Source organism: Variovorax sp. SG517 (assembly GCF_013376045.1).
GTDB lineage: Bacteria > Pseudomonadota > Gammaproteobacteria > Burkholderiales > Burkholderiaceae_C > Variovorax.
This window is the reverse complement of sequence record NZ_JABMJG010000010.1, coordinates 171,513-283,802: the sequence shown is the minus strand read 5'-3', so window position 1 is coordinate 283,802 and position 112,290 is coordinate 171,513. Positions and strand designations below refer to the sequence as shown.

At 67.2% G+C, this 112,290-nt stretch carries 103 protein-coding genes and 1 other RNA gene (2 of these 104 running past the window's edge); 49 read left to right on the top strand and 55 right to left on the bottom strand.

Translation table 11 applies throughout. The features are described from left to right. The 15 genes from murC to dksA form a co-directional block, all read right to left on the bottom strand. Positions 1 to 1,323, bottom strand: the 5' portion of a protein-coding gene (murC, locus tag FHT32_RS28050; protein WP_176667830.1) for a UDP-N-acetylmuramate--L-alanine ligase. 159 nt of this gene lie to the left of the window's left edge; the window shows 1,323 of its 1,482 coding nt (coding positions 1-1,323); the start codon lies at positions 1,321 to 1,323; its stop codon lies beyond the left edge, outside the window. Beyond that, positions 1,320 to 2,384 (bottom strand): undecaprenyldiphospho-muramoylpentapeptide beta-N-acetylglucosaminyltransferase, encoded by a 1,065-nt coding sequence (murG, locus tag FHT32_RS28045; protein WP_176667829.1) that lies wholly within the window; start codon positions 2,382 to 2,384, stop codon positions 1,320 to 1,322. Before murG ends, murC begins: the two co-directional genes overlap by 4 nt. After that, the gene (ftsW, locus tag FHT32_RS28040) at positions 2,381 to 3,679 is read right to left on the bottom strand and encodes a putative lipid II flippase FtsW (protein ID WP_176667828.1); all 1,299 of its coding nucleotides are present in this window, start codon (positions 3,677 to 3,679) and stop codon (positions 2,381 to 2,383) included. The genes murG and ftsW overlap by 4 nt, the downstream gene beginning before the upstream one ends. Further along, on the bottom strand, positions 3,676 to 5,835 hold the full coding sequence (murD, locus tag FHT32_RS28035; protein ID WP_176667827.1) for a UDP-N-acetylmuramoyl-L-alanine--D-glutamate ligase: 2,160 nt from the start codon (positions 5,833 to 5,835) through the stop codon (positions 3,676 to 3,678). Before murD ends, ftsW begins: the two co-directional genes overlap by 4 nt. A 7-nt stretch (positions 5,836 to 5,842) precedes the next feature. Next, complete coding sequence (mraY, locus tag FHT32_RS28030; protein WP_019656756.1) at positions 5,843 to 7,021, bottom strand: phospho-N-acetylmuramoyl-pentapeptide-transferase; 1,179 nt, start codon at positions 7,019 to 7,021, stop codon at positions 5,843 to 5,845. Positions 7,022 to 7,036: 15 nt separating this feature from the next. Further along, entirely contained in the window at positions 7,037 to 8,482 is a 1,446-nt protein-coding gene (gene murF / locus FHT32_RS28025) for a UDP-N-acetylmuramoyl-tripeptide--D-alanyl-D-alanine ligase (protein ID WP_176667826.1), read from the bottom strand. Continuing rightward, entirely contained in the window at positions 8,479 to 10,047 is a 1,569-nt protein-coding gene (locus FHT32_RS28020; protein WP_176667825.1) for a UDP-N-acetylmuramoyl-L-alanyl-D-glutamate--2,6-diaminopimelate ligase, read from the bottom strand. The genes murF and FHT32_RS28020 overlap by 4 nt, the downstream gene beginning before the upstream one ends. A gap of 2 nt (positions 10,048 to 10,049) precedes the next feature. Then, the gene (locus FHT32_RS28015) at positions 10,050 to 11,804 is read right to left on the bottom strand and encodes a penicillin-binding protein 2 (RefSeq protein ID WP_176667824.1); all 1,755 of its coding nucleotides are present in this window, start codon (positions 11,802 to 11,804) and stop codon (positions 10,050 to 10,052) included. Then, complete coding sequence (gene ftsL / locus FHT32_RS28010; RefSeq protein ID WP_176667823.1) at positions 11,801 to 12,175, bottom strand: cell division protein FtsL; 375 nt, start codon at positions 12,173 to 12,175, stop codon at positions 11,801 to 11,803. The genes FHT32_RS28015 and ftsL overlap by 4 nt, the downstream gene beginning before the upstream one ends. Positions 12,176 to 12,269: 94 nt before the next feature. Beyond that, on the bottom strand, positions 12,270 to 13,193 hold the full coding sequence (gene rsmH, locus FHT32_RS28005) for a 16S rRNA (cytosine(1402)-N(4))-methyltransferase RsmH (protein WP_176667822.1): 924 nt from the start codon (positions 13,191 to 13,193) through the stop codon (positions 12,270 to 12,272). A gap of 8 nt (positions 13,194 to 13,201) precedes the next feature. Continuing rightward, positions 13,202 to 13,630 carry a division/cell wall cluster transcriptional repressor MraZ gene (mraZ, locus tag FHT32_RS28000; protein WP_081270207.1) on the bottom strand — a complete coding sequence of 143 codons (429 nt, stop codon included), beginning with the start codon at positions 13,628 to 13,630 and terminating at the stop codon, positions 13,202 to 13,204. A gap of 272 nt (positions 13,631 to 13,902) precedes the next feature. After that, positions 13,903 to 15,231 (bottom strand): ATP-dependent protease ATPase subunit HslU, encoded by a 1,329-nt coding sequence (gene hslU, locus FHT32_RS27995; protein ID WP_176667821.1) that lies wholly within the window; start codon positions 15,229 to 15,231, stop codon positions 13,903 to 13,905. Between the two features lie 2 nt (positions 15,232 to 15,233). After that, positions 15,234 to 15,779 (bottom strand): ATP-dependent protease subunit HslV, encoded by a 546-nt coding sequence (gene hslV / locus FHT32_RS27990; protein WP_007832466.1) that lies wholly within the window; start codon positions 15,777 to 15,779, stop codon positions 15,234 to 15,236. A 58-nt stretch (positions 15,780 to 15,837) separates the two neighbouring features. Further along, entirely contained in the window at positions 15,838 to 17,514 is a 1,677-nt protein-coding gene (locus FHT32_RS27985) for an STAS domain-containing protein (RefSeq protein WP_176667820.1), read from the bottom strand. Positions 17,515 to 17,568: 54 nt separating this feature from the next. After that, complete coding sequence (dksA, locus tag FHT32_RS35145; protein ID WP_371132267.1) at positions 17,569 to 18,540, bottom strand: RNA polymerase-binding protein DksA; 972 nt, start codon at positions 18,538 to 18,540, stop codon at positions 17,569 to 17,571. 405 nt (positions 18,541 to 18,945) lie between these two features. On the opposite strand from dksA, the gene FHT32_RS27975 reads away from it, so the two are divergent. Further along, positions 18,946 to 20,454 (top strand): YdgA family protein, encoded by a 1,509-nt coding sequence (locus FHT32_RS27975; protein WP_256099189.1) that lies wholly within the window; start codon positions 18,946 to 18,948, stop codon positions 20,452 to 20,454. A gap of 90 nt (positions 20,455 to 20,544) precedes the next feature. On the opposite strand, the gene FHT32_RS27970 is transcribed toward FHT32_RS27975, so the two are convergent. The 8 genes from FHT32_RS27970 to FHT32_RS27935 all read right to left on the bottom strand — a co-directional run bounded on the left by FHT32_RS27970 (position 20,545) and on the right by FHT32_RS27935 (position 27,915). Beyond that, positions 20,545 to 21,597, bottom strand: a complete 1,053-nt coding sequence (locus FHT32_RS27970) for a GTP-binding protein (RefSeq protein WP_176667819.1) — start codon at positions 21,595 to 21,597, stop codon at positions 20,545 to 20,547. 110 nt (positions 21,598 to 21,707) lie between these two features. Then, positions 21,708 to 22,931, bottom strand: coding sequence for a class I SAM-dependent rRNA methyltransferase (locus FHT32_RS27965; protein WP_176667818.1), 1,224 nt, complete (start codon positions 22,929 to 22,931; stop codon positions 21,708 to 21,710). Between the two features lie 13 nt (positions 22,932 to 22,944). Further along, positions 22,945 to 23,934, bottom strand: a complete 990-nt coding sequence (locus FHT32_RS27960) for a tyrosine recombinase XerC (protein WP_176667817.1) — start codon at positions 23,932 to 23,934, stop codon at positions 22,945 to 22,947. Then, on the bottom strand, positions 23,918 to 24,553 hold the full coding sequence (locus FHT32_RS27955; RefSeq protein ID WP_176667816.1) for a YdcF family protein: 636 nt from the start codon (positions 24,551 to 24,553) through the stop codon (positions 23,918 to 23,920). The genes FHT32_RS27960 and FHT32_RS27955 overlap by 17 nt, the downstream gene beginning before the upstream one ends. Continuing rightward, complete coding sequence (locus FHT32_RS27950) at positions 24,550 to 25,254, bottom strand: DUF484 family protein (protein WP_176667815.1); 705 nt, start codon at positions 25,252 to 25,254, stop codon at positions 24,550 to 24,552. The genes FHT32_RS27955 and FHT32_RS27950 overlap by 4 nt, the downstream gene beginning before the upstream one ends. Continuing rightward, positions 25,251 to 26,126, bottom strand: a complete 876-nt coding sequence (gene dapF, locus FHT32_RS27945; protein ID WP_176667814.1) for a diaminopimelate epimerase — start codon at positions 26,124 to 26,126, stop codon at positions 25,251 to 25,253. Before dapF ends, FHT32_RS27950 begins: the two co-directional genes overlap by 4 nt. 161 nt (positions 26,127 to 26,287) lie before the next feature. Next, positions 26,288 to 26,941, bottom strand: coding sequence for a hydrolase (locus FHT32_RS27940; protein WP_176666511.1), 654 nt, complete (start codon positions 26,939 to 26,941; stop codon positions 26,288 to 26,290). A 344-nt stretch (positions 26,942 to 27,285) separates the two neighbouring features. Next, the gene (locus FHT32_RS27935; protein WP_176667813.1) at positions 27,286 to 27,915 is read right to left on the bottom strand and encodes a 2-hydroxychromene-2-carboxylate isomerase; all 630 of its coding nucleotides are present in this window, start codon (positions 27,913 to 27,915) and stop codon (positions 27,286 to 27,288) included. Positions 27,916 to 28,000: 85 nt separating this feature from the next. Between FHT32_RS27935 and FHT32_RS27930 the strand changes: the two genes are divergently transcribed. Continuing rightward, positions 28,001 to 29,176, top strand: coding sequence for an MFS transporter (locus FHT32_RS27930; protein WP_176667812.1), 1,176 nt, complete (start codon positions 28,001 to 28,003; stop codon positions 29,174 to 29,176). Positions 29,177 to 29,370: 194 nt separating this feature from the next. After that, positions 29,371 to 30,054, top strand: coding sequence for a type II CAAX prenyl endopeptidase Rce1 family protein (locus FHT32_RS27925; protein WP_176667811.1), 684 nt, complete (start codon positions 29,371 to 29,373; stop codon positions 30,052 to 30,054). A 10-nt stretch (positions 30,055 to 30,064) separates the two neighbouring features. Here FHT32_RS27925 and FHT32_RS27920 read toward each other — a convergent pair whose 3' ends face one another. Beyond that, on the bottom strand, positions 30,065 to 30,631 hold the full coding sequence (locus tag FHT32_RS27920) for a DUF3455 domain-containing protein (RefSeq protein ID WP_176667810.1): 567 nt from the start codon (positions 30,629 to 30,631) through the stop codon (positions 30,065 to 30,067). A 280-nt stretch (positions 30,632 to 30,911) separates the two neighbouring features. Between FHT32_RS27920 and FHT32_RS27915 the strand changes: the two genes are divergently transcribed. Beyond that, complete coding sequence (locus FHT32_RS27915; protein WP_176667809.1) at positions 30,912 to 31,898, top strand: tripartite tricarboxylate transporter substrate binding protein; 987 nt, start codon at positions 30,912 to 30,914, stop codon at positions 31,896 to 31,898. 133 nt (positions 31,899 to 32,031) lie between these two features. On the opposite strand, the gene FHT32_RS27910 is transcribed toward FHT32_RS27915, so the two are convergent. Continuing rightward, positions 32,032 to 33,453: an MFS transporter gene (locus tag FHT32_RS27910; protein WP_256099188.1), complete on the bottom strand. Its 1,422-nt coding sequence runs from the start codon at positions 33,451 to 33,453 to the stop codon at positions 32,032 to 32,034. A 128-nt stretch (positions 33,454 to 33,581) separates the two neighbouring features. On the opposite strand from FHT32_RS27910, the gene FHT32_RS27905 reads away from it, so the two are divergent. Further along, positions 33,582 to 34,565: a LysR substrate-binding domain-containing protein gene (locus FHT32_RS27905; RefSeq protein WP_256099187.1), complete on the top strand. Its 984-nt coding sequence runs from the start codon at positions 33,582 to 33,584 to the stop codon at positions 34,563 to 34,565. Between the two features lie 100 nt (positions 34,566 to 34,665). On the opposite strand, the gene FHT32_RS27900 is transcribed toward FHT32_RS27905, so the two are convergent. Together FHT32_RS27900 and FHT32_RS27895 are read right to left on the bottom strand one after the other, a co-directional pair. Beyond that, entirely contained in the window at positions 34,666 to 35,778 is a 1,113-nt protein-coding gene (locus FHT32_RS27900; protein WP_176667808.1) for a serine hydrolase, read from the bottom strand. Between the two features lie 121 nt (positions 35,779 to 35,899). Next, positions 35,900 to 36,226 (bottom strand): hypothetical protein, encoded by a 327-nt coding sequence (locus tag FHT32_RS27895; protein ID WP_176667807.1) that lies wholly within the window; start codon positions 36,224 to 36,226, stop codon positions 35,900 to 35,902. A 376-nt stretch (positions 36,227 to 36,602) separates the two neighbouring features. Here FHT32_RS27895 and FHT32_RS27890 point away from each other — a divergent pair, with 376 nt between their 5' ends. From FHT32_RS27890 to dkgB, 5 genes are all read left to right on the top strand, one after another. Beyond that, positions 36,603 to 37,574 carry a hypothetical protein gene (locus FHT32_RS27890; protein WP_176667806.1) on the top strand — a complete coding sequence of 324 codons (972 nt, stop codon included), beginning with the start codon at positions 36,603 to 36,605 and terminating at the stop codon, positions 37,572 to 37,574. After that, a complete protein-coding gene (locus FHT32_RS35495) occupies positions 37,475 to 37,984 on the top strand; it encodes an ATP-binding protein (RefSeq protein WP_176667905.1) in 510 nt (169 codons plus the stop codon). Before FHT32_RS27890 ends, FHT32_RS35495 begins: the two co-directional genes overlap by 100 nt. Beyond that, complete coding sequence (locus tag FHT32_RS27880; RefSeq protein ID WP_176667805.1) at positions 37,981 to 38,820, top strand: DUF4435 domain-containing protein; 840 nt, start codon at positions 37,981 to 37,983, stop codon at positions 38,818 to 38,820. Before FHT32_RS35495 ends, FHT32_RS27880 begins: the two co-directional genes overlap by 4 nt. Before the next feature lie 177 nt (positions 38,821 to 38,997). Then, positions 38,998 to 40,200 carry an MFS transporter gene (locus FHT32_RS27875; protein ID WP_176667804.1) on the top strand — a complete coding sequence of 401 codons (1,203 nt, stop codon included), beginning with the start codon at positions 38,998 to 39,000 and terminating at the stop codon, positions 40,198 to 40,200. Positions 40,201 to 40,259: 59 nt separating this feature from the next. After that, on the top strand, positions 40,260 to 41,075 hold the full coding sequence (dkgB, locus tag FHT32_RS27870; protein ID WP_176667803.1) for a 2,5-didehydrogluconate reductase DkgB: 816 nt from the start codon (positions 40,260 to 40,262) through the stop codon (positions 41,073 to 41,075). Between the two features lie 30 nt (positions 41,076 to 41,105). On the opposite strand, the gene FHT32_RS27865 is transcribed toward dkgB, so the two are convergent. The 3 genes from FHT32_RS27865 to FHT32_RS27855 all read right to left on the bottom strand — a co-directional run bounded on the left by FHT32_RS27865 (position 41,106) and on the right by FHT32_RS27855 (position 43,171). After that, a complete protein-coding gene (locus tag FHT32_RS27865; protein WP_176667802.1) occupies positions 41,106 to 41,651 on the bottom strand; it encodes an RICIN domain-containing protein in 546 nt (181 codons plus the stop codon). 59 nt (positions 41,652 to 41,710) lie between these two features. After that, positions 41,711 to 42,721, bottom strand: a complete 1,011-nt coding sequence (locus FHT32_RS27860) for a patatin-like phospholipase family protein (RefSeq protein WP_176667801.1) — start codon at positions 42,719 to 42,721, stop codon at positions 41,711 to 41,713. A gap of 189 nt (positions 42,722 to 42,910) precedes the next feature. Next, positions 42,911 to 43,171, bottom strand: coding sequence for a hypothetical protein (locus FHT32_RS27855; protein WP_176667800.1), 261 nt, complete (start codon positions 43,169 to 43,171; stop codon positions 42,911 to 42,913). A gap of 207 nt (positions 43,172 to 43,378) precedes the next feature. On the opposite strand from FHT32_RS27855, the gene FHT32_RS27850 reads away from it, so the two are divergent. Further along, complete coding sequence (locus tag FHT32_RS27850; RefSeq protein WP_371132262.1) at positions 43,379 to 44,749, top strand: serine hydrolase domain-containing protein; 1,371 nt, start codon at positions 43,379 to 43,381, stop codon at positions 44,747 to 44,749. A gap of 22 nt (positions 44,750 to 44,771) precedes the next feature. Here the strand turns inward: FHT32_RS27850 and FHT32_RS27845 are convergent, their stop codons facing one another. From FHT32_RS27845 to FHT32_RS27825, 5 genes are read right to left on the bottom strand one after another with little or no spacing between them, the layout of a single operon-like run. Then, a complete protein-coding gene (locus tag FHT32_RS27845) occupies positions 44,772 to 45,248 on the bottom strand; it encodes a nucleoside deaminase (protein WP_256099186.1) in 477 nt (158 codons plus the stop codon). Positions 45,249 to 45,271: 23 nt separating this feature from the next. Next, positions 45,272 to 46,573, bottom strand: coding sequence for a cyanate transporter (locus FHT32_RS27840; protein WP_176667798.1), 1,302 nt, complete (start codon positions 46,571 to 46,573; stop codon positions 45,272 to 45,274). Next, a complete protein-coding gene (locus FHT32_RS27835) occupies positions 46,570 to 47,772 on the bottom strand; it encodes an amidohydrolase family protein (protein ID WP_176667797.1) in 1,203 nt (400 codons plus the stop codon). The genes FHT32_RS27840 and FHT32_RS27835 overlap by 4 nt, the downstream gene beginning before the upstream one ends. Positions 47,773 to 47,803: 31 nt before the next feature. Next, positions 47,804 to 49,279, bottom strand: coding sequence for a sodium:solute symporter (locus FHT32_RS27830; protein WP_176667796.1), 1,476 nt, complete (start codon positions 49,277 to 49,279; stop codon positions 47,804 to 47,806). Further along, positions 49,276 to 49,488: a DUF3311 domain-containing protein gene (locus FHT32_RS27825; RefSeq protein WP_176667795.1), complete on the bottom strand. Its 213-nt coding sequence runs from the start codon at positions 49,486 to 49,488 to the stop codon at positions 49,276 to 49,278. The genes FHT32_RS27830 and FHT32_RS27825 overlap by 4 nt, the downstream gene beginning before the upstream one ends. 166 nt (positions 49,489 to 49,654) lie before the next feature. Here FHT32_RS27825 and FHT32_RS27820 point away from each other — a divergent pair, with 166 nt between their 5' ends. Further along, a complete protein-coding gene (locus FHT32_RS27820; protein WP_176667794.1) occupies positions 49,655 to 50,428 on the top strand; it encodes a GntR family transcriptional regulator in 774 nt (257 codons plus the stop codon). Between the two features lie 170 nt (positions 50,429 to 50,598). Then, positions 50,599 to 51,399 (top strand): TorF family putative porin, encoded by an 801-nt coding sequence (locus tag FHT32_RS27815; RefSeq protein WP_371132266.1) that lies wholly within the window; start codon positions 50,599 to 50,601, stop codon positions 51,397 to 51,399. Positions 51,400 to 51,497: 98 nt separating this feature from the next. Here the strand turns inward: FHT32_RS27815 and FHT32_RS27810 are convergent, their stop codons facing one another. Beyond that, entirely contained in the window at positions 51,498 to 52,508 is a 1,011-nt protein-coding gene (locus FHT32_RS27810) for a tripartite tricarboxylate transporter substrate binding protein (RefSeq protein ID WP_176667792.1), read from the bottom strand. A 138-nt stretch (positions 52,509 to 52,646) separates the two neighbouring features. On the opposite strand from FHT32_RS27810, the gene FHT32_RS27805 reads away from it, so the two are divergent. The 3 genes from FHT32_RS27805 to FHT32_RS27795 all read left to right on the top strand — a co-directional run bounded on the left by FHT32_RS27805 (position 52,647) and on the right by FHT32_RS27795 (position 55,727). Beyond that, positions 52,647 to 54,314: an MBL fold metallo-hydrolase gene (locus tag FHT32_RS27805; RefSeq protein WP_176667791.1), complete on the top strand. Its 1,668-nt coding sequence runs from the start codon at positions 52,647 to 52,649 to the stop codon at positions 54,312 to 54,314. A 2-nt stretch (positions 54,315 to 54,316) separates the two neighbouring features. Further along, a complete protein-coding gene (locus FHT32_RS27800) occupies positions 54,317 to 55,033 on the top strand; it encodes an RNA pseudouridine synthase (RefSeq protein ID WP_176667790.1) in 717 nt (238 codons plus the stop codon). A gap of 151 nt (positions 55,034 to 55,184) precedes the next feature. Continuing rightward, the gene (locus FHT32_RS27795) at positions 55,185 to 55,727 is read left to right on the top strand and encodes a hypothetical protein (protein ID WP_176667789.1); all 543 of its coding nucleotides are present in this window, start codon (positions 55,185 to 55,187) and stop codon (positions 55,725 to 55,727) included. Between the two features lie 43 nt (positions 55,728 to 55,770). Here FHT32_RS27795 and FHT32_RS27790 read toward each other — a convergent pair whose 3' ends face one another. The 6 genes from FHT32_RS27790 to rnpB form a co-directional block, all read right to left on the bottom strand. Next, positions 55,771 to 57,261 (bottom strand): efflux transporter outer membrane subunit, encoded by a 1,491-nt coding sequence (locus FHT32_RS27790; protein WP_176667788.1) that lies wholly within the window; start codon positions 57,259 to 57,261, stop codon positions 55,771 to 55,773. Beyond that, on the bottom strand, positions 57,258 to 58,199 hold the full coding sequence (locus FHT32_RS27785; protein ID WP_176667787.1) for an HlyD family secretion protein: 942 nt from the start codon (positions 58,197 to 58,199) through the stop codon (positions 57,258 to 57,260). Before FHT32_RS27785 ends, FHT32_RS27790 begins: the two co-directional genes overlap by 4 nt. Positions 58,200 to 58,215: 16 nt before the next feature. After that, complete coding sequence (locus FHT32_RS27780) at positions 58,216 to 58,422, bottom strand: DUF1656 domain-containing protein (protein WP_019658367.1); 207 nt, start codon at positions 58,420 to 58,422, stop codon at positions 58,216 to 58,218. Beyond that, a complete protein-coding gene (locus tag FHT32_RS27775; RefSeq protein WP_176667786.1) occupies positions 58,419 to 60,536 on the bottom strand; it encodes an FUSC family protein in 2,118 nt (705 codons plus the stop codon). The genes FHT32_RS27780 and FHT32_RS27775 overlap by 4 nt, the downstream gene beginning before the upstream one ends. Positions 60,537 to 60,540: 4 nt before the next feature. Beyond that, on the bottom strand, positions 60,541 to 61,002 hold the full coding sequence (locus tag FHT32_RS27770; RefSeq protein WP_176667903.1) for a MarR family winged helix-turn-helix transcriptional regulator: 462 nt from the start codon (positions 61,000 to 61,002) through the stop codon (positions 60,541 to 60,543). A gap of 178 nt (positions 61,003 to 61,180) precedes the next feature. Beyond that, positions 61,181 to 61,509, bottom strand: an RNA gene (gene rnpB / locus FHT32_RS27765) — RNase P RNA component class A. Between the two features lie 99 nt (positions 61,510 to 61,608). On the opposite strand from rnpB, the gene cysK reads away from it, so the two are divergent. The 4 genes from cysK to FHT32_RS27745 all read left to right on the top strand — a co-directional run bounded on the left by cysK (position 61,609) and on the right by FHT32_RS27745 (position 65,892). Next, positions 61,609 to 62,529 carry a cysteine synthase A gene (gene cysK / locus FHT32_RS27760; protein ID WP_176667785.1) on the top strand — a complete coding sequence of 307 codons (921 nt, stop codon included), beginning with the start codon at positions 61,609 to 61,611 and terminating at the stop codon, positions 62,527 to 62,529. Between the two features lie 73 nt (positions 62,530 to 62,602). Continuing rightward, on the top strand, positions 62,603 to 64,252 hold the full coding sequence (locus FHT32_RS27755; RefSeq protein WP_176667784.1) for an NAD(P)/FAD-dependent oxidoreductase: 1,650 nt from the start codon (positions 62,603 to 62,605) through the stop codon (positions 64,250 to 64,252). 8 nt (positions 64,253 to 64,260) lie between these two features. Continuing rightward, entirely contained in the window at positions 64,261 to 64,824 is a 564-nt protein-coding gene (locus FHT32_RS27750) for a VUT family protein (protein ID WP_176667902.1), read from the top strand. A gap of 120 nt (positions 64,825 to 64,944) precedes the next feature. Next, positions 64,945 to 65,892: a ProQ/FINO family protein gene (locus FHT32_RS27745; protein WP_176667783.1), complete on the top strand. Its 948-nt coding sequence runs from the start codon at positions 64,945 to 64,947 to the stop codon at positions 65,890 to 65,892. A gap of 118 nt (positions 65,893 to 66,010) precedes the next feature. Here the strand turns inward: FHT32_RS27745 and htpX are convergent, their stop codons facing one another. The 6 genes from htpX to FHT32_RS27715 all read right to left on the bottom strand — a co-directional run bounded on the left by htpX (position 66,011) and on the right by FHT32_RS27715 (position 70,436). Then, complete coding sequence (gene htpX, locus FHT32_RS27740; protein WP_176667782.1) at positions 66,011 to 66,886, bottom strand: protease HtpX; 876 nt, start codon at positions 66,884 to 66,886, stop codon at positions 66,011 to 66,013. A 172-nt stretch (positions 66,887 to 67,058) separates the two neighbouring features. Then, positions 67,059 to 67,820 carry a DUF3025 domain-containing protein gene (locus FHT32_RS27735; protein ID WP_176667781.1) on the bottom strand — a complete coding sequence of 254 codons (762 nt, stop codon included), beginning with the start codon at positions 67,818 to 67,820 and terminating at the stop codon, positions 67,059 to 67,061. Then, positions 67,817 to 68,647 carry an NYN domain-containing protein gene (locus tag FHT32_RS27730; protein ID WP_176667780.1) on the bottom strand — a complete coding sequence of 277 codons (831 nt, stop codon included), beginning with the start codon at positions 68,645 to 68,647 and terminating at the stop codon, positions 67,817 to 67,819. The genes FHT32_RS27735 and FHT32_RS27730 overlap by 4 nt, the downstream gene beginning before the upstream one ends. Further along, positions 68,644 to 69,675 (bottom strand): dihydroorotase, encoded by a 1,032-nt coding sequence (pyrC, locus tag FHT32_RS27725; protein WP_176667779.1) that lies wholly within the window; start codon positions 69,673 to 69,675, stop codon positions 68,644 to 68,646. Before pyrC ends, FHT32_RS27730 begins: the two co-directional genes overlap by 4 nt. Continuing rightward, a complete protein-coding gene (locus FHT32_RS27720) occupies positions 69,672 to 70,214 on the bottom strand; it encodes an RNA polymerase sigma factor (RefSeq protein ID WP_176667778.1) in 543 nt (180 codons plus the stop codon). Before FHT32_RS27720 ends, pyrC begins: the two co-directional genes overlap by 4 nt. Positions 70,215 to 70,217: 3 nt before the next feature. Then, positions 70,218 to 70,436 (bottom strand): DUF2892 domain-containing protein, encoded by a 219-nt coding sequence (locus FHT32_RS27715; RefSeq protein WP_176667777.1) that lies wholly within the window; start codon positions 70,434 to 70,436, stop codon positions 70,218 to 70,220. 232 nt (positions 70,437 to 70,668) lie between these two features. Here FHT32_RS27715 and FHT32_RS27710 point away from each other — a divergent pair, with 232 nt between their 5' ends. The 7 genes from FHT32_RS27710 to FHT32_RS27680 all read left to right on the top strand — a co-directional run bounded on the left by FHT32_RS27710 (position 70,669) and on the right by FHT32_RS27680 (position 78,281). Continuing rightward, positions 70,669 to 72,330: an ABC transporter substrate-binding protein gene (locus FHT32_RS27710; RefSeq protein ID WP_176667776.1), complete on the top strand. Its 1,662-nt coding sequence runs from the start codon at positions 70,669 to 70,671 to the stop codon at positions 72,328 to 72,330. A 10-nt stretch (positions 72,331 to 72,340) separates the two neighbouring features. Next, positions 72,341 to 73,294: an ABC transporter permease gene (locus FHT32_RS27705; protein WP_176667775.1), complete on the top strand. Its 954-nt coding sequence runs from the start codon at positions 72,341 to 72,343 to the stop codon at positions 73,292 to 73,294. A 6-nt stretch (positions 73,295 to 73,300) separates the two neighbouring features. Then, a complete protein-coding gene (locus tag FHT32_RS27700) occupies positions 73,301 to 74,203 on the top strand; it encodes an ABC transporter permease (protein WP_176667774.1) in 903 nt (300 codons plus the stop codon). Between the two features lie 9 nt (positions 74,204 to 74,212). Next, positions 74,213 to 75,253, top strand: a complete 1,041-nt coding sequence (locus FHT32_RS27695; RefSeq protein WP_176667900.1) for an ABC transporter ATP-binding protein — start codon at positions 74,213 to 74,215, stop codon at positions 75,251 to 75,253. A gap of 14 nt (positions 75,254 to 75,267) precedes the next feature. Then, entirely contained in the window at positions 75,268 to 76,257 is a 990-nt protein-coding gene (locus FHT32_RS27690) for an ABC transporter ATP-binding protein (RefSeq protein ID WP_176667901.1), read from the top strand. 27 nt (positions 76,258 to 76,284) lie between these two features. Beyond that, the gene (locus FHT32_RS27685; RefSeq protein ID WP_176667773.1) at positions 76,285 to 77,463 is read left to right on the top strand and encodes an amidase; all 1,179 of its coding nucleotides are present in this window, start codon (positions 76,285 to 76,287) and stop codon (positions 77,461 to 77,463) included. A gap of 68 nt (positions 77,464 to 77,531) precedes the next feature. Continuing rightward, entirely contained in the window at positions 77,532 to 78,281 is a 750-nt protein-coding gene (locus tag FHT32_RS27680) for a hypothetical protein (protein ID WP_218088436.1), read from the top strand. 19 nt (positions 78,282 to 78,300) lie between these two features. Here FHT32_RS27680 and FHT32_RS27675 read toward each other — a convergent pair whose 3' ends face one another. Beyond that, complete coding sequence (locus FHT32_RS27675) at positions 78,301 to 78,822, bottom strand: ureidoglycolate lyase (protein ID WP_176667772.1); 522 nt, start codon at positions 78,820 to 78,822, stop codon at positions 78,301 to 78,303. Between the two features lie 127 nt (positions 78,823 to 78,949). Between FHT32_RS27675 and FHT32_RS27670 the strand changes: the two genes are divergently transcribed. From FHT32_RS27670 to FHT32_RS27660, 3 genes are all read left to right on the top strand, one after another. After that, entirely contained in the window at positions 78,950 to 79,288 is a 339-nt protein-coding gene (locus FHT32_RS27670; RefSeq protein WP_176667771.1) for a Rieske 2Fe-2S domain-containing protein, read from the top strand. A 51-nt stretch (positions 79,289 to 79,339) separates the two neighbouring features. Further along, on the top strand, positions 79,340 to 79,942 hold the full coding sequence (locus tag FHT32_RS27665; protein WP_176667770.1) for a YbhB/YbcL family Raf kinase inhibitor-like protein: 603 nt from the start codon (positions 79,340 to 79,342) through the stop codon (positions 79,940 to 79,942). 98 nt (positions 79,943 to 80,040) lie between these two features. Next, a complete protein-coding gene (locus tag FHT32_RS27660; RefSeq protein WP_176667769.1) occupies positions 80,041 to 81,540 on the top strand; it encodes a GGDEF domain-containing protein in 1,500 nt (499 codons plus the stop codon). Between the two features lie 12 nt (positions 81,541 to 81,552). On the opposite strand, the gene FHT32_RS27655 is transcribed toward FHT32_RS27660, so the two are convergent. After that, positions 81,553 to 82,467, bottom strand: coding sequence for a LysR family transcriptional regulator (locus tag FHT32_RS27655; protein WP_176667768.1), 915 nt, complete (start codon positions 82,465 to 82,467; stop codon positions 81,553 to 81,555). Between the two features lie 143 nt (positions 82,468 to 82,610). Between FHT32_RS27655 and FHT32_RS27650 the strand changes: the two genes are divergently transcribed. From FHT32_RS27650 to FHT32_RS27595, 12 genes are all read left to right on the top strand, one after another. After that, the gene (locus FHT32_RS27650) at positions 82,611 to 84,746 is read left to right on the top strand and encodes a 3-hydroxyacyl-CoA dehydrogenase NAD-binding domain-containing protein (protein ID WP_176667767.1); all 2,136 of its coding nucleotides are present in this window, start codon (positions 82,611 to 82,613) and stop codon (positions 84,744 to 84,746) included. 17 nt (positions 84,747 to 84,763) lie between these two features. Then, entirely contained in the window at positions 84,764 to 85,954 is a 1,191-nt protein-coding gene (locus FHT32_RS27645; protein WP_176667766.1) for an acetyl-CoA C-acyltransferase, read from the top strand. A gap of 13 nt (positions 85,955 to 85,967) precedes the next feature. Further along, complete coding sequence (locus tag FHT32_RS27640) at positions 85,968 to 87,176, top strand: acyl-CoA dehydrogenase family protein (RefSeq protein WP_176667765.1); 1,209 nt, start codon at positions 85,968 to 85,970, stop codon at positions 87,174 to 87,176. Between the two features lie 11 nt (positions 87,177 to 87,187). Next, positions 87,188 to 88,330: an acyl-CoA dehydrogenase family protein gene (locus FHT32_RS27635; protein WP_176667764.1), complete on the top strand. Its 1,143-nt coding sequence runs from the start codon at positions 87,188 to 87,190 to the stop codon at positions 88,328 to 88,330. Then, entirely contained in the window at positions 88,327 to 89,142 is an 816-nt protein-coding gene (locus tag FHT32_RS27630; protein ID WP_176667763.1) for an oxepin-CoA hydrolase, alternative type, read from the top strand. The genes FHT32_RS27635 and FHT32_RS27630 overlap by 4 nt, the downstream gene beginning before the upstream one ends. Before the next feature lie 81 nt (positions 89,143 to 89,223). Beyond that, the gene (locus FHT32_RS27625; protein ID WP_176667762.1) at positions 89,224 to 90,432 is read left to right on the top strand and encodes a CaiB/BaiF CoA-transferase family protein; all 1,209 of its coding nucleotides are present in this window, start codon (positions 89,224 to 89,226) and stop codon (positions 90,430 to 90,432) included. Positions 90,433 to 90,477: 45 nt separating this feature from the next. After that, complete coding sequence (locus tag FHT32_RS27620) at positions 90,478 to 91,470, top strand: tripartite tricarboxylate transporter substrate binding protein (protein WP_176667761.1); 993 nt, start codon at positions 90,478 to 90,480, stop codon at positions 91,468 to 91,470. A 120-nt stretch (positions 91,471 to 91,590) separates the two neighbouring features. Then, positions 91,591 to 93,477: an acyl-CoA synthetase gene (locus FHT32_RS27615; protein WP_371132261.1), complete on the top strand. Its 1,887-nt coding sequence runs from the start codon at positions 91,591 to 91,593 to the stop codon at positions 93,475 to 93,477. A 58-nt stretch (positions 93,478 to 93,535) separates the two neighbouring features. After that, the gene (locus FHT32_RS27610; protein ID WP_176667759.1) at positions 93,536 to 94,537 is read left to right on the top strand and encodes a tripartite tricarboxylate transporter substrate binding protein; all 1,002 of its coding nucleotides are present in this window, start codon (positions 93,536 to 93,538) and stop codon (positions 94,535 to 94,537) included. Positions 94,538 to 94,594: 57 nt separating this feature from the next. Next, entirely contained in the window at positions 94,595 to 95,344 is a 750-nt protein-coding gene (locus FHT32_RS27605) for an electron transfer flavoprotein subunit beta/FixA family protein (RefSeq protein ID WP_176667758.1), read from the top strand. 2 nt (positions 95,345 to 95,346) lie between these two features. Further along, positions 95,347 to 96,279 (top strand): electron transfer flavoprotein subunit alpha/FixB family protein, encoded by a 933-nt coding sequence (locus tag FHT32_RS27600; protein ID WP_176667757.1) that lies wholly within the window; start codon positions 95,347 to 95,349, stop codon positions 96,277 to 96,279. Positions 96,280 to 96,295: 16 nt separating this feature from the next. After that, positions 96,296 to 97,267 (top strand): nitronate monooxygenase family protein, encoded by a 972-nt coding sequence (locus tag FHT32_RS27595; RefSeq protein WP_176667756.1) that lies wholly within the window; start codon positions 96,296 to 96,298, stop codon positions 97,265 to 97,267. A 1,062-nt stretch (positions 97,268 to 98,329) separates the two neighbouring features. On the opposite strand, the gene FHT32_RS27590 is transcribed toward FHT32_RS27595, so the two are convergent. Further along, positions 98,330 to 100,063, bottom strand: a complete 1,734-nt coding sequence (locus FHT32_RS27590) for a caspase family protein (protein ID WP_176667755.1) — start codon at positions 100,061 to 100,063, stop codon at positions 98,330 to 98,332. Between the two features lie 218 nt (positions 100,064 to 100,281). Next, positions 100,282 to 102,384 (bottom strand): NACHT domain-containing NTPase, encoded by a 2,103-nt coding sequence (locus FHT32_RS27585; RefSeq protein ID WP_176667754.1) that lies wholly within the window; start codon positions 102,382 to 102,384, stop codon positions 100,282 to 100,284. A 689-nt stretch (positions 102,385 to 103,073) separates the two neighbouring features. Between FHT32_RS27585 and FHT32_RS27580 the strand changes: the two genes are divergently transcribed. The 3 genes from FHT32_RS27580 to FHT32_RS27570 are packed head-to-tail and all read left to right on the top strand — an operon-like array spanning position 103,074 to position 106,051. Further along, complete coding sequence (locus FHT32_RS27580; RefSeq protein ID WP_176667753.1) at positions 103,074 to 103,661, top strand: TRAP transporter small permease; 588 nt, start codon at positions 103,074 to 103,076, stop codon at positions 103,659 to 103,661. Then, positions 103,658 to 104,956, top strand: a complete 1,299-nt coding sequence (locus tag FHT32_RS27575) for a TRAP transporter large permease (RefSeq protein ID WP_176667752.1) — start codon at positions 103,658 to 103,660, stop codon at positions 104,954 to 104,956. The genes FHT32_RS27580 and FHT32_RS27575 overlap by 4 nt, the downstream gene beginning before the upstream one ends. Positions 104,957 to 105,013: 57 nt before the next feature. After that, positions 105,014 to 106,051: a DctP family TRAP transporter solute-binding subunit gene (locus FHT32_RS27570; protein WP_176667751.1), complete on the top strand. Its 1,038-nt coding sequence runs from the start codon at positions 105,014 to 105,016 to the stop codon at positions 106,049 to 106,051. Positions 106,052 to 106,073: 22 nt separating this feature from the next. On the opposite strand, the gene FHT32_RS27565 is transcribed toward FHT32_RS27570, so the two are convergent. After that, positions 106,074 to 107,039, bottom strand: a complete 966-nt coding sequence (locus tag FHT32_RS27565) for a GlxA family transcriptional regulator (protein WP_176667750.1) — start codon at positions 107,037 to 107,039, stop codon at positions 106,074 to 106,076. A gap of 37 nt (positions 107,040 to 107,076) precedes the next feature. Between FHT32_RS27565 and FHT32_RS27560 the strand changes: the two genes are divergently transcribed. The 3 genes from FHT32_RS27560 to FHT32_RS27550 all read left to right on the top strand — a co-directional run bounded on the left by FHT32_RS27560 (position 107,077) and on the right by FHT32_RS27550 (position 109,781). Next, positions 107,077 to 107,613 carry a tautomerase family protein gene (locus tag FHT32_RS27560; protein WP_256099185.1) on the top strand — a complete coding sequence of 179 codons (537 nt, stop codon included), beginning with the start codon at positions 107,077 to 107,079 and terminating at the stop codon, positions 107,611 to 107,613. 18 nt (positions 107,614 to 107,631) lie between these two features. Beyond that, positions 107,632 to 108,477, top strand: coding sequence for a dienelactone hydrolase family protein (locus FHT32_RS27555; protein WP_176667749.1), 846 nt, complete (start codon positions 107,632 to 107,634; stop codon positions 108,475 to 108,477). A gap of 224 nt (positions 108,478 to 108,701) precedes the next feature. After that, on the top strand, positions 108,702 to 109,781 hold the full coding sequence (locus FHT32_RS27550; protein WP_256099184.1) for a nucleoside hydrolase: 1,080 nt from the start codon (positions 108,702 to 108,704) through the stop codon (positions 109,779 to 109,781). 33 nt (positions 109,782 to 109,814) lie between these two features. Here FHT32_RS27550 and FHT32_RS27545 read toward each other — a convergent pair whose 3' ends face one another. Beyond that, on the bottom strand, positions 109,815 to 110,789 hold the full coding sequence (locus tag FHT32_RS27545; protein ID WP_176667748.1) for a tripartite tricarboxylate transporter substrate binding protein: 975 nt from the start codon (positions 110,787 to 110,789) through the stop codon (positions 109,815 to 109,817). A 522-nt stretch (positions 110,790 to 111,311) separates the two neighbouring features. Between FHT32_RS27545 and FHT32_RS27540 the strand changes: the two genes are divergently transcribed. Continuing rightward, positions 111,312 to 111,818, top strand: a complete 507-nt coding sequence (locus tag FHT32_RS27540; RefSeq protein WP_176667747.1) for a hypothetical protein — start codon at positions 111,312 to 111,314, stop codon at positions 111,816 to 111,818. Positions 111,819 to 111,838: 20 nt separating this feature from the next. On the opposite strand, the gene FHT32_RS27535 is transcribed toward FHT32_RS27540, so the two are convergent. Beyond that, positions 111,839 to 112,290 carry the 3' portion of a DUF1963 domain-containing protein gene (locus tag FHT32_RS27535; protein WP_176667746.1) on the bottom strand. 1,417 nt of this gene lie beyond the right edge of the window, so the window shows 452 of its 1,869 coding nt (coding positions 1,418-1,869); its start codon lies off the right edge, out of view; it ends in the stop codon at positions 111,839 to 111,841.

Sequence of the window (112,290 nt, the reverse complement as noted above, 5' to 3'; positions counted from 1 at the left end):
GTTGTCGAGAATGGCGCGCGGCATCGCGGCGATGTCGTCGACGAAGACCGGCTCGACCTTGCCCGCCACGCGCAGCGCGCGCGCCAGCGTGCGGCCGTCGGCTGCGACGATGGGCGCCTCGCCGGCGGCATAGACCTCGCCCAGCAGCACCGCGTCGGCCGTGCCGATGACTTTCACGAAATCTTCGAAGCAGTCGCGCGTGCGGGTGTAGCGGTGCGGCTGGAAGGCCAGCACCAGCCGGCGGCCCGGAAACGCGCCGCGCGCGGCCGCGATGGTGGCGGCCATCTCCACGGGATGGTGGCCGTAGTCGTCGATCACCGTGAAGGTGCCGGCAGCATCCCCGCCCTGCACAGCCACGTCGCCGTAGCTCTGGAAGCGGCGGCCCACGCCCTTGAAACCGGCCAGCCCGCGCTGCACCGCCTCGTCGGCAATGCCGAGCTCGACCGCCACCGCGATCACCGACAGCGCATTGCGCACATTGTGCTCGCCCGGCAGGTTCAGCACGATGGGCAGGTCGGGCAGCGTCACGCCGTTGCGGCGCTGCGCGGTGAAGTGCATCTGGCCGCCGACGGCGCGCACGTCGATGGCGCGCACCTGGGCGTCCTCGCCGAAGCCGTAGCTGGTGACCGGGCAGGTCACGTCGGCCACGATCTCGCGCACCGCCGGATCGTCGGTGCACAGAATGGCCACGCCGTAGAACGGCATGCGGTGCAGGAAGTCGACGAAGGCCTTCTTGAGCTTCGCGAAGTCGTGCCCGTAGGTCTCCATGTGGTCGGCGTCGATGTTCGTGACCACCGCCATCACCGGCAGCAGGTTCAGGAACGAGGCGTCCGACTCGTCGGCTTCCACCACGATGTAGTCGCCGCTGCCGAGCTGCGCGTTGGCGCCGGCGCTGTTTAGGCGCCCGCCGATCACGAAGGTCGGATCGAGCCCGGCGGCATCGAGCACGCTCGCCACCAGGCTGGTGGTCGTGGTCTTGCCGTGCGTGCCGGCAATGGCGATGCCCTGCTTCAGCCGCATCAGCTCGGCCAGCATCAGCGCGCGCGGCACGACCGGAATGCGCTTCTCGCGCGCGGCCAGCACCTCGGGGTTGTCCGACTGCACTGCCGTCGACGTGACGACCGCATCCGCGCCCTCGATGTGCGCGGCCGCGTGGCCCACGAAGGTACCGATGCCCAGGCCAGCGAGCCGGCGCAGCGTGGCGCTGTCGGCCAGGTCGGAGCCGGTGATCTTGTAGCCCAGGTTCAGCAGGACCTCGGCGATGCCGCTCATGCCGGAGCCGCCGATGCCGACGAAATGGATGTGACGAATCGCGTGCTTCATTTGGCAAGCTCCTCGCAGGCACGGATGACCGCCTCGACGGCTTGGGTCTTCTGCATGGTCTTGGCCTTCTCGGCCTTCTCTATCAGCGCATCGCGCCCGGTTTTCTGTAGCAAGTCAGCCAGCAATTCAGGAGTGAGGTCGGCCTGCTGCACCAGCCAGCCGCCGCCCGCGTCCACGAGGAAGCGCGCATTGGTGGTCTGGTGGTCGTCGACCGCCGAGGGGAAAGGCACGAACAGCGCTGCTGCGCCGACGGCCGCGATTTCTGTGACGGTGCTGGCACCGGCGCGCGCGACGATGATGTCGGCGTCCGCATAGGCCTGCGCGGTGTCTTCGATGAAGGGCGTGAGCTCGCCCTCGACGCCCGCAGCCTCGTAGTTGGCGCGCAGTTCGTCGATCTGCTTAGCGCCGCTCTGGTGCAGCACCTGCGGGCGCGAGGCCGGCTCGATGCGGGCCAGCGCCTGCGGCACCACGGTGTTGAGGCCGCGCGCACCGAGGCTGCCGCCCACCACCAGCAGTCTCAGCGGACCGCTGCGGCCCGCGAAGCGCTCGGCCGGCGCCGGCTTGGAAGTGAAGGCCGCACGCAGCGGGTTGCCCACCCACTGCGCCTTCTTCAGCACGTTGGGGAAGGCGGTGAACACGCGGTCGGCCACGCCCGCCAGCACCTTGTTGGCGAGGCCCGCCACCGAGTTCTGCTCGTGCAGCACCAGCGGCTTGCCGACCAGCACGCCCATCATTCCGCCCGGGAAGGTGATGTAGCCGCCCAGGCCCACCAGCACGTCGGGCTTCACGCGGCGCACCACGCCCAGGCTCTGCCAGAAGGCGCGCAGCAGGCGCAGCGGCAGCAGGAACAGCGTGAGCGGGCCCTTGCCGCGCACGCCACCGAACTGCACGGGCTCGAAGGCGAAGCCGCGCGGCGGCACCAGTTTTTCTTCCATGCTGCCGGGAGCGCCCAGCCAGTGCACCTTCCAGCCGCGCTCGCGCAGGGCCTCGGCCACCGCGAGTCCGGGGAAGATGTGGCCGCCGGTGCCGCCGGCCATGACGAGTGCGGTGCGGCCGGTCATACGCGGCCTCCTCTCATGAGCACTCGGTTCTCGTAATCGATGCGCAGAACGACTGCCAGCGCCACCAGGTTCATCAGGATCGCCGAGCCGCCGAAGCTCATCAGCGGCAGCGTCAGCCCCTTGGTCGGCAGCGCGCCGAGGTTCACGCCCATGTTGATGAAGGTCTGGAAGCCCAGCCACACGCCCACGCCCTGGGCGACCAGGCCCGAGAACACGCGGTCGAGCGCGATGGCCTGGCGGCCGATGTGCATGATGCGGCGCGTGAGCCACAGGAACAGGCCGATGATCAGCAGCACGCCGACGAGGCCGAACTCCTCGCCGATCACGGCCAGCAGGAAGTCGGTGTGCGCCTCGGGCAGCCAGTGCAGCTTCTCGACGCTGCCGCCCAGGCCCACGCCGAAGATCTCGCCGCGGCCGATGGCGATCAGCGAGTGCGACAGCTGGTAGCCCTTGCCCAGCGCGTGCTCCTCGCTCCACGGATCGAGGTACGCGAAGATGCGCTCGCGGCGCCACGGGCTGCTCGCGACGATGGTGCCGAAGGCCACCACCACCAGCGCGGCGATCAGGAAGAACATGCGCGCGTTCACGCCGCCCAGGAACAGGATGCCCATGGCGATCACGGCGATCACCATGAAGGCGCCCATGTCGGGCTCGGCCATCACCAGCATGCCGACCACCACCACCGCCACGCCCATCGGCAGCACGGCGCGGAAGAAGCGCTCCTTGATCTCCATCTTGCGCACCATGTAGCTGGCGGCGTAGAGCACCATCGCCAGCTTGGCCAGCTCCGAGGGCTGGAAGCGCATGAAGCCCATGGGCAGCCAGCGGCGCGCGCCGTTCACGTTGATGCCGATGTGCGGAATGAGCACCGCCACCAGCAGCAGCAGCGAGGCCACGAAGAGCCAGGGCGCGGCGCGCTCCCAGGTCTTCATCGGGATCTGGAAGGCCAGCAGCGCGGCGATGAACGCGAACACCACCGAGGCCGCGTGCCGCGTGAGGAAGTACGAGGCGCTGTAGCCGGCGCGCGCGAAGCGCGGGTTGTCGGGCAGCGCGATGGAGGCCGAATACACCATGATCAGGCCCCAGGTCAGCAGCGCCACCGTGACCCAGACCAGCGCCTGGTCGAAGCCCAGCACGCGCATCGGCGTGGCCTTTGTCTGCGCGATACCGGCGCCGCCCAGCCGCACGGGCAGGTGCACGGGCAGCGAGTCGATCCCGCTGCGCGCGCGCCTGAACCAGCCGCCGAAACGGCTGGTGGATGCGTTGGGCGTGGCGCCTGAGGCGGCAGAGTTCAAACCAGGTCCTCCGTCGTCGAATCGCCCAGGCCGCGCGGGCTGTCGGCGTAGGCCTGCACGGCCTCGCGGAACACCTCGGCGCGGTGCGCGTAGTCCTTGAACATGTCGAAGCTCGCACAGGCCGGTGACAGCAGCACGGCATCGCCGGGGTTGGCGCGCGCGGACGCGAGCTTCACGGCCTCGTCCATCGAGGCGGCGTGCAGCAGCGAGACGCCGGTCGATGCCAGCGCGGCTTCGATGACCGGCGCGTCGCGGCCGATGAGCACCACGGCGCGCGCGTACTGGCGTACGGGCGCAGCGAGCGGCTCGAAGTCCTGCCCCTTGCCTTCGCCACCCAGGATGACGACCACGCGGCGTTCCTCGCCAAGACCGGTCAGGGCTGCAGCGGTGGCGCCCACGTTGGTGCCCTTGCTGTCGTCGAAGTACTCGACCTCGTCGATGACTGCGATGGGCTCCACGCGGTGCGGCTCGCCCTGGTATTCGCGCAGGCCGTAGAGCATGGCGTTCAGCGGGCAGCCGGCGGCGCTGGCCAGCGCCAGGGCCGCTAGCGCGTTCATGGCGTTGTGGCGGCCGCGGATGCGCAGCGCGTCGGCGGGCATCAGGCGCTGCAGGAAGATCTCTTCCTCGACCACGGCACCGCGTTTGCGCTTCTGCGTCTCGTCGGCTTCCAGCGCGCGCACCAGCCACGACATGCCGTTGACGCGCTCGATGCCGTAGTCGCCCGGGCGCAGCGGCATCGCGGAGCCGAAGGTGACGTGCGTGCGGATCTGCGGGCGCTGCAGCTTGACCTTGACGGGCGCGGGCAGCATCGCCATCACGCCAGCGTCGTCGCGGTTGAGGATCATCAGCCCGTGCGCGCCGAAGATGCGCGCCTTGGCCGCGCCGTAGGCGGCCATGTCGCCGTGCCAGTCGAGGTGGTCCTGCGTGAGGTTGAGCACCGTGGCGGCCGTGGGCTCGAAGCCCTGTACGCCGTCGAGCTGGAAGCTTGACAGCTCCAGCACCCACACGTCGGGCAGCGTGTCGGCATCCATGTGCGCCGAGAGCGTGTCGAGCAACGTCGGGCCGATGTTGCCGGCCACGGCCACGGTCTTGCCCGCGCGCTCGACCAGTTGGCCTGTGAGCGAGGTGACGGTCGTCTTGCCGTTGGTGCCGGTGACCGCGAGCACCGCGGGCGTGTAGCCCTTGGGCGCCTCGGGCTCGACGGGCGGCGCCAGTTCGAGTTGGGGCGACGGCTCTTCCTCGACGGCGGCCGAGGCCGGGTTGGTGGCCGAGAGCTCGGCGATGCGCGCGACGAACTCGGCGGCTTCCTTGGCTGCGGTCGGGACGTAGGGCTTGCCGGTGGTGGGCAGGCGCGACACGGTGGCGGGCGCGGGTGCCGCCGCCGGAGCCTCGGGAACACCGGCTTCGGGAGCCTGCGGTGTTTCGGCCGTGGCCGCGTCGGTGGATTCGGATGCGGGTTCTGCCGCCGGCTGTGCGACAGCCTCCGTGGCTTCGGCAGGCGCGGGCGATTCTTCGGCCTGCGGCGGCTGCGGCACGGCGACGCTCATCGATGGATCGCGCGGCATGGCTTCCGCCTGCGCGGGCACGGTCGGCTCGGGAGCGGGTTCGGCGGCCGCTTCGGCAGCAGACGATTCGGTTTCGGCAGGAGCGACAGGCGGCTGCACCGGTTCGGGCTCGGCAACCGCGGGCTCGTCCAGCGGCAGCTGCGCCTGAGGTTCCGCTTCGGCGGCTTCCACCGGCGCTTCGGCCACGGGTTCGGCCGGCGCTTGCGTCTCGGGTTCCGGATCGGCTTCCACCACCGGCACTTCGACCGTGCGCAGATCCAGCAGCGCACGCGCGAAAAGATCCAGCTCGCCGCCGACCGGCAGCCCCACGGCACGCGCCGCATCGGCCACCGGCGCGATGGTCGCGGGCGACAGGCCCGGCGAGCGGTACACGGCGCGGATCGGCGTGCCTTCGACCAGCGCGGCCGAGAACGGCCCGCTGACGAAGGTCACGCCCGGCAGTTCCTCGCGCAGCGTGGCGAGCAGCGCCGGCGCCTCGCGCGTGTCGGCCACGGTCACGACCGCGCCGTGGCGCGCGCACCAGCGCGCCATCGCCAGCCCGGACGCGCCGAGGCCGAGGATGAGGACGGGGAGGTCTTTCAGGTGCCGCATGTTTCCGTTACCGCAGCTTCAGCGTCGAAAGGCCCACGAGGCACAGCAGCATCGTGATGATCCAGAAGCGCACCACGACCTGCGTCTCGCGCCAGCCGCTCTTCTCGAAGTGATGGTGCAGCGGCGCCATCTTGAGCACGCGCCGGCCTTCGCCGAAGCGCTTCTTCGTGTACTTGAAGTAGGTGACCTGGGCCATCACCGAGATCGCCTCGACCACGAAGATGCCGCCCATGATGAAGAACACGATCTCCTGGCGCACGATGACCGCGATGGTGCCCAGCGCGCCGCCCAGCGCCAGCGCGCCCACGTCGCCCATGAACACCTGCGCCGGATGCGTGTTGAACCACAGGAACGCGAGCCCCGCGCCGGCCATGGCGGAGCAGAACACCAGCAGTTCGCCCGAGCCGGGGATGTTGGGGAACAGCAGGTACTTGGAGTACACCGCGCTGCCCGTGACGTAGGCGAACACGCCCAGCGCCGAGCCCACCATCACCACCGGCATGATCGCCAGGCCGTCGAGGCCGTCGGTCAGGTTCACGGCGTTGCTCGCGCCCACGATCACCAGGTAGGTGAGGATCACGAAGCCGATGCCGCCCAGCGGGTAGCTCACTTCCTTGAAGAAGGGCACCAGCAGGTTGATCTTGGGCGGGAAGTCGAGGTCGAAGCCCGACTGCACCCATGCGAAGAACAGCTGCACCACGCGCCAGTTGGAGCTCTCCGAGATGCTGAAGAGCAGGTAGAAGGCCGCGATCAGCCCCACCACCGACTGCCAGAAATACTTCTCGCGCGAGCGCATGCCCTCCGGGTCCTTGCGCACCACCTTGCGCCAGTCGTCCACCCAGCCGATGGCGCCGAAACCCATGGTCACCCACAGCACGATCCACACGAACCTGTTGGAGATGTCGAACCACAGCAGCGTGGCGAAGGCGATCGAGAACAGCACCAGCACGCCGCCCATGGTGGGCGTGCCGCTCTTGGTGAGGTGCGTCTCCATGCCGTAGCCGCGCACCGGCTGGCCGATCTTGAGCGCGGCGAGGCGGCGGATCACGTAGGGGCCGGCCACCAGGCCGACCACGAGCGCCGTCAGCGCGGCCATCAGCGCACGGAAGGTGAGGTACTGGAAGATGCGCAGGAACCCGAACTCGGGCGACAGCGTCTGCAGCCATTGGGCCAGTGTCAGCAGCATGTGGTTTCGCGCGGCTCATGCGTCATGGCCGCCCTCCTCTTGTTGTTGTGGTTGTTGTTGTCGTGCCTGCTCGACGACCTGCACCACGCGCTCCATCTTCATGAAGCGCGATCCCTTGACGAGCACGCTGCCGGCCTGCGGCAGGCGCGCGAGCACGGCCGCGCTCAGCGCGTCGAAATCTTCGAAATGGCGGCCGTCGGCACCGCCGAAGGCGGCGACGGTGTGCGCCGTCGCGGCGCCCAGCGCATAGACGGACTCGATGCCGCGCCGGCGGGCATGCTCGCCGACTTCGGCGTGGAACTCGGGCGAGCGGTCGCCCACCTCGCCCATGTCGCCCAGCACCAGCAGGCGCGGGCCTGGCAGCGCGGCCAGCACGTCGATGGCGGCGATCACGGAATCGGGGTTGGCGTTGTAGCTGTCGTCGACCAGCGTGAGCGCATGGCCGCCGGGCAGCGCGATCTCGCTGGCGCGCGAGCGGCCCTTGACCGGCTCGAAGGCCGACAGGCCCGCGCCGATGGTCTCCAGCGACACGCCCGCCGCGAGCGCGCAGGCCGTGGCGGCCAGCGCATTGACGACGTTGTGCCGGCCCGCGATGTGCAGGCGCGCGTCGAAGTCGCCCACCGGCGTGCGGATGCCCACGGCCCAGGCGCCCTGCTTCCATTCGGCGCGCAGCAGCGAGACGTCGGCGTCCTCGTGCTCGCCGAAGGTCAGGCAGCGGCGCGAGCCGCCCGCGTGGGCCATGTCGGTCCACAGCGAGGTGAACTCGTCGCCGTACGGGAAGACGGCCGTGCCGTCCTCGGGCAGCACCGCGAACACGGCGGCGTTCTCGACGGCCACCGCCTCGACGGTGGCCATGAACTCCTGGTGCTCGCGCTGCGCGTTGTTGACCAGCGCGATGGTCGGGCGCGAGATGGCCGCCAGCCGCGCGATCTCGCCCGGATGGTTCATGCCCAGCTCCAGCACCGCGCGCTGGTGCTGCGCGCGCAGGCGCAGCAGCGTGAGCGGCACGCCGATCTCGTTGTTGAAGTTGCCGGCCGTGGCCAGCGCCCGTTCGGCGCGGAAGGCGAACAGCACTGCCGCGATCATCTGCGTGACCGTGGTCTTGCCGTTGCTGCCGGTCACGGCGATCAGCGGCAGGTCGAACTGCGCGCGCCAGCCCGCGCCGAGCGCGCCGAGCGCGACCAGCGAGTCGGGCACCTCGAGGCCCGCGAGGCCCGCGGCCTCCAGGCCGTGGTGCGCGATGGCTGCAATTGCCCCTTGCTTCTTCGCCTCGGCGAGGAAATCGTTGGCGTCGAAGCGCTCGCCCTTGAGCGCGACGAACAGGTCGCCGGGCGCGAGCGTGCGCGTGTCGGTGTGCACACGGGCGATGACGATGGATCCGTCGCCGACGAGGCGCGAACCCGGAATCCATTGCTGGATCCGGGCCAGGGTGATGTCCAGGGGGGTCGTGATGCCGGTCATGCCGCGGCTCCCCTCTTTGCCAGCGCCTGCAGCGCATGGACCTTGTCCGAGAACTCGATGCGCTGGCCGGCGATTTCCTGCCAGGCTTCGTGGCCCTTGCCGGCGATCAGCACCACGTCTTGTGGCGCGGCCTGCGCGATCGCGTCGGCGATGGCCGCCGCGCGGTCGGGCTGCACCTGCGCGGCGTCGGGGCGCGAGAAACCGCGCAGCACCTGGCTGATGATCGCGTCGGGCTTCTCGCTGCGCGGGTTGTCGCTGGTGACGATCACGCGGTCGGCCTGGCGTTCGGCGACGGCGGCCATCATGGGGCGCTTGATCGGGTCGCGGTCGCCGCCGCAGCCGAACAGGCACCACAGCGCGCCGCCGCGCTGCTTCGCCAGCGGACGCAGGCCGATCAGCGCCTTGTCGAGCGCATCGGGCGTGTGGGCGTAGTCGACCACTGCCAGCGGAGCGCCTTCGCCGGAGCCCGCGCGGTCCATGCGCCCGGGCACGCTGGTGAGGTTGGCGCAGGCGGCCACGGCCTGGGCCAGCGTGAGGCCCAGCGCGCGCAGCGTGCCGAGCACGCCCAGCAGGTTCGAGACGTTGTACTGGCCGATGAGCCCGGTCGACAGGCGCTCCACGGCAGCCGTGCCGTGCTCGGCCACCGAGAACTGCAGGCCCTGCGCGTCGTAGCCGATGTCGCGCGCCACGAGGCGGGCCGGCTTGCCGCCGGCCGAGACGGTCCACACGTCGAGCGCGCCGATGCCGGCGTCGAGCAGGTTCGCGCACAGGCTGGCGCCGTGCGTGTCGTCGATGTTGATCACCGCGGCGCGTAGGCCGGGCCAGCGGAACAGTTCGGCCTTGGCCTGCCAGTAGGCGTCCATGCTGCCGTGGTAGTCGAGGTGGTCCTGCGTGAAGTTGGTGAACACGGCCACCGCGATCTGCGCGCCGTCGAGGCGGCGCTCGGCGATGCCGATGGACGAGGCCTCGATGGCGCAGGCGCCGAAGCCGCGCGTGACGAGCGAGCGCAGCTCGCGCTGCATCATGACCGGGTCGGGCGTGGTGAGGCCGGTGTAGGTCAGATCGGGCGGCACGCCGATGCCCAGCGTGCCCATCACCGCGCAGGGCGACGGCGCGTCGCGCTGCATCGTGCCGTCGGGCTTCATCACGCGCACGCCGCCGGCCGCCCGCAGCGTGGACAGCGACTCGGCCAGCCACCAGGCGGTGGAGGTCTTGCCGTTGGTGCCCGTCACGGCCAGCAGTTCGAGCATGGCCGAGGGGTTGTCGTAGAAGGCCGAGGCGATCGGACCGGTGGCGGCCTTCAGGCCGGGGTAGCTCACGATGCGCTCGCCGTATTCGCCCTGGTCGAAGCCGAAGGGCTCGACGCCCTCGTGCTCCACCAGGCAGACGGCGGCGCCCTGCTCCAGCGCGGCAGCCACGTGCCTGCGCCCGTCGGTGGCGGCGCCCGGCCAGGCGATGAAGACGTCGCCCGCGCCCACGGAACGGCTGTCGGCGTGCAGCGCGGCCTGCGGCGCGCGCTCCTTCAGCCAGGCGGCGACCAGTTGGGGGGAGGTGAAGGTCAGCATGTTCAGAAGCTCTCGTCGACGCCCTGCGTCATCACAAGCGGTTTGACCGCCAGGTCGGGCGGTACGTTCATCATGCGCAGCGTCTGCTGCACGACCTCGCTGAACACGGGAGCGGCCGCCAGGCCGCCGAAATACTGGCCGTCGCTAGGCTCGTCGATCATCACCGCGACGATGATGCGCGGCTTCTCGATAGGCGCCATGCCGGTGAACCACGCGCGGTACTTGTTGCTGGCGTAGCCCTTGCCGACCTGCTTGTGGGCCGTGCCCGACTTGCCGCCGACCGAATAGCCGACCGTCTGCGCGCGCGTGCCGGTGCCGCCCGGGCCCGCGGCCATCTGCAGCATCTTGCGCACCGCCAGCGCGTTGGACGGCGAGAACACGCGCACGCCCACCGGCGGCTCGGAGTTCTTCAGGATGGTCACCGGGATGAGCGAGCCGTCGTGCGCGAACGCGGTGTACGAATGCGCCATCTGGAACAGCGACGCCGACAGGCCGTAGCCGTAGGCCATGGTGGCCTGCTCGACCGGCTTCCAGGTCTTCCAGGGGCGCAGCCGGCCGGTCACGGCGCCGGGGAACTGGATCTGCGGCTTCTGGCCATAGCCCAGCGCGGTGTAGGTGTCCCACATCTCGTGCGGGGTCATCTTCTGGGCGATCTTGAGCGCGCCGACGTTGCTCGACTTCTGGATCACGCCCTCGACCGTCAGCGCGCCGTAGTTGTGCGTGTCGCTGATGGTGAAGCCGCCGATCTGGTAGCGGCCGGGCCCGGTTTCGATCAGCGTCGAGGGCTTCACGCGGCCGGCCTCCAGCGCCATGCCCACCGTGATCGGCTTCATGGTCGAGCCGGGCTCGAAGGTGTCCGTGAGCGCGCGGTTGCGCAGCTGCTCGCCGGTGAGGTTCTGGCGCTTGTCGGGCACGTAGCTCGGGTAGTTGGCCAGCGCCAGCACCTCGCCGGTGACGGAGTCGAGCACCACCACGCTGCCGGCCTTGGCCTTGCGCGCGGTCACGGCGTCGCGCAGCTTCTGGTAGGCGAAGAACTGCACCTTGCTGTCGACGCTGAGCTGGATGTCCTTGCCGTCCAGCGGCGGCACGGTCTCGCCCACGCCCTCGACCACGCGGCCCAGGCGGTCCTTGATGACGCGGCGCGAGCCGGCCTTGCCGGCCAGGTCCTTGTTGAAGGCCAGCTCGATGCCTTCCTGGCCGTTGTCTTCCACGTTGGTGAAGCCCACCACGTGCGCGGCGGCCTCGCCCTCGGGGTACTGGCGCTTGTATTCCTTGCGCTGGTAGATGCCCTTGAGGTTCATCGCCGCGATCTGCTTGGCGATGGGCTCGTCGACCTGGCGCTTGATCCAGACGAAGGTCTTGTCCTCGTCTTCGAGCTTCTTGTCGAAGTCCTTCTGCGACATCTCCAGCAGCTTGGCCACCTGCTTGAGCTTGGCGCGCACCTCGGGGTCGTCGCGCTCGATGTCCTCCGGAATGGCCCAGATGCTGGGCGCGACCACGCTCGAGGCGAGGATGAGCCCGTTGCGGTCGAGGATGCGGCCGCGATTGGCCGGCAGTTCGAGCGTTCGCGCGAAGCGCACCTCGCCCTGGCGCTGGAAGAAGCTGTTGCCGATGACCTGCACGTAGGCCGCGCGGCCGGCCAGCACCAGGAAGCCGAAGGCGATGCCGGCCACGATGAGCTTGCTGCGCCAGACCGGCGTCTTGCTCGCGAGCAAGGGGCTGGTGGTGTAGCGGACGCTGCGGTTGCCACGGGTCATCGCGCGGCCCTCGCTGCGGTGGCCGGTTTGGCCGCGGGTTTGGCTGCCGGCTTGGCGGTGGTGACGGCCGGCGTCGGCGCCACCGGTGCGACGGCGGGAATCACGGAGCCGTCGGGCCGCACGTATTGCGTGATCGCCGGGGAGGTGGTGCGCATCTGCAGCTGCTCCTTGGCGAGCCGCTCGACGCGCAGCGGCGTGGCCTGCGCGCGCTTCTCGACCTGCAGGCGGTCGCGCTCGGTTTCCAGGCGGCGGGCGTCCTGCTGCACGCGGTCGAGCTCGGTGTAGAGCTGGCGCGACAGGTACTGGGTGTGCACAAGGTACAAAGCCGTCGCAATGACGGCCATCAGCAGGAGCAGGTTCACGCGGGCCATGGCTAGAGAACCTCCCCCAGGCTGCGCCGCTGCGCGGCTTCGCCAACCCCCTCGCAAGCGAGGGGGCGAGCGCCTTCGGGCGGCCGGGCGGCGCTCATGGGGCCTCCGTTCGTTCTGCCACTCGCAGAATGGCGCTGCGCGCTCGCGGATTGCCGCTCACCTCGGCCTCCGAGGGCTTGATGCGCTCCAGCGCACGCAGCTTCATGGCCTTGGGCGCGGCGAACGGCGCGCGGCGGTCGTAGACCTCCTTCGAGTGCTTCGCGATGAACTGCTTGACGATGCGGTCCTCCAGCGAATGGAAGCTGATGACCGCGAGCCGTCCACCGGGCTTCAGCACCGACAGGCTGGCTTCTAGCGCTTGTTGCAGCTCTTCAAGCTCGGCGTTGATGAAAATCCGAAAAGCCTGAAATGTGCGCGTTGCAGGGTTCTGGCCCGGCTCGCGGGTTTTGACCGTGCCAGCCACGAGCTCGGCCAGTTCGGTGGTGGTTGAAATTGGGCCCCGTTCTTGTCGGCGAGCAACAATCGCCTTTGCAATCTGAACAGCAAACCGTTCTTCGCCATAGTCACGGATCACCTCTGCAATCTGCTGTAGTTCGGCCGTTGCCAGCCACTCGGCCACGCTCTCGCCGCGCGTGGTGTCCATGCGCATGTCGAGCGGACCATCGAAACGAAAACTGAAACCGCGCACCGGGTTGTCGATCTGCGGCGAGCTCACGCCCAGGTCCATGAGCAGGCCCGCGACGCTCGCATCGGGCAGCTCGCCGATCGAACGGAATCCCTGGTGGCGGATGGAAAAACGCGCATCGGAGATGCGCGCTGCTTCGGCCACTGCTTCCGCATCCTTGTCGAATGCGATGAGCCTGCCTTCCGGCGCCAGCCGCGCGAGGATCGCGCGCGCGTGCCCTCCTCTTCCGAAGGTGGCGTCCACGTAGGTGCCGGTGGCCGCCGTGCTGCCGGATAGAAGAGCTTCCACCGCCTCACCGAGCAAGACGGTCGTGTGGGTCCAGGGCGTGTTCACGATGCCCCTCAGAACGCGAAGTCCTGGAATACGTCCGGCATCTCGCCCTGGGTGGCCTCGGCCTCCTTGGCCTCGTAGGTGGCCTTGTCCCAGAGCTCGAAGTGGTTGCCCATGCCCAGCAGCAGCGTCTCGCGCGTGATGCCGGTGGCCGCGCGCAGCTCGGGCGACACCAGGATGCGGCCGGTGCCATCCATCTCGACGTCCATGGCGTTGCCCAGGAAGACGCGCTTCCACCACTGGGCCGACATCGGCAGCGCGGCGATGCGCTCGCGGAATTTTTCCCATTCGGGACGGGGGAACACCATCAGGCATCCGTGCGGATGCTTGGTGATCGTGAGCTGGCCGCCTGCCGTCGCGCTCAGGACGTCACGATGCCGGGTCGGCACGGAGAGCCGCCCCTTGGCATCCAGACTGAGCGATGAAGCGCCTTGAAACACGACCACGAAACCCCTGTGTTGGGAGTGCTGCGGCACCCGAAAGGGGCACTACCCGCACTTTTTCCCACTTAACTGCACTTTTTTGCACTGTAGCAGGAAACACTTCGGAAGCAACTGGCCGTTTGGGCTATTTTTTGTAATGGAATCAACGACTTAGCGCCGATTCCAAATCCTTGGAATCGGCGAATTTCGTTGAGAATTAAGCACTTAGCTCACGCAGTGAAAGTGATGCGTGAAGGATTCCCCCGTTACAGGGGGAGAGAGAAGCGGCTTCAGAGGATGAAGCGCGAAAGGTCTTCGTCGTGACTTAGTGCCGCAAGGCGCTGGTCGACATAGGCGGCATCGATGCGGATCGATTGCCCTTCGAGGCGGGTCGCGTCGAAGCTTACCTCATCCAGCAGGCGCTCCATCACGGTCGACAAACGGCGTGCGCCGATGTTCTCGGTGCGCTCGTTCACCTCGAAGGCGATGGTGGCCAGCCGGTTCACGCCCTCGGGCGTGAATTCGAGCGTCACGCCCTCGGTGGCGAGCAGCGCCTGGTACTGCTTCACGAGCGACGCACGGGTCTGCGTGAGGATGCTCTCGAAGTCCGCCACCGAGAGCGACTGCAGCTCCACGCGGATCGGAAAGCGCCCCTGCAGCTCGGGAATGAGGTCGCTGGGCTTGCTCAGGTGGAAGGCCCCGCTCGCGATGAACAGCATGTGGTCGGTGCGCACCACGCCGTACTTGGTGGTGACGGCCGTGCCCTCCACCAGCGGCAGCAGGTCGCGCTGCACGCCCTGGCGCGACACGTCGGAGCCCTGGGATTCGCTGCGGGTGGCGACCTTGTCGATCTCGTCGATGAAGACGATGCCGTTCTGCTCGGCATTGGCGATCGCCTGCGTGCGGATCTCGTCCTCGTTGACCAGCTTGGCGGCTTCCTCGTCGGTCAGGAGGCGCAGCGCCTCGGCGATCTTGAGCTTGCGCGTCTTGCGCTTGCCTCCGCCGAGCTGGCCGAACATGCCGCGCAGCTGCTCGGTCATTTCCTCCATGCCGGCCGGGCCCATGATCTCCAGCGGGGCGCGGGTCTCGGCGAGGTCGAGCTCGATCTCCTTGTCGTCGAGCTGATGCTCGCGCAGCTTCTTGCGGAAGGCCTGGCGGGTGGCGTTGCTGGCGTCGGTCGCGGTGGAGCTGCCGTCGGCGCTGCGCGCCTGGGGCAGCAGCACGTCGAGGATGCGCTCCTCGGCGGCATCCTCGGCGCGCGCGCGCACCTTAATGCTCTCGGCCTCGCGCGTCTGCTTGACGGCGATCTCGGCCAGGTCTCGGATGATGGAGTCGACGTCCTTGCCCACGTAGCCCACCTCGGTGAACTTGGTGGCCTCGACCTTGATGAAGGGCGCGTCGGCCAGTCGCGCGAGGCGGCGGGCGATCTCGGTCTTGCCCACGCCCGTGGGGCCGATCATGAGGATGTTCTTCGGCGTGATCTCGTGGCGCAGCTTGTCGTCCACCTGCTGGCGGCGCCAGCGGTTGCGCAGGGCGATGGCCACGGCGCGCTTGGCTGCCGGCTGGCCGACGATGTGGTTGTCGAGCTCGGAGACGATCTCCTGGGGGGTCATGGACATGGTCAGAGCGCTTCCACCGTGTGGTTCATGTTCGTGTAAATGCAGATTTCTCCGGCGATCGCCAGCGATTTGCGCACGATCTGCTCGGCCGAAAGCTCGGTGTTCTCGATCAGCGCCTTGGCCGCCGACTGCGCATACGCGCCGCCCGAGCCGATGGCGATCACGCCGTCCTCGGGCTCCAGCACGTCGCCGTTGCCGGTGATGATGAGGGAGGTGGTGGCGTCGGCCACCGCGAGCATGGCCTCGAGCTTGCGCAGCACGCGGTCGGTGCGCCAGTCCTTGGTGAGCTCGACCGCGGCGCGGGTCAGGTGCCCCTGGTGCTTCTCGAGCTTGGCCTCGAAGCGCTCGAAGAGCGTGAAGGCATCCGCGGTGGCGCCCGCGAAGCCGGCAAGCACCTTGCCGTGATAGAGGCGGCGCACCTTGCGCGCCGTGCCCTTGATGACGATGTTGCCGAGAGTGACCTGCCCGTCCCCGCCGATGGCGACCTGGTCGCCCTGGGGGGTCTTGCGGCGCACGCTCACGATGGTGGTGCCGTGAAACTGTTCCATCGCAGCCATCTGGGGGTGGCCGAAGGCAATGCAACCCGTGCGGGGGCCGGCCGATCCCTTAGTTTTTTCTAACCGCCACGGTCGCGTGATCGGCAATGCCTACCAGGTTGAACAGCGCCGCAATCAGCCGGTGCGCATCGACGAACTGCACGCGCTCGCCGTTGGCATCGCGCGCGCGCACCCAGCTCAGCAGCGTGCCAGCGGCGGCGAGGTCCATGCGCAGCAGCGCGGCGCACGAGATGACGGGCGCGGTGGTGTGGCGCAGGTCGTGGTCCAGCCGCTGCCAGTTCGACAGCGACTCGCCGCGCAGGTCGCCCGCCAGCGCGGCAAAGCCGCTGTCGGTGGACGGGAAGCTCTCGGAGTCGCCGCCGACCGACAGCAGCGACCACACCGAGCTGGGCCGGCTCGCGGGCGGCGCGGCCAGCGAGGTGCATTCGCCCTTCGGGTCCTGCCAGGCGGGCGGCGACACCTCGTAGGTGATGCAGTAGTTGAGCGCCACCAGCTCGAAGTCGTCGGGCAGGTGCATCAAGCGCAGCGCCGCGAGGTGCAGCTGCCACCAGACGTCGTCGGTGCCGCGCTCGTTGTTGGGCGCGGCCTCGGCCAGCACGGCCAGCAGCTGCGCCGAGCCCATGAAGCGAAGCTGAACCGGCGAATCGGCCCAGTGGGTGAACAGCACGCGCAGCGGCGCGGCAGCCTCGGGCTCGACGGCATGAAGCCCGCGCCAGTCGAGCGTCCAGACCGAGCCGGCCTTCGACAGCGCCCGGGTGAGCTCCATCAGGCCCTCGCGTCCCAGGCGCGTGGGGCAGGTCCAGTCGGCCTGGCCGTGGGCGCCCTCGGCAGCCACCCCGGCAGCGTCCTCGCTGGCGGTGACGGCCTTGACGCTGCGGGCCAGCTCTTCCAGGGAAACCCAATCGGGACCCATGCGCCGCATGCGCTGCGCGTAGCGCATGCGGGCGGCGGCGAACTTTGCGGCGTCGCCGGTCGCGCGGTACAGGTCGAAGAGCGCGCGCCAGCGGTTGTCGTCGCGCTCGTTGGTTGCGTCGGTCGCGCTCTCGACGGGCGACACGCTGTCGGGCGGGGAAGCCAGGGCCTGCAGCAGGATCGCCTCGGCGCCCGTGTCGTCGCCGTGCGCGAAGCGGATTACCGCTTCCTCGAGCGCGCCGTCGTGCGCAAGGCGCGACGACAGCAACGGCACGCCTTCGGCCACGGCCGGAGCGGCGGCGCCGGTCGGGGTCACCGCCGCGGCGGGCAGGGCCTCCGCGGGCTCGGAGAGCAGCTCGTCGGTGTGCACCGGCGGCAGGGTTTCCGCGCCGGCGTCGGGCGGCGGATTGACGAGCGTTTCGCCGTTCGGCCCCCGCCCCTTCCACCACTGCTGCGACATCTGCTGCTCGATCTCGTCGATCTTCTTGAGCGTGAGCGCGCGGCCCTCCGACCTTTCGGAGGAGCTGTTGATGTTGAAGGACGACGGCGTGACCGTCGCCTCGAAGGCATGCGCGGCGGCCTCGCGCTGGCGCAGCTTGCGCAGCATGTCGAACTCGCGCCGGCGCACGAAATCGTTGCGCTGGCGCCGCTCGATCATCTCCTTGAGCATCTCCCGGCTGTAGGTCTGCGCGGGCAGCGAGGAATCCGAGGGCGCGGCGGACGCAGGGGCATCCAGCTCCGACCAATCCTTCAGGGGATTGCGGACAAACTTGGCCACCTTGGACAGAAGGCGGCCCGATTCTTCCTTTGGCATTCGGCGAAGGCTATCGAAGAGAAGACGCTGGCGTTTATCTACCTTGTGCTCGCTTCAATCCCCGAACATCTTCTGCTTGAGTTCGCGGCGCTGCTGCGCCTCGAGCGAAAGCGTCGCGGTCGGGCGGGCCAGCAGGCGGCCGACGCCGATGGGCTCGCCGGTCTCGTCGCAGTAGCCGTAGTCGCCGGCGTCGATGCGCTGGATCGACTGCTCGATCTTCTTGAGCAGCTTGCGCTCGCGGTCGCGGGTGCGCAGTTCCAGGGCGTGCTCTTCCTCGATGGTGGCGCGGTCGGCCGGGTCGGGCACGACCACCGTGTCTTCACGCAGGTGCTCGGTGGTCTCGCCGGCGTTCTCGAGGATGCCGCGCTTGAGTTCTTCGAGCTTCAGGCGGAAGAACGCCATCTGCTTTTCGTTCATGTACTCGTCGTCGGGCATGGCAATGACTTCGGCATCGCTCAGTTCGGCGGGCGACTTGGTTTTCCAGTTGTTGGCCAGTTTCGGATCTTTCTTGATGGCGAGGGGCGGCGGAGGCACCAGCGCGTTGGAATGGCTTTGCGAGAAAGTGGACTTGGCGGCCGTCGATGCCACCGACTGCGGCATCGAGGGGACGGTCAGTTGCGACAGCCGGGACACGCGGCCACCACGCGCGGCGGGAGCGGGCGTGGCGGTTTGGGCGGGCATCGAGGGTGTCGCCGGGGCGGAGGTGGAGGCGGCAGCCGTTTTTTTCATGGGGATCGGGGGGACAGAAGGAACGGCAGCAGGGCGGCCGACGGGTTTGGATGACGATGAGCCCGCGCCCGCGGTCTTGGTGGCGGCAGTTGCAGGCTTGGCGGACTTCTTTGTCGCAGCGGTCGCGGCCTTGGCCGGTGGTGCTGCGGGCTTTTTGGACGGCGCGCTCTTCTCGCTCTTCTCCTTGGTCGCGGAACCGGAAGCCTTCGCGGCCGCAGGTACAGCCTGCTTCGCAGCCGTCGCCTTCTTGACGGCGGGCTTGGTTGCTGGCGTGGCCTTGGCGGCGGGTTTCTTCACGGTGACTGGCTCCTTGGACGAACTGGAACGCGCTTTCACTGGGTGTCTCCTCCCATGGAGGCCCGTTGCGGCTTTCAGGCCGCACAGGCCCCCGTTGTCGGGGTGCCCGCCAAGTGGCGAACCCCGGGGTTATACCCCCGAAAGCCCGCCAGGAACGTACGGCGCCCCGTGCCGGAAGTCACATCTTGTCCCTGGGAGCAGGACGTGGCTTGCGAAACAGGCGCGCGATTGTATAGAGAACTCGACGGCGCGGGACATGTTCCGGCATGCCGTCCGACTCCGTTAGCATCGCCCGGCGCCGCCGGAGGGGGTGGCGCGCGGGCCCCGGCCTTTGTCCATATGGCGCAGGGGGCCTATCCGATCATTCCGATCAATCGCAAGACAGACACAAGAAAGCAACAAGCCTTGAACAAGAAAGCAGTTTTGGGAGTCCTGGCCGCGGCCATCGCCGTCGCCTACGGCGGCAGCACCTGGTGGGCCGGGTCGCAGATCAAGTCGCGCTACGACACCGCCCTGGACGAGCTGCCCAAGCAGACCGCGCTGGTGCGCGTGACCGAGCGCAAGTACGAACGCGGCTTCCTGGGCGCCGTCAGCACCGTCACGCTGGAAATCGGCTGCGCGGCCGATGCGGCCGCGCCGGCTGCCAGCCAGCCCACCGCTGGCCAGGACGAAGAGGAAAAGGAAGACGGCGAGGAAGACGACACCCCCGCCATCAAGCCGCCGAAGCAGCTGCGCCTGACCATCCGCGACACCATCCACCACGGCCCGCTGGCCGGCGGCACGCTGGCGGCCGCCGTCATCGACAGCGAACTGGTGCTCGACGACAAGGCGCAGGCCGAGGCGAAGAAATTCTTCGGAGAGGCCAAGCCCGTGTCGGCCCGCACCAAGGTCGGCTTTGATGGCGGCTTCACGAGCGACCTGACGGTCGCGCCCGTCAAGCTGGCCGAGGACGGCAAGGGCCGCCTCGACTGGCAGGGCCTGCAGGCCCGCGTGCAGGTGAACGCCGCGCGCACCCAGGCGCACTACGACCTGAGCATGCCCGGCCTGGACTTCAACGAAGTGCGCCGCGGCGTGACCATGAAGATGGGCAAGCTCACCGCCAAGGCCGACATGGACAGCAGCGCCGGCTGGTTCCTGGCCACCGGCAAGAGCGAGGGCCGGCTCGACTCCCTGGAATTCACCGTCAAGAAGAAGGCGGCCGAGGACGGCTCCGAGCCGCCGAAGGCGCTGCCGGCCATCGTGCTGCAGGGCATCGACCTGGTGGGCGACGCGAGCATCAAGGACGGCCTCTACGCCTCCACCGGCACCCTCAAGGGCACCGGCAAGATCGGCGAGACCAAGATCGACAAGTTCGAGCTGACCAGCGGCGCGCGCCGCATCCACGGCGCCGGCTACAAGAAGCTGGCCGACGCCTGGATGCAGTCCAGCGCCGCCAACAGCTGCGGCAAGGGGGGCAGCAAAGCTTCCCAGGCGGCCATGCAGGCGCTGTTCGAGCAGCTCACGCCCGACCTCAAGGCCATGGCCAAGTACGCGCCCGAGGCCGGCATCGACAAGCTGCTGGTCGAGATCGACGGCAAGCGCGCCGAACTCGGCTATTCGGCCGGCATGGCCGGCGTGACCGACGAAGACCTGCAACTGCCGGGCACGGCGCTGATGATGAAGCGCGGCGTGCTCAAGGCCCACGCGCGGCTGCCCATGAAGTGGCTCGAGAAGCTGGCCGAGACCGGTGCCGAGAGCGGCCAGACACCGCCGCCCGAAATGGTGGCCGGCCTGGTCGAACAGGGCGAGCAAAGCGGCTTCGTGAAGCGCGACGGCGACGACGTCACCACCCAGGTCGAGTTCAGCGAGGGCAACCTGAAGGTCAACGGCCAGCCGCTGGGCGGAGCGCCCGGCATGAACGGCTCGGGCAAGTAAGCCGCCCTGCCCCAACGAAAAACGGCGCTGGCCTCGCGGGCCAGCGCCGTTTTTGTTTTTGCTTCAGGAAGCCTTCAGCGGCTCTTCAGGTCAGACCAGGCACTGCTCCAGGCCTTGTTCCAGGATCTCGCGTGGCAGCTCGATGCCGATGAACACCATGCGGCTCTGGCGCGCCTCGTCCTTGCCCCATTCCGGGCCCAGGTCGCTGCCCATGAGCTGGTGCACGCCCTGGAAGATCACCTTGCGCTCGGTGCCCTTCATGTTCAGCACGCCCTTGTAGCGCAGCATGCGCGGGCCGTAGATGTTGACGATCGCGCCCAGGAAGTCTTCCAGCTTGGCGGGGTCGAACGGACGATCGGCCTTGTAGACGAAGCTCTTGACGTCGTCGTCCACGTGGTGATGGTGGCCATGGCCTTCATGCTTGTGCGAGGGGTGGTCGCAGTGCTCGCCGTGCTCGTGGTCATGGTGGTGATGATCGTGGTCGTCTTCCTTCAGGAAGTCGGGGTCGATGTCGAGCTTGGCGTTCAGGTTGAAGCCGCGCAGGTCGAACACGTCCTTCAGCGGCACCTCGCCGAAATGCACCTTCTGCTGCGGCGCGCGCGGGTTCATGTGTTTCAGGCGGTGGATCAGCGCGTCGGTCTCCTCGGCCGCGACCAGGTCGCTCTTGCTGATGAAGATCTGGTCGGCGAAGCCCACCTGGCGGCGCGCTTCCTGGCGGTCGTTCAGCTGCTGCGGTGCGTGCTTGGCATCCACCAGCGTGAGGATCGAGTCGAGCAGGTAGCTCTCTGCGATCTCGTCATCCATGAAGAAGGTCTGGGCCACGGGGCCGGGGTCGGCCAGGCCGGTGGTCTCGATCACCACGCGGTCGAAGTCGAGCAGGCCCTGGCGCTTCTTGGCGGCCAGCAGCTGCAGCGCCTCGCGCAGGTCTTCGCGGATGGTGCAGCAGACGCAGCCGTTGCTCATCTGCACGATCTGCTCCTTCGATTCGGTCACGAGGATGTCGCTGTCGATGTTCTCCTCGCCGAACTCGTTCTCGATGACCGCGATCTTCTGGCCGTGGGCCTCGGTCAGGATGCGTTTGAGCAGCGTGGTCTTGCCCGAGCCGAGAAAGCCGGTGAGGATGGTCGCGGGAATGAGGGCCATGGGGAATGTGCTCCGGAAGCGGAAAACGGGAAATGGGGGCCGTGGAAGGCGCGGCCCGGCAGTTTAGCCAATGCCACTGAGTTGCGTTGGCGGCAGGGTCAAGCCCCGTTTCAGGCAGGCTTCCTGACCACCACCAGGCCTTTCAGATACTCCCCTTCCGGGAATTCGATGGTCATCGGATGGTCGGGCGCGGCACCCAGCCGTTCGGCGATGTAGCCGTCCACGCCCGCGTCCAGCCCCGCCGATGCCACGATCTTGTGGAACAGGTCGGCGCTGATGCCGCCCGAGCACGAGAAGGTCAGCAGTACCCCGCCCGGCTCCAGGATCTTGAGCGCGAGCCGGTTGATGTCCTTGTAGGCCCGCGCGGCGCGCTCGGCGTGCGCCACCGTGGGCGCGAACTTGGGCGGGTCGAGCACGATGGCGTCGAAGGTACGGCCCTGGTCGATGAACTCGCGCAGCACGGTGTTGACGTTGGCGTCGAGGAACTCGGCCTCGATGCCATTCCCGCCGGCGGCATCGAAGCCGTTGAGCGCCAGATGGCCGCGCGCCCGCTCCAGCGCCGGCAGCGACGAATCGACCGACACCAGCTGCGCGCCCTGCAGCGCGCCTGCGGCCTTCAGCCCCGCCAGCGCCGCGACGGTGAACCCGCCCGTGTAGCAGAAGCAGTTCAGCACGCGCCTGAATCGACGGTGCTGCGCCAGCTCGGCAAAACGCTGGCGGCTGTCGCGCTGGTCGAGGTAGAAGCCGGTCTTGTGGCCGGTGGCGATGTCCAGCGACAGCTTCCAGCCGTGCTCGCGGATGACGATCTCGGTCGGCCCTTCGCCGCGCAGCCAGCCGGTGACCGGCTTCAGGCCCTCGCGCTCGCGGCCGCTCGCGTCGGAGCGCTCGTAGAGCTTCGAAAGGCCCGTGGCCTTGAGCAGCGCATCGGCCAGCACGCCCTTCCACCGCTCCACGCCGGCCGAGAGGAACTGCGCCACCAGCGTGTCGCCGTAGCGGTCGACGATCAGCCCCGGCAGGCCGTCGGCCTCGCCGTGCACCAGCCGCACGCCGTCGCTCTGCAGATCGAACAGGCCCCGCGCAGCCACGGCGCGGGCGCACAGCGAAGCGAGGAAGGCCGCGTCGATGCGCTGCGTCTCGTTGAAGCTCCAGGCCCGCGCGCGGATCTTGGATTCGGGGCTGAACGCGGCCCATGCGAGAAAAGTGCCGTCGTGCGACTCGACGCGCACCGTCTCGCCGGAATCGGCGCCGCCGCGCGCGATGGCGGATTCGAACACCCAGGGATGGCGGCGCTGCAGCGAGCGCTCCTTGCCGGGTTTGAGGCGAAGGGTTTTCATTGTTTCTTGTCGCTTACTTGTCTTTGTCTTCGCGGGCCTTGGCCCGCGGATGTGCCGCGTCGTAGACCTTGGCCAGGTGCTGGAAGTCCAGCCGCGTGTAGACCTGCGTGGTCGCGATGCTGGCATGGCCCAGCAGCTCCTGCACCGCGCGAAGGTCGCTGCTGGACTGCAGCACGTGGCTCGCGAAGGAATGGCGCAGCATGTGCGGATGCACCGGCGCCGCCAGGCCGGCCTTCAGGCTGCGCTCGCGCAGCAGCTTCCACACCGCCTGCGACGACATCCGCATGCCCTTGGCGCTGATGAAGAGCGCCCCGGCGGCCTGCGGGTCGTGCAGGCGGGCGGTGGTGAGCCCGGGGCAGTCGCCGCGCACCGCGAGCCAGTCGCGCAGCGCTTCGCCCGCCTTGCTGCCGATGGGCACGATACGGCGCTTGCTGCCCTTGCCGAGCACGCTGGCCTCCATCGCATCGAGATCGACCCAGCCTCGTGCCGTGGCGCTGGCCTGCGCATCGAGCCCGGTCAGCTCGCTCACGCGCAGGCCGCAGCCGTACAGCACCTCGACGATGGCGCCGTCGCGCGTTTCGGTCCAGGGGTCGGCCTCGGGGTCGTAGAGCTCTGCAAGCCTCACCGCGTCGTCCACGCCCAGGGCCTTGGGCAGCGGCCGGCCGGCCTTGGGCGCGTGCACGTCCTGCACCGGGTTGAAGCCGACCAGCCCTTCGTGCCCCAGCCAACGGTAGAAGCTACGCCAGCACGACAGCACCAGCGCGATGCCGCGCGGCTCGCGCCCCGCGCTGTGCAGCTGCGCCATCCAGCGGCGGATGTGAGCGGTCTGCACGCGGTCCAGCGGCAGCTTTGCCTCGGCGGCGTGCTCGCGCAGGGACTGCAGGTGGAAGGCGTAGAGCTCCACCGTGCGCGCCGCGAGCCGGCGCTCGACGCGCACGTGCTCCAGGTATTTCTCGATCCAGTCCGAAGGAGTGGATGCTGCCGGCTCAGAAGAGATAGCCATGCCCGGCATTGTTGATGATGGCCGCCGGCTCGCGCAACGCACCCTTGGAGAAGGGCCCGAGCGCCTGCCAGCAGGAGGTGGGCGCCGCGGCGTACTGCACGTCGAAGCTTTTGTCGAAGCCGCTCATCTTCACCAGACGCTCGACGCGCCACAGATGAAAGGGCTCCGACACGATGACCACGCTGCGTACCCCCGCCGCCAGCAGCAGCGGGCGCGACAGCGACAGGTTCAGCCGCGTGGAGGTCGATGCCGGCTCCAGCACCATCGGCCCGGTGAAGCCCGAGGCGATCGCGTGTTCGCCCATCGTGATGGCCTCGATGCGGCTGTCCTCGGAATCCACGCCGCCCGAGAAGGCCAGCTGCCTCACGAGCCCGGCCTTCGCCAGCGCCACGGCCGTGTCGACCCGACCGGTCAGGCACGGGTGCGGTTTGCCGTCCAGGTACGCCCGGCTGCCGAGCACCAGCGCCGCATCGGCCTGCCGCCGGGGCGGGTTCGCGAGCAAGTCTTCGGAATGCCGCCAGTTGAACGCCCCGATGGCCGCGTACACCAGCAGCACGCCCGCCAGCCCGCAAGCCAGCACGACCTGCCAGGGCCGCCGCAACCAGCGCGGACGTTTCAAGGACGCAGCCGCGAAAGCGCGCCCGAGGCCAGCTCGGCGATGCGCTCGAGAAAATCGGTGCCCATCTCGGCGTTGAAGCGCTGCGCGTCGGGCGAGGCCAGCACCAGCAGGCCGAAGGCCGGCGACTCGGGGCCGGGGCGCAGCGGGATCAGCGCAATCGACATCGCGGACTGCGGCTCGGGCAGCCAACTGGAGGCCTCGAAGCCCGAGTTCAGCCCGCAGTAGGGCGAGGTCAGCGAGGTGGCCAGCGCCTTCACGTCGTCGCTCACCCACTGGGCGTAGGCCTCGTTGAGGTATTCGCCGCTGCAGTCCCACACCTTGATGGCCGTCTGCGGCACCAGGAAGAGCGACTGCAGGTCGACCGCGATGCGGTAGGGCAGGCTGCGCGGGTCGCGCGTGGTCAGGAGGCCTGTGGTCCAGCGCTGCAGGCGGTCGGCGATGACGACGTTCTCGGTGCCGTGGCGCATCATGTCCATCAGGCGATGCTCCAGCGCCTTGATCTTCTCGCGCAGCATCTCGGCCTGGCGCTCCTGCAGGCTCACGGCGCGGTTGCCGTGGGGGCTGGTGAGCTGCACCTGCGCCAGCAGCTGGGCATGGCGCTCGAAGAAGTCGGGCGTGTTCGCCAGGTAGTTGGCGATGTCGTCTTCGGTGATCGGGTTCATGGCGTTGGCGTCGTTGTTGTTGCTCGTGAAGTTGGTCATGGCAGCTCCGGCACCTCGATGTCTCCCTCGAAGACCGTGACGGCCGGCCCGGTCATCAGCACCGGCTGGCCCTCCCCCTGCCACTCGATCGTCAGCACGCCGCCGTGCGTCTGCACGTCCACGCGGCGCTCCAGCAGCCCGAGGCGGATGCCCGCCACCACCGCCGCGCAGGCGCCGGTGCCGCAGGCCAGCGTTTCGCCGGCGCCGCGCTCGAACACCCGCAGCCTGATGTTGGAACGGTCGACCACCTGCATGAACCCGGCATTCACCCGCTGCGGAAAGCGCGGGTGGTGCTCGATCTGCGGGCCCTGCTCGGCCACCGGAGCGGTGTCGACGTTGTCCACCACCTGCACCGCGTGCGGATTGCCCATCGAGAGCACGGCTACGGAAACGATGGCGCTGCCGGCGCGGGTGCCGAGGGCCAGGTGCCACTTGTGCCAGCCGCCTTCGGGCTGGGGGTCGAGACCCGCGGGGTCGAAGGGCACGCGGGCCGGTTCGAAGATGGGGGCGCCCATGTCGACCGTGACGCGGCCGTCGTCGCCCATGCGGGGTTCGATCACGCCGGAGAGGGTCTGCACGCGCACCTGCTTCTTGCCGGTCAGCTGGTGTTCGCTGACGAAGCGCATGAAGCAGCGCGCGCCGTTGCCGCACTGCTCCACCTCGCCGCCGTCGGAGTTGTGGATCACGTACTGGAAGTCGATGCCTTCGCCCGGCGAGGGCCGCACAGTGAGGATCTGGTCGGCGCCGACGCCGAAGTGGCGGTCGGCCAGAAAGCGGTATTGCGCGGCGCTGAGGCCCAGCGTGCCGCGCGTTTCGTCCAGCACGACGAAATCGTTGCCGGCTCCCTGCATCTTGGTAAAGCGGATTCGCATCCCGGGATTATCGCCACGGGCATCGCCCCTGGCGACCGGAGGCTCAAGCCCTCCCCTGCAGCGCCGGGGAGCGATGCGCCCCTGGCGGCGCTGACCAGGTTCCGGCTGTCTCGGAGACCGAGCAGGAGGCCCCGGGGGGCGCAGCAGGTTTCGTGCTTCGATCAGCCTTCGTGCGCACCGAACATGGTCTTGGCGTAGGTCACGCCCAGGCCGTAGGCGCCGCCGACCTTCTTCGCGATGCCGGTGGTCAGCTCGTAGGTCTCGCCGCGGGCCCAGTCGCGCTGCAGCTCCAGCAGGTATTGCAGCGAGGTCATCGGCTGCGCGCCGGCCTGCACCATGCGCTCCATCGCGCGGTTGTGCGCCTCGCTCGAGACGTCGCCGCAGGCATCGGCGATCACGTACACCTCGAAGCCCTGGTCGAGTGCCGACAGCGCCGGGCCCACGATGCACACGCTGGTCCACAGGCCCGCCAGCACGATGCGCGGCTTGCCGATCTGGTTCACGCGCTCGATCACGGCGGCGTCTTCCCAGGTGTTCATCGAGGTGCGGTCGAGCATCTTCTGGCCCGGGAAGGCGTCGGTGATCTCGCTGAACATCGGGCCCGAGAAGCTCTTCTCGGCCACGGTCGTGAGGATGGTCGAGACGCCGAAGCCGGCCGCCGCCTGCGCCACCAGCGCGGCGTTGTTGCGCAGGTTCACGGCGTCGATCGAGTGCGTGGCGAAGGCCATCTGCGACTGGAAGTCGATCATCACCAGCGTGTGATCGGTGGGCTTGAGCAGCTTGGAACCGGCGGTGGGGGTGGCTTTGATGGACATGTGAGAACTCCTGCGGGTTGGTTGAATGTTCGATCTGATTCACAATCGCTTCCGGAGAGAAATCTCCTTGGCATGGAACGAATCATCGCGGGCCGCGAGGCTGTCATTGACGAAACTTTTTATCTTCAATGATCGAATTTTTTGAACACTTTTTCCGCCCCCTTTCCGTCCCCTTCCATTCCTGCCGGGCAGTGACCGTGGACAGCCTCGAGTTCGCCTTCTGCGTGGCGCCCGCGCACCCGGGCCGGCCAGCCGCAAGCGCGGCACGCCGGTCGAACGGATCACCCGCAAGCTGATACCGGCGCTGCTGCCGCGGCCGGCCTTTTTGAAGACGCAGGGAGCGCTCAGCCCGCCGCGCGCAGCTTGTCCAGCGCCCGGTCGAGGAACGCGAGCCGATCCTGACCCCAGAAGCGCTCGCCGTTCAGGATGAAGGTCGGCGCGCCGAACACGCCCGCTTCCACCGCCTCGGCGCTGTTGGCGCGGTACATCGCCAGCACCTCGGCCGACTGCTCCATCGCCTGCAGCGAGGCGCCGTCGTAGCCGTTCTCGTCGGCCACGGCGATGCGCACCTCGGCCTTCGAGGTGTCGCGCTCCTCGGCCCACAGGGCGCGCAGCAGCGCGTGAGACAGCGGCTGCGCGTCGAGGCCCCGCAGCTGGGCGGCGATCACCATCCAGCCCGGGTACTTGTTCCAGTTGGGATCGGTGGGTGCGCCCTTGGGGTAGTGCGCGGGCTCCAGGTTCATCGGCATGCCGAGGTAGTCGCTCCAGCGCGCGAGTTCGAGCGCGTGGTAGGTGCGGCGCGGCTCGGGGCGCGTCTTCAGCGGAATGCCGCCGGTCTGCGGCACCACCGCCTGGAAGTCGTAGGGCTTGAGCGTGAGCCGCACGTGGTGGCGGCGCACGATGTCTTGCAGTTGCGGGCCGCCGAGGTAGGCCCAGGGAGAGGAGAGGCTGTAGTAGCAGTCGAGCGCGATCATGTTTCGATTATCTTCAGCGCATGCCCGCCCTCGCCGCACCCCTCACCCTTCTCCCCTCGGGGTCTGCGCGGGACATGACGGCGCGATGAAGTTCCCGGCCTTTCTCTTCTCGCTGTTCCTCTCCAGGCTCGCCGACCAGATCCTGCTGTTCCTCGTGCCGCTGGTGGTGTTCCAGGTGACGCAGGACGTGGCCTGGTCGGGCTATGCCTTCGCGGCCGAGACGCTGCCGCGTTTCCTGTCGTTCCCCGTCTGCGGCGCGCTGTGCGACCGCGTGTCGCCGCTGAAGCTGCTGCGCGGCAGCCAGATTCTTCGCGCGCTGGTCTGCGTGCTCGGCGTGCTGGCCAACGAGGCGATCGGCGGCATCGGCTGGCTGGTGGGGCTCTCCGCGGTATGCGGCGTGCTCACTACCCAGGGCGTGATGGCGCGCGAAGTGATGCTGCCGCAGATCGCCACGCAGCACGGCTTCGACAAGGTGCTGGCCTATGCGCAGACAGCCGAGCAGACCGGCACCGTGCTCGGCCCGCTGGTGGCCGCGGCGCTGTTCGCGCTGTGGCCGTGGCAGGCGGTGGTCGGCGCGGCGGCCGGCTTCTTCCTGCTGGCCGACGCTGCCACCTCGTATTGGCGCCGCGGCAACCCCGTGCGGTTGCACGAGCCGCAGGGCGCGCCGGGCCACTTCCTCCAACTCATCGTCACGGCAGTCGGCCACGTGCTGCGCCTGCCGGGGCTGCTGCGCCTGACCATGCTCACCTCCGGCGTGAACCTGATGCTGGGCACCACGCTCGCGTCCGCGGCCGCGATGGTCACCGGGCTGCACCAGCGCTCCGCCACCTACTACGCGTGGCTGCAGACGCTCGGGGCCGTGGCCACCATCGCGATCCTGCTGGCGATCATCCGCGGGTCGATACCGCTCAGGCGCATGGGCGTCACCGCCTATGCGCTGATCCTGGCCGGCGGACTGCTCACGGCCGCGAGCACCAGCCTCTGGGGCTATGCGGCCGGCTTCCTGCTCGTCGTCGGCTTCGACAAGATGTTCAGCATCTACATCCGCATCCACAGGCAGCGGATCATTCCGGCGCACGACTACGGCAAGACCACCGGCGTGATCGTGCTGCTGAACAACCTCACGCAGCCGCTGGCCGGGCTGATCGTCGGCGCGTTCGCCGATGCGACGCAGACGCGCGGGGTGATCTTCTCGGTGTGCCTGCTGGTGGCGGCGATCGGTGTCGCTGCCGCTGCGGCACAGAGCCGGGCGCGTGCATGAGGCGCATGAGGGCGTGAACAGCAGCATCCCGCCGGTGCAGGGCAGCGCGTAGGTTCAGCGTTTCTTCAGCATGGCTTCAGGTCATGCCAAGCCTGGTTTTCTATCGTGCCTGGGGGCCGCCGCGGAGGGCGGAGGGAGGAACAGTTTTGTCTCGACGAGTATTCGCAGCAACCTTGTGCGCCGGGCTTCCCGGCGTGATCGCGGTCGCATGGCTGGGTCTGCCCGAGATCCTGGCGGGCAAGGCGCTGCCGGTGCCGATGTGGGTATTGAGCCTGGCCTCGGGCATTCAGACCTCCTTGCTGCTGGCGGTTGCGGCATTCGCGGGCACGAGGCTGGCGCCAGGCGTCGGCCTTCAGGCGCCGGCACTGTCGGCGCTGGCCGAATCGAGGGCGCCATGGAGCGCGCTCGGGAAACAGCTCGTTCCCGGCCTGTGCGGCGGCCTGCTCGGCGGTGCGCTCCTGTGGGCCATCTCGCGCCTTGCGGCCGACGTGGCCGCGCCGCTGCAGGGCGTGGTGCTGCCCGCCGTCGTGCGCTTTCTCTACGGCGGCATCACCGAGGAAGTGCTGGTGCGCTGGGGCCTCATGAGCGCGATGGCCTGGGTCTTGTGGCGCGTCGTGCAGCGAGATCGCTCAAAGCCGTCGGCCTGGATCTTCTGGGCAGCCATCTCAGGCAGCGCGCTGCTGTTCGGCGCGGGGCACCTGCCTGCCGCCTTCGCCATGGCGGGCGCGCCGAGTGCCGGCCTCGTCGTCTACATCGTCGGGGCCAACGCCGAGTTCGGCATCGTGGCCGGCTACCTCTTCTGGCGGCACGGACTGGAGGCGGCAATGGTTGCCCACCTCCTGGCCCATGCCGTGCTCATGGCTCTTCAGCCGCAGTAGCCGCGCCTCGTCAGGACGCCTTCCAGAAGATGTAGTCGGCCTGGTACTTCACGATCTCCTTCTGGCCCTTGTTGGCCGGCGTGCAGGCCACGCCCGTGGGCGCCACGCCGCCTTGCAGCGCCACGCGCTGGATGTAGGTCACGCCCGTCATCGCGCCGGTGCCCGTGGCCGGATTCGCCTTGACCAGCTGGAACGGCAGGCTCGTCGGCCCCGAGGGCGCCACCGCCAGCTGCGTGGCCGTGAGCTTGGAGCCGTCGTTCGACTCCCACGTGGCCGGCGGGCCGTAGTACTTGCCGACCTGCTTGCCGCCGCGGTCCCACAGCTTGGCGTCGGGGCCGACGAATACCCATTCGGTCTGGCCGGGCGCATTGGCCTTGTCCTTGCACTCGTAGGTGATGTCGCCCTTGCCCACGGTTTCCATGGCGACCTTGTTGCCTGCGGGTACCTGGATGGTCGGCGGCAGGGTCGACTGGTTGAACGCTGGGGCCATGGAGCCTGAAGACATCGAGCCGCATGCGGTGAGCACGGCAACGGCCGAGGCGGCGCCGAGCGCGGCGATGGGACGGGTGGTGTGCATGAAGGTTCTCCTGGTTGTAGGTAGATGGACGGACGGCAGCAGCTCCTCGCTGCTGGGACCTCTACGCACCGGAGACCGGTTTGGATGCAAAGGGGCGAGAAATTCGTTCGCGCGACTGCGCCAACTGGAAAACTCATTTGCGCCCCCGCGGCTTCCTCGCGCCGGGACGACGTCCTAGAGTTCGCCGCGAAACACGGTGAAACGCCGCCAGGCCCCTCCCGGCGCGAAAGAGCCTTCCTTTCATCACATGGCCCCCGGCCGCATAACGGAGACAGACGACATGTTGTTCCCATCGTTCCTTGCCAAGACCTTCGCGCCGCTGGGCGGCATCGCCGTCGCCGCAATGCTCGGCGCCGCTCCCGGCGCGCAGGCGCAGAACGCCTATCCCAGCAAGCCCATCCGCGTGGTCGTGCCATTCCCGGCCGGGACCGCCCCCGACGTCATGGCGCGCTTCTGGGGCGAGCGCCTGTCCCAGCAGGTGCGGCAACCCGTCGTCATCGAAAACCGCGCGGGCGCAGCCACCATCGTCGGCACGCAGGCCGTGGCCGCTGCGCCCGCCGACGGCTATACGCTGCTCTACACCGCCAGCGGCACCGTGACCATCAACCCCTATGCGTACAAGAAACTTCCCTACCAGCCGGCGGACCTGGTGCCGCTGACACGGATGCTCACCATTCCGCTGGTGGTCTCGGTGCCCGAATCGTCGGCCTACAAGACCCTGGCCGACCTGATCAAGGACGCGCAGGCCCATCCGAAACGGATCAACTTCGCCTCGTACGGCGTGGGCACGGTGCCGCACCTGTCGATGGCCTACTTCGCCAACAGCGCGGGCATTGCGCTCAACCACGTGCCCTACCGCGACGGCGGCATGACCGACCTCGTGGGCGGAACCGTCGACGTGGCCTTCTCGCCCAGCGCCGACGTGCTCCAGTTCATCAAGACCCGCAAGATCAGGCCCCTGGCCGTTTCCAGCAGCAAGCGCCTGGAGAGCCTGCCCCAGGTGCCGACGGTGGCCGAATCCTTTCCCGGGTTCGAGGGAGATTCGTGGCACGGCGTCTTTGCCCTCAAAGGCACGCCGCAACCCGTCCTCGACCTGATTGCCACGACCTCGCGCAAGATCGCCGAGTCGGACGAGTACCGCAAGCAGCTGCGCGAGCTGGGGATGGTGCCCGCCGGCGGGAGCCCGGAGCAGTTTGCCGCGCTCATCGCGGCCGAAGGGCAGCGTTGGGCCAGGGTGGTGAAGGACAACCAGATCACGCTGGACTAGGGACTGTTCACACGACGGCAGGCCATCGGCGACGAGCGGCCGCTGCAAACCAGACTGCCCCGGATGGCACGGGGCGTTGGCGCGCAACGGCGGCGAGAGCCTCCTTGAACAAGGCCCTTCGTCAAACGGCTAGCTAGCCTCTGCCCCGCATGACCTGTGCCGCCAACGTCAGCACCGCGAACGCCAGGATCACGCCCACCCCGGGGTAGAGCATCTCCAGCCGAGTCCCGGGCGCAATCGCCGCAGTCAGCACCGCCAGCCCGCAAGCCCCGCCCACCTGCAGCGAACTGTTCAGCAACCCGGCCGCCAGCCCCTGCTCGTCGTCGGCCACGCCGTTGGTGCCCGCCACCATCAGCGCCGAGATGCTCAGCGCGAACCCCAGGCCCCACAGCACCGAAGCCGGCAGCAGCACGCCCCACAGGTCGGGCTCCGGCCCGATGCGCAGCATCAGCAGATAGCAGGGCACGAATGCCAGCAGGCCGACCATCAGCACGCGCGTCACGCCGAAGCGGCTGATGAGCGCGCCGATCTTCGGGCCGACGAGCACCACCATCAGCCCCGCCGGCAGCAGCACCAGCGCCATCTGCCACGGCTTCCAGCCCTGGATGTTCTGCAGGTACAGCGCGATCAGAAACTGGAAGCCCATGGCGCCGCCGTACAGCAGCGCGGCGCTGATGTTGGCAGCCACCAGACCGCGGTTGCGGAAGATGCCCAGCCGCACCAGCGGCTCTTTCACCGTGCGCTCGATGGCGACGAAAGCCATCAGCAGCGCCGCAGCCACCGCAAAGCCGATGACCGTGCGCAGCGACGACCAGCCCGCCTCCTCCACCGACACCACGGTGAACACCATCAGCAGCATGCCCGCCACCAGCGTGACGGCGCCGCCGATGTCGAGGCGCGGCCGCTGCTGCCCTTTCGCGCGCGGCGCATCGGGCGGCAGGTAGCGCAGCGCGGCCAGCAACAGCAGCAGAGCGACCGGAATCGGCAGCACGAAGATGTAGCGCCAGTTCAGCGCCGCCAGCAGCCCGCCGATGAGCAGTCCCGACGAGTACCCCGAGGCCTCGAACAGGTTGAAGATGCCGAAGGCCTTGTTGCGCGCCGGCCCTTCGGCAAAGGTGGTGGTCAGCAGCGACATCGCGGCCGGCCCCGTGAAGCCCGCGGCCATGCCCTTGACGAGGCGCGAGACGATCAGCAGCCCCGCGTCGGTAGCGAAGGCGCCGCCCACCGACACCAGCGCGAACACCGCCAGCCCCGCCACCAGCACGCGCCTGCGGCCGAACAGGTCGGCACAGCGCCCGCCCAGCAGCAGAAAGCCGCCGAAGGCCAGGATGTACGCGCTGACCAGCCACTGCGCCGTGGCCGCGCCGATGCCGAAGGCCTGCTGGATCTCGGGGATTGCCACCGCGATCATCGAGATGTCGAGCCCGTCGAGCAGAATCACGCCGCTGAAGATGAGCAGCGCGATCCACATTCGCGCGGGCCAGTGCAGGGGGTCCTTGTTTCTCTCCTTCGCGGCGTCAACAACCGCGTCGCACGGGTTCAGGCTGGCAGACATTCGATGGCTCCAATCAATCGATCTATCGATTCATTCATGGTTTCTTGATCGGCTCGATCGTCCCGCGCCCGCCCCCCGATGAGAAACGAGTAGTTCTCAACGAACCGTCAAACGGAGCTTGAAGATCGATGGCATCCACGCCGATGACGAACAACAACAACCGCATGCTCCCCGGCACGCGCGCCCTGCGCACCTTCGAGGCGGCCGCGCGGCACCGCAACTTCACCCGCGCGGCCGACGAGCTGGGCCTCACGCCCGCGGCCGTGAGCTACCAGATCAAGGAGATCGAAGACCAGCTCGGCGTGGTGCTCTTCACGCGCACCAGCCGCAGCATCCAGCTCACGCCCGCCGGCGCCGTGATGTTCGAGGCGACTGCCGACGCGCTCGACAACCTGCACCGCGCCGCCGGCCGCGCGCGCAAACTCACGCGCAGCGCGGCGCAACTGCGCGTGTCGCTGAGCGCGCGCTTCGCCACCAACTGGCTGCTGCCGAGGCTGCCGAAATTCAGAGCCGCCAACCCCGGGCTGGAGCTGAGCTTCGACATCACCGACGAGCTGCGCGACTTCGAGGCCGACGACATCGACATTGCCATCCGCTTCGGCACCGGCAGCTATGAAGGCGCGCACGCCGAGCGGCTCTTCGACACCCTCATCGTGCCCGTGTGCAGCCCCAGGATCATCGAGACCGGGCCGCCGCTGAACGAGCCGCGCGACCTGCTGCGCCACGACCTAACCCTCTGCCATGTCGACTGGAAGACCGACACCATGACATGGCCCGACTGGCGCATGTGGATGGCCGCGGCCGGCGTGGACGACAAGGACATCGACGACAGCCGTTTCGTGGGCTTCACCGATTCGAGCTTCGTGGTGCAGGCCGTGCTCGAAAGCGGCGCCGTGGGGCTGGCAGACCTGGACCTGATCGCGGGCGACCTGGCGCAGGGGCGGCTGGTGCGGCTGTTCGACGTCGGCGTGCGCATGGCGCAGCCGTATGCGTACTACCTGGTGTGTCCGCAGGAGAGCGGCGAGGACGCGCGGGTGGTGGCGTTTCGGGAGTGGCTGCTGAGAGAGATAAGGGAGCGTGACGTGGGGTCGCCAGACACGTCGGCCGCCTGACGACCTTGGCCAGCACGCATTTCGTTCTGCTCCATCCCCTTCGCAGACAGGATTTCGCAAGGGCCCAGCGATTCGAGGCGCCCGGCGCCTCAGTCCTCGCTCAGCGACAAGGAGCATCCGCAATCATGCGAACCGCGCGCAGAAAGTCCTTCGGCGCGACCCAGCTCACATTCCAGTTGCCCGCCACCGGCACCTCGCGCTTGTGCGCAACCACCATCTGCCGTTTCGGAATCACGAGGATGTACTGGCCATGGACGCCCCAGGCCATGTAGGCGCCGCTCAGCGGCGAGTCCGGAGGCTCTTCCAGCAGCCACCACAGGTAGCCATACCCGAAGCCCCGGCGAGCCGTGTGCGGCGGATGCATGTCCGTGGAGGGCGTTCGCTGCTGCGTCATCTGCCTGACCCAGTCGGCCGGAATCAGTTGCTGGCCACGCCAGTTGCCCTCTTTCAGCATCAGGTAGCCCAGCCGCGCCATGTCGCGGGTGGACAGGAAGAAGGGGTAGGCCAGGTGCTGCGACAGCCTGGCATTTCCGCTTCGCTTGTGGCGGGCCAGGTCGAAGTCTTCGAGTGCAAGGGGCGTCGCGAGGTCATCTGCGAACGCCCGGTAGATGCTGCGTCCGGTCAACTGCTCGAACACCGTGCCGGCCGCGTTGAAGTCCCAGTTGTTGTAGAGGAAGTAGCTCCCGGGCTTTTGTGACCCGCGTGCCGGTGCGGCGGACGCATCGTCGCCACCGTTGGCTGCCGCGTGATAGACACCAGAGCGCGCCGAAAGCAGGTCGCGCACGCGCGCCTGGCGCTCGACCGGCAGCAGGCCGCCGATGTCGTCGATGCTCAAGTCGGCAAGAGAGCGGTCGAGATCGATCGTGCCGTTCGCCACGTACTTGCCGTACATCATGGACAACACGCTCTTGCGCGCGGAGAACACGATGCTGACGGTCTGCACGGGGCCGTAGCTGAACAGCACGCGGCCGTCCTGCACAGCCATGAGGGCGGTGGAGTCCAGCGTATGCAGGTAGTCGCGCGCCGCATCGAGGTCGCGCCGACACGCATCGCTCTGGGACGATGCGGGAATGGCTTGCCACGAAGCGGCCGGATAGGTGGCCGCCTCCGCGGCGGCGGGCGGCCTCTGGAGCGTCGAGGTGCACGCGCCCGCCACCATCAAGGCGGCGCAGGCGCAGCAGAGCGCCAATGCGCGCATCAAGGTTCGTTGCATGACTGGGGGGTTACCGGGGTAGCCCGCCATCATGCGTCATGGTCTTGCGGCTGAGGTCGATCTGTCTCGAAGGCAGCGTGATGAGGCTGACTCGTGGATTGACCGTCTCTTCGCCGCTACCTCACGCGAGGCCCGGTTTGCGCCCTTGCAGCGCTTCGCGCACCGCGCCGGCCGCGAGGTTGATGGCGTCGATGCGCGCCGTCAGCGCGTCGTTGAGCACACCGAGCAAGGCGCTCAGTTCGGTACGGCTGGGGGTGAGTTCCTCGCTGTCGTTCAGGGCGCTGGTGTCGACGAGCTTCCTGAGCGCGGCGTAGGCGCGCATCACGTCGTTGAGGTTGTCGGCGTCGTCGCAGGCTTGCAGGGCGAGGTCGTCGAGGTTGGGGGATGCTGACTCGAAGGGAGTGGAACGAGCACGGTCTTGTGCGCAAGCGGATGCAGATTCAGCCACAGAGGCCTCCAGTTGGGTTCGGATTGCTACAGCCGACACCCCCGCTTCCAAACGGTGGCGGCAGCTCGAACGGGTTGGAAGACCGTGAACCCTCTTGCGAAAGCCGGCAGGGCGCGAGCCCTCCCGTCCGAGCCGCCTAAAAAGGCACGCGAACGAAAAAGCCGCAGGCCATGTGCGGTGACTGCGGCTTTCGTCGCAGAGGGTTCAACGGGCTTCCAAACCCGATCACGTTTTCTTCGTGACGAGCGGAGTGTATCTGTCGAGGTACGAGCTCCTCAAGAGTTCGCATGAAAACTGAAGTCTCGCCACCCACAAAAACGCTTATGCCATTCGACGAGTCTGCGGGTAAGCTTCATTGCTTACAAGAAGAAACGTCATGACCGCCACCCTAATATCTTCAATCCGAGTTTCAGATCTTTTTGGCCTTTATAGCTACCGTCTACCTAGTCAAGGCGAGCTTTCAAATGCCGCCATTCTGTATGGTGACAACGGCATGGGTAAGAGCACTCTGCTACGGCTGGCATTTCATCTGCTCTCAGCAGCAAACAATCGGGGGCATCGTAGTGCGCTCTACCAAGCCGAATTTAAAATTCTAGAAGTCACTCTGACATCCGGCACAACTCTTTTAGCCAAATTTACTGGCGATCCCTTAGTAGGGAAAACCTTAGTTTTGAGCATTCTCAGAAATAACCGAACACAAATAATATGGGAATATAGACCAGGTGCCTCTAGCCGTTTTGCAAGCGATGTAGATACAACGGTATTTATTTCGCATGACGGGAAACTCGTCCGCCGGGAGGTCACAAAAAAAAGAGGAGCAGAAGACTCTATTAAACGAGGAGAGCAAGAATATCTAAAGTCTTTGGATGCACTGGCTCCCACGCTCTTCATTCTTAATGCTGACCGCCGCTTAGATAGCGACAGCGTTTCAGATCCGAGTGACGAAATGGAGCTTCGCCGGGTCATGCGATACGACGAACCCAAAAGAATTAATGAACTCGTTGTTCGATCGCGTGAAATTGCTTTATCACAAGCGCTAGGTAGTGCGGCGAGATGGATTGGGCGAAAAGCTGTATTGGGCGCCAATCAGGGATCGATGAACGTGCACTCTGTATATGTGGACGTACTCCATCATCTCCTTTCTCCCTCGTCTGATCAAGACACACCAATTAGTGCTGATGCTACGGCAACATTGCAGAAGCAATTGGTTAACATTGAGACCAAGACTGCAGAGCACGCCAGATATGAATTGGCAACGCAGTTATCGACATCAGAGTTCAGAAAAGCCCTCGGGGGAAGAAGCAAAAAAAGAGCTCCCTCGCCGCGGAACTCCTTAAGCCATATGTAAAAAGCCTAGAAGGTCGCCTCGAAGCCGTTGAACCTATTTACCAAATAATTGATCGCTTTGTAAGCATAGTTAATAGTTTTCTAAGTGACAAATCAATAGCATTCAGCCTTAGTTCCGGATTTAGCATCCAAAACCGACTGGGCGCCCCACTTACACCCGCCCAACTATCATCCGGAGAGCAACAACTACTTCTGCTATTTAGCTACGTCCTCACTGCTCGCGATCAACCAAGCGTATTCATGATTGACGAGCCGGAAATTTCTCTAAACATCAAATGGCAGCGCCAATTGGTCCAATCACTCTTGGACATTACAAAAGGAGCCACCATTCAATTTGTCTTTGCATCACATTCGATGGAGTTACTCGCGCAGCATCGCAGCCGGGTAGTAAAACTGGTCGATCAAAAATGACAATTGAAACTCGCTCCATCGAAGAACTTAAGGCGCGATACGAACTCGAGCCAGAGCTTGACGACGTTTATGTAGAGGGATTTTTTGACAAAGAAGTGCTAACGAGCCATCTTGCCGGAAGTAATTCCAAATCAAGAACAATCTATGAAATAGAAACCGTAGATATTCCAAATAAATTACTAACTGCACTCGGCCTAACTACGGGCAACAAACAAAGAGTAATTGCACTGGCTACCGAGCTTGAAGAGATAGCGAATGAATGTGCATATCGATGCCTCGTAGACACAGACTTAGATTTTTGGCTAGAAGAAGTTCGTAATATAAAACGGCTGAATTGGACCACCTTTTGCACGCTCGAGCTTCACCTTTTAACCGAAGAGGTTTTGCGTGAAATTTTGTTTACAGCAAGTAACGCAAAGATAAACGACTTCGAGGCCTATTGCAAATCGTTGTGCAGCGTGCTTTGCGACTTATATGCACTGAGACTCTCAGACAAGCAACTAGAACTCAATCTCAAGTGGCTCCCCTATGACAAATATCTATCAATCAAAGATGGGATTATTTCATTTGATCTAACCCGCTACGCAAGCAACACGCTACGCACGAACGGCCATGGAAAAATAGAAAAAGAATTCATGGCAACCTCGACAAATTGGATGCAGAAGTTTGGTGATGACTGCAGGCATCACTCAAGAGGTCACGATTTCGTACACTTGATTGCTTGGTCTGTCAACAATTTCAAAGGCATCAAAGAGTTCTCATCAAATATAGCAATCGAGCGGCTATTGATTTTGCTGGCGCGCAATGTCCCCGGCATTAGCAACGACCTCAATTGAGTCAATCTTTTGCGGTCGAAATTCTCTTCGTAGGTCGCAGAAAAAGCACGATACCGCTGATTTGTCTTATTGAGAGTAAAGATAGTTGACTTCAACGCAACTATCTAATGTTCCAGCCCCCATTTATCCGCAAAGGTAACCGCAAGACACTCCTCCCCATCCCAGAAGGAGTGCCTCATGCCCATCGCCCTACTCGCGCTAACCCTCAGCGCCTTCGCCATCGGAACGACAGAGTTCGTCATCGTTGGCCTCATCCCCACAGTCGCAGCCGACCTCCACATCGGCCTCCCCTCCGCCGGACTGCTGGTCAGCCTCTATGCGCTGGGCGTCGCCATCGGCGCGCCGGTGCTCACCGCGCTCACGGGCAAGCTGCCGCGCAAGGCGCTGCTGCTCGGGCTGATGGCGCTGTTCACGCTCGGCAATCTGCTGGCGTGGAAGGCGCCGAGCTATGAATCGCTGATTGCCGCCCGCGTGCTCACGGGGCTGGCGCACGGGGTGTTCTTCTCGATCGGCTCGACGATTGCCACCGGCCTGGTGCCGAAGGAAAAGGCGGCGAGCGCCATCGCGATCATGTTCACGGGCCTCACGGTGGCGCTGGTCACGGGCGTGCCGCTGGGTACGTTCATCGGGCAGCACTTCGGCTGGCGCGAGACTTTCCTGGCCGTGTCTGCGCTGGGCGTTATCGCCTTCGTCGGCAGCTGGGTCTTCGTGCCCGGCAACATCCGCCACACGCCGCCGGCCTCGCTGGCGCAGCAGGCCAAGGTGCTGGCCGAGCCGCGCCTGCTGCTGGTGTATGCGAAGACGGCCATCGGCTATGGCGGCTCGTTCATTCCGTTCACGTTCCTCGCACCGATCCTCACGGAGGTGTCGGGCTTCAGCGCCGGCGCGGTGGGCTGGGTGATGCTGGTTTACGGTGTGTCGGTGGCGGTGGGCAACATCTGGGGCGGCAAGCTGGCCGACCGCAAGGGCCCGATTCCGGCGCTGAAGATCATCTTCGCGCTGCTGGCCGCGGTGCTGCTGCTGTTCAACTTCGCGGCGCCGCACAAGTGGCTGGCGCTGCTGGCGGTGCTGATGTGGGGTGCGGTGGCTTTCGGTAACGTGCCGGGGCTGCAGGTGTACGTGGTGAAGCAGGCCGAGCGCTTCACGCCGCAGGCGGTGGACGTGGCCTCGGGCCTGAACATCGCGGCCTTCAACCTGGGCATTGCCGGCGCGGCCTGGGCCGGTGGGCTGATCGTGACGCACCTGGGGCTGATGCACACGCCGTGGATCGGTGCGCTGGTGGTGCTGGTGTCGCTGGCCCTCACGCAATGGAGCGGAACGCTCGACCGCCGCGCGGGCATTCCGGTTCGCGCCTCGGGGCCGGTGCCGGCCGGGCATTGAGCGCTGCCTTTCCTTCTTCTTTCTTTCCTCTTCGCTTTTCAATGCACAAGGACAACACCATGAACACGCACAACCCCATTCCCGCCTTCGGCCTAGGCACCTTCCGCCTGAAGGGCCAGGTGGTCATCGACTCGGTGAAGAACGGCCTCGACGTGGGCTACCGCGCCATCGACACGGCGCAGATCTACGGCAACGAGGCCGAGGTGGGCCAGGCGATTGCCGAAAGCGGCGTCGCGCGCGAAAGCCTCTTCATCACCACCAAGATCTGGACCGACAACTACGCCAAAGACAAGCTGGTGCCCAGCCTGAAGGAAAGCCTCGCGAAGCTGCGCACGGACTATGTCGACCTGACGCTGATCCACTGGCCCTCGCCCGGCAACGCTGTGCCGGTGGCCGAGTTCGTGGGCGCGCTGGCCGAGGCCAGGGCGCAGGGGCTGACGAAGCACATCGGCGTGTCGAACTTCAACATCGCGCTGATGAAGGAAGCCATCGCGGCCGTGGGCGCGCAGAACATCGCCACCAACCAGATCGAGCTGCACCCCTACCTGCAGAACCGCAAGGTGGCCGAATTCGCGAAGAGCCAAGGCATCCACATCACGTCTTACATGACGCTGGCATACGGCAAGGTGCTGAACGACCCGGTCGTCGAGGCGATTGCCAAGGCGCACGGCGCGACCACCGCGCAGGTGGTGCTGGCCTGGGCGATGCAGCTGGGCTATGCGGTGATTCCGTCGTCCACCAAGCGCGCGAACCTCGAAGGCAATCTGAAGGCGCTGCGGCTGAAGCTGTCGGACGCGGAGATGGCACAGATTGCGGCGCTCGACCGCAATGAGCGGCTGACGGACCCGGCCGGTCTGTCGCCGGCCTGGGACTGACAACGGCAGGCCGGCCGCCGGTCTCCTCCCCTACCAGTACACGGGCTTGAACCCCCAGGCCTGTGCCGCAAACCCGGTGAAGCTCAGCGGGTTTGCAACGGCACTCGCAGCCGAGGTGTCGCTGGTAAGCCCGATGACCACCGGCGTCTGCGAGTTGCTCGCCCCGTACTTGCTCTGTATGTACCAGTAGCCAGGCACCTCGGTAGCCAGCAGGCTCCAGAGCTGGGTGTCGAGGTCGCCCAGTGCCTTGGGCTGCATCACCACCGGGCCCGCGCCGGTGGTGGCGTGGGGCTGCAGGGTCATGACGTACTCGGTGCCCATCAGTGTCTGCAGATACCACCAGCCCGGCGCCTGCGGCCCCGCAGGAACGAACAGCCACTGCTGGTTGCCGGTTTCCGGCAGGTTGACCGTGTACCCGATGACTTCCGTGCCCTTGGCGGTGTTGTTTCCGTTCACGTCCAGCACGTAGTGGTTGCCGGGCAGGTATTGGATGTAGTACGGCCCGAGGTTCAGTTCGCCCGTGGAAGTGCCGGATGCTGCCTTCGGTGCTGCACCCTTTGTTGCGGTGATCGACATCGTCGTTTCTCCTTTCCGGGAATGCGTTGGAGCGTTTGCTCGGTATGGGTGGATGCGGCTCAGGCCGTCCGCACGGGGCCGAGCACGTGGTCGACCCAGTACTTCTCGAGCAGGACTTCCGCATGCGCGGTGTCCGCATGCTTTCCCTTGTCCTGCAGCAGGTCGATGGCCGGCTGGTAGGTCGTGTTCTCGGGAATGAAGAAGGGCAGCGTCGGGTTGATGTTGACGTAGCGCTCGCCCAGCAGCATCTTCCCGATCATCGGCATGAGTTCGGTCGAAGTGCCGTTCAGGCACATGTCGAGCACCGGCGAAGGCTTCGCCTGGTTCATGAGGAATGGCGGCGTGTTGTTGAACGGGTTGGCAACGCCGTTCATCCACTGGTCGGCACCCCAGTTCCTGGTGTCGCTGGCAATCCAGTCGGGCATGTAGCCGGTGCCGAAAGTGATGGCCGTGATGTCCTCGAGCGCATAGCCCGCCTTCACCGCCAGCGCAATCGCCGCGACTGTGGGGTCGTGGTTGAAGAAGGCACCGTCGACGTTGCCTTCGTAGGAGCCCAGTTGCCCAGGCATCGCGCCGCTGGAAGTGGCCGCCTTCGCGATAGTGACGTCGCCGAGCTCGGGGTCCATGTTGGTGTACATCACCGGCTTCCAGGGTATGGGCGTCTGCAGGGAGTTCTTCACCTCGAGCCCGCCGACGTTGAAGGTCACGAACAGCGCCTTCTTCCAGTCGACATCCTTGACCTTCTTGTTGCCGTGGAGCGCGAACTGCGAGCCGTAGGCATCCAGGATGTCGTACGCGGGCTCCTTCGGGTCGGTGTTCATCTTGTCGTAGAACGGGATCTCGCCCCTGCCGATGCGCTCGGTGAAGAAGGTGACGAGGTCCGACGGGCTCTTTCCCGCGAGCAGTTCGCTGGTGATGATCGACCCCGTCGAGCAGCCCGCGATGAGGTCGGTGTTGTCGAGCATGTGGGGGAACTTGTTGTAGAGCTTGTTCAGCACCGACACCGACATCAGCCCTCGTATGCCGCCGCCAACGAACGACAGGATGGTGAATTTCGCGTTTTCCGCCATAGCCAACTCCTTTCAAGAGAAATGAATTCCATGAAATGACTTCCCGGCCGGGGAAGCGGAGTCTGGGCGTTCGGCATCTTTGCCGCTACGAGTGGAATCCCGTTCAATCCAACTCTGTAATTCCGCAAGCCGCGCAAGCTTTCGGAATGAAACCTGGAGCGGCGGAAATTGCCGCGAAGGTTCTCTTCTTCATGCGGCGCTCGCGCAAGAAGCATCGAGCGCGTACCTAAGTTCGCGCTCTTCGTTCGCGGTCATTGCGAGCACGAGGGTGCGGAATTCGGCTTTGTAGCAAGGCAGCATCAGCGCTGCAGTGAGTGCGTGGGTGGTTTCGCTGCCGCGCGCGATGTGCGCGTTGCACGCCATCACGCTTCGATGGATTTCGAGTGCACGCGCGACGCGGGTGGAAGGCGGCTTCGTCGTACTGCTGCCGCTGCTTCTGATGATGAACATTGCCAGCTCCTCTTGGCGCGCTTTGAATGGCACCGTGAGGTCACTCTATTCAGAGGCTGGCGGAGTGGTGAGTAACAACATCGTCGTGAATTCCGACGACAGGATTGGTGCCGGAGCGCATGAATGCGATCATTCGCGGCGGCAGGGTGCAATGCCCTGCCCGTGGCGCGCAGGTGCCATCGCCAACAAACAGACGAGGAGATTCGCGTGGATCAAAGTGTCCGGAGGGTGTTCGTCGTATTTGCGCGTCCGTTGCGCGCCGCGTTGCCGGTTTCCCTGCTTGCGGCTGCATTGCTGCTCTCGGCCTGCGGTGGTGGTGGCGGCGGAGGAGGTGGTGGCGGAGGAGGTGGTGGCGGAGGCGGAGCCGTCCTCCCCATCGTGGTGGCGCCGCCCGCCAGCGGCGGAGGCGGCGGTGGCGACCCGGGTGCAGGCAGCGGCTATCCGCATGCGTCGGAGCCCATCGGCACGGTGCGCCAGATCTACGACGGCGCCCTGTCTCCAGACCTGGCCGTCAACACGTACCGCAACATCGACAGGCTCTTTCCCACGCGCACCATCGAGCCCGGCGGCACGCCGTATGCGCTGCCCATGGCCGCCACGCAGCTGACGCAGCTCAACTTCATGGTCGGCACGACGGCGTACAAGCTCGCTGATTTCATGTCGACCAATCGCGTGGCCGGCCTGCTGGTGCTGAAGGACGGCAAGATCGTCAACGAGACCTACCAGTACGGCAACACGCAGAAGACGCGCTGGATGTCGATGTCGGTGGCCAAGTCGATCACGTCGACGCTGATCGGCGCGGCAGTGAAGGACGGCTACATCGCCAGCATCGACGACCCGGTCATCAAGTACGTTCCGCGACTGGCCGGCAGCGCCTACGACGGCGCGACGGTGCGCCACGTGATGATGATGGCCTCGGGCGCCAAGTGGAACGAAACGTACACCGATCCAAGCTCCGATCGTCGCCAGTTGCTCGAAGCGCAGATCAGCCAGAAGCCGGGCTCGGCCATGGACCTGATGAGCAAGCTGCCCCGCGCGGCCACACCGGGCTCCGTCTACAACTACAGCACCGGCGAGACGCAGGTGGCCGGGGAGATCGTCCGCAACGCGGTGAAGAAGCCACTGGTGCAGTACCTGTCCGAAAAGATCTGGTCCAAGTTCGGCATGGAGGCGCAGGCCAACTGGTGGCTCGACTCGCCCGACGGCGTGGAGATCGGCGGCAGCGGCATCAGCGCGACGCTGCGCGACTACGGGCGCTTCGGCATGTTCATCATGAACGACGGCGTCGCGGCCGGGCAACCGGTGCTGCCCACAGGCTGGGTGACGGAAGCGGGCACGCCCAAAGTGCTGAGCACCGGTACGAAGATCAACTATGGCTACCTCTGGTGGATACCGCCCAGCGGCCAATCGGCCACAGATGGAGCCTTCTACGCGACCGGCATCATGGGCCAGCAGATCTACATCAACCGCAAGGAAAAGGTCGTGATCGTGATCTGGGGCGCGCAGACGGACCCGATGGGCGGTGGCGTGTTTCCAGTGCTGCCGTTCTTCGATGCGGTGGTATCGGCGCTCAAGTAGCCGACGCGTGCGGGCAAGGCGCTCAGGGAGCCTTGCGCGTCGCAGCCCACTCCGAAAGAACCTCCACCGCCTCACGATCCATCTTCTGCATCGCAGGCAAGCTTCTCTGCGCCAGCGTCGCACCTGCCTCGGCGCGCAACGCTTCCACATCGATAGGATGCCGCGCCGCCACCGTCACGCCCTCGAAAGCCTCGCCCGACTGCGCCAGCGAAGCCGCGTAGTAAAGCTTCGCGATCCCCGCGATGTGCATCGCCGCCACGCACATCGCACAGGGCTCGCACGAGGTGTAGAGCTCGCAGCCCTGCAGGTCGACCGTGCCGAGCTTGCGGCACGCATCGCGGATCGCCTCGACCTCGCCGTGCGATGTCGGGTCATGGTGCGCGACTGAGTGGTTGAAGCCTTCGCCGACGATCACACCGTCTTTCACGACGACCGCGCCGAAGGGCTCGGTGCCGGGCTCACTCAGCGCCTGTGCAGAGAGGGCGATGGCCCGCTGCATGAATTGTTCCTGATACATGGTGTTCAGACCTTTTTGGTGGCCGTGCCGTCAAGCGCGACAAGAGATGGTGCACCGGCCCGCGCGCCGCGCGCATCGAAAAGACCCGCCGTGGCGTCGGCATAGCGGCGCGGATCGAAGCGCAGCATCAGCGGCAGCAGCACCACGACGACCGTCGCGAGGTAGGCCCACGCGAGCGTGAAGCCGCCAGTGTGTTCGCGCACCCAGCCGGTGACGAAGGGCGCAAGCGCGGCGATCATGAAGCCGACGCCCTGCATGAAGCCCGCCAGGGCGCCGGCCTGCGCGGGGTTGGGCAGGTGGTCTAGCGCGAGCACCATGCACAGCGAGAACGCGCCCCCGAGCCCGAAGCCCAGCACCACCGCGATGGCGACTGCGGGCACGGGCGCGTCGAAGGTCAGCGCGCAGAAGCCTGCGAGCTGCGCGGCGAGCGTGAGCACCAGCCAGGGCCGAAGGTCGCGCCCGCGGCTGCGCGCGATGGCGGGCATGACGAGCGCGGAGACCACCTGTGCGGCGGTCATCAGCGCGAGCACCGATCCGCCCTGCTGCGCGGTCCAGCCCTGCTGAGCATAGAAGTGCGGCAGCCACGCGACGAGGCTGGTGTAGCCGCCGTTGATAAGGCCGAAGCATGCGGCCAGCAGCCATGCGCGGCGGCTCGTGAAGCAGCGCAGCCACGAGAGGCTGCGCAGGCCTGGCGCCTCGGCGGCGGATGTGAATTCGATGCGCCGCATGTTGAGCCAGTAAAGCAGCGCGAAGACGGCGAGCAGCGCCCAGATCGCGAGGCCCGCGTGCCAGTCGGGCTGCGCGCCGCCGAATGCATGCGCCACCCACGGGCTGGCCATGGCGCCGAGGCCGCCGCCGCCCATGATGGCTGCGGAGTACAGCCCCGTCATCACGCCGATGCGCGCCGGGTAGGCCTGCTTGACCACGCCGGGCATCAGCGCCTGCACCAGACCCACGCCCGCACCGGCGAGCGCGGCGCTCCACAGCAGCGCCGCCGCGCCGCCGGCCACGTACCGACTGGCGCAGGCGACGGCAATGGCCGCGAGCCCGAGCGCGACGCCGCCGCGCGGTCCGATGCGCTGGCCGACCGCCGCGCCGAGGAGCGAGGTGGCACCCATCGCGAACATCGGCAGCACCGTCAGCAGTGCCACGGCATGGAAGCCGATGCCGGTCGCGGTGCGGATGGGTTCGAGCAGCGGGCTGCTCGACGTGAGAAAGGCGCGCAGGTTGAGCGCCACCAGCACGATGACGATCGCGAAGGCGATGCCGCCATCGCGGCTGTTCCGGCCTGCTTGCGCCGCCTTCACAGGAAGGTCAGGTCGGCCCGCAGCACGCCGTTGCGCGCCACGATGCAGCCGCCCGCCACCACCAGCTTGCGCACGGGGCGCGAGACGACGGCGTGGGCGACGGTCTGCGCATCGACCAGCACCAGGTCGGCGCGGCAGCCCGCTTCGAGCCCGTAGGCCTCGAAACCGCAGCCGCGTGCGCCGGAGTGCGTGACGGTGTCGAGTGCCACTTCGATCTCGTCGTCGCGGCGCAGGTTGTAGCGCAGGCCGATGATCATGGCGCGCTCGAGCATGTCGGGGTTGCCGTAGGGCGACCAAGTATCGCGGATGCCGTCGTTGCCGCCGAGCACGGTCACGCCGGCCTGCCTGCACGCCATGAGCGGCGGCACGGTGCGCGAAGGCGGAGCGCTGGTGACGAGCACCACGCCCAGCTTAGCCATGCGGGAAAGCAATGCCTCGCGCTCGCGTTCGGTCACGTCGCCCAGGCAGAAGCCGTGGCTGATGGCGACCTTGCCCTGCATGCCCAGCGCCTCGGTGCGCTGCAGGATCAGGTCGAGCGAGAAGGCGCCCATGGCGCCGGGCTCGTGCAGGTGGATGTCGACGGGGCGTTGGTGCTTGTGTGCGATGCCGAAGAGCACGTCGAGCGACTTCACCGGATCGCCGTCGATGGCGCAGGGGTCGAGGCCGCCGAGCACGTCGGCGCCCATTGCCAGCGACTGGTCGAGCAGCTCGGCCGTGCCGGGCCGGCCCAGCAGGCCCGACTGCGGGAAGGCGACGATCTGTATTTGCTGCAGCTTGCGCAGCGCCTCGCGAGTGCGGATGGTGCCTTCGAGATGGCGCAGGCCGGCCTGGGTGTCGACGTCGACGTGCGTGCGCAGCCGCGTGGTGCCGAGCGCGAGAAAGGCCTTGGCCAGCGCCAGCGACTGCGCAGCCGCGTCATGCCCGCTAGCGTGGCGGAAGGCGCGCTCGTTCTCGATCTTGTCGATGAGGTTCACGCCGACCTCGTTGCGGTACCAGTCCATGCCCCACATGGTCTTGTCGAGGTGCGTGTGGCCTTCGACGAGGCCGGGCAGCAGCAAGGCGCCGTGGCCTTCCTCGACGGCGGCACCGGCGGGAGCCGCGAGCTCCGGGCCGATCGCCGCGATGCGGTCGTCCTGCACCAGCACGTCGACGGGGGAGGCACCCATGGGGCGCACGTTGCGGATCAGGAGCGATGGCATGTGGGGCGGTCCGTTTCTTTGTCTTTAGACGTCAAGCCGGTTGGGCGGCGATGGCGCGGCGGGTCGTGTTCGGGGTGAGCAGCGCCACGATCACGAACACCAGCGCGTTCGTCGCCAGCGCCACCAGCCCGGTGTTGAGCGACTTGAACATCACCGGCGCGGCCGGGAACAGCGTACCCAGGTTGGAGCCGGTGGTCATCATGAAGGCCAGCACCGCGCCGCCCGCCAGGATGCCCGCGAAGGCGGCGTGCCTGTTGCCGAAGGGCTTCTTCATGAGGCTGAAGAGCAGCGAAGGCAGCAGCTGCGTGAGCAGGCTGGAGGCGAAGATCGCCACCGACACGATGGTGGTGCCGCCGCGCAGCACGAAGTACACCGCCACCAGCGCGAACGCCGGCAGCACGCCGCGCGCCACGCGCGAGACCTGCCTGTCGGTGGCGTTGGGCGCGAAGCCCTCCTTGTAGACGTTCTTGCCGATCACGGTGGAGGCCGTCAGCAAAATCATCGAGCCAGGCACCAGTGCGGTGAGCACGCCGGTGCCGCCTATCACGCCGACGAACCACGGGTCGAAGGTGTGCTTCACGAGGCCGAAGAGGGCCAGGTCGACGTCGGAGCCCTTGAGCCCCGGCACCTGAAGGATGGCCGCGAAGCCGACCAGGAACAGGAAGGCGATGACCACCTGGTACAGCGGCATCAGGATGGTGTTGCGCCGCACCGCACTCGCGCTCTTGGCCGCGTACACCGAGGTGAGGTTGAACGGGTAGAGGTAGTAGCCCAGCGCGGTCAGCAGGATGGTCGAGTTGTACCAGGTGAGGTTCAGGCCCTCCTTCGGAAACTCGAAGAAGCCTGGGTTGGCGGCGTGGATGGCGGTGAACATGGGCGCGACGCCGCCGTAGTAGTGCCACGGCAGGTAGATGCCGAGGAACACGGCGAGCGCGAGGATCAGGATGTCCTTCACGATGGCGATGCTGGCCGAGCCGTGGATGCCCGAGAACAGGATGTAGCTCACCATCACCAGCGTGCCGATCCAGATCGACACCTGCGGCGCGATGGAGCCGTACGAAGCTTCCGACACGATGATGCCGAGCCCGCGCAGCTGGATGGTGAGCAGCGCGACCATGCCCATGAGCGCGACGATGGACACCAGCACGCCGAGCGCCCGGCTGTCGTACTTGTGCGCGAAGAAGTCCGAGAACGACACCAGCTTGTTGGCCGTGGCGTAGCGCCAGATTGCCGGCAGCATCCAGAAGGCCATGAGGTAGGCCAGGCCGCCGTAGGCCAGGATGTAGAAGGCCGGCGAGCCCTTGCTGTACGACCAGCCGCTCGCGCCCAGGAAGGTGAAGGTCGAGAACGACTCGCCCGCCATCAGCAGGAACACCATGATGGTTCCCAGCCCGCGCCCGCCGAGCGCCCACTGCTCCAGGCTCATGGTGCGGCCGCGCCGTGCGAGCACGGCCAGGCCCAGCGCGCCGACGACGAACAGGGCGATGACTCCGAGCGCGGCGTTCATCGTGCGTCTCCGGCAGAAGAAGGCGCGTCGATGTCGCCCTCGGCGCGGTCGATGACCACCATGATGAGCGAGGTCAGCACCAGCCAGCTGACGTTCCACACCATCAGGAAGGGCATGCCGAGCACGAAGGTGGGCGCGATGGAGGACAGCCATCCCCCGCTGAAGAAGGCGGCGACCGGCAGTGCGGCAAGCCATTTGGCGGATTTCATGGAGGCCTCGATTCCTGTCTCTGGTTGGGATTCTCTGGGATTTTGGTTAACCATACAATTTAATTTGGTTAACCAAACGGAGGCGGATGGTACGGAGCACCGGGGGCCGAGTCAATCCGGGGGCTTTCCCTGAGGCTGCGGTGCGCAGGCAATAATCCGCCTGCCTATGCCCTCCGCCGCCCGCAAGCCCCCAGCGACAACCCCCTCCCCCGAACCCTCGGAAGCCGACGACGCGAACGTGGACGAACGCGTCTACGCCGCCGTCTCCAAGGCCCTGCTCAGCGGCAAGCTGCGCCCCGGCACGCCGCTGCGCGAGCGGGCGCTGGCCGAAGCGCTGGGCTGCACGCGCGGCGCGGTGCGCAAGGTGCTGGCGCGGCTGGGCATGGAAAAGCGGCTGGTGCTGGAGCACAACCGCGGCGCCTTCGTGCCCAACCCCTCCATCGAAGACATGCGCGGCATCTACCGCGCGCGCCGCATCGTGGAAGCCGGCCTGGTGACCACGCTCTTCGGCAACCTCTCGCGCGACCAGGTGGCAGCACTGCGCAAGCACGTGCAGGAGGAGCAGAAGGCCTTCAAGGAAGGCCGGCGCGAGGATGCGATCAAGCTGGCCGGGGACTTCCACCTGCTGCTGGCGCAGATGGCGAACAGCGAAGAGCTGCTGTCGTACATCAAGCGGCTGATATCGAACACCGAGCTCTACAAGGCGCTCTACGACTCCGCCGAGGCCGCGAGCTGCGCCCCGCGCGAGCATGAGCAGATCATCGAGGCGCTGGCCACGGGCAAGTCGCTCGACAAGGCATTGGAGGTGGCGCTGGAACACCTCGACGAACTGGAGCAGCGCGTGATCGCCGGCGCGGCGGCCGAGCAGGAGGTGGACCTGGCGACGCTGCTGAACGGCGGCGCCGGCGGCAAGAACAAGCCGCACGCGCACGATCACTGAGCCGGCCTGCGTGGTGACCGGCGTGGTCGCGATGACGATGCCCGCGACGAAACTTTTGCGCCGCTGAGCGCAGTTTTTACGCGGCCTTTAGATGGTCGCCCATACGCTGCCGGCTCCTCCATTCGTCAGCGATTTCTTCGATGAAAAACCTTCTGCGCATCGCACTGCCGATGCTCGTTCTTCCCACCCTGGGTGCCCTGCCGACGCTCGCGAGCGCACAGCTCAGCGGCAATGTGTCGCTCACCACCAACTACAAATTCCGCGGGCAGGACCAGGACATGCTCGGCAAGAACGACTACGCCAAGACCAGCGCCTTCAAGCCCGCCATCCAGGGCGGCTTCGACTACGCCTTCGGCGACAGCGGCTTCTACCTGGGCAACTGGAATTCGAGCGTCAACTGGCTCAAGGGCAACAGCATCGAAAGCGACATCTACGGCGGCTACAAGTTCAAGGCCGGCCCCTTCGACATGGACGTGGGCGCGCTCGCGTACATCTATCCGGGCAACTCTTCGGGCAACACCACTGAGCTCTACGGCAGCGCGGGCTACACCGACGAGACCATCGGCTCGTTCACGCTGAAGTACTCGCACACGGTGTCGAAGGACTACTTCGGCTATGCGGGCAACAAGGCCGGCTCGGGCCTCAAGGGCACCAACACCGGCTACCTGAACTTGGCCTACAGCAAGGAGATCATGCCCAAGCTCACGCTGAAGGCGGCCGTGGGCTACACGAACATGTCGAGCGACATCCGCAGCCTGGGCTACAAGAGCTATGTCGACTACAACGTGGGCGCGAGCTACGACTTCGGCAATGGGCTCTCGCTCGCTGGCTCGGTGCAGGGGGCCAACAAGCAGAGCGCGTATCTGTCAGTGAGCAATCCGGGCATCGACCTGGGCTTCGGTCCGTTGGGCAGGCAGACGTACTCGCCGAACAAGGCGCGCTTCATTCTTACGTTGACCAAGACGCTGTAGGCCACACCGTCGCCTTGGTTCGGGGGCGCGATCACGCCGACGGGGGACATTCGCAGAGGGGAGTACCCGGCGGCCTGTGGACGCGCCCCGAACAAAGTTCAATCGATGCTGATGTTCGCCGCCTTCGCAACCTCGGCCCACTTCACGCGGTTCTCGTGCACGGTCTTCTTGAACTGCGCCGGCGATTCGATGCGCACGGTGTTGCCCTGGCTCTCGAAGCGCTCGCGGATCTCGGGCGTCTCGAGCACTGTCTTCACCGCGGCGTTGAGCTTGTCGACGATCTGCGGGTCGGTGCCCTTGGGCGCGAAGATGCCGAACCAGATCGAGCTGTCGAAGCCCTTGGTGCCGGGCAGGCCGCTCGCTGCGATGGTGGGCACCTCCTTCACCGCGGGCACTGCCGCCGCGGTGGTCACGCCCAGCAGGCGCACCTTGCCGGCCTTGTAGTGCGGGAGGATGGTCTGCACCTGGTTCATGATGCAGCAGGTCTCGCCACGCACCACCGAAGTGATGGCCTCGGGGCCGCCCTTGTAGGGCACGTGCACCATGTTCAGGCCCAGGCGCGAATTGAACTCGGCAAAGGCCATGTGCGTGCCGGCGCCGTTGCCTGTAGACGCATAGTTGTACTTGCCGGGGTTGGCCTTGACCAGCTCGACGAATTCCTTCAAGGTCTTGACGTTGATCACGTCGGGATTGATGGTGAGCACGTTCGACACGTCGAGCACCGGGGCCACCGGAATGAAGTCGGCCTCCACGTCGAAAGGCAGCTTCTTGTAGAGCGCGGCATTGCTGCCGTGCGTGGCGGCGGTACCGAACGAGAGCGTGTAGCCGTCGGGCTTGGAGTGAGCCACGTAGTCGCTGGCGATGTTGCCCGCGGCGCCCGACTTGTAGTCGATGATGACCGGCTTGCCGAGCTGCCTGGAGAGCGGCTCCTGGATGGCACGGGCCACCACGTCCACGCCTGAGCCGGCCGGGAATCCCATGATCAGCGTGACGGGTTGCTGCGGCCAGTCGTGCGCGGCATGCTGGGCGAAGGCAGCGGGCACGGCAAGCGATGTCGCGGCCAGCAGCAGCGAGCGGCGAACGATTCGAGTGAGGGGAGAATGAGCCATGGCAGTCTTTCGGTCGGTCAGTCTTTTGTCTTCAATGCAGACGGTGCAGCCGCGCATTGTGGCGCGCGGCTGATGCCCGATTCCATATGAGCTTATGCGCGACATGCAGGTATCGCGCCCGCTCCCGATAATCGCCCCATGGTCCGTTCCACCCAACAACTACACGCCCCGCGCGAGCCCGCGCCCCTGCGCCCGGCCGCCACGGTGCTGCTGCTGCGCGATAGCGCCGCCGGCATCGAAGTGCTCATGACCCGCCGTTCCGCCACCGCCAGCTTCGCGCCCGGCGCCTACGTATTTCCCGGCGGGCACATCGACGAGGCCGACGAGGCCGCCAAGCGCATCGCCACGCGTCGCCCCACGCAAAGCCGCGTGCAGCGCACGCAGGCCATCGCAGCCATCCGCGAGGCCTTCGAGGAACTGGGCATCCTGCTCGCGCACCATGCCGACGGCAGCCCCGTCACTGCCGAAGACATTGCCGCGATGGACCGTGGCAACACCGCCGGCACCGCCTTCGCTGACCAGTGCGCCGCGCGCGGCCTCGTGCTCGACACCAACCGCGTCTTCACCTTCGCGCACTGGATGACCGACCGCGACCTGCCCCGTCGCTTCGACGTGCCCTTCCTCGTCGCGCGCATGCCCGAGGGACAGGTGCCCACGGCCGACGAGAGCGAGCAGTTCGAGCCCTGCTGGGTGCGCCCCGCCGACGCGCTCGCGCGCCACGAGGCCGGCAGCTTCTTCATGATCTTCCCGACCGTGCGCACGCTGCAGCGCATGGCCACCTACGCCACCGTCGACGCTCTTCTCGCGGCCTGCGCCGGCGAGGTGCCGCTGTGGACCAGCTGCCCGCGCGCCGGCCTGCTCAAGGGCGAGGACGCGCGCTACATGGAGCACGAATCGCCCTACGGCGAACTCGCCCTGGTGTGCCCCGACGGCCAGGTGCTGCATGCGCTCGACTGGCAGAGCGAAACCCCGGTGCCGCTGCTGAAGAACGTGATGCGCCTGACCGCGCCCAACGCCAGCATCATGACCGGCCCCGGCACCAACAGCTACATCGTGGGCGACGCGGCCACGGGCTACATCGTGATCGACCCGGGCCCGAACGACTTCGACCACATCGGCCGGCTGTGGCGCGCCACGCATGGCGACATCCGCATGATCGTCTGCACGCACTCGCATGCCGACCACTCGCCGGGCGCGGCGCCGCTGCAGGCGCTGTGCACGAAGGGCAGCAAGCCGCCGATCCTCGGGCTGGCTTCGAAGCCGACGGCACGCTCCACCGCGCGCTTCACGCCCGAGCGCGAACTGGAAGACGGCGAATGCCTGGTGCTCTCCGGCACCACCGAAGCCGGCGAGTCCGTCACGCACACGCTGCGCGTGATCCACACGCCAGGCCACGCGGCCAACCACCTGTGCCTGGTGCTGGAGGAAGACGGCCTGCTCTTCTCGGGCGACCACATCCTCAACGGCAGCACCACGGTGATCGACCCGCCCGACGGCGACATGAGCGCCTACCTCGATTCGCTGGACACGCTCGACAAGGCCTGCGATGCCGGCGGCATCGAGTTCATCCTGCCCGCGCACGGCTACGTGATCGGCTTCGCGCGCACCGCCATCGGCATGCTGAAGGCGCATCGCCTGAAGCGCGAGGCCAAGATCGCCGCCGCGATGCAGAAGCTGCCCGAGGGCACGCCCGAGCAATGGCTGCCGCTGGCCTACGACGACGTGCCCGAGCGCATGTGGCCGGTGGCCGCGCGCTCGCTGGCAGCGCATGTGGCGCGCATCCGGCAACTGGCGGAGTTCCATTGAACATGGGCAGCGCTCCCGCCGAAGACGAAGGCATCCGCCTCGCGAAGCGCGTGGCCGCGCAGGCAGGCGTGTCGCGGCGCGAAGCCGAGCTGCTGATAGAGAACGGCGCGGTGCGCGTCGACGGCGTGCAGCAGACGCTGCCGCAGTCGCGCGTGCTGCCGCACCAGCGGGTGGAGATCGAGGCCGGCGCGAAGCCGCAGCCGGTGGAGCCCGTCACATTGCTGCTGTACAAGCCTGCGGGCATGCCCATCGACACCGCGCACGAGCTGCTCGTGGCCGCCAACCACCACGAACCCGAGCGCGCCGGACTGCGTTTTCTGCCCGCGCATGCGAGGGGCCAGCGCTGCATGACGCCGCTCGAAGCCGGCGCGAGCGGGCTGGTGGCGTACACCCAGGAATGGCGCGTTGAGCGCAAGCTGCACGAGGACGCCGCCTTCATCGAGCACGAGGTGATGGTCGACGTGGCCGGCGCGGTGAGCCCCGAGGTGCTCGCGCGGCTCGAACGTTCGCCCGCGCGCGTGAGCATCGGACGACAGACCGCCGAACAGACCGGCCTGCGCTTCGCGCTCAAGGGCGCGCGGCCCGGGCAGATCGCGCACATCTGCGACGGCGCGGACCTGCGCATTCTGGCGATGCGGCGCATCCGCATCGGCCGCGTGCCGCTGGCGGGGCTGCAGCCCGGCCAGTGGCGCTACCTTGCACCCCACGAACGCTTCTGAAAACAACAGCAAGAAAACAGAAGAGAAGAAAAAAAGAAAACCGTCGAGAGAGAAGACAGAGGACGACAACGACGATGCACCGCATGTTCGCGGCCCGCAATTTCCAGCCCGCGGCCTCCAGAGCCGCCAGCCCTCAGGGAGAGACTGAGTCATGAAGTTCGGAACACAGGGCACCGCCCTCGCCTGCACCGTGCCGCTGGCACTGGTGACGGGATGCACCTACCTCACGCCCGCTGCGCCGCCGCCGGCGCCGGCCCCCCCGCCAGCCATCGTCTCGAAGGACGGCCTCGCGCCCATCACCGAGGAGCAGGTCGAACGCATCCGCGAGGCCATCGCCAGCAAGCCGCCGAGCCCCGCCGTGGGCAAGGTGGTGCGCAGCGCCTCCCCGACCATCGAGTCCTTCGTGCGCACCGAAGGCTGCATCACCGCGCGAAACGGAGCGGTGCTCAACCCCTTCGCCGCGCCCGGGCGCCTGTTCGACGGCAGCGGCTTCCAGGGCGGGCCGATGTCGGAGATGCAGTACCACGACAAGACCGCCTGCGTGACGGTGAAGCGCATCCAGAACTGGAAGATGGTCTCGCCGAAGCTGCTGCGCTTCGAAGTGGTCTACGTGGGCGACGACGGCGAGGAACGTGCCGTCAAGCGCCACGAGCTGGTGCGCCAGCCCAAGGGCGGCTGGCTGTTCACGCGCTGAGGCCGGCCGCCACCGTTGCGCGGGCCGGAGGATACGGCCGCGGTCACTGCCTGGTGGTCGCGGTCGCGGCGTCCGCCGACGCGGCGTTGCGCGCCAGGTTGGCGCCCTCGGGCTCCCAGCCGCCACCCAGCGCCATGAACAGCACCACTTGGTCGTCGGCCAGCTGCGCCTCGCTGGCCGCGAGCGCGGCCTCGCTGGCGGCCAGCGAGCGTTCGGCGTCGAGCGAATCGAGATAGCCGGTGCGGCCGTTCTGGTAGAGCTGGCGCGCCTGCGCCGCGACCTTGGCGCTTTCGTCGCGCGAGGCCTGCAGTGCGGCGCGGCGGTCGAGCTCGCGCGCGTAGGTGGCGAGCGCGGTCTCGGTCTCGCGCAGCGCGGTGAGCACGGTGCCGTCGAACTTGGCGAGCGCGGCGCGCGTGCCGGCCTCGGCCTGCGCGATGCGCGACTGCGCCACGCCGGTGTTCGGAATGGTCCAGGAGATCAGCGGACCGAGGCTCCAGGCGAAGGTGTCCTTGCGCCCGAAGCCGTCGGCATGGCCCACGGAAGAGCCCGAGAGGCCCAGCGTGACCTTCGGATAGAGCTCCGCAGTCGCCACGCCGATGCGCGCGGTCGATGCGGCCAGGCTGCGTTCGGCCTGGCGGATGTCAGGCCGGCGGCGCAGCAGCGCGGCGCCGTCGCCCACCGGCAGCACGCCGGCCACGCGCGGCGGCACGGTGCAGTCGGCCACCTCGCGCGGGAAGTCCTGCGGCAACGCGCCGGTGAGCGTGGCGAGCCGGTAGAGCGCGCCCTGGCGCTCTGCCTTCAGCGGTGGCAGCGCGGCGTTGAGCTGCTGCAGTTGCGCGCGTGCGCGGTTCGCGTCGATGGCACCGGCGCGGCCCGCGCGCTGCAGGCGGTCGGTGACGTTGACGGCGTCCTGCTGCAGCGAAACGGACTTCTGCGCGATCTGCAGCCGCAGGCCGGTGGAGCACGCTTCGGCATACGCGCGCGCAGTGCCTGCCGCCACGTTCACGCGCACCAGGTCGAGCGCGGCTTCGGCCGCCTGCGTGCTGGCCTGCGAGGCTTCGATGGCGCGGCGGATCTGGCCGAACAGGTCGACCTGGTAGGAGAGCGACGCACCCGCGCTGTAGTTGAAGGTGCTCGGCGGCTCGTAGCCCTTCTGCAGCAGCGACAGGCCCGAGACGTGGCCGTACGAAGGACCGCCGTTCACGCCGATGGTGGGGTACTTGGCGCCGGAGGTCTCGTCCTCGATGGCGCGCTCGCGCTCGAGGTTCGCGACGGCCTGGCGCAGGTCGGTGTTGTGCGCGAGGGCCTGCTCGACCAGCTTGTCGAGCAGCGGGTCGTGGTACAGGCGCCACCAGTGCGCGGGCAGCGGCGCGGCATCGGCGGGCGCCTCGGCGAAGGGCTTGCCGGCGGCGGCCTGGCTGGCCAGCGCCTCTGGCGGCTGCTTGTAGTCGGGGCCGACCGCCGCGCAGGCCGCGAGCGCGGCAGCGGCGGCCAGCGATGCGATGCGGAATGCGAAGCTGGTCATGTCGTTCATCCCTTCTGCGGCGTGGAAGCCGTTGCCGCCGTCTTCTGCACGGGCTTGTTCTCCAGCACCTGCACCGTGACCGTCTGGCCCGCGACGAGGCGCGCACCCTGCGGCAGCGGATCGAGCTTGACGCGCACCGGAATGCGCTGCGCGAGCCGCACCCAGTTGAAGGTCGGGTTCACGCTGGGCAGAAGGTTGGCGCTGGTGGAGCGGTCGTGGTCGGCGATGCCGGCGGCCACGCTCTCGACCGAGCCTTCGAGCACGGCGCCGCCGCCCATGGGCGTGACGCGCACGCGGTCGCCGAGGTGGATGCGCGGCAGCTTCGTCTCCTCGAAATAGCCTTCGACGTAGAACGACTGCGCATCGACCAGCGCGAGCACCGGCCGGCCCGCCGCGGCATAGCTGCCCTGGCGCAGGTCGAGGTTGGTGACCAGGCCGTCGGCCGGCGCGCGCACCTGGGCGCGCTGAAGGTTGAGGCGTGCCGAGTCGAGCGCCACTTCGGCCTGGGCGACCGCGGCCTGCATCTGCTCGACACGCGAGCGGGTCTGTTCGCGCGACTCCTTCGATACCAGCTCGTCGAGGCCGGCATTGCGCGCGTTCTCGCGCTGGGCCTGCGCGCTCACGGCGCGCTGCGCGGCGAGCGCGGCCTGGGCCTGGCGCACGGCGAGGTCGTAGCGCGCGCGGTCCACTTCGAAGAGCAGCGTGCCGGCGGCCACGGGCTGGTTGTCGTGGATGGGCACGGCCGTGACCAGGCCCGAGACGTCGGGCGCGATCTGCACGACGTTGGCGCGCACGCGGCCGTCGCGCGTCCACGGTGCGAGTTCGTAGTGGTCCCACAGGCGCAGGCCGGCCCACACGGCGGCGGCCACCACGGCCAGGGTGATGAGGATGCGGCCCAGGCGCTGGGCCCACGGATTGGTGTCGGTTGGAGTTCGGGCGGCTTTCATTGGAATCTCGTTGTTGTCATTGGAGGTAGGCGCTGGCGCGGCTGAGCGCGTAGAGCAGCAGCAGGTAGAGCGCCATGTCGAAGAGGGCCGGATGCCACACCCAGCGGTAGGCGCCGGTGGCCGCGAGCAGGCGGCGCACGCCCCACAGCACGAGCAGTGCCGCAAGCGCGAGCACCATGATCCAGGGCAGGTACAGGCCGTAGAAGCTGGCTTCGCCGATCATGCGGAAGCTCCTTGCGAAGTGAGGGACGTGCTCGCGAGCGATGGCGGCGCGTCGGGAAAGAGGTTGCGGCGCAGGCCCACCAGTGCGGTGACGGCCGAGCGCGCTGCGGTGGAAGGAGCGGCGTCGCGCGCATCGAGCATGGCGCCCAGTGCCTCGTCGATCTGCGGCAGCAGGCCCGGCGGACGCGGGTTCATGCGGCCCTCCGCGCGCTGGCGGAAGAAGCGCGAGATGCCGCCCAGCAGCGCGGCCGAGGTGGCCAGCGGCAGCTGGCCGCGCACGCGCTGCAGCACGGCGATGTCGGCGCCCATGCGCAGGTCGCGCAGCGCGTCGTTGGCGGCCACGCCCTCGACGGTGCCGCCGGCCTGCGCGATGCGCGGTGCGAGCAGGCCGATGCGGTCGAGCATGCGCACCGCATAGGCGTCGCTCTGCGCGTACTGCGGCTGCGAAGACGCTGCCATGTCGCCCAGCTCACGCCAGGTGGCGCGCTGGATGCGCCGCGCGCTCCAGTCGGCGCCCACCGAGCGCACCAGCCGCGTGACGCGCGCTGCGACGACCACGCCGACGATCTGGCCGATCATGCTGTTGAGGAAGCTCACCAGGTCGGAGCTGGCGGTGTCGTGCATCGCCAGCGTGCCGCACACGCCGAAGATCAGCGCCATCGCGGGCATGAAGTGCGTCGGGCGCGGCAGGTAGAAGCCCAGCAGCAGGAAGAGCGGCGCGCAGATGAGCACCAGCATGCCGAAGTCCTGCACCGTGGGCATGAGCACCAGCACGTACACGGCCGAGATCGGAATGGACCACAGCGTCCACTTCAGGAAGCCGTGGATCGCCGGCACGGGGTCGTCCATGGTCGCGAAGAAGCAGCAGAAGACGGCGGCCATCATGGTCGCGGCCGAGCCCATCGGCCAGCCGGTGAGGATCCAGAACGCACCGCACAGGCAGATGGCGATGACGGCAGCCAGCGCCGACAGCAGCGCCATGCCGTAGTCGCGGTGCAGCACGCGGCTGCCGAGCGCGGCCGTGCGGCGCAGCGGGGCGGCGCCCTTCAGGCCTTCGTCGATGTCCTGGCGCAACTGGGCGCAGGCGGTCCAGCCGTCGACGAGCTCTTCGAGGCGGCCCGCGAGGCCGATGCGCAGGGCTCGGCCCCAGCGACCCTGTTGTTCTGCATTCGGCGGCGTGGCGCCCAGGGCATCGATGGCACTGCGCAGCTCCTGCAGGCGGCCGGCGCGGGTCGCTGCATCGCCGGAGGAATCGGCTTCATCGCGCAGCCATTGCGCGGCCTTGGCGAGCACGGCGGCCACGTCGGGCGCGATGGCGCCTTCGGCCTGCTCCAGCGCCAGCAGGCGGTCTTCGACGGCAGAGAGCGCGGGCGTGAGCGCGGCGACGCGGTCCTGCATCGCGCGGATGGCGCCGGCGGTCCAGCGCAGGTGCGTGGTGTCGAAGGGAACGTGGGTGGAGAGAAGGCGCAGCTGCGTGATGTCGCCGGCGAGGCGGCGGCGGTCGTCGTCGAGCCGCCGCGGCTCGGCGCTGCTGCGGCCGGCGGGCTGGAAGAGATCGCCCAGCCACTTGCGCGCGTCCTGCAGCGTGCGGTCGAGCAGGCCCAGCACGGTCGGCGCAAGGCCCGCCGGCAGCACGAGGCTGTGGATGAGCGTGGCGCAGAAGATGCCCAGACCGATCTCCTCCACGCGCGCCACGGCCGTGTCGAACAGCGCGAGCGGCGTCTGCACCGACGGAAAACCGATCAGCGCCGCCGTGTAGCCCGCGAGCATGAAGACATAGGAGCGCGGCGTGCGGTCGAGGAGCGAGATGCACAGGCACAGCCCCACCCACAGCGCGAGCACCAGCGTGAGCAGCTCGGGCGCGTTGGACAGCGCCGGCACCAGCAGCACGGTGGCGGTGCAGCCGATGAGCGTGCCGAGGAAACGGAACACCGCCTTGGAACGCACCGCGCCGGCCAGCGGGTGGGCGACGATGTAGGTGGTCATGAGCGCCCAGAACGGACGCGGCAGGCCGGCGCGGCTGGCGAGGTACATCGCCAGCATGGCGGCGGCGAAGCTCTTGCCGGAAAAGAGGATCTCCGCGCGGCTGAAGCGCGGCAGGCTGAACGCGGCCATCGGGCTACCCGCGCCCTTCCTGCGACGGCGGCGGCGGCAGGCTCTGCACGGTGCGAACGCCCATGCGCTCCTCGAGCACGGCGAACACGCGCAGGCAGGCCGCGACGTCCTCGTCGGACACGCCCTCGAACAGCGACACCCGCATGAGCGTCAGAGCGGCCTCGATGGGCTCGCACACGGCCTTGCCGGCCTCGGTGAGGTGCAGGGTCTTGGCGCGGCGGTCGGCCGGGTCTTCGCGGCGTTCGACGAGGCCGGCTTCCACCAGCTGGTCGACCGAGCGCACCAGCGACGGCCCCTCGATGCCCAGCGCCTCGGCCAGCACGCCCTGGCGCACGTCGCCGTTCATGCGGCCGAGCATCACGATCGGATAGGCCAGCGTCTGCGACACACCCACATGCGCCACCGCCTTGTCCGCCGCGGCGCGGTAGCCGCGCTGCAGCGTCGCCAGCGAAGTGCCGAGCCGCATCAGCGACTGTTCGCGCGTCAGTTGGGGGGTGGATTGGGTGGTCAAGATAGCCGCCTATTAATTAGCATGCTATCGATTATACGGGTAACTACCAATCCCTGCAGGCGGCAAGGCTCGCGCCCGCCTTCGGTCAGGGCCGAGGGGCGCGGAAAAACGGAAAGGGGAAAGAAGAAGAAAAGTGTGAAGCTCGCCGATAAGCCGGATTCTGTGCACCGCAGGCCCCTTGCGGAACCTGCGGCGTGACCGCCATTACTCTGGGCCGTTTGTCACCAAACGGCTCGATGCCACCTACCCGCCAGCTCAGCGGAACCACCTCGATACTGGCCTACTTGGTGTTGCTGCGCGCAGAGATTGCCCGTTTCACCCGAACTCAATCGGCTCGTCTCTGTTGCTCTGATCCTCACCTCACGGTGGAGAGTCGTTAACTCCTGCGCTGTCCTGTGCAGTCCGGACGTTCCTCCAGTGCGGCCTTTCGGCACTTGCACCAGCGGCGGTCTGGCGTGCTTCACGGGGTGGATTATCGCCTCCGTCCGAGCGCACCGGCGGGCCGGTCTCACAATGCGCGTTGCCCGTCCCGACAAACGCACTGATTCCCAAGGAGATCCCATGAAGGCCCAGAACATCCTCCAGACCATCGGCAACACGCCGCACATCCGCATCAACCGCCTGTTCGGCAATGCGAAGCAGCAGGTGTGGATCAAGTCCGAGCGCGCCAACCCCGGCGGCTCCATCAAGGACCGCATCGCGCTCGCGATGGTCGAAGATGCCGAGAAGAGCGGCGCGCTCAAGCCCGGCGGCACCATCGTCGAGCCCACCTCGGGCAACACCGGCATCGGCCTGGCGATGGTGGCTGCCGTCAAGGGCTACAAGCTGATCCTGGTGATGCCCGACAGCATGTCGGTGGAACGCCGCCGCCTGATGCTGGCCTACGGCGCCACCTTCGACCTCACGCCGCGCGCCAACGGCATGAAGGGTTCCATCGCCCGCGCCGAGGAGATCGTGGCTGGCACGCCCGGCGCATGGATGCCGCAGCAGTTCAACAACCCCGCCAACATCGACGTGCACGTGCGCACCACGGCCGAGGAGATCGCCGCCGACTTCCCCGACGGCATCGACGTGCTCATCACCGGCGTGGGCACCGGCGGCCACATCACGGGCGTGGCGAAGGTGCTGAAGAAGAAGTGGCCCAAGCTGCAGGTGTTCGCGGTGGAGCCGGTGGCCTCGCCGGTCATCTCGGGCGGCCAGCCTTCGCCGCACCCGATCCAGGGCATCGGCGCGGGCTTCATTCCGAAGAACCTCGACACCTCGCTGCTCGACGGCGTGCTGCAGGTCGATGCGGAGCCGGCGCGCGAAATGGCCCGCCGCTGCGCGCAAGAAGAAGGCATCCTGGTCGGCATTTCCTCGGGCGCTACGCTCGCGGCCATCGCGCAGAAGCTGCCCTCGCTGGCTCCCGATGCGGTGGTGCTGGGCTTCAACTACGACACGGGCGAACGCTATCTGTCCGTCGAAGGCTTCCTGCCGGCTTGAATCAGCTATAGCTTTCATAGCGCCCCGGGCGCTTAAAATCCGTGGCCTGCTTGATAACTACAAGCCCCACGCCATGCTGAGAATCTCCGAACTCAAACTCCCGCTCGACCACGCGCCAGAGGCGCTGGCCTCGCTGATCGCCAGGACGCTCGGCGTCCCCCTCGAAGCGATCGTCTCCCACAACGTCTACAAGCGCAGCTTCGACGCCCGCAAGGTCGAGCTGCTCACCGTCTACATCTGCGACGTACAGCTTGCGGACGCGAAGCTCGAAGCCGCCCTGCTCGCGAAGCACGCGGGCCATCCGCATATCCAGCCGGCGCCCGACATGCGCTACACGCCGCCGGCCAGCGCGCCCAAGGGCCTGCCGCTGCGGCCCGTGGTGATCGGCTTCGGCCCCTGCGGCATCTTCGCGGCGCTGATGCTCGCGAAGATGGGCTTCAGGCCCATCGTGCTCGAACGCGGCAAGACCGTGCGCCAGCGCACCCGCGACACCTGGGGCCTGTGGCGCAAGAGCGTGCTCAACCCCGAGTCGAACGTGCAGTTCGGCGAAGGCGGCGCCGGCACTTTTTCCGACGGCAAGCTCTACAGCCAGATCAAGGACCCGCGTTTCCTCGGCCGCAAGGTGATGGAAGAGTTCGTGAAGGCCGGCGCGCCGCCCGAGATCCTTTACGTCGCGCATCCCCACATCGGAACCTTCAAGCTGGTGAAGGTGGTCGAGAACATCCGCGAGCAGATCGTGGCGCTGGGCGGCGAGATCCGCTTCGAGCAGCGCGTGACCGACGTGCACATCGAGGACGGCCACCTTCGCGGGCTCACCGTACTCGACCAGGCCACCGGCCAGAACTGCGAGCTGCGCGCCGACCACGTGGTGATGGCGCTGGGCCACAGCTCGCGCGACACCTTCGCGATGCTGCATGCGCGCGGCGTGCACATCGAGGCCAAGCCCTTTTCCATCGGCTTCCGCGTGGAGCACCCGCAGGGCCTCATCGACCGCGCGCGCTGGGGCCGCCATGCGGGCCACCCGCTGCTGGGTGCCGCCGACTACAAGCTGGTGCACCACGCGAGCAACGGCCGCTCGGTCTACAGCTTCTGCATGTGCCCCGGCGGCACCGTGGTCGCGGCCACCAGCGAGCCGGGCCGCGTGGTCACCAACGGCATGAGCCAGTACTCGCGCAACGAGCGCAACGCCAACGCGGGCATCGTTGTGGGCATCGACCCGCGCGACTATCCCGGAGATGCGCTGGCCGGCATCGCGCTGCAGCGCGAACTGGAAAGCAACGCCTTCGTGCTCGGCGGCGGCGACTACCGCGCGCCCGGCCAGCTGGTGGGCGACTTCATCGCCGGCAAGCCTTCCACCGCGCTCGGCAGCGTGATCCCTTCCTATAAGCCGGGCGTGACGCCGACCGACCTGCACAAGGCCCTGCCCGCCTACGCCATCGAGGCGATGCGCGAGGCCTTCCCCGCGTTCGGCCGCAAGATCAAGGGCTTCGACACGCACGACGCGGTGCTCACCGGCGTCGAGACGCGCACTTCGTCGCCCATCAAGATCACGCGCGGCGACGACTTCCAGAGCCTCAACGTGCGCGGCCTGTACCCCGCCGGCGAAGGCGCGAGCTACGCCGGCGGCATCCTGTCGGCCGGCGTGGACGGCATCAAGGTGGCCGAGGCCGTGGCGCGCAGCGTGCTGGCCGAGACGGAGCGCGAACGCACCGCGAGCGTCTGATGCAGACCATGCCGTCCTCCTCCATCCGCTTCGAGCGCCCCGCCGCGGGCCACCTGGTCGTCGCCACGCTGGCGATGGCGGCCGTGGTGCTCGCCTCCAACGTGCTCGTGCAGTTCGCCATCAACGACTGGCTGACCTGGGGCGCCTTCACCTATCCGGTGGCGTATCTCGTGAGCGATCTCGTCAACCGGCGCTTCGGCCCCGGCATGGCGCGGCGCGTGGCGTGGGTGGGCTTCGCGGTGGCGGTGGGCGTTTCGCTGCTGCTCGCGCCGGTGCGCATCGCGGCAGCCTCGGGACTGGCATTCATTGCCTCGCAACTGCTCGACATCGGCGTCTTCGACCGCCTGCGCCGCGGCCTCTGGTGGCGCGCGCCGCTGGTGGCCACGGTGATCGCGGCGGTGCTCGACAGCATCGTGTTCTGGGGTATCGCCTTCGCGGGCACCGAGGGCCCGTGGCTCACCTGGGCGCTGGGCGACCTCGCGGTGAAGCTGGCCGTCGGCGTGCTGATGCTGCTGCCGTTCCGGCTGCTGATCGGCCGCCAGGCCGCGCGCACTTCCGCCGCCATGAGCTGACGACGGCCACGGAAACGACAATGCACCCAGCACCCCATTCCCTGCGCCGCGCCGCATGCGCGAGCGCATTCCACTGAACCACTTCCTGCTTTCTTCGCGCCTTCGCGCCGGATTTCCAGAATGACCGAAGCAACCACCGCCAACCCGAACAACAAGTCGCGCCGCCCCCGTGGCGAGCGCATGGACATGGCGCAGCAGCTGCAGGCCCTGCGTGCCGGCACGGACGGCGCGACGACCGCGCCCGAAGCCGACACCGCGCAAGCCGTTGCGCAGACCAGGCAGCGTCCGCAACACCAGCAGCAGCGCAAGCCCAAGAAGCCGCAGCAGGCGCAGGGCCGCCAGCAGCCTTCGCAGCAGAAGCAGCAACAACAGCCTCAGCAGCCCGCGCGCCCACAGCGCAAGGTGCACCCGGCGCTCGAGCGCCTGTTCGAGCTTTACCCGAACCTCTTCGGCGCGCGCTTCCTGCCACTGAAGCTCGGCGTGTACGAAGAGCTGATTGCCCGCCACCCCGACGACTTCAAGGCCGAAGACCTGAAGGTGGCGATGGGCCTGCACGCGCGCTCCACGCGCTATCTCGAGAGCGTGGCCGCCGGCCATCCGCGCCACGACCTCGACGGCAACGTCGCCGAGCCGGTGGCGCCCGAGCACGTGCACCACGCCATCCTCGAGCTGCACCGCCGCCGCTCGCAGCGCACCGGCGAAGACCTGCGCCCGCAACTGGTGGCGCGCCTGGCCCGCGCCGTCGAAGCCTCGGGCCTCGACCGCGAGGCCTACGCCGTGCTGGTGCGCTCGCGCGACGCGAACAACAACGCCGTGCTCGACGAAGCCCTCGCCCTGCTCGCGGAACAGGCCGCCAAGCGCGAAGCCCTGCTGCGCGCCTTCGAGGCCAGCGGGCGCAGCGAGAAGGAGTTTGCGGAGATGTACGGCATGAACCCGGCGGAGGTGACGCGGACCCTGCAGCGCGTGAGGCGCGATCAGGCGGCCGCTGCTGCCGCTGCGCAGGAAGCTCCGCCCACGCCGGAAGCGACGGAAACCCCGGCCGCTCCTGAAGCTCCGGCTGCCGACTGACTCGGAAGCCCCCGCGTCGCAGTTTCGAGCCTGCGACCGCCCAAATGAAAAAGCCGCCACGGTGACGTGGCGGCTTTTTCTTTGTCGAGTCACGGGCCGGATGGCCCGTCCCGCATCATCAGCGCTGCGCGTTCTGCAGCGCGGCGATGCGCTCCTCGATCGGCGGGTGCGTCGCGAACAGCTTGCCGATGCTGCCGGTGATGCCCATGGCTTCCACCGCCTTTGGCAGTTCGCCGGCGGGCAGGCCGCCCAGGCGGGCCAGCGCGTTGACCATCGGCTGGCGGTTGCCCATGAGGGCGGCCGAGCCGGCGTCGGCGCGGAACTCGCGCTGGCGCGAAAACCAGGCCACCACCATCGCGGCGGCGAAGCCGAGCACGATGTCGAGCACGATGGTGCTCACGTAGTAGCCGATGCCGGGGCCCGAGCTGCGGTCGTCGCCGCGGCGCAGGAAGCTGTCGACCGCATAGCCGATCACGCGCGACAGGAACACGACGAAGGTGTTCATCACGCCCTGGATCAGCGTCATGGTGACCATGTCGCCGTTGGCGATGTGCGCCACCTCGTGGCCGATGACGGCCTCGACCTCTTCGCGCGTCATGTTCTGCAGCAGGCCGGTGGACACCGCCACCAGCGACGAGTTCTTGAACGCGCCCGTCGCGAAGGCGTTGGGCTCGCCTTCGAAGATGCCGACCTCGGGCATGCCGATGCCGGCCTTGTCGGCGAACTTGCGCACCGTGCCGACGATCCAGGCCTCGTCGGGCGTCTGGGGGTTGTCGATCATGTGCAGGCCGGTGGTCCACTTGGCCATGGGCTTGCTGATGAGCAGCGAGATGATCGCGCCGCCGAAACCCATCACCAGCGCGAAGCCGAGCAGCGCGGTCAGGTTGAGCCCGTTGGCCGTGAGGAAGCGATTGACGCCGAGCAGGCTGGCGACCACGCCGAGCACCGCGACGACCATCACGTTGGTCAGGACAAACAGAAGGATACGTTTCAAGTTGAATTCTCCGTGGGGGAAACCTGCCACCCAGATGAGGGCCCCGGGGCCCTCTTCAAGCCGTTTTCTCGCCATGTTCAGGCAGTTTGCGGCCGTGAAGCCCCGGGAGTTTTAGGTGTTCTGGGCGCTCCGGTCGGCGGCAGCCGGTAGAGCCATGATAGGAGCAAAAGTTCTAGGGCCCCGGTATTCCCCGACCGGCCAAGGGCCTGAAGACCTGCGGATCGTCATAGAACCGTGCTGCCTCGTTGTCGCGGCACCAGCCGGGTACGCCGAGCACCGGCAGCGGCACGAAGGGCTTGTGTTCGAGCCGTAGCGGGTCGAGCGCGGCGGCCACTCGGGCGTCGTCGAGCGCCGCCGGCCCGGTTTCGCCGTGCACCGGCAGCAGCACGTGCGCGGTGATGGGCTTGCGCGGCGTGACCAGTTTTTCCAGCAGCGCATGGCCGAACAGCAGCAGCCGCGCCTCCCGCCACAACCCGCGCTGGCCGACGAAAAGCGTATGCCAGTCGCGCGCGGCCAACGCCCGCCAGAGCGCCGGTGGCGCATCGAGCAAGGCGCCGTTCTCGTCGAACAGCGTGAGCGCATCGCGCAGCGCACCGCGCGTGGCGCCGATGCCGTCACGGGCGATCTCGGCGGCCTGCAGTTCGTTGAGGCGGCGCTTCGCCTGCGGAAAGGCGAGCCACACCAGGCCGTTGAAGAAATCGTGCAGGTTGTCGCGCGTCGGGACGGTGCGGGTCTGGAAGATGTGGGCCTCGTAGGCCTGCCCGGCGGGCAGCGCCTCTTGGCGCACGAAATCGGGTGCCGATGCCTGCCTGATGCGCTGGAGCGCGGTTGCCACGCTGCCATCGCCGTGCGCGACAGCCCGCGCTGCCGCTTCGCCGTCGGCGCGATAGGGCGCGAGCCAGGGCTGCGCCCAGTCGATCGCCGGCAGGGTCAAGGCGCGGGGGCGCCGGTCCAGCGGATGCGGTCCGGGTGCTGCATCAGCGCAAACTCGGCCGTGAGCTTCTCGAAGAGCTTGAGCGAGCTGCTGTTCTTGCCGAGCAGGCCGGCCGTGCGCAGGGCCTTGGCCACGTCGTTGAGCGGCACGTCCTTGCCGCTGCGCAGGGCCGGAGCGGCCTGCAGGATGAATTCGGCGGCTTCCGAGGGTTGCGGCTGCTGCTGTGCCTGCTGCTGCGGCTCGGGCCTGGGCTCGGCTTTGCCGGCAGCCTTCGCCGTCGTCTTGCGCGCTGCCGTCTTCGTCGCGGCTTTCCTCGCGGCGGGCGCGGCCTTGGCGCGCGTGGTCTTCGCCGCGGCCGTCTTCTTCGCGGGCACCGTGCGTGCGGCCGGCTTGGCGACGGCGTTGTGCGCGATGTCGGTGAAGGCGTCGTAGATGCCGATGGTTTCCTCGCCCGTCTTGCCCTGCTGGCCGATGCCGCAGACGCGGCAACCCTTCTCGCGCAGGCGGATCACCAGCGGCGCGAAGTCGGAGTCGGACGACACCAGCACCACCACGTCGGGCCGCTCGGCGATGGCGAGGTCGATGGCATCGACCGACAGCGCGATGTCGGTGCTGTTCTTGCCGGCCGACAGGTTCACCATCGGCCGCACCGAGAGGCGCTTGAAGAGCGCCTGCCGGTTCACCGCCATCTCGGCGTTGCAGTAGGCGCGGCGCACGTGGATGGCGCCGTATTCGTCCATGGTGCGCTGTACCGCCTGCTCGATGACTTCGGCCGACACGTTGTCGGCGTCGATCAGGAGCATCACGCGCAGCGAGGGAACCGTCATGCGAGCTTCCAGCCGACGGTCTCGCCACCGCGCAGCGGCTTGAGCGTGGCGTCGCCGTAGGGCACGGTCTCGGGCACGGTCCAGCTCTCGCGCTTGAGGGTGATGGTGTCGGTGTGGCGCGGCAGGCCGTAGAAGTCAGGGCCGTGGAAGCTCGCGAAGCCTTCGAGCTTGTCGAGCGCGCCCGCGTTGTCGAAGGCCTCGGCGTAGAGCTCGATGGCGGTGAGCGCGGTGTAGCAGCCGGCGCAGCCCAGCGCATGCTCCTTCAGGTGCGCCGGATGCGGCGCGCTGTCGGTGCCCAGGAAGAAGCGGTCGCTGCCGCTGGTGGCCGCCTCGACTAGCGCCACGCGGTGCGTCTCGCGCTTGAGCACGGGCAGGCAGTAGTAGTGCGGGCGGATGCCGCCGGTGAAGATGGCGTTGCGGTTGTAGAGCAGGTGGTGCGCCGTGATGGTGGCGGCCGTGAAGCGGCCGGCATCGCGCACGTAGTGGGCGCCTTCCTTGGTGGTGAGGTGCTCGAACACCACCTTCAGCTCGGGGAAGTCGCGGCGCAGCGGGATCATCACGCGGTCGACGAACACGGCCTCGCGGTCGAACAGGTCGATGGCCGGGTCGGTCACCTCGCCGTGCACCAGCAGCAGCAGGCCGTGCTTCTGCATGGCTTCGAGCGTCTTGTAGGTCTTGCGGATGTCGGTCACGCCGGCATCGCTGTTGGTGGTGGCGCCTGCCGGATAGAGCTTGAGCGCGCGCACGCCAGCTTCGGCTGCCAGCGCGATCTCCTCGGGCGGCAGCTTGTCGGTGAGATAGAGCGACATCACCGGCTCGAAGCCGGTGCCTTCGGGCACGGCGGCGCGGATGCGGTCGCGGTACGCCACGGCCTGCGCGGCGGTGGTCACGGGGGGGCGGAGGTTCGGCATGATCAGCGCGCGGCCGAACTGGCGGGCGCTGTGGGGAACGACGGCTTCGAGTGCGGCGCCGTCGCGCACGTGCAGGTGCCAGTCGTCGGGGCGGGTGATCGTGAGGGTGTCTGTCATGGCCCGGGGATTGTCGCACCGGGCCCCAGCAGGTACTCGCGCACCAGCGAACGCGCCCTGTGCAGCCGGCTCTTCACGGCGCCCGGCGGTTCACCGAGCCGTTCGGCGATTTCCGCGATGGTCAGCTCCTCGAAGTCGCGCAGCAGCACCACCTCGAGGTAGTGCGCGGGCAGCGATTCGAGCGCGTGGGTGAGGTCCAGCCGCAGCGCGGCGTCGCCGCGGCTGAGCAATTGCCGCTCGGCCGCTTCCTCGTCGAGCGGCTCGTGCCTGAACATCGCCCGCTGCAGCCGCAGGCATTCGCGCCGGATGACGGTGAAGAGCCACGACGAGAATGCCGCCGCGGCCTTCAGCCCCCGGACCTTGCGCGCGATGACCAGCAGCGACTCCTGCACCGCGTCGTCGACGTCGCTGGCATGGCAGTGCCGCCAGGCGTAGCGGCGCGCATCGGCCTGGCAGACCGCGAGCAGGCTCGCGATGGCGGCCGGGTCGCCGGTCTGCGCGGCGAGGATCAGGCCCGATCGGTCGATGCCCGCGGCCATGCTTCAGCGCCCCTTTCCGTCGAGCTTGCGCCCGAGCATCGCGCACATCGGGCAGAAGCCGAACAGGCCCGTCAGCGCGAGCATCGCGCCCATGAGCGCGACGGCCACGCCCAGCCCGAAGCCGGCTGTGCTCCAGCCGAGGGCCGCGAAAGCCAGTGCCGCAAGGCCGATGACGATGCGCAGTGCACGTTCCCAGCCGGGAAGATTCTTTGCGTAGAGCATGGCGGTTCCTTCGATCCTTCTTGGTGATGAGTAAGTGCATGAGGAAGACCCTCGGACACCAAGAGGCGTCGAACCCGCCGGATGGTTCGCGGGAAGCACAAATTTTTCCACGCCGGCAGGAACGCCCGGCAGCCGTCATGGCCCTCGCTCCACAAGGGATTCCCTCGCTGGCACATGTCGTGCTTGACAGTTATTTACGTTCTTTTCCACTTTCATTCCAACGGAGTTCCATGTGAAGCGTGCTGCCCCTGCCCTGTTCCTGAAACCCCTGGCCGCCTGCGCGGCGCTCGCCACACTGGTGCTCGCCGCGCCCCATGCGATGGCGCAGGAGAAGACGCTGCGCATCGCCATGACGGCCGCCGACATTCCGCGCACGCTGGGCCAGCCCGACCAGGGTTTCGAGGGCAACCGCTTCACCGGCATTCCGATCTACGACTCGCTCACGCAATGGGACCTGTCGAAGGCCGACGCGCCCAGCGTGCTGATCCCCGGCCTCGCCGCCTCGTGGGCGGTCGACGCCAAGGACAAGACCAAGTGGGTCTTCAAGCTGCGCCCCGGCGTGAAGTTCCACGACGGCTCGGCCTTCAACGCCGACGCCGTGGTGTGGAACGTGCAGAAGGTGCTCGACAAGGATGCCGTGCAGTTCGACCCCAGCCAGGTCGGCGTGACGGCCTCGCGCATGCCCACGCTCAAGTCGGCGCGCAAGATCGACGACACCACGGTCGAGCTCACCACCAGCGAGCCCGACGCCTTCCTGCCGATCAACCTCACGAACCTGTTCATGGCCTCGCCCGCGCACTGGCAGAAGAAGTTCGACGCGGCCGCGGGCGCCACCCCTGCAGACAAGGCCAAGGCCGCCTGGACCGCCTTCGCCGCCGACCCGTCGGGCTCGGGCCCGTTCAAGGTCACGCGCTTCGTGGCGCGCGAGCGTCTCGAGCTGGCCGCCAACAAGGGCTACTGGGATGCCAAGCGCGTGCCGAAGATCGACAAGGTCGTGCTGCTGCCGATGCCCGAGGCCAACGCGCGCACCGCCGCGCTGCTGGGCGGGCAGGTCGACTGGATCGAGGCGCCCGCCCCCGACGCGATGGCCCAGATCACGCAGCGCGGCTTCAAGATCTATTCGAACGCGCAGCCGCACGTGTGGCCCTGGCAGCTCTCGTTCGCCGAAGGCTCGCCCTGGCTCGACAAACGCGTGCGCCAGGCCGCCAACCTGTGCATCGACCGCGCCGGCATGAAGCAGCTGCTGGGCGGCATGATGGCCGAGCCCAAGGGCACGGTACCGCCGGGCCACCCGTGGTTCGGCAAGCCCACCTTTGACATCCGCTACGACGTGAAGGCGGCGCAGGCACTCATGACGCAGGCCGGCTACTCCGCCGCCAAGCCGATCAAGGTGAAGGTGCAGATCTCGGCCTCGGGCTCGGGCCAGATGCAGCCGTTGCCGATGAACGAGTTCGCGCAGCAGTCGCTCAAGCAGTGCTACTTCGACGTGCAGTTCGACGTGATCGAATGGAACACGCTCTTCACCAACTGGCGCAAGGGCGCGAAGGACCCGTCGGCCAACGGCGCCAACGCGGTCAACATCAGCTTCGCGGCCATGGACCCGTTCTTCGCGATGGTGCGCTTCGTGAGCACCAAGACCGTCCCGCCGGTGTCGAACAACTGGGGCTACTACGGCAACGCCGAGGTCGACAAGCTGGTGGCCGACGCGCGCACCAGCTTCGACGACAAGGCGCGCGACGCCGCGCTTGCCAAGCTGCACACGTACATCGTGGACGACGCGCCCTTCGTGTGGATCGCGCACGACGTCGGCCCGCGCGCCATGTCGGCCAAGGTGAAGAACGTGGTGCAGCCCAAGAGCTGGTTCATCGACATCGCCACGATGTCGATGGACTGACGAGCCCCCGATGCTCGCCTACCTTCTGCGCCGCGTGATCTACGCCGTGCCGATCATGATCGGCGTGGCGCTCGTGTGCTTCCTGCTCGTGCACATCGCGCCGGGCGATCCGCTGGTGTCGATACTGCCGCCCGACGCCTCCGCCGAGCTGCAGGCGCAGCTGCGCGAGCTGTACGGCTTCAACCGCTCGCTGCCCGAGCAGTTCGCGATGTGGCTGTGGCGCGCGCTGCACGGCGACCTGGGCGTGTCGATCGCGAGCAACCGCGCGGTGGCGGGCGAGGTGTTCACCGCCGTGGGCAACACGCTGCGGCTCGCGGTGGTGGCCACGCTCATCGGCTTCGTGCTGGGCAGCCTGTTCGGCTTTGTCGCGGGCTACTTCCGCGGCTCCTGGCCCGACCGGCTGGCCTCGATGTTCTCCGTGCTCGGCGTGAGCGTGCCGCACTACTGGCTGGGCATGGTGATGGTGATCGTGTTCTCCTCGCAGCTCATGTGGCTGCCGGCCACCGGCGCGGGCCCCAGCGGCTCGGACGACTGGGCCTGGGACTGGGCGCACCTGCAGTTCCTGCTGCTGCCCGCGGTCACGATGTCGGTGATCCCCATGGGCATCATCGCGCGCACCGTGCGGGCGCTGGTGGCCGAGATCTTGGAGCAGGAGTTCATCGTCGGCCTGCGCGCGAAGGGGCTCACGCACCTCGGGGTATTCCGCCACATGGTGAAGAACGCCGCACCCACGGCGCTGGCGGTGATGGGGCTGCAGCTGGGCTACCTGCTCGGCGGCTCGATCCTCATCGAGACGGTGTTCTCCTGGCCGGGCACCGGCTTCCTGCTGAACTCGGCCATCTTCCAGCGCGACCTGCCGCTGCTGCAGGGCACGATCCTCGTGCTGGCGCTGTTCTTCGTCGTGCTCAACCTGCTGGTCGACGTGCTGCAGACCCTGCTGGACCCGCGCATCGCCCGGGCCTGAAAGACCATGTCCTCCGTGCTCGCCCCCTCCTCTGTTGCCGCGGCCGTCGAGCCGCTGCCCGCCCAGCGCTCGCGCGGCTACTGGGCCTCGGTCTGGCTTCGTTTCCGGCGCGACCCGGTGGCCGTCGGCGCGGCGGTCGTCGTGCTGCTGCTGATCGCGCTCGCCATCTTCGGCCCCTGGCTCGCGCCGTCGGACCCGTACCAGTCGTCGATGCTCAAGCGGCTCAAGCCCATCGGCACCGAGGGCCTGCCGCTGGGCAGCGATGAGCTGGGCCGCGACATGCTCTCGCGCCTCATCGTCGGCGCGCGGCTGTCGCTCTTCATCGGCATCACGCCGGTGCTGTGTGCCTTCGTGCTGGGCACGGTCATCGGCATCGTCGCGGGCTACGCGGGCGGGCTGACCAACACGCTCATCATGCGCACCATCGACGTGTTCTACGCCTTCCCGTCGGTGTTGCTGGCCATCGCGCTGTCGGGCGCGCTGGGCGCGGGCGTGGTCAATTCGCTGATCTCGCTGACCATCGTCTTCATTCCGCAGATCGCGCGGGTGGCCGAGAGCGTGACCACGCAGGTGCGCACCCGCGACTACGTGGAGGCGGCGCGCGCCTCGGGCGCCGGGCCCTTCACCATCGTGCGGGTGCACGTGCTGGGCAACGTGCTCGGGCCGATCTTCGTGTACGCCACCAGCCTGATCGCGGTGTCGATGATCCTGGCCTCGGGCCTGTCGTTCCTGGGCCTGGGCGTGAAGCCGCCGGAGCCCGAGTGGGGGCTGATGCTCAACACGCTGCGCACCGCGATCTACGTGCAGCCCTGGGTCGCGGCGCTGCCGGGCGTGATGATCTTCGTCACCTCGATCTCCTTCAACATCCTGTCCGACGGGCTGCGCACCGCCATGGACAACAAGGGCTGAGGCATGGCAATGGACGCACTGGAAGACATCGGCGGGCCGGCCCAGCCGCTGCTGACGATCAATGGCCTGGTCAAGCATTTCCCGCTGAAGAAAGACCCGCTGGGCCGTGGCGGCGGCGTGGTGCGGGCGGTCGACGGCGTGGACTTCGAGGTGCTCAAGGGCGAGACGCTGGGCGTGGTCGGCGAGTCGGGCTGCGGCAAGTCGACCACCGCGCGCCTGCTGATGCAGCTGATCGAACCCACGCGCGGCGAAGTGGTGTTCGACGGCCGCGAGGTCGGCGGCCGCGACCTGCCGCTGAAGGAGTTCCGCCGCCAGGTGCAGATGGTGTTCCAGGACAGCTACGCCTCGCTGAACCCGCGCCTGACCATCGAGGACTCGATCGCCTTCGGGCCGCAGGTGCACGGCGTGCCGCGCCGCGAATCGGTGGCGCGGGCGCGCGACCTGCTCGGGCGCGTGGGCCTGTCGCCCCAGCGCTTTGCCGAGCGCTATCCGCACGAGCTCTCGGGCGGCCAGCGGCAGCGCGTGAACATCGCGCGGGCACTCGCGCTGCAGCCGCGCATGGTGATCCTCGACGAGGCCGTCTCCGCTCTCGACAAGTCGGTGGAGGCGCAGGTCATCAACCTGCTGCTCGACCTGAAGGCCGAGTTCGGCCTGACCTACGTGTTCATCAGCCACGACCTCAACGTGGTGCGCTACGTGAGCGACCGCGTCATGGTGATGTACCTGGGCCAGGTGGCCGAGATCGGCCCGGCCGATGCGCTCTACGACCAGCCCGCGCATCCCTACACGCGCGCGCTGCTGTCCTCCATGCCGTCGATGGACCCCGACCACCGCACCGAGGAGGCGGCGCTCGCGGGCGATCCGCCGAACCCGATCAACCCGCCCTCGGGCTGCCGCTTTCATCCGCGCTGCGCGCTGGCCGCGCCGGTGTGCGCCAGGGTCGTGCCCGAGCGCATCGCCACCGGTTCGCAGCATGCGGTGAGCTGCCTTATCCACGAGCCCGGCAGCGGGCACCCGATGGCCATCGAAACCCCGAGGAAAGCAGCATGAGCAGCGACGAACCCATGGTCCGCCTGCGCGACCTCAGCGTCACCTTCGGCGGCGGCCGCAAGCCGGTGCATGCCGTCAGCGGCGTGAGCCTCGAAGTGAAGCGCGGCGAGGTCGTCGCGCTGATCGGCGAGTCGGGCTCCGGCAAGAGCGTGACCATGCGCACCCTGCTGCGCCTGCACCCCGAGCGCCGCACCCGCATGGGCGGCACGGTGCAGGTGGCCGGCCGCGACGTGCTCGCCATGTCGCAGCGCGAACTGGCCGATTTCCGCGGCAAGGTCGCGTCGATGATCTTCCAGGAGCCGCTGCTGGCGCTCGACCCGGTGTACTCGGTGGGCGCGCAGATCGTCGAGTCGATCCGGCGGCATGAGTCCGTCACCCAGGCCGAGGCGCAGCAACGCGCGCTGGCGCTGTTCGAGCGCGTTCGCATTCCCAGCCCCGAGCGGCGCCTGCAGGCCTATCCGCACGAGATGTCGGGCGGCATGCGCCAGCGCGCCATGATCGCGCTGGCACTTGCCTGCAAGCCCCAGCTGCTGCTGGCCGACGAGCCCACCACCGCGCTCGACGCCACGGTGCAGATCCAGATCCTGCTGCTGCTGCGCGAGCTGCAGCGCGACCTGGGCCTCTCGGTGATCTTCGTCACGCACGACATCGGCGCCGCCGTCGAGGTGGCCGACCGCATCGCCGTGATGTATGCGGGGCGCATCGTCGAGGAAGGCACTGCGCGCGAGCTGATCCGCTCGCCGCGCCATCCGTACACCATCGCGCTGCTCAAGAGCCGCGCGCACGGCGCGCTGGCGCGCGGCACGCGGCTGGAAACCATCGGCGGCGCTCCACCCGATCTGTCGGCGCTGCCGCCCGGCTGCGCCTTCGCCGAACGCTGCGCGCTCGCGAGCGACCCCTGCCGCGCGGCGCAGCCGCCGGTGGTCGAGCTTGCCCCGAACCACCGCGCACGCTGCATCCACACCGACGCGGCCGCGGCCATTGCGCCGGTGCTCGTCGCCTGACAACCTCAAGTTTCATCGCCCATCGCCATGCCCCTGCACGACCCCGCCCACGCCTTCGTTCCGTACCCTGATGCGCCAGTGGCCCGCGCCACGACCGGCCCGCTGGCCGACCTGAGCTTTGCCGCGAAAGACCTGTTCGACGTGGCCGGCTACCCCACGGGCGGCGGCAACCCGATCGTGCTGGCGATGTCGGGCATCAAGACGCGCACCGCGCCCACCGTGCAGAAGCTGCTCGATGCGGGCGCGCGTTTCGCCGGCAAGACGGTGACCGACGAGCTCGCTTTCTCGATGAACGGCAACAACGCGCACTTCGGCGCGCCCATCAACGGCGCCGCCAAAGACCGCATCACCGGCGGCAGTTCGTCGGGCTCGGCATCGGCCGTGTCGTCGCATCTGTGTGACTTCGCGCTGGGCACCGACACCGGCGGCTCGGTGCGCGCGCCGGCCAATCACTGCGGCCTGTACGGGCTGCGTCCCACGCACGGCCGAGTGAGCCTCGAAGGCGCGCTCGACCTCGCGCCCAGCTTCGACACTTGCGGCTGGTTCGCGCGCGACATCGGCACCTTCGCGCGCGTGGCCGACGTGCTGCTGGGCGCCGATGCCGAACCGCTGCCCGATCGCGTGCGGCTGCTGCGCCCCGACGATGTCTGGGCGCTGGCCGTGCCGGCGGCGGCCGACGCGCTGAAGGGCGCGGCCGACCGCGTGCAGGGCGTGCTAGGCCCTGCCAAGGGCATCGAGGTGGCGATGGAGTCCTTCGACGCGATGTACTGGAACTTCCGTTACCTGCAATCGCGCGAAGCCTGGCTCACCGACGGCCCGCTCATCGAACGCTACGCCCCGCCGCTGGGGCCGGGCGTGGCCGAGCGCTTTGCATGGTCGCGCGAAGTCACCGATGCGCAGGTGAATGCGGCGCGTGTCTTCCGCACCGCGTTCCGCACGCATCTGGCTTCGCTGCTCGGCAGCGACGGCGTACTGCTGATGCCGACCATGCCCGACATCGCCCCGCTGCGCAGCGACAGCGAGGCAGCGCTGGAGGACTACCGCAACCGCGCGATCCGCATGCTGTGCATCGCGGGGCTGGCTGGCTTTCCGCAGCTGTCGATGCCGCTAGCCTCGCGCGACGGCGCGCCGCTGGGCATCTCGCTGCTCGGGCCGGCGGGGTCGGACCGGTCGCTGGTCGCGCTGGCGCAGCGCATCGCGGGCTGAGGCCGTCGCGGCGTCTGCCCGCAGCCGCTACAGTCGCTCCGAAGCCCGCACCGGGCTCTGGAGCACTCATGCTGAACTGGCAAGAAGCCAATATCCTTTCCATCCTCGACCAGTGTTGCGAGAACTATGTGTTCCCTATGCTGGACAACGGCTATGTCTACCTCGCAGCCACTCGCATGTCTCTGTACCGGTCGCCGCAGGACTGGGCCATGGTCATTGAAGTGTTCGGCTTCTCGCCGAGGTCTGGCATTCCCGATACGCACGTGCATACCTTCGCCAGTCGCCTGCATGACCGCACTCCGGAAACTGACTACATCAACCGGAAGGCCTACGACGACTATCTCGCACGCAACCCGAACAACGAGTCGCGCTTCATCTTTCCCATCGAGGAAGGTGGATGGCAGGATGCTGAAAACCTCGAGTGGGTTGCCGCCAGCGGCAAGCACCGATTGACCTTGCGAGGCCGATCGATCCCGTGCCCTACCGTCGCGGATTGCAGCTCCCACCTGATACTTCCCCTGGATGAGCGCCGACTTCACACCTTCGAACTCTGCCGCATCCTCGCAGCTACCCACCGCGAAGATGTTCTGGCCAACGCAGTTGAGCGTCGAGCCAATGTACGACCGGAGATGCAACAGATCTTGCAACTCGAAGAGTGGCATCACCCCAATGTCGTTGATGAAAAATGCCGACCCGGCAACTCGGCCACGTTCCAGCAGTTGGTCAAGGTGCTGACGACCGGCGACACAACGCACTACCGGCCAGAACTCACCCCGAACACCCATTGGGCCCACTGGCCTGAAGGCGGCACCCTTTAGTCGATTTCTGCGTCGTCACCTACGCCAGTTGCACGCTGCCCGGCTCCCGCAGCAGGCAGACATCGCAGTCGACGCCGCCGCCGCCCGCGCGCTCGATCACCGCGAAGTCGCCAGCATCCATCGCCAGCAGCGCGTGATGCCAGGTGCCGGGCGCAAGCACCACGCCCTGGCGCCCGTCGGTGATGAAGGCCGCGAGCTGCCGTGCCGACGTGGGTGCTTCGCCCGCGGGGGCGACCACGATCACGAAGCGTCTTTCTCCGAGCGGCACGAAGGTCTGGCTGCCGAGCGCATGCCGCTCCATCTCCAGCACCTCGTGAGGAAAGCGCCGTGCCTGCGCGCGGAACAGCGCGAGCATCGGCCTGCCGCCTTCGGCGTCGAGCTGCAGGTCGTCGAGCAAGTCGAAGCGTTGCGCATTGCCGCCGTTGATGGACCTGCCTTCGCCGGCGGGCGCCGCGATCACGGTGCCGTAGGGCGCGAAGGCCACTGGAGTCAGCGGCTGCGCCACCAGCACCTCGGCGGCGGTCGGGGAAACATCGTTCATCCGGCCATTGCAGCAGAAAGCGTGCCGTTCGCCTACGCGAGATCGGCCGGGCAGACTGCCCGACACCGGCGCGCAGGAGATACTGTTCGCTTCGCAAACGACGACAACGACGAATGCAGGCACCGGCATGAATACGACCGAGCCCCACCCGATCGCCCCGACACTGGCCGAGGGCGGCCTGGCCGCCATCTTCACCGCGCCCGACGGCGCCCAGGCCTTCGCCGTGCGCTGGCAAGGCGGCGTGTACGGCTATCTCAACCAGTGCCCCCATGCGGGCGGCCCGCTTGATTTCGAAGGCCAGGTGCTGGAAAGTTCAGGCCGCTTCCTGATGTGCGCGCGGCACGGTGCCATCTTCGAGCCCGACACCGGCAAGTGCGTCGGCGGCCCCTGCCGCGGCGCGCGCCTCACGCCGGTGGCCGTGCACGAGAAGGCCGACGGCAGCGTGTGGGCCGGCGCCGCCGGCTGAAGAGAAGAAAAGACAAGCCAGAACAGGACAACCATCCAGGAGAAAGAAGACATGCGCAACTGCATCAACCGATTCCGCACTCTCCCGCATGCGGCCCTGCCGGCCGCGGCGCTCGCCCTGGCCGGCCTCCTGGCGGGCTGCGCGGGCATGTCCTCGCCCGTGGGCAAGGGCTCCACGGGCATGAAGGTCACGTCCAGTGCGTTCAGCGACAACGGCACCATTCCGGCCGAACACGCGGGAGTTGGCGACTGCGGCGGCAAGAACATCTCGCCGCCGGTGGCCTGGAGCAACCTGCCGGCCAAGACGAAGTCGGTCGCGGTGCTCGTGTTCGACCCCGACGGCGCAGCTGGCCTCGGCGTGTCGCACTGGGTGGCCTACAACATCGCGGCCGAGCGCGGCGAGCTCAAGGCAGGCGAAGGAGCGGCGGGTTCGAACTTCGACTTCACCATGGGCCCGAACGTGGCCGGCACGCCCGCCTACCGCGGCATGTGCCCGCCGGCGGGCGACCGGCCGCACCACTACGTGGTGACCGTGATCGCCACCGAGGTCGCGCCGGGCAGCCTGCCGGCCGGCCTGGGCCGCGACGCACTGCTGGCCGCGCTCAAGGGCCGCTCGCTGGGCGGCCAGAGCGTGGTCGGCCTCTACAGCCGCTGAGCCGGAATGGTCCGGATCGGCAACAGTTAATAATTAAGACCTCGTTTCGCCGGCATCCGCCAGCAATGGCTGCAGCCTCTTCCACGAAAGCTCCATCGATGGCCCTGCCCGCCGCCACCTCCGGCTCCACGCCGGTTCCACCCTCCGCCGCCGGCGACCTCGACGCCATGTTCGACCTGGCGCCGGTCTCCCTCTGGATCGAGGACTACGGCGACCTCAAGCGCAAGCTCGACGGCTGGCGCGCCGAGGGCATCACCGACCTGGTGGCGCACCTGCAGGCCGATCCGCAGCGGATCAGCGACTGCATGGCGCTGCTGAAGGTGCTGCGGGTCAACCAGCACACGCTCAAGCTCTTCGGCGCCGACAGCGAGCAGACCCTGCTGGGCGCGCTCGACCGCGTGTTCCGCGGCGACATGTCGGCCACCGTGGTGCACGAGCTCGACCAGCTCTGGCGCGGCCAGCTCAGCTTCGAGAGCGAAACCGTCAACTACGCGCTCGACGGCCGCCGGCTCGACGTGCGCGTGCGCGCCCGCGTGCTGCCCGGCTACGAAGACAGCTGGAGCCGCGTGCTCGTGGCGCTCGACGACGTCACCGAGCGCGTGGCCGCGCAGCGCCTGCGCGACGAGAGCGCCATCTACGCGCGCAGCCTGTTCGACCGCTCGCCGGTGTCGCTGTGGGTGGAAGACTTCAGCGCGGTGCGCTCGCTCATGGAGACGCTGCGCGCGCGCGGCATCACCGACTTCGCCACCTTCATCAAGGTGCACCCCGACTTCGTCACGCGCTGCATGCAGGAGATCCGCGTGATCGACGTCAACCACGAGACGCTGCGCATGTTCGGCGCGCCCGACCTGCAAACGCTGCTGGGCAGCCTGCCGCGCATCTTCCGCGACGAGATGCGCGAGTCCTTCGCCGAGCAGCTGCAGGACCTGTGGAACGGCAAGACGGTGCAGCACCGCGAGGTGCTCAACTACTCGCTGTCGGGCGAGGTGCTCAACATCCACATGCAGTTCGCGGTGCAGGACGACCGGCTCGACACCTGGGACCTGGTGCTGGTCTCGCTGGTCGACATCACTGCGCGCAAGAAGGCCGAGGCGTATCTCGAATACCTCGGCAAGCACGACGTGCTCACGCAGCTGTGCAACCGTACCTACTACACCGAGGAGCTCAACCGCCTCTCGCGCAAGGGCCCGTGGCCGGTGTCGATCGTGGCCATCGACCTCAACGGCCTGAAGCAGGTCAACGACCAGGAAGGCCACGCCGCCGGCGACACCCTTCTGCGCCGCATGGGCGAGGTGCTCGACAAGGCCGTCGACCTGCCCGCCTGGCCCGCGCGCATCGGCGGCGACGAGTTCGCCGTGCTGCTGCCCATGACCGACGAACGCGGCGCCGAGGCGATGCGCGAGCGCATCCTCACGCTGCTGGAAATGAACAACCAGTTCCACGCCGGCCAGAGCGGCCACGCGCTGAGCCTGGCCATCGGCCTGGCCACCTGCCACGGCGACGAGCCGCTGGAGACCGCGCTGCAGCGGGCCGACCGGGCGATGTACGAGGACAAGTCGCGGTACTACGAGAGCACCGAGGCCGACCGTCGCAGGTAAGGCGGCCGCCGGCTAAGCGACAGGCGGGTCGCCATCGCCCGGCCCCCGCACCCGCTCCAGCACGAAATCGATGAAGGTCCGGATCGCCCGCGTGTGCTGGCGGTTCGGCATGTAGAGCATGAACATCTGCGTGCCGAAGATCGACAGGCGCCAGTCGTCGAGCGTGGTCACCACGTCGCCGCGGCGCACGTCTTCCTGCACCACGTAGTCGGGCACGAGGCCGATGCCCAGGCCGGCGAGGATGGCCTGGCGCAGGAACAAAAAGTTCTCGGAGATCAGCGTGGGCTCCAGGATCACTTCCCTGCGTGTCTCGCCCTGGTAGGCCGACACGCGCAGCTGCCGGCCGATGACGGCAGCCGTGACCACCGGCGCGCCCTGCAGCGCGTCGAGCTGCACCGGCAGCGGGTTCTTCGCCGCGTATTCGCTCGACGCGCAGGCCACGTAGCGCACCGGCCCCATCGCGCGCGCCACCAGGTTCTGCGGCGGCTCGGGAATCACGCGGATGGCGATGTCTACCTCGTCGCGCAGCAGATCCTCGATGCGGTTCTCGAACACCACGTCGAGCACGATGCCGGGGTACTGGCGCTTGAAGTCGATCAGCCAGTCGGCCATGACCAACTGCCCGTAGCCGCTGGGCACGCTCAGCCGCACGCGGCCCTGCAGGCCCTGGCCCAGCGTGGTGACCGATTCGCGCGCCGCCAGCAGCTCGGCCTGGATGGCGATGCCGTGCTGGTACAGGCGCAGGCCGATCTCGGTCGGCTCGGCGCGCCGGGTGGTGCGCCGCACGAGCTGCGCGCCCACCGAGCGTTCGAGCTGGTTCAGGTGGTAGCTGACATTGGCGCGGGTCATCTTGAGCCGCCGCGCGGCCGCGCTCAGGTTGCCGGCGTCGAGGATTTCCACCAACAGGGTGAGCGACTGGAGGTCCATGGGCCTATTTTGTCAAAAATCATTTGACAGTCTGTCAACCGGCTATGCAATTGTCAAAGCAGTGGCTCAGGCCAAGAATGCTGGGTTCACCCCAGAGCCTCGGACCCACCTGGTTCGCAACGCAAGAGACAAGCGACACGCACATGGCCACCACAACTCCCAGCCCCTCCACGTCCACCGGTCCCGTCACCTTCGAACGTCAAGGCGACGTGTTCGTGGTGACCATCGACAACCCGCCCGTCAACGCCCTGGGCGTGGACGTGCGCCGCGGCCTCGTGGCCGCCATCGACGCGGCCGAGGCCGACAGCGCGGCCAAGGCGGTGCTGATCGTCGGCGCGGGCCGCAACTTCATCGCGGGTGCCGACATCCGCGAGTTCGGCAAGACGCCGCAGCCGCCCTCGCTGCCTGAGGCCTGCCTGAAGATCGAGAACTGCACCAAGCCGGTGGTCGCCGCGATCCACGGCGCCGCGCTCGGCGGCGGGCTGGAAGTGGCGCTGTCGGCGCACTACCGCATCGCATCGCCGACCGCGAAGCTGGGCCTGCCCGAAGTGGCGCTGGGCCTGCTGCCCGGCTCGGGCGGCACGCAGCGCGCGCCGCGCCTGATCGGCGTGAAGCCCGCCATCGAACTCATGCTCAGCGGCCGCCATGCGGGCGCGAAGGAAGCGCTGTCGCTCGGCCTCGTCGACCGCCTCGCCACCGACGCCGACGCGCGCGCCGAAGGCCTCGCCTACGCGAATGAACTGGTCGCCGCCAAGGCCCCGGTGCGCCGCACGCGCGACGCCGGCGCGCTGGCCGACAAGGAAGCCGCCCGCGCCGCGCTCGAAGCCGCGCGCGCCGACACCGCCAAGAAGAGCCGCGGCCTGTTCTCGCCGATGAAGATCGTCGAGGCCGTGGAAGCCGCGCTCACGCTGCCCTTCGACGAAGGCATGGCGCTGGAGCGCAAGCTGTTTTTGCAGTGCATCGACAGCCCGCAGCGCGCCGGCCTGATCCACGCCTTCTTCGCCGAGCGCGAAGTGCTGAAGGCCCCCGAGACCAAGTCGGCCAGCCCGCGCGCGCTGGCGTCGGCCGGCATCGTCGGCGGCGGCACCATGGGCGCGGGCATCGCGGTGGCGATGCTCGACGCCGGCATGCCCGTGACCATGATCGAGCGCGACGATACGCAGCTCGCGCGCGGCCGCGCCAACGTCGAGAAGGTGTACGACGGCCTCATCGCCAAGGGCCGCATGACGCCCGAGGCCAAGGGCAACGTCATGGCGCGCTTCTCGGGCTCCACCAGCTACGACGCGCTCGCCAATGTCGACATCGTGGTGGAAGCCGTGTTCGAGGACATGGCCGTGAAGAAGGCGGTGTTCGCCGAGCTCGACCGCGTGTGCAAGCGCGGGGCGGTGCTGGCCACCAACACCTCGTACCTCGACATCGACGAGATCGCCGCCAGCGTCTCGCGCCCGCAGGACGTGGTGGGCCTGCACTTCTTCTCGCCCGCCAACATCATGAAGCTGCTGGAGATCGTGGTGCCCGCCAAGGTGAGCGCCGACGTGGTCGCCACCGGCTTCGAGCTGGCGAAGAAGCTCAGGAAGGTGCCGGTGCGCGCGGGCGTGTGCGACGGCTTCATCGGCAACCGCATCCTGGCCGTGTACCGCCAGGCCGCCGACCACATGATGGAAGACGGCGCCTCGCCCTACCAGATCGACGAGGCGGTGCGCAACTTCGGCTACCCGATGGGCCCCTTCCAGGTGTCCGACCTCGCGGGCGGCGACATCGGCTGGGCCACGCGCAAGCGCAAGGCCGCCACGCGCGACCCCAAGGCGCGCTACGTGCAGGTGGCCGACCGCATCTGCGAGCGCGGCTGGTTCGGCCAGAAGACGCAACGCGGCTACTACCTCTACCCCGAGGGCGCCCGCACCGGCCAGCCCGACCCCGAGGTGCTGGCCATCATCGACGCCGAGCGCGAGCGCGCCGGCATCAAGCCGCGCGCCTTCACGGAAGAAGAAATCATGCGCCGCTACATGGCCGCGATGATCAACGAGGGCGCCAACGTCGTGCTCCAGCGCATCGCGCTGCGCCCGCTCGACGTGGACGTGACCTTCCTCTACGGCTACGGCTTCCCGCGCCACCGCGGCGGCCCGATGAAGTACGCCGACACCGTGGGCCTGCCCAAGGTGCTGGCCGACATCCAGGAATTCGCGAAGGAAGACCCGGTCTTCTGGAAGCCGTCGCCGCTGCTGGTGCAGCTGGTCGAACGCGGCGCCGACTTCGCGAGCCTCAATCAATCCGAGTAAGCACAAAGGACATCGTCATGCGTGAAGCCCTCATCGTTTCCACCGCCCGCACCCCGCTCACCAAGGCGCACCGCGGCGAATTCAACATCACCCCCGGCCCCACGCTGGCGGCCTTCGCCGTGAAGGCGGCGGTGGAGCGCTCGGGCCTCGACCCTGCGCAGATCGAGGACGCCATCCTCGGCTGCGGCTACCCCGAAGGCACCACCGGCCGCAACATCGCGCGCCAGGCCATCATCCGCGCGGGCCTGCCGATCTCCATCGCCGGCACCACGGTGAACCGCTTCTGCGCCTCGGGCCTGCAGGCCATCGCCATGGCCGCCGGCCGCATCGTGGTGGACGGCGCGCCGGCCATGATCGCGGGCGGCGTCGAAAGCATCTCGCAGATCCGCACCCGCAGCGCCACCGACGCTGGCGACAGCGGCATGGACCCGTGGATCGTCGAGCACAAGCCCGAGCTGTACATGGCGATGATCGAGACCGCCGACATCGTCGCCAAGCGCTACAACATCGGCCGCGAGGCACAGGACCGCTTCTCGGCCGAGAGCCAGCGGCGCACCGAAGAAGCGCAGATCGCCGGCCGCTACAAGGACGAGATCATTGCCTGCACCACCACGATGGCCGTCACCGACAAGGAGACGAAGGAAGTCACCTACCGCGAAGTGACCGCCACCGAAGACAACTGCAACCGCCGCGGCACCACCTACGAGGCGCTCGCCAAGCTCAAGCCCGTGATGGGCGAGGACAAGTTCGTCACCGCCGGCAACGCCTCGCAGCTGTCGGACGGCGCATCGGCCTGCGTGCTGATGGAAGCCAAGGATGCCGAGCGCGCCAACATCAAGCCGATGGGTGCCTTCCGCGGCCTCGCGGTGGCAGGCTGCGAGCCCGACGAAATGGGCATCGGCCCGGTGTTCGCGGTGCCCAAGCTGCTCGCGCGCCACGGCCTCAAGGTGCAGGACATCGGCCTGTGGGAGCTCAACGAGGCCTTCGCCTCGCAGTCGATCTACTGCCAGGACAAGCTGGGCATTCCGTCGGAGCTGCTCAACGTGAACGGCGGCGCGATCTCCATCGGCCACCCCTTCGGCATGACCGGCGCGCGCCTGGCGGGCCACGTGCTCATCGAAGGCAAGCGCCGCGGCGCGAAGTACGCCGTGGTCACGATGTGCATCGCCGGCGGCATGGGCGCAGCCGGTCTCTTTGAAATCTACTGAAGAGGAGCCAGCGATGGACCTGAACTTCACCCCCGAAGAAGAAGCGTTCCGCAGCGAAGTGCGCGCCTTCCTGGCCGCGAAGCTGCCGGTGCGCCTGTCCGAGAAAGTGCGCAGCGGCAAGATCCTCGAGAAGGCCGACATGCAGGAATGGCACGCCATCCTCAACGAGCGCGGCTGGCTGGCCAACCACTGGCCCGAGCAGTACGGCGGCCCGGGCTGGACGGCGGTGGAGAAGTTCATCTTCGAGAACGAATGCGCGCTAGCCTTCGCGCCGCGCATCGTGCCCTTCGGCGTGAACATGCTCGGCCCGGTGCTCATCAAGTACGGCAACGAGGCGCAGAAGAAGCACTGGCTGCCGCGCATCCTCAACGGCGCCGACTGGTGGTGCCAGGGCTATTCGGAACCCGGCGCGGGCTCCGACCTGGCTGCGGTGAAGACGTCGGCCGTGCGCGGCATCGACGCACAGGGCGACCACTTCATCGTGAACGGCCAGAAGACCTGGACCACGCTGGGCCAGCACGCCAACATGATCTTCTGCCTGGTGCGCACCAACCGCGAGGCGAAGAAGCAGGAAGGCATCAGCTTCCTGCTGATCGACATGACCTCCCCCGGCGTGGAAGTGCGCCCAATCATCACGCTCGACGGCGAGCACGAGGTGAACGAGGTGTTCTTCTCCGACGTGCGCGTGCCCGCCGAAAACCTCGTGGGCGAGGAGAACAAGGGCTGGACCTGTGCCAAGTACCTGCTGACCTACGAGCGCACCAACATCGCAGGCGTGGGCTTCTCGGTGGCCGCACTCGAACAGCTGAAGGGCATCGCGGCCACGCAGACCAAGAACGGCAAGCCGCTGGCCGACGACCCGGCCTTCGCAGCGCGCATGGCACGGGTGGAGATCGACCTGGAGAACATGAAGACCACCAACCTGCGCGTGATCGCGGCGGTGGCCGGCGGCGGCGTGCCCGGCGCCGAAAGCTCGATGCTGAAGATTCGCGGCACAGAGATCCGCCAGGAGATCTCGTCGCTCGCCCGCCGCGCGATGGGCGTCTACGGCCGACCCTTCATCGCCGAGGCGCTGAAGGACGGCTACACCGGCGAAACCTTCGGCCCCGACTACGCATCTGCCGCGGCCTCGCGCTACTTCAACAACCGCAAGCTGTCGATCTTCGGCGGCTCCAACGAAATCCAGAAGAACATCATCTCCAAGATGATTCTTGGTCTGTAAGGAGACATGCAATGAACTTCGAACACACCGAAGACCGGCGCATGCTCGCCGACAGCCTGAATCGCTTCATCAGCGAGCAGTACGCCTTCGACGCGCGCGACCGCATCGCGAAGTCGCAGCACGGTTTCAGCAAGGAAATCTTCCAGCAGTTCGCCGAACTGGGCGTGATCGGTGCCCTCTTCAGCGAGGCCGATGGCGGCTTCGGCGGCGGCGGCTTCGACATCGCCGTGGTCTTCGAGGCACTGGGCCGCGGCCTGGTGGTCGAACCGCTGCTGGGCGCGGTGATGGTCGGCGAGGCGATCAGCACCGCCGGCAACGATGCCCAGAAAGAGAAGTTCGGCGACATCATCAACGGCGCGGTCGTCGCAGCCTTCGCGCACGACGAGGCCGACACGCACTACGAGCGCACGCGCGTGGCTACCAAGGCCGAGCACAGCGGCGATGGCTGGGTGCTGCACGGCGCCAAGGCCGTGGTTCCGCAGGGCGAGCAGGCCGACCTGTTCCTGGTCTCGGCCCGCACCTCGGGCAATGTGGACGACGAAGCGGGCATCTCGCTCTTCCTCGTGCCCGCGAAGGCGGCTGGCCTCACGGTGCGCGGCTGCCCCGCCATCGACGGCGGCCGTGTTGCAGAACTCTCGTTCGACGGCGTGAAGCTGGGCGCCGACGCGCTGCTCGGCGCCGAAGGCCGGGGCCATGCCACGCTGGAACGCGCCATCGGCCGCGGCGTGCTCGCGCTGTGCGCAGAAGCGCTGGGCGCGATGGAAGCCGCCAAGGCCGCGACGCTGGAGTACCTGCGAACGCGCAAGCAGTTCGGCACGCTGATCGGCAGCTTCCAGGCGCTGCAGCACCGCATGGCGGACCTGCTGCTGGAGATCGAACAGGCCCGCTCGGCCGTCATCAACGCCGCAGCCGCCATCGACACCGGTGACCGCCTGACGCGGGAACGCGCACTATCGGCAGCCAAGTTCAGCATCGGCCGCATCGGCGCGCTGGTGGCGCAGGAAAGCATCCAGATGCACGGCGGCATCGGCATGACCTGGGAGCTGCCGCTGCCCCACTACGCCAAGCGCCTCGTGATGATCGACCACCAGCTGGGCGACGAAGACCATCACCTGCAGCGCTACATCGCCCTGGGCAAGGAGGTAGCGCAATGAGCGACAACAAGACGATCCTGATCTCGCAGGAGGGTGCCGTGCGCATCCTCACCAACAGCAACCCCGCCTCGCGCAACGCGATCACGCCCACGCTGTACGCTGAACTGTCTGCCGCGCTGGCCGACGCACAGGCCGACCCCGAAGTGGGCGCCATCGTCTTCACCGGCGCGGGCGATTTCTTCTGCTCGGGCGGCGACCTCAACCTGCTGGCCAAGCGCCGCGAGCTGCCGGCGTCGGAACGCCGCCAGATCCTCGAAGGCCTGAACAACCTGATCCGCGCGCTGCGCGACTGCAGCAAGCCGGTGATCGCGGCCGTCGAAGGCGGCGCCGCGGGCGCGGGCCTGTCGATGGCGCTGGCCTGCGACATGCTGGTGTCGGCGCGCGACGCCTTCTTCACCGTGGCCTACGTCAAGGTCGGCCTCACGCCCGACGGCGGCGCCACGGCCTTCCTCTCGGAGTTCGTCTCGCGCCAGGTGCTCACCGAGATGTGCCTGACCGGCGACCGCATGCCGGCCGAGCGCCTGCATGCGCTGGGCGCCGTCAACCGCCTGACCGACAAGGGCGCCGCGCTGGCCGAGGCCATCGCGCTCGCGGCCAAGGTGGCGAACGGGCCGCAGCGTGCCAGCGCCCGCATCAAGTCGCTGTGCCGCCAGGCCCACCGCGCCACGCTGGAAGAGCAGCTCGACGCCGAGGCCGTGTTCATTGTCGAGTCGCAAGGCGATGCCGAGGCGGCCGAAGGCATCGGCGCCTTTCTGGGCAAGCGCAAGGCCGACTTCGCGGCGCTGCGCGGCCGGAAGCAGGGCGCATCCTGACGCGGGCTGCCCCACCCGTCCTTTCGCCTCGCACGACGCATGCACCGTGCGGGGCTTTCTCGTTTCCAGGGAGCTGATCTCATGCCTTTGCCCCATTCTTCGCTGCCGCTTGCCGGCGTGCGCGTTCTCGATCTGTCCCGCATCCTCGCGGGCCCCTGGTGCGGCATGGTGCTGGCCGACATGGGCGCCGAAGTCATCAAGGTGGAGCACCCGGGCCGCGGCGACGACACCCGCGACTGGGGCCTGCGCGTAGGCAAGACCGAGACCGCCTACTTCAACAGCGTGAACCGCAACAAGCGCTCCGTCACGCTCGACCTGCAGACGCCCGAGGGCCAGCAGCTCGCGCGCGATCTCGCCAGGCAGTGCGACGTGGTGATCCAGAACTTCAAGTTCGGCGGCATCGACAAGCTTGGCCTGGGCTACGAACAGCTCAGCAAGGAGAACCCGCGCCTCGTCTACTGCTCGATCTCGGGCTACGACCGCACCGGCCCCGAGGCCGCGCGCCCGGGCTACGACCTCGTGGTGCAGGGCGAGGCCGGCCTGATGGCGCTCAACGGCGAAGCCAACCAGCCGCCGCTGAAGTTCGGCGTGGCGGCCGTCGACCTGTTCACCGGCATGTACTCGGCGCAGGCCATCCTCGCGGCGCTCTACCAGCGCGAGAAGACGGGGAAGGGCCGGCACGTGGAGATGGCGCTCTTCGACTGCGGCCTGATGATCACCGCCTACTACGGCCTCGAAGCGCTGCTCATGGGCGAAGACCCGCCGCGCTACGGCAACTCGCATCCGTCGATCGTTCCCTACGGCGTGTTCGACGCGGCCGACGGCCCGCTAGTCATCACCGTGGGCAACAACGCGCAGTTCGCGCGCTTCTGCACCGAGGTGATCGAGCGGCCCGACCTCGCGGCCGACGAGCGCTTCAAGACCAACATCCTGCGCTCGGCCAACCGCGCCGCGCTGCTGCCCGAGCTGCACGCCGAGCTCGCCAAGCGCCAGCGCGTCGACCTGCTCGAAAAGCTCACCGCCGCCGGCATTCCCTGCGGCGAGGTGCTTGGGCTGCTGGAGGCGCTGCAATCGAAGCGCGCCACCGATGCCGGCCTCGTGACCACGCAGCCCCACCCGGTGGCCGGCACCGTCAACGTGCTCGCGCCGCCCTACCGTTTCGACGGCGAGCGCCTGCCGGTGCGCAGCGCGCCACCCACGCTGGGCGAAGGCACGCACGACGTGCTGAAGTCCCTTCTTGGCCTGTCGGACGAGAAGCTCGCGGCATTGAAGACAAGTGGCGTCGTCTGAAGAAGAACAAGACAGTCGCCCGCATTTCCAAAGTAGACAAAACCCATGGCATCCCTTTCCTCGCTCCGCAGTCCCGCTCGCCGCGCCCTTCTCGCACTCGCCCTGCCCCTGGTGGCCGGCACCGCCTTCGCCCAGGCCTGGCCCGCCAAGCCGATCACGCTGATCGTGCCCTTCCCGCCCGGCGGCCCCACCGACGTGGCCTCGCGCATCGTGGCGCAGAAGATGTCGGTGGCACTTGGCCAAAGCATCGTCATCGACAACCGCAGCGGCGCCTCGGGCACCGTGGGCGCTGCCGCTGCGGCACGCGCGCCGGCCGACGGCTACACCTTCGTGACGCTGGCCACGCCCACGCTGCTGGCCTCGCATCTCTACGCTTCGCCCGGCTACGACATCTTCAAGAACTTCACGCCCGTGGGCAGCATCTACGACCTTCCGATCGTGCTGGTGGTCAACCCCAAGTCGCTGCCTGACGTGACCGGCGTGCAGGGCCTGATCGCCAAGGCCAAGGCCGAAGGCGGCAAGCTCAACTACACGAGCGCGGGCTCGGGCAGCTTCGGCCATCTGACGACCGAGCAGCTCAAGACCATCGGCAAGTTCGACATGCAGCACGTGCCCTACCGCGGCAGCGCGCCGGCCGTGACCGACCTCATCGGCGGCCAGGTGCCCGCGATGTTCTCCGACCTCGTGGGCGTGCTGCCGCACATCAAGTCCGGCAAGCTGCGCGCCATCGCGGTCGGCTCGGGTCAGCGCGTGAGCCTGCTGCCCGACGTGAAGACGGTGGCCGAGCAGGGCTTCCCCGGCTTCGATGCCACCTCGTGGGGCGGCCTGCTGGCGCCCGCCGGCACGCCCAAGGAAGTCATCGACCGCATGAGCGCCGAGCTGAAGAAGGCGCTGGCCGACAAGGAAGTGCAGGACAAGCTCCAGGGCGTCGGCACCTTCGCGGCCTACCGCACGCCCGAGCAGACAAGCGTTCGCATGAAGGAAGATTTCGAGCGCTGGGGCAAGGTCATTCGCGACAACCACATCACGAACCAGTAGAACGTAGAACGCACAGGTCCGCAGGGCGAAGAAACCAAGGAGACAGACATGACGCAGAAGCAGAAATACGAGAACGACTACGGCACCCCGGTGGGCACGCCGTTCCGCCCCGCGTTGCCCGTGCGCAGCCTCGCCGACATCCGCAAGCTCGAGGAGACGCCGCTGGAGCAGGCGCTCACGGTGCGCAGCACCTACGAGATCTTCCGCAACGCGGGCCATGCCTTCGGCGACAAGACCGCGCTGACCTTCCTGCGCACCGGCAACCCGGCCGACGAGCCGATCCGCTGGTCTTATGCCGAGCTGCTCGCGCGCATCCACCAGACCGCCAACATGCTGCATGCGCTGGGCGTGGGGCCAAACGACGCCGTGGCCGTGCTGCTGCCCGGCTGCCTGGAGTACCACCTCGCGCTGTGGGGCGGCGAGGCCGCCGGCATCGTGCAGCCGCTGAACCCGCTGCTCACCGACGAGAAGCTGGTCGCGCTGATGACCGCTGGCCGCGCCAAGGTGCTGATCGCCTACGGCTCCGATGCCGAATCGGGCATGTGGTCGAAGGCCATGCGCCTGCGCGGCCAGGTGCCCACGCTCACCACCGTGCTGCGCGTGGCACCGCACGACGAGGCGCCCGGCGCGGCCGGTGCACTGCCCGAAGGAGTCGCCGACTTCGACGTGCTGCGCGCCGCGCAACCCGACGACCGCCTGGTGAGCGGCCGCGACATCGCGCCTGCCGACATCGCCGCCTACTTCCACACCGGCGGCACCACCGGCGCGCCCAAGCTCGCGCGCCACAGCCACGGCGCGCAGGTGTTCACCGCCTGGGCCAGCGTGCAGGTCGCGGGCATGAACGAGAACGGCATCTCCATCAACGGCTATCCGCTGTTCCATGTGGCGGGCGTGCTGCCGGCGTCGCTGTCGTCGCTGTCGGCTGGCGTGGAGGTGATCATTCCCACGCCCTCGCTGCTGCGCAACAAGGAGGTGCTGGCCAACTACTGGAAGCTGGTGGCCAGGTACCGCCCGACCTCGCTGTCGGCCGTGCCCACCGTGCTGGCGGCGCTGGCCAACGTGCCGCTGGACGGCGCGGACATCTCCTCCATCACCTACTGCCGCACCGGCGCCGCCGTGCTCGCGCCCGAGCTGGCCGCGCGCTTCGAGCGCCTGTTCGGCCTGCACGTGCACGAGAGCCTGGGCATGACGGAGATGGCCGGTATCTCGACCATCACGCCGCCGGGCGTGAACGGGCCCGCGGGCTGCGTCGGCTTTCGGCTGCCGTACATGCAGATGCGCGTGGTGGCGCTCGACGAGAACGGCAACGCCAGCGACCGCGAGATGCCGCGCGGCGAGCAGGGCATGGTGCTCTTCAAGTCGCCCAACGTGTTCTCGGGCTTCGTCGACCCTGCGGACAACGCCAAGGCCTTCACCGCCGACGGCTGGCTCGCCACCGGCGACCTGGGCTGGATCGACGACGAGGAGCGGCTCAACCTCACCGGCCGCTCGAAGGACCTCATCATCCGCAGCGGCCACAACATCGACCCCAAGACCATCGAGGACGCGCTGGGCGCGCACCCCGCCGTGCAGCTGTGCGCGGCAGTGGGCGCGCCCGATGCCTACGCGGGTGAACTGCCCGTGATCTTCGCGACGCTGGTGCCCGGCGCCTCGGCGACCGAAGAAGAGCTGCTGGCCTTCACCTCCGCGCGCGTGGACGAGGCTCCGGCGCGGCCCAAGTGGGTGTCGGTGATCGCGACCATGCCGATGACCAACGTCGGAAAGATCTACAAGCCCGAGCTGCGCGCGATGGCCGCGCTGCAGGTGGTGAACGCCGCCGTCGTTGAAGTCTGCACCGAGCTGGGCGTGCCCGAGGCCGCGCGGCCCGTGGTGAAGACCGAAGGCGAGAGCCTCGTGCGCGTGCAGATCGACGGCGCAGCGGCGGGCTCGCTGGCCGCGCCGCTGCAGGAGCGGCTGCACAAGGCGCTGGAGCCCCTGCCCTTCAAGACGCGCATCGCCACGCAGTAACGCAGTAACGGCGAGCCGACGATTTTTTGAAACCAAGACCGAGAGACAGAGACAAGCCATGACCACCTTCCGCCTTCCGAACCGCCGCGCCCTGCTGTGCGCCGCCGCTTCCGCCGCCACGCTGTGCGTGCTGCCCGCAGCGCAGGCGCAGGCCCCCTACCCGAACAAGCCCATCCGCATGGTCGTGCCCTTCGCAGCAGGCGGCGCCACCGACGTGCTCGCACGCGTGATCGGCCAGAAGATGTCGGCCGGCATGGGCCAGCCCGTCATCATCGACAACAAGCCGGGCGCGGCCGGCATCATCGGCACCGACGCGGTCGCCAAGTCGGCGCCCGACGGCTACACCATCGTGCTGGGCCTGAGCAACTCGCTCATGACCAACGAGTTCCTCTACGAGAAGCTGCCCTACGACACGGCGCGCGACCTCACGCTGGTCTACCAGATCGCGGCGGCGCCGCTGGTGCTGGTGGTGCACCCGAGCGTGCCGGCCAAGACCGGCCCCGAGCTTCTGAAGTACGTCGTCGCCAACAAGGGCAAGGTGGCCTACGGCTCCTACGGCATCGGCGCGTACCCGCACCTGGCCGGCGCGCACATGAGCCTGGCCACGCAGTCGGACATGAGCCACGTCGCCTACAAGGGCGAGGCGCCGATGATGCAGGACCTGATCGGCGGCCAGATCCAGATGGCCTATGCCAGCGCGCTGGTGGCCAAGCCGCACATCGATTCCGGCAAAGTCCGCGCCATCGGCGTGAGCGGCGAGCGCCGCATGAGCACGCTGCCCAATGTACCCACGCTGGCCGAGCAGGGCCTGAAGGACGAGGCCTACCGCGTGACCGGCTGGCTCGCCATCGCGGTGCCCGCGAAGACGCCCAAGCCCATCGTGGACCGCATCGCCGAGGAAGTGCGCAAGGCCACGCAGCAGCCCGACGTGCGCGAGCGCATCGCGGCCATGGGCTTCGAGGTCAAGGAAAGCTCGCCCGAGCTATTCGCCACTGCATGGAAGGCCGAGCGCCCGGTGTGGGAGCGCCTCATCAAGCAGTCCGGCGCCAAGCTCGAATAAGCCCTTCGCTCATCCATTCATTTCTTCTTCTCTTCTTCGTCATTCAAAGGAACAGCCATGAAGGTTCTTGTGCCCGTCAAACGGGTCGTCGATTACAACGTGAAGGTGCGCGTGAAGAGCGACGGCACCGGAGTGGACATAGCCAACGTCAAGATGAGCATGAACCCCTTCGACGAGATCGCCGTTGAAGAAGCCGTGCGGCTGAAGGAAAAGGGCGTGGTCACCGAAGTCATCGCCGTCTCCTGCGGCGACGCCAAGTGCCAGGAAACCCTGCGCACCGCCATGGCCATCGGCGCCGACCGCGGCATCCTGGTGGAAACCGCCGAAGAACTGCAGCCCCTGGCGGTCGCCAAGCTGCTGAAGGCGCTGGTCGACAAGGAACAGCCCTCGCTCATCATCCTCGGCAAGCAGGCCATCGACGACGACGCCAACCAGACCGGCCAGATGCTGGCTGCGCTGGCCGATCTTCCCCAGGCTACTTTCGCCTCGAAGGTCGAAGTCGCTGGCGACAAGGCCACGGTGACCCGCGAAGTCGACGGCGGCCTGGAGACCGTGGCGCTCAAGCTGCCCGCCGTCATCACCACCGACCTGCGCCTGAACGAGCCGCGCTACGTGACGCTGCCGAACATCATGAAGGCCAAGAAGAAGCAGCTCGACACCTTCAAGCCCGAGGACCTGGGCGTGGACGTGAAGCCCCGCCTGAAGACCCTGAAGGTCGCGGAGCCGCCGAAGCGTGGCGCCGGCATCAAGGTGCCCGACGTTGCAACGCTGGTGGACAAACTGAAGAACGAAGCGAAGGTGATCTGAACATGACCGCACTTGTTATTGCCGAACACGACCACGCGACCGTCAAGCCCGCGACCCTGAACACCGTGACTGCCGCACTCGCCTGCGGTGGCGATGTGCACGTCCTCGTGGCAGGCGCCAATGCAGCGGAAGCAGCCAAGGCAGCGGCCCAGATCGCGGGTGTCTCGAAGGTCATCGCAGCCGACAGCCCGAGCCTCGCCGAGAACCTGGCCGAAAACGTCGCAGCTCAAGTCCTGGCCATCGCCGGCAGCTACAGCCACATCCTGTTCCCCTCGACCGCCAACGGCAAGAACGTCGCCCCGCGCGTGGCCGCCAAGCTGGACGTGGCGCAGATCAGCGACATCACGGCCGTGGTGAGCGCAGACACCTTTGAACGTCCGATCTACGCCGGTAACGCCATCGCCACCGTGCAGAGCAGCGACGCGACCAAGGTGATCACCGTTCGCACGACCGGCTTCGACGCCGCAGCCGCCACCGGTGGCAGCGCAGCCGTCGAATCGGCTGCAGGCGTCGCAGACAGCGGCAAGAGCAGCTTCGTGGGCCGCGAAGTCACGAAGAGCGAGCGTCCTGAACTGACGGCAGCCAAGATCATCGTCTCGGGCGGCCGTGCACTCGGCAGTGCAGAGAAGTTCACCGAGGTGATGGCGCCCCTGGCGGACAAGCTCAACGCCGGCCTCGGCGCCAGCCGTGCAGCCGTCGACGCGGGCTACGCCCCGAACGACTGGCAGGTGGGCCAGACGGGCAAGATCGTCGCGCCGCAGCTGTACATCGCCGCAGGCATCTCGGGCGCCATCCAGCATCTGGCCGGTATGAAGGACTCCAAGGTGATCGTCGCGATCAACAAGGACGAAGAGGCCCCGATCTTCTCGGTGGCCGACTACGGCCTCGTGGCCGACCTGTTCACGGCTGTGCCGGAACTGGTGAAGGCGCTGTAAGCGAGAAGCCGCAACGATGAAGACCCGCATCACCGAACTGCTGGGCATCCGCTACCCGATCATCCAGGGCGGCATGCAATGGGTGGGCCGCGCCGAGCTGGCGTCGGCCGTGTCGAACGCCGGGGGCCTCGGCATCGTCACCGCGCTGACGCAGCCCACGCCCGACGACCTGCGCCGCGAGATCGAGCGCACGCGCACGATGACCGACAAGCCCTTCGGCGTGAACCTCACGATCCTGCCGGCCGTGAAGCCGCCGCCCTATGCGGAGTACGTGCAGGCCATCATCGACAGCGGCGTGAAGATCGTCGAGACCGCGGGCAACAGCCCGAAGGACTTCATCGCGGCGCTGAAGCAGCACGGCGTGAAGATCGTCCACAAGTGCACCTCGGTGCGCCATGCGCTCTCGGCCGAGCGCAACGGCGTCGATGCGGTGTCGGTGGACGGCTTCGAGTGCGCGGGCCATCCGGGCGAGGACGACGTGCCCGGCCTGGTGCTGCTGCCGGTGGCGGCGCGCAAGCTGCGCATTCCGATCGTCGCGTCGGGAGGCATCGCCGACGGGCGCGGCATGGCGGCGGCGCTGGCACTGGGCGCCGAAGGCATCAACATGGGCACGCGCTTCTGCGTGACCAAGGAGGCGCCGATCCACGACAACATCAAGCAGGCGCTGGTGGAGGCGACCGAGCGCGACACCAAGCTGATGTTCCGCACCCTGCACAACACGGCGCGCGTGTTTCGCAACGCCATCTCCGAAGAAGTGGTGGCCACCGAAAACCGGCCCGGCGGCTGCGAGTTCGAGGACGTGCGCCCGCTGGTGGCCGGCGCGCGCGGACGTGCGGCGCTGGAGTCGGGCGAGGTGCACGGCGGCGTGGTCTCGGCCGGTCAGTGCATCGGGCTGATCGACGACATTCCGACTTGCGCGGAACTGCTGGAACGCATGGTGCGCGAGTGCCGTGAGCATCTGGACCGGGCTCGGGGCTGGATGGACTGAGCTTCTTTTTCCGGGGGGCGCTCAGGCCGACGGGGTACCTTGCTCCGCGAATGTCCCCCGGCCTTCGGCCTCCTCCTTTATTTCGCTGCGCAAGGCACCCCATCGGCCTGAGCGTTGAGTGCCGCTGCTGCCTCCGTTCACTGGCACAGCGCGGCCTCGTGGGGTCTTCGCACAGGGCGTTGCGGAAGCTGCATTAGTTGGCAGTCTGCGTGACTTCGTGCTGTAGCAGCGGCTTCTTTGCCGGCTTCTTCTCTAGAGTGAATGCCCCTGTCACTCGATGCCCCGCCAAGGGGAGCAGAAAGGCCCGCACACCCAATCCACCACCGAGATGTTTGAAGGCTGCTTGCCTCGCGGCAGATTGTCGGTGCGAAAGCACTGATGCAGATGCGAGGTATCAAAAGGCGACGGCCAGGGTGTTACGAGCACCCCGGCCGTCTAACCAAGTTCGTGCACCACCTTGAAAGGAACGCACAAAAATGGCTACCAAGACTATAGCCCGGCCAACTACGCCGGTAGCTTCCGCAGACACCGCCCAACAAGACCCTGCGGATCTTCTTGAAAACACCCTTACTCAGCTTGAAGCTCTTCTGTGGGTCTGCCACGGGGAAGAGATCGACTGGTGCAGCGGGGATGGGCCTCGGCAACTGAACAACCTGCTTTGGCTTGCGGCTGAGATGGCTCGGAAGGCTGGGGAGTTGTTTCAGATGAGTGAGAAGGCGCGGCGAGCGGGAGGCTGAGGCTGACATTTGGCGGCCGGGCTGCGAGTTCGCAGCCCGGCCTGGGGGACGGAGACGTTGAGGAGGGACTACTGAAACCTTCGTGAGGGAAGGACTTCGGCCTAGTTGAGCATGACCAGACCTCGGCGGCAACCGTGCATTGCATGCTGATCGTATTGCTCAGGCGCTACAGAAAAATTTGGCCAAAGTCTGTCATTCACTCGCAAGGGGTCATTTGTGAGCGCGCTATCCAAAGCGAAATATGTACTACCCTGCCCGTCTTACTCCTGCTTAACTGCTGTGGAGCAAGGAGGATCTTACTTATTGCAGTAACTATTCTTTGAGCTCAATACCAATGAAGCCTACCCACTGTATCTTTTGCTTCATCGGCGACCTTCGTGAATCGAGCAATATCACCGCCAAAAAGGCCCGCCTTTAATGGGGCCCAGTTACGTTGTTGAGCTTCAGCCTCTTTTAACACTCGCAACAAAACGGAATGCTTCCATCCGAAACGGCCAATCGGACACCAGAAATGGGCACCTTTGGCCACGCCGGCGTCCGCAGCGCAAAGTGCGAAGTAAACCTCAAAGGTTTCAAATGCAGCTTCATAGTTCTTGCCGAGGAAGAGCGCGTCATCAAGTTTCGGCTGCAGGACTTTTAGCAGGTAATCACTCAGCGGGGTGTAGTTGCGCTCGTGACCGGGGATGTGCTTTAGAGCGTTCGACCGATTCAATTGAAGGATAGCGTCAGAAGCAGCCTCGACAAAGGTACCAGATTCACGATGAGAGTCGGTACTGGGAAGTCGTGTTCCAAATGCCGCAGCGAGCGAGTCAAATCGCCCGGCATCTATTGCTGCGACACCACAGCAATACAACTCCATCAAGAGCGGATACCAGCGCAGGGCCAGCCAAGCTGATAACCCGCTCGCTGACTCCAGCCGATCACTAGATCGGGCCAAACACTTTTGCAGCGTCGCAAGATGCTGTGGACCTCCCCATTGCGATATGCATGCGAGGAGTACAGAGAGGTCTATCGTTGCTGCTTCATATCGAGTCAAGCGAGACACAAGCTCTTCTGGCGAGAAGCTACTAGATGGCGCAAACGCATCGTCAGCGGTTGCAGCAAGGAATCGCCGAACCTCGGAACTGAGTAGGTCATGGAGACCGATTGCGCCAGTCTCACTAGAAAGAAGGCTCTTGGCCTTTCCAACCTTAAGGTCGGTACTGTCAACTTCGATTATTGGGTCTGGATAAGGGATCGATACAAGCCGGTCGAGGTCTTTCGTGTCAGTCTCTTCAAGGCTGTCCAAACCGGGTGCCCTGAGAACCATGTCGCCATCTCCATCGATGTGGCCATAGTGAGGGGTTTGGTTGGAGTTCTTGTCATTGGCGACCTTCCCGTACACATACGACATAACCCCACTAGCGGTTAGCACGCCGTCGGGAGTTGCGGCCTTGCCCTGAATCGCCTCGATAAGATGCCCCGTAAAAACGGAATGGTTCGGAATAGGCCCCCCTGAGTCTGAGACCACCTGGTCAGCCTTTCCAGCTGTGAGGACCTGGCGGGACGTCCGAAGCATCATGTCCTTGAGGAATCTGGTACTTCCCGCGCCGGCGGTGCGCACTAGAGCCAAGCCTCCATAGCAAGCGTCCATGATGAACAACATGTGCTTGGCCCGGATCAGGTCAGCATCTCGGGTGAACTCGTCCCAACGTATAAATGTCGAGAAGTCGTCCAAATCCGCATCGTGCGGCACAAGGTATCCAACTTCTCCCCGAATGCCGGTTCGAGTGTGGCCGTGACCTGCGAAGAACACCAACACCTTGTCATCAAGGCCGACATCCTCCTTAGCAAAACGCTGAAACGCTCTCTGGATAGCCTCTTTGGTGGCCGCTGCATTTGTCAGTAGCGTCACTTCAGATTCAGCGAAACCCAGGTCGGCGATGAGCGTCTCCTTTATTGCGGTCGCGTCACTGACTGCGTAGCCCAAAGGTGACACGGTCTTATATATGTCGATACCAATCACAAGCGCACGGCTCGTTCCGTAGTGGGGTTTGTAGAGGAAACGCAAGTCGGCCATACGTGGTCAGATCCTTAACGATTGACATAGGAAACTGCCAGCCTCTGCACGGGCGAGTGTGGCAGTTTGTTCGCAGCTACTACAGGTAGATATGAAGCACACTGGGTCAGATATTGGCTCCAGATGGGCAGGCGCCGAGAAGTTTTGGTTCACTCAAGACTTGCACCCAGTCGAAAGCAGTCCCATGCAGGGTCGAGCACATTTAATTTCAGCTCGAGCTAACTGCCTCTGGCTAAACGGTCCTTGGACACTGGAACCCTGTGCTCGCGCTTGATGTCCCACAACGTTGTGCCCTTCGCATCCGTATCGTCAGCGTACATGGCAGCGGCATCGCCATGATGAGCGAGGATCGACATTGCACGAATCTTTCCTACGGGGAGGCCCTTTGTAGCCACTCTGTAGACGTCGATCACATAGGTACGGTTTGCGCTACTTTTTCCGCTGTGCAGCAGTTCCAGATCAGGAAACTCCAACGCCTGACTGTTGTCACTTGAACGTACGCGAGCCAAGCTCGAGTAGATTCCGTCCGTGTCCGATAGCCAGTACAGCTCCCGCTCGTCAATTGCGGCATGCAGGATCTCTCGGTTGTAGAGGATGTCGCAAAGCAGTTCCAGCTCGTACAGGTCAACAACTGCCCAGTCACGTTTCTTCGCATCGGAGCCCAGAAGCGAATACCTATCACAGTGGTAAATCCACCGCTCGTCCCGATCCAGTATCTCGTGTGTGTCTTGTATCTGCCAGACAAGCCCATCGGCAAAGTCATACGCACGTAGCACGGTCATGCGTTGCACGACGTGAGCGACGGCGATGCGCCAAGCGTTCGGGAATTTGCTTCGCTTGCCCGTTGTGTTCCGATCCGACAAGGCCTTCTTTGCCCAGCTTGCATCGATCCTCGTGGAGGGTTCGTGGCGATCGACAACCGGGAAGAGGCCGGTTTCGCGAAAGTCCATCTCAAGCAGGCGAAGAGCCGAAGCATCGTCTGCGTGAGTCGATGTACCCCAGCTCAAAAACAGATCGCACATCATGTCAGTCCACTTCACGTTCAGGCAACGCTGAGCGCCTTCTATGAAGGATTCAACAAAGAAGAACTCGAGGATCGACCTATGCGCAAACTTGAATAGCCCATCAGCGTCTCTGTTCAGCAGCGAACGCGAAGTCAGCTTCCACCCCTCCACTGGTACATCTTGCACGTCGGCAAGCTTCATCAACTGCGCCTTCGAGATCCTCTCGCCACCGCGCGCCTTGCGCTGCAAGACCAGTTCCACGGCAATAGCTTTCGATAGCTTACGCAGCGTGCCTTGCGCAATCCAGCTGCTTTCGCGATCGATCCACTGATCGACCATGAAGGCATACAGGTCCCACAGGCTGTGTGCTTCGCGGTCAGATTTCGCCAGCTTCGGAATCAAAGCGGTCAGCATCGGTCTCGCCGCGAGATCGGAAACGTCGGCGACGATGCGACGAGCTTTTTTTCGCTGATCGAGCTTCCACCAAGGGATCGCGTTTCGCACGTATCGGTCGATCTGCTTCCTGTCAAAAGGCTCAAGGTAAACGGTACGCCATTGATATCCAACCGGCTCCCCAGCCCTGCGGGCAGCGAGCCGCCTTAGACCTGTTTGCTGCGGGATCTCGCGATCGGAGGCGAAGAACTGCGTTCGGCATGTCATGAGCACCTTCTTGAAAGCCGAAGCCGCGCTCATGATTTCTGTCATGCGCGCGCTTGCATCTTCAATCGCGCGCGGGTCCTCATCGAAGGCGTCTAGGAGCAATATAGTTTCGCGCTTCGCAGGAATGGCGCGCAAGGCATCAAGGGCACCTGGTTCGCCCAGCGGGATCAGAGCAAAACGGCGTGCACTTGCGCGGCGCCGTTGCTCTCGCGAAACCAAGTTCAACAATAGAGTCGTCTTCCCCATTCCCGAGTCGCCCAGGATAAGAATGTGACGGTTGTCATCGGCATCAAGTTCTCGATCCAGGGCGGCGAGCACGGCCTCACGCACTGCCACCGTGTTGCGCAGGTCTTCGCGGTCGCTTGGGTCCACGTTGGAGCAGTAGGGCTCTAAATAGTCCTGCGTCGCTGCCAGGAAATCCTGCGGCTGAAACCATTTCAGCCGCGCCTCCTCATCCTGGAAGGCCTGCGCTTTCGCGGCATGCTTCTTGAGCAAGTATTGCCTAACCCCTGTTACGCCACGGACCACACCAAACAGCGTGCCCAGCAATCCAACAATACCAACTGCCATCGGCCACCACGGTGTATTGCTGAGCGTTTGATACCAGCCAACCGCCACCATGAGCCATTGTTGAAGGATCGCGATCAATTGGTTCATGCTCAATGCCTGGCCGCGCAATGGTCGAAAGATTGCTTTGGTGAAATGGCGTAGATGCTATCAGCGCCACTCCAACTCTCACGGAGTGATCACGCGTTGACATCTCCTGACAGAGGTAGCAAGTCCTTTGAAGCCCGTCTTTTCAAGTTCGTTTGCCGCTCCGATTCAGGGCATCTTCGGCTGGTTGATAAGTTCGTCTCGAACAATCGTGAGCCGACCGGCCGTTTCCCAAGAAGTCGTACAGCCAGTTTGGGTCATTTCGTTCGCTCGCTTTGCGGGTCCGCCTTCTAGAACAGCCCTTCGGGCTGTTGCTTCGCCGGCCCCATCTCTCACGAAAGCTCAGTGGCAAGCCCCGCACGTCCATTTGCAATCCACCGAAGCCACCCCCAAACCTCCCAGCCGCACTCCCGTGCACAGGGCGCCGGGTACTCCCCGCAGCGAAATAAAGGAGGAGGCCGAAGGCCGGGGGACATTCGCGGAGGGGAGTCCCCCCGGCGGCCTGTGCACACGCCCCGAAAGCCGCTCCAAGGGAGCCAGCCGCAAGCCGAGCGGCTAAGGAAACCCCCGATACATGAATGGTCATGGACCCCCTAGCATCGGTAACAGTTTCCCTGTCGAGGTGTACGGAACGCGTCCCGGCGTCCGCCCGGTGACATGGCGTTCGTGCGTGCCTCACTGACCATCCTGCGATGACAACTCCAACCGAGTCCGGCCCCACGCTGGACGCCGCCAGCCCCATTCCCCCCGACATCGAAGCCGCAGACGAACCGACCAAGGTTCCCCTTGCCATCGAGGACTGGCTCACGGTCATCATCATGGGCGCGCTGGCGCTCATCACGTTTGCCAACGTCATCGTCCGCTACTTCACCGATTCTTCCTTCGCCTGGACGGAAGAGTTCTCGGTGTTCCTGATGATCATGCTGGCGCTGGTGGCCGGCTCGGCTGCGGTGGCGCGCGACCGGCACATTCGCATCGAGTACTTCTCCGAAAGCGGCTCGATGGCGCGGCGCAAGCGGCTGGCGCAGTTCGGCGCGCTGATGATCGCGGTGCTCTTCACGCTCATCGGCGCGCTCAGCATCCGCATGGTGTGGGACGACTACCGCTTCGAGGAGACGACGCCCGGCATCGGCCTGCCCTCGTGGTGGTATTCGATCTGGCTGCCCATCGTGTCCTTCGGCATCGCGCTGCGGGCCATAGGCCTCATGATCCGCCGCGGACGCGAGACGACGCACGGCGACGCTGACGACAACAACAACAGCAAGGGCAGCGCATCGTGATCGCCACCCTGCTCTTCGTTGCCTTCGTCGTGATGATGCTGGTGGGCGTGCCCATCGGCGCCGCGCTGGGCCTGGCGGGCGCCGCCTGCATCGCGCTGGCCAACAGCGACGCCCAGTGGTTCGGCCTGCTGGCCGTGCCGCAGAACTTCTATGCCGGCCTGGGCAAATATCCGCTGCTGGCCATTCCGATGTTCGTGCTGGTCGGCTCCATCTTCGACCGCTCGGGCGTGGCGCTGCGGCTGGTGAACTTTGCCATTGCCATCGTGGGGCGCGGCCCGGGCATGCTGCCGCTGGTGGCGATTGCGGTGGCGATGTTCCTCGGTGGCATCTCGGGCTCGGGCCCGGCCAATGCGGCTGCAGTGGGCGCGGTGATGATCGCGGCCATGTCGCGCGCGGGCTACCCCGCGGCCTACTCGGCCAGCGTGGTGGGCGCGGCGGCGGCCACCGACATCCTCATTCCGCCTTCGGTCGCCTTCATCGTCTACTCGGTGCTGGTGCCCGGCGCCTCGGTGCCCGCGCTGTTCGCGGCAGGCATGGTGCCCGGCGTGATGGCCGGCCTGGCGCTGATGATTCCGGCCGTTTGGCTCGCCCGCAAGCACAAGATGGGCGCGCTCGAAGCCACGCTGCCGCGCCCGCCCTTCTGGAAGAGCTTTCGCGAAGCGACCTGGGGGCTGGCTGCGCCGGTGCTCATTCTGGGCGGCATGCGCGCGGGCTGGTTCACGCCGACCGAGGCGGCGGTGGTGGCGGTGTTCTACGGCCTCTTCGTGGGCATGTGCATCCACCGGACCATCAAGGTGCGCGACCTGTTCGTGATCTTGCGCGAGTCGGGCGAGCTCTCTGCGGTGATCTTGCTGGTGGTGTCGCTGGCGGGCATCTTCGCGTACTCGCTCTCGACGCTGGGCGTGATCGACCCGGTCACGCGCGCCATCGTGAACTCGGGGCTGGGCGAGTACGGCATCCTGGCGCTGCTGATCTTGCTGCTCATCACCGTGGGCATGTTCCTCGACGGCGTGTCGATCTTCCTGATCTTCGTGCCGCTGCTGCTGCCCATCGTGCAGTACTACAAGTGGGACCCGGTGTGGTTCGGCGTGATCCTCACGCTGAAGGTGGCGCTGGGCCAGTTCACGCCGCCGCTGGCGGTCAACCTCATGGTGTCGTGCCGCATCGCGAAGGTGCGCATGGAAGAGACCGTGCGCTGGGTGGGCTGGATGCTGTTCTCGATGTTCGTGGTGATGGTGCTGGTCATCGTCTTCCCCGAACTGGCGCTCTGGCTGCCGCGCAAGCTCGGCTACTGATTTCCTTGTTTCTTTCGTCCGTCCCGTCGCAGAACCATTATTAGGAGAGCCTTGATCATGAAATTCCGCCGCACCCTGCTCGGCCTCGCCGCCACAGCCGTCGCCCTCGGCATGTTCTCGTCCGGCGCCATGGCGCAGGCCGCCTACAAGCCCGAATACAAGATGTCGCTGGTGCTGGGCCCGCCCACGCCGTGGGGCCAGGCCGGGAAGATCTGGGCCGACCTGGTGAAGGAGCGCACGCAGGGCCGCATCAACATCAAGCTGTACCCGGGTGTGTCGCTGATCCAGGGCGACCAGACGCGCGAGTTCAGCGCGTTGCGCCAGGGCGTGATCGACATGGCCGTGGGCTCGACCATCAACTGGTCGCCGCAGGTCAAGCAGCTCAACCTGTTCTCCATGCCCTTCCTGATGCCCGACTACGCGGCCATCGACGCGCTCACGCAGGGCGAGGTCGGCAAGGAGATGTTCAAGACGCTCGACAAGGCCGGCGTGGTGCCGCTCGCATGGGGCGAGAACGGCTTCCGCGAGATCACCAACTCGAAGAAGCCGATCAAGTCGCCGGCCGACATCAAGGGCATGAAGATCCGCGTGGTGGGCTCGCCCATCTACTCCGACATGTTCACCGCGCTGGGCGCCAACCCCACGCAGATGAGCTGGGCCGACGCGCAGCCCGCGCTGGCCAGCGGCGCTGTCGATGGCCAGGAGAACCCGCTCTTCCTGTTCACGGTGCTCAAGATGCAGACGGTGGGCCAGAAGTTCGTGACCACCTGGGGCTACGTGGCCGACCCGCTGGTGTTCGTGGTCAACAAGGAAATCTGGGCCTCGTGGACGCCGGCCGACCAGGCCATCGTGCGCCAGGCCGCCATCGACGCGGGCAAGGAAGAGATCGCCATCGCACGCAAGGGCCTGGTGGAGGCCGACAAGCCGGTGCTGAAGGACATCGCCGGCATGGGCGTGACCGTGACCAGCCTCACGCCGGCCGAGCGCGCCGAGTTCGTGAAGGCGACGCGGCCGGTGTACGACAAGTGGAAGTCGACCATCGGCGCCGATCTGGTGGCGAAGGCCGAGCAGGCGATCGCTGCACGCAAGAAGTAATGGCGATAGCTGCCGCGCCTGCTCAGGCGCGGTAGCGGCTGGGGTTCGCTCCGGCCACCTTCTTCATCAGGCGCCGCAGTGCCGTGGCGTCTTGATACCCCACCGCCCCCGCCACCTGCTCGACCGTCATGCGGCTGGATTCGAGCAGCGCGCGGGCGCGCCGCAGCCTCACGCTCTGCACCAGCGCCTGGGTGCTCTTGCCGGTGGCCTTGTGGATGTGGCGCGAGAGCGTGCGCTCCGACATGCAGAACTCGCGCGCCAGTTCGCTCACTGCAGGCGCCTCGGGTAATGCCGATTCGACCCGCGCCGCGAGCCGCGCCACCAGATCGTTGCCGCTGGCCAGCACCTCCGCTGCGATAAACGGCGCCTGCGCCTGGCGGCCGTCGATCAGCAGCATGCGCGAGACCAGATCGGTGAGCGCGCTGCCGCAACGCTCGCGCAGCAGGTGCAGCATCAGGTCGGTCTGCGCGAAGGCGGCGCCCGCGGTGACGACGGGGCCGTCGGAGCACACCATGCGGTCGGCATCGACGGTGCAGCCGGGCGCCATGCGTGCAAGCAGCGGGGCGTACCACCATGAGATCGTTGCGCGCCGGCCCTGCAGCAGGCCGGCGGCGTTGAGCAGGAACACGGCCGAGCACGAGGCGGCGACCTGGCCGCCTGACTTGGCGTGACGCGCGAGGGCGGCGATGGCCTTGGCTGCTTCGTCGCTTTCGAGGCATCGGCGGATCTCGCCGGGGGTGTTGAGGCCGAGCCCCGGTACTACCCAGGTGGAGCGATCGTCGCGCGGGCGCACGGGCAGGCGCGTGGTGTCGAGGCTCATGCCGGCGCGCAGTTGCACCGGTCCGCCATGAACCGAGCACAGCCGCCAGCGAGGCGGCGCGACGCCTGCGCGGGCGGCCATCGCTTCAGCTGCGGCGAGGATGTCCATCGTGACTGCGACGCTGGAGTTGAAGGCGCCGGGCAGCACCAGCACGGTGAAGTCATGCATCTGGAGGGTTGGCCGATAAAGCCTGAAAGGAGTCGAATTGGACACTGCCATTCTGTCGACGCCGAACGTCCAATACAAGCTTCGCAGCTCCTCAGGCCACATCCGCATGCCCACCATCCTCGTGAAGATTCCCCATGGCTCGTTTCCAGGCGAGAGCCGCGCCCTGCTGGTCCGCAAGATCAACGAAGCGGCTGCTGCAGCCGAACAGATGCCCGATGAGCCTCGTGCACGAGCCATGTGCTGGGTGTTGGTCGAGGAAGCCGCCCCCGGCACCTGGACCTGCGGCGGTGCGGACGTGACGGCGAAGCTGCTGCCCTGCACCGTGCTCGCGTACCTGCCGGCCGGCGTGCTCGACGACGCATCGCGCGCGCTCTTCGTCGCGGGCGTTCACACTGCATTCGAGGAAGCACTGCCGGCGGACGACGGGCGTCGGCTCGCCACCTCCGTGGTGATGAACGAAGTGCCCGCCGGCGCATGGGGCGTGGGCGGCAAGGTCTGGCACCTGCCCGACTTCGCTCGCAGCGCGGGCTATGCGCATCTGCAGCATCTGGTCGATGCGGCACAGGTCAACTGAACACCGGAGGAAAAACTCATGGCACAACAGCAGCAACGCCCCCTGACCGAAGACGACCCGCTCGACGACTTCACCGCGCGCCAGATCACGCTCGACGGCATCGAGAAGAAGGTCTACGTCATGGGCCGGGGCCCGGCCGTGATCGTGATGACCGAGATGCCCGGCATCAGCCCGCACGTGGCGCGCTTCGCACGGTGGGTGCGCGATGCGGGCTTCACCGTCTACATGCCGTCGCTCTTCGGCCGCGACGGCGCCGTGCCCGGTGCGGAGGAAGGCATCGCGGTGTTCAAGCGCGCCTGCGTGAGCGCCGAGTTCCGCGCCTTCGCGGCCAACGAGTCGAGCCCGGTCACGCAGTGGCTGCGCGCGCTGGCGCGGCTCGCTCACGCAGAGTGCGGCGGGCCCGGTGTCGGCGCGATCGGCATGTGCTTCACCGGCAACTTCGCGCTCTCGATGATGCTGGAGCCAGCGATGCTCGCGCCGGTGATGTGCCAACCCTCGCTGCCGATGGACAAGCCAGAGGCGACGAACATGGCGCCCGAGGAACTGGCTGCAGTGCGCGAGCGGCTGGAGCGCGAGGACCTGACCGTGATGGCCTACCGCTTCGAGGGCGACAGGCATTGCAGGGCGCAGCGCTTCGCGGCCTTTCAGCAGGCGCTGGGCGACCGCTTCGTGGCGCGCGTGCTGCCCGACAGCGCGGCCAATACCCAGACGCCGCCCTTCTTCGCGCAGGTGGTGGCGAGCCCGCACAGCGTGGTGACGGCGCACCTGATCGACGAGGCGGGGCAGCCGACGGTGGCTGCGCGCGACGAGATACTGGCTTTCTTCGCTCGGCGGCTGCGGCCATCGGGCTCTGTCGGGGGCTGATCAAGCGGCGTTTTCGCAACACGGCGAATGAAACCTCTTCGCCGTGCCTTGCGCACTTTCAGTTTCGGCCTTTCGGATGCGCTAACGCCTTGGTTTGCGCAACGTTGCAGCCGCGCACGAGCGCATCGAAAATGCCATCACGATCCAGTGTCCTTGCCGCGCGATGCTCTGGCAGACTGACTCGAGAGGCGCTTCTTCCGCAGCGTCCGCAAGGAGTCTTCCCCATGCATTCCAGGCCCGCAGCACCGGCGCTGCCATCGCGCCTCGCCGCGCTCTTCCCGATTCTTTTTCTCGGACTCGTTGCCCTCTTGACCGCCAGCCTCATCGCTCCGAAAGCCCACGCCGCGGACGCCACGCCGGCCACGACGCACACGCTCATCATCGACACCGACCCCGGCGCCGACGACGTGATCGCATTGCTCTTCGCGATGGCTTCGCCCGAGCAGCTGAAGATCCAGGCGCTCACCACCGTGGCCGGCAACGTGCCGCTTGCCAAGACCTCGCGCAATGCACGCCTGGCGCGCGAGTGGGCGAAGCGGCCTGACATCGCCATCTACGCCGGCGCGCCGCGCCCGCTGCTGCGCACGCCGATCTACGCAGCCGACATCCACGGCAGCGAAGGCATCACCGGCGTGAAGGTGCATGAGCCCAGCCAGCCGCTGGCCGACGGCAACGCGGTCGACTACCTGATCCGCACGCTGCGCGCCGCGCCCGAGAAGAGCGTGACGCTCGCGATGCTCGGCCCCGAGACCAACCTCGCGCTGGCGCTCACACAGGCGCCCGACATCACGCGCGGCCTGCGCGAACTGGTGCTCATGGGCGGCGCGCACTTCAACGGCGGCAACATCACGCCCACGGCGGAGTTCAACGTGTTCGCCGATCCGCACGCGGCCGAGATCGTGCTCAAGAGCGGCGTGCCCATCACCATGCTGCCGCTGGACCTCACGCACAAGGTGCTAACGAGCCCCGAGCGCATTGCCAAGCTGCGCGGCCTGCGCAACCAGGCGGGCAGGACCGTGGCCGACATCCTCGACGCCTATGTGCAGCACGACATGCAGTACTACGGCCTGCCCGGCGGGCCGGTGCACGACGCAACAGTGGTCGCCTACCTGCTGCAGCCCTCGCTCTTCAGGGGCCGCAAGGTCAACGTGGAAGTCGACAGCCGCGAAGGGCTGGGCTTCGGGCAGACGGTGGTCGACTGGTACGGCGGATTGAAGAAGCCGGCCAACGTCAACTGGATCGCTGAAGGCGATGCGCAGGGGTTCTTCGATCTGTTGACGCAGAGGATTTCGCGGTTGCCTTGAGCTGCATTGCGCGGGCTCGATGAATCATCGGATTCAGTTTGCGGTGATCTTGCGGTCCCGCACGATCGCACTCCATTTGGCGTCCTCTTTTTTCATGAAGTCGCTGAGTTCGGCACGGGTGGTTGGCTGAGGTGTCAAGCCGTGCTTGTTCAATGCCTCCTTCACGCCAGGGTCGGCCAGTACCTTGACGATGGCATGGTTCCAGCGATCCAGGAGAGCCGCCGGTGTCTTGCCTGGTGCCACGAAGGCGTACCAATTGAGGGCTTCGAAGCCGGGATAGCCCGATTCCGCCACCGTCGGGATGTTGGGCATGTAGGCCGGACGGGTCAGGCCCGTGCTGGCGAGCGGAATCAGATTGCCGGCCTCGATCTGCGGCAATGCAGTGGGCGGCGCCGAAAAATACGAGGCGATGCGCTGGCCCAGCAAGTCCTGCAGGGCCGGGGCGCCGCCCTTGTAAGGCACGTGCACCATGTCGATGCCGGCTCGCTGGTTGAACAGCTCCCCGGCCAAATGGGATGCGGAGCCGGCACCGGTCGAGGCGAAGTCGACGCTGCCGGGTTTCTTCTTCGACAGGGCCACGAACTCCGCCAAGGTCTTCACACCCAGGCCCTTGTGCACCACCAGCACATTGGGAAAGTTGACGCCACCGGAAACCGCGGCCAGATCCTTGAACGGGTCGTAGCTCACCTTCATCACATGCGGTGCAATGGTCAACGGTCCAATGGAACCGAGCAACAGCATCGACCCGTCGGCGGGGCCGTTGGCCACGAATTGGTGAGCGATGTTGCCGCCGGCACCCGCCTTGTTGTCGACGATCACCGTCTGGCCGATGTCTTCGCCGAGCTTCCTGGCGATCAGGCGTGCAGCGGCGTCGGCCGCGCCGCCCGGTGCGAAACCGACCACCAGGGTGACAGGCTTCTTCGGCGGGAAGTCCTGGGCATGCGCATGCCCTGCCAGGAAAAGGGTGGCGGCCAGGGCCGTGACGTGCAGAAATTTTCGCTTTTTCATCGGAGTCTTCTCGGGTTGTCGTATGGGTGATCGGGTCCGTGCCGGGGCCGACAGGGTTTGGCGAGCGCTTTTCGAGGGCATCACGCGGCACGCGGCACTACGGAAGACTCCGTGGGCGAACTTGCCGCAGGGCATGGGGCGAGCAGTGCCATCGCGGCACCCAGATGGAGGCAAAGCATCAGGGCCAGGCCACTGGAGCGGGGCCTGCCAGCGCTGTTTCCCGGGGCAGGCCTCGACAAGCACGCCCCGTGGCCCGCCGCCGCCTGCGACCAGGACATCGACATCTTCATCGCTCACTTGTTGTCTCCTTGTTGGGGAGGAGACTGTAGGCAGGCTGCCCTTCAGGCGACAGGCCGGATCGGGCAACAGGTGTTCAGTTTTCGAGAAGACTTGCGCCTGCCCGGTGGCTCCGGTGCGCGACGCCACCGTGAACTGGATCGCGGAAAGCGATGCGGAAGGGGGCGGGGTACAGTCTTGCGGATGCACAGACTGGCCTCAACCGTCCTTGCCGCACTCGCACTCATGAGCTCCATCCCGCCCGCCCAAGCCGCTCGCCCTGCTGCCGGCCAGGAAGTCGACGAATCGCGTTCGATCGCGCTTCCGGGGGAGCTTCCCCGACCGTGCATCGCCGTGCCCGGCGGACCGGCCACGGTGCTGCTTCCGCGTCGCGAACTGGAGCAGATGGCCGCCGCTGCGCCGACCGCATGGACCACCGAGGCCGAGCGCCAGGCGCTCATCCAGGGACGACGAGCCGCCGCGCTGCTGAAGGCGGCGGGTGACGGATCGACTGCCGATGCCAACGGTTGCCAGGCGCTGCAGGGCCCTGCCGATTCCGACGCCCAGCATCTGGTCGCGGACTTCCTGGAGCGGGGTATCGCATCCGTCCTGCTCTCCGGCAAGGCTCAGCCCCGGATCACGGTCCGCTACCTCGGCTTGAAGTGCGGGCCGACCTGCGGCAGAGGCGACATCCTGTTCCTTGTGCCGGGCGAGCCGGGGCCGTTCTTCGTGGTGTCGTGGTGGGTGTCGTGACCGCCGACCGGGCAGCAGCCTCAGCTGCTCTCCAGGCTCCAGTGCACGCGGGAGAAATCGCCTAGCGCCAGGTCCTTCTCGTGGATGCTGACGGTGAAGGTGCCCGCATCCCAGAAGCAGAAGCCCGGGTTGCCGTCGGAGCACAGCGTCAGCAGGTTGACCCACTCCGCGGGCAGCCCGCCCTTCTCGCGCGATGCCTGCTCCTGCGGGTTCTCGTGCTGGGTGAAGACGTGGGCGTTCATCAGGTGCGCGGCGTTGCGGCGCTCGCCGTCGCCGGCCAGCTCGGCTTCGAGTGCCCAGTAGGCTTCCTGCAGCTTGTCGTCCCTGTCGATCTCCATCAGTACGACGTCGTCACCGAGCAGACGACCGCCGCCGGCGTTGTAGAGATTCGGCAACGACACCGTGATGTCGACGCTGGTCTTGTAGCCCTCGTACGCATCGGACACGCTGCAGCCGTCGGCGAACTCGGCGT

What these genes read in the sequence shown, in the direction of transcription:
- FHT32_RS27585 (WP_176667754.1), bottom strand. Translation starts at nt 102,384, where the DNA reads ATGAACCAATTGATCGCGATCCTTCAACAATGGCTCATGGTGGCGGTT.
- FHT32_RS27865 (WP_176667802.1), bottom strand. Translation starts at nt 41,651, where the DNA reads ATGTCGATCACCGCAACAAAGGGTGCAGCACCGAAGGCAGCATCCGGC.
- FHT32_RS27580 (WP_176667753.1), top strand. Translation starts at nt 103,074, where the DNA reads ATGACAACTCCAACCGAGTCCGGCCCCACGCTGGACGCCGCCAGCCCC.
- ftsL (WP_176667823.1), bottom strand. Translation starts at nt 12,175, where the DNA reads ATGGCCCGCGTGAACCTGCTCCTGCTGATGGCCGTCATTGCGACGGCT.
- hslV (WP_007832466.1), bottom strand. Translation starts at nt 15,779, where the DNA reads ATGGAACAGTTTCACGGCACCACCATCGTGAGCGTGCGCCGCAAGACC.
- FHT32_RS27540 (WP_176667747.1), top strand. Translation starts at nt 111,312, where the DNA reads ATGAGCTCCATCCCGCCCGCCCAAGCCGCTCGCCCTGCTGCCGGCCAG.
- FHT32_RS27570 (WP_176667751.1), top strand. Translation starts at nt 105,014, where the DNA reads ATGAAATTCCGCCGCACCCTGCTCGGCCTCGCCGCCACAGCCGTCGCC.
- FHT32_RS27970 (WP_176667819.1), bottom strand. Translation starts at nt 21,597, where the DNA reads ATGGCCCTCATTCCCGCGACCATCCTCACCGGCTTTCTCGGCTCGGGC.
- FHT32_RS27940 (WP_176666511.1), bottom strand. Translation starts at nt 26,941, where the DNA reads ATGTCCATCAAAGCCACCCCCACCGCCGGTTCCAAGCTGCTCAAGCCC.
- FHT32_RS27845 (WP_256099186.1), bottom strand. Translation starts at nt 45,248, where the DNA reads ATGCAGCGGGCCATCGCCCTCTCTGCACAGGCGCTGAGTGAGCCCGGC.
- FHT32_RS27625 (WP_176667762.1), top strand. Translation starts at nt 89,224, where the DNA reads ATGCCTTTGCCCCATTCTTCGCTGCCGCTTGCCGGCGTGCGCGTTCTC.
- FHT32_RS27960 (WP_176667817.1), bottom strand. Translation starts at nt 23,934, where the DNA reads ATGGCTATCTCTTCTGAGCCGGCAGCATCCACTCCTTCGGACTGGATC.
- dkgB (WP_176667803.1), top strand. Translation starts at nt 40,260, where the DNA reads ATGAACACGCACAACCCCATTCCCGCCTTCGGCCTAGGCACCTTCCGC.
- FHT32_RS27620 (WP_176667761.1), top strand. Translation starts at nt 90,478, where the DNA reads ATGGCATCCCTTTCCTCGCTCCGCAGTCCCGCTCGCCGCGCCCTTCTC.
- FHT32_RS27820 (WP_176667794.1), top strand. Translation starts at nt 49,655, where the DNA reads ATGCCCTCCGCCGCCCGCAAGCCCCCAGCGACAACCCCCTCCCCCGAA.
- FHT32_RS27880 (WP_176667805.1), top strand. Translation starts at nt 37,981, where the DNA reads ATGACAATTGAAACTCGCTCCATCGAAGAACTTAAGGCGCGATACGAA.
- murF (WP_176667826.1), bottom strand. Translation starts at nt 8,482, where the DNA reads ATGACCGGCATCACGACCCCCCTGGACATCACCCTGGCCCGGATCCAG.
- FHT32_RS27855 (WP_176667800.1), bottom strand. Translation starts at nt 43,171, where the DNA reads ATGTTCATCATCAGAAGCAGCGGCAGCAGTACGACGAAGCCGCCTTCC.
- FHT32_RS27935 (WP_176667813.1), bottom strand. Translation starts at nt 27,915, where the DNA reads ATGATCGCGCTCGACTGCTACTACAGCCTCTCCTCTCCCTGGGCCTAC.
- FHT32_RS27645 (WP_176667766.1), top strand. Translation starts at nt 84,764, where the DNA reads ATGCGTGAAGCCCTCATCGTTTCCACCGCCCGCACCCCGCTCACCAAG.
- FHT32_RS27875 (WP_176667804.1), top strand. Translation starts at nt 38,998, where the DNA reads ATGCCCATCGCCCTACTCGCGCTAACCCTCAGCGCCTTCGCCATCGGA.
- FHT32_RS27685 (WP_176667773.1), top strand. Translation starts at nt 76,285, where the DNA reads ATGCCCCTGCACGACCCCGCCCACGCCTTCGTTCCGTACCCTGATGCG.
- FHT32_RS27545 (WP_176667748.1), bottom strand. Translation starts at nt 110,789, where the DNA reads ATGAAAAAGCGAAAATTTCTGCACGTCACGGCCCTGGCCGCCACCCTT.
- FHT32_RS27775 (WP_176667786.1), bottom strand. Translation starts at nt 60,536, where the DNA reads ATGGCCGCGTTCAGCCTGCCGCGCTTCAGCCGCGCGGAGATCCTCTTT.
- FHT32_RS27815 (WP_371132266.1), top strand. Translation starts at nt 50,599, where the DNA reads ATGCTCGTTCTTCCCACCCTGGGTGCCCTGCCGACGCTCGCGAGCGCA.
- cysK (WP_176667785.1), top strand. Translation starts at nt 61,609, where the DNA reads ATGAAGGCCCAGAACATCCTCCAGACCATCGGCAACACGCCGCACATC.
- hslU (WP_176667821.1), bottom strand. Translation starts at nt 15,231, where the DNA reads ATGTCCATGACCCCCCAGGAGATCGTCTCCGAGCTCGACAACCACATC.
- FHT32_RS27565 (WP_176667750.1), bottom strand. Translation starts at nt 107,039, where the DNA reads ATGCATGACTTCACCGTGCTGGTGCTGCCCGGCGCCTTCAACTCCAGC.
- FHT32_RS27555 (WP_176667749.1), top strand. Translation starts at nt 107,632, where the DNA reads ATGGCACAACAGCAGCAACGCCCCCTGACCGAAGACGACCCGCTCGAC.
- FHT32_RS27630 (WP_176667763.1), top strand. Translation starts at nt 88,327, where the DNA reads ATGAGCGACAACAAGACGATCCTGATCTCGCAGGAGGGTGCCGTGCGC.
- FHT32_RS27610 (WP_176667759.1), top strand. Translation starts at nt 93,536, where the DNA reads ATGACCACCTTCCGCCTTCCGAACCGCCGCGCCCTGCTGTGCGCCGCC.
- FHT32_RS27730 (WP_176667780.1), bottom strand. Translation starts at nt 68,647, where the DNA reads ATGACGGTTCCCTCGCTGCGCGTGATGCTCCTGATCGACGCCGACAAC.
- FHT32_RS27750 (WP_176667902.1), top strand. Translation starts at nt 64,261, where the DNA reads ATGCCGTCCTCCTCCATCCGCTTCGAGCGCCCCGCCGCGGGCCACCTG.
- FHT32_RS27890 (WP_176667806.1), top strand. Translation starts at nt 36,603, where the DNA reads ATGACCGCCACCCTAATATCTTCAATCCGAGTTTCAGATCTTTTTGGC.
- FHT32_RS27830 (WP_176667796.1), bottom strand. Translation starts at nt 49,279, where the DNA reads ATGAACGCCGCGCTCGGAGTCATCGCCCTGTTCGTCGTCGGCGCGCTG.
- FHT32_RS27780 (WP_019658367.1), bottom strand. Translation starts at nt 58,422, where the DNA reads ATGATCGGCGAAGCCAGCTTCTACGGCCTGTACCTGCCCTGGATCATG.
- FHT32_RS27770 (WP_176667903.1), bottom strand. Translation starts at nt 61,002, where the DNA reads ATGCGGCTCGGCACTTCGCTGGCGACGCTGCAGCGCGGCTACCGCGCC.
- FHT32_RS27595 (WP_176667756.1), top strand. Translation starts at nt 96,296, where the DNA reads ATGAAGACCCGCATCACCGAACTGCTGGGCATCCGCTACCCGATCATC.
- FHT32_RS27920 (WP_176667810.1), bottom strand. Translation starts at nt 30,631, where the DNA reads ATGCACACCACCCGTCCCATCGCCGCGCTCGGCGCCGCCTCGGCCGTT.
- FHT32_RS27835 (WP_176667797.1), bottom strand. Translation starts at nt 47,772, where the DNA reads ATGCCATCGCTCCTGATCCGCAACGTGCGCCCCATGGGTGCCTCCCCC.
- FHT32_RS27810 (WP_176667792.1), bottom strand. Translation starts at nt 52,508, where the DNA reads ATGGCTCATTCTCCCCTCACTCGAATCGTTCGCCGCTCGCTGCTGCTG.
- FHT32_RS27755 (WP_176667784.1), top strand. Translation starts at nt 62,603, where the DNA reads ATGCTGAGAATCTCCGAACTCAAACTCCCGCTCGACCACGCGCCAGAG.
- FHT32_RS27930 (WP_176667812.1), top strand. Translation starts at nt 28,001, where the DNA reads ATGAAGTTCCCGGCCTTTCTCTTCTCGCTGTTCCTCTCCAGGCTCGCC.
- FHT32_RS27660 (WP_176667769.1), top strand. Translation starts at nt 80,041, where the DNA reads ATGGCCCTGCCCGCCGCCACCTCCGGCTCCACGCCGGTTCCACCCTCC.
- FHT32_RS27590 (WP_176667755.1), bottom strand. Translation starts at nt 100,063, where the DNA reads ATGGCCGACTTGCGTTTCCTCTACAAACCCCACTACGGAACGAGCCGT.
- FHT32_RS27795 (WP_176667789.1), top strand. Translation starts at nt 55,185, where the DNA reads ATGAAGTTCGGAACACAGGGCACCGCCCTCGCCTGCACCGTGCCGCTG.
- FHT32_RS27745 (WP_176667783.1), top strand. Translation starts at nt 64,945, where the DNA reads ATGACCGAAGCAACCACCGCCAACCCGAACAACAAGTCGCGCCGCCCC.
- FHT32_RS27705 (WP_176667775.1), top strand. Translation starts at nt 72,341, where the DNA reads ATGCTCGCCTACCTTCTGCGCCGCGTGATCTACGCCGTGCCGATCATG.
- mraY (WP_019656756.1), bottom strand. Translation starts at nt 7,021, where the DNA reads ATGCTGCTGACACTGGCCCAATGGCTGCAGACGCTGTCGCCCGAGTTC.
- murG (WP_176667829.1), bottom strand. Translation starts at nt 2,384, where the DNA reads ATGACCGGCCGCACCGCACTCGTCATGGCCGGCGGCACCGGCGGCCAC.
- FHT32_RS27785 (WP_176667787.1), bottom strand. Translation starts at nt 58,199, where the DNA reads ATGAAAGCCGCCCGAACTCCAACCGACACCAATCCGTGGGCCCAGCGC.
- FHT32_RS27690 (WP_176667901.1), top strand. Translation starts at nt 75,268, where the DNA reads ATGGTCCGCCTGCGCGACCTCAGCGTCACCTTCGGCGGCGGCCGCAAG.
- FHT32_RS27635 (WP_176667764.1), top strand. Translation starts at nt 87,188, where the DNA reads ATGAACTTCGAACACACCGAAGACCGGCGCATGCTCGCCGACAGCCTG.
- pyrC (WP_176667779.1), bottom strand. Translation starts at nt 69,675, where the DNA reads ATGACAGACACCCTCACGATCACCCGCCCCGACGACTGGCACCTGCAC.
- FHT32_RS27800 (WP_176667790.1), top strand. Translation starts at nt 54,317, where the DNA reads ATGGGCAGCGCTCCCGCCGAAGACGAAGGCATCCGCCTCGCGAAGCGC.
- FHT32_RS27965 (WP_176667818.1), bottom strand. Translation starts at nt 22,931, where the DNA reads ATGAAAACCCTTCGCCTCAAACCCGGCAAGGAGCGCTCGCTGCAGCGC.
- FHT32_RS27605 (WP_176667758.1), top strand. Translation starts at nt 94,595, where the DNA reads ATGAAGGTTCTTGTGCCCGTCAAACGGGTCGTCGATTACAACGTGAAG.
- FHT32_RS27860 (WP_176667801.1), bottom strand. Translation starts at nt 42,721, where the DNA reads ATGGCGGAAAACGCGAAATTCACCATCCTGTCGTTCGTTGGCGGCGGC.
- FHT32_RS27600 (WP_176667757.1), top strand. Translation starts at nt 95,347, where the DNA reads ATGACCGCACTTGTTATTGCCGAACACGACCACGCGACCGTCAAGCCC.
- FHT32_RS27910 (WP_256099188.1), bottom strand. Translation starts at nt 33,453, where the DNA reads ATGTCTGCCAGCCTGAACCCGTGCGACGCGGTTGTTGACGCCGCGAAG.
- FHT32_RS27550 (WP_256099184.1), top strand. Translation starts at nt 108,702, where the DNA reads ATGCATTCCAGGCCCGCAGCACCGGCGCTGCCATCGCGCCTCGCCGCG.
- FHT32_RS27700 (WP_176667774.1), top strand. Translation starts at nt 73,301, where the DNA reads ATGTCCTCCGTGCTCGCCCCCTCCTCTGTTGCCGCGGCCGTCGAGCCG.
- FHT32_RS27720 (WP_176667778.1), bottom strand. Translation starts at nt 70,214, where the DNA reads ATGGCCGCGGGCATCGACCGATCGGGCCTGATCCTCGCCGCGCAGACC.
- FHT32_RS27805 (WP_176667791.1), top strand. Translation starts at nt 52,647, where the DNA reads ATGGTCCGTTCCACCCAACAACTACACGCCCCGCGCGAGCCCGCGCCC.
- FHT32_RS27675 (WP_176667772.1), bottom strand. Translation starts at nt 78,822, where the DNA reads ATGAACGATGTTTCCCCGACCGCCGCCGAGGTGCTGGTGGCGCAGCCG.
- FHT32_RS27950 (WP_176667815.1), bottom strand. Translation starts at nt 25,254, where the DNA reads ATGACCAACTTCACGAGCAACAACAACGACGCCAACGCCATGAACCCG.
- FHT32_RS28020 (WP_176667825.1), bottom strand. Translation starts at nt 10,047, where the DNA reads ATGCTGACCTTCACCTCCCCCCAACTGGTCGCCGCCTGGCTGAAGGAG.
- FHT32_RS27825 (WP_176667795.1), bottom strand. Translation starts at nt 49,488, where the DNA reads ATGAAATCCGCCAAATGGCTTGCCGCACTGCCGGTCGCCGCCTTCTTC.
- FHT32_RS27680 (WP_218088436.1), top strand. Translation starts at nt 77,532, where the DNA reads ATGCTGAACTGGCAAGAAGCCAATATCCTTTCCATCCTCGACCAGTGT.
- FHT32_RS27915 (WP_176667809.1), top strand. Translation starts at nt 30,912, where the DNA reads ATGTTGTTCCCATCGTTCCTTGCCAAGACCTTCGCGCCGCTGGGCGGC.
- FHT32_RS27715 (WP_176667777.1), bottom strand. Translation starts at nt 70,436, where the DNA reads ATGCTCTACGCAAAGAATCTTCCCGGCTGGGAACGTGCACTGCGCATC.
- FHT32_RS27790 (WP_176667788.1), bottom strand. Translation starts at nt 57,261, where the DNA reads ATGAACGACATGACCAGCTTCGCATTCCGCATCGCATCGCTGGCCGCC.
- FHT32_RS27655 (WP_176667768.1), bottom strand. Translation starts at nt 82,467, where the DNA reads ATGGACCTCCAGTCGCTCACCCTGTTGGTGGAAATCCTCGACGCCGGC.
- FHT32_RS27985 (WP_176667820.1), bottom strand. Translation starts at nt 17,514, where the DNA reads ATGCCAAAGGAAGAATCGGGCCGCCTTCTGTCCAAGGTGGCCAAGTTT.
- FHT32_RS27665 (WP_176667770.1), top strand. Translation starts at nt 79,340, where the DNA reads ATGCGCAACTGCATCAACCGATTCCGCACTCTCCCGCATGCGGCCCTG.
- FHT32_RS27905 (WP_256099187.1), top strand. Translation starts at nt 33,582, where the DNA reads ATGGCATCCACGCCGATGACGAACAACAACAACCGCATGCTCCCCGGC.
- murD (WP_176667827.1), bottom strand. Translation starts at nt 5,835, where the DNA reads ATGCGGCACCTGAAAGACCTCCCCGTCCTCATCCTCGGCCTCGGCGCG.
- FHT32_RS28015 (WP_176667824.1), bottom strand. Translation starts at nt 11,804, where the DNA reads ATGACCCGTGGCAACCGCAGCGTCCGCTACACCACCAGCCCCTTGCTC.
- FHT32_RS27900 (WP_176667808.1), bottom strand. Translation starts at nt 35,778, where the DNA reads ATGCAACGAACCTTGATGCGCGCATTGGCGCTCTGCTGCGCCTGCGCC.
- dapF (WP_176667814.1), bottom strand. Translation starts at nt 26,126, where the DNA reads ATGCGAATCCGCTTTACCAAGATGCAGGGAGCCGGCAACGATTTCGTC.
- FHT32_RS27670 (WP_176667771.1), top strand. Translation starts at nt 78,950, where the DNA reads ATGAATACGACCGAGCCCCACCCGATCGCCCCGACACTGGCCGAGGGC.
- FHT32_RS27640 (WP_176667765.1), top strand. Translation starts at nt 85,968, where the DNA reads ATGGACCTGAACTTCACCCCCGAAGAAGAAGCGTTCCGCAGCGAAGTG.
- FHT32_RS27695 (WP_176667900.1), top strand. Translation starts at nt 74,213, where the DNA reads ATGGACGCACTGGAAGACATCGGCGGGCCGGCCCAGCCGCTGCTGACG.
- FHT32_RS27650 (WP_176667767.1), top strand. Translation starts at nt 82,611, where the DNA reads ATGGCCACCACAACTCCCAGCCCCTCCACGTCCACCGGTCCCGTCACC.